Annotated in this window: 100 protein-coding genes, 2 tRNA genes, 2 rRNA genes, 1 other RNA gene and 2 pseudogenes (2 of these 107 cut by a window edge); 58 read left to right on the top strand and 49 right to left on the bottom strand. The window is 59.8% G+C overall.

Annotated elements, in window-relative coordinates; genetic code table 11:
• The 7 genes from phnD to AB8B33_RS23155 all read left to right on the top strand — a co-directional run.
• Positions 1-851, top strand: partial view of a phosphonate ABC transporter substrate-binding protein gene (gene phnD, locus AB8B33_RS23185; protein WP_113320519.1) — the 3' portion only. 58 nt of this gene lie to the left of the window's left edge; 851 of the gene's 909 nt are visible here — the last part of the coding sequence; the start codon falls outside the window, past its left edge; its stop codon occupies positions 849-851.
• 67 nt (positions 852-918) lie between these two features.
• Positions 919-1,884 carry a phosphonate ABC transporter, permease protein PhnE gene (gene phnE, locus AB8B33_RS23180; RefSeq protein ID WP_113320518.1) on the top strand — a complete coding sequence of 322 codons (966 nt, stop codon included), beginning with the start codon at positions 919-921 and terminating at the stop codon, positions 1,882-1,884.
• Between the two features lie 7 nt (positions 1,885-1,891).
• Positions 1,892-3,238: a phosphonate ABC transporter, permease protein PhnE gene (gene phnE, locus AB8B33_RS23175; RefSeq protein ID WP_439017006.1), complete on the top strand. Its 1,347-nt coding sequence runs from the start codon at positions 1,892-1,894 to the stop codon at positions 3,236-3,238.
• 139 nt (positions 3,239-3,377) lie between these two features.
• Positions 3,378-4,073 carry a DUF1045 domain-containing protein gene (locus AB8B33_RS23170; RefSeq protein ID WP_113320516.1) on the top strand — a complete coding sequence of 232 codons (696 nt, stop codon included), beginning with the start codon at positions 3,378-3,380 and terminating at the stop codon, positions 4,071-4,073.
• 13 nt (positions 4,074-4,086) lie between these two features.
• A complete protein-coding gene (locus AB8B33_RS23165; protein WP_113181385.1) occupies positions 4,087-5,226 on the top strand; it encodes an alpha-D-ribose 1-methylphosphonate 5-triphosphate diphosphatase in 1,140 nt (379 codons plus the stop codon).
• A 2-nt stretch (positions 5,227-5,228) separates the two neighbouring features.
• Complete coding sequence (gene phnN, locus AB8B33_RS23160; protein ID WP_439017293.1) at positions 5,229-5,822, top strand: phosphonate metabolism protein/1,5-bisphosphokinase (PRPP-forming) PhnN; 594 nt, start codon at positions 5,229-5,231, stop codon at positions 5,820-5,822.
• Between the two features lie 18 nt (positions 5,823-5,840).
• Positions 5,841-6,347: a GrpB family protein gene (locus tag AB8B33_RS23155; protein WP_113320515.1), complete on the top strand. Its 507-nt coding sequence runs from the start codon at positions 5,841-5,843 to the stop codon at positions 6,345-6,347.
• Between the two features lie 15 nt (positions 6,348-6,362).
• Here the strand turns inward: AB8B33_RS23155 and AB8B33_RS23150 are convergent, their stop codons facing one another.
• Positions 6,363-8,786, bottom strand: a complete 2,424-nt coding sequence (locus tag AB8B33_RS23150; RefSeq protein ID WP_113320514.1) for a DNA translocase FtsK — start codon at positions 8,784-8,786, stop codon at positions 6,363-6,365.
• A 275-nt stretch (positions 8,787-9,061) separates the two neighbouring features.
• On the bottom strand, positions 9,062-12,061 hold the full coding sequence (gene polA / locus AB8B33_RS23145) for a DNA polymerase I (protein ID WP_113320513.1): 3,000 nt from the start codon (positions 12,059-12,061) through the stop codon (positions 9,062-9,064).
• 424 nt (positions 12,062-12,485) lie between these two features.
• On the opposite strand from polA, the gene AB8B33_RS23140 reads away from it, so the two are divergent.
• Positions 12,486-12,902: a MarR family winged helix-turn-helix transcriptional regulator gene (locus tag AB8B33_RS23140; protein ID WP_007813909.1), complete on the top strand. Its 417-nt coding sequence runs from the start codon at positions 12,486-12,488 to the stop codon at positions 12,900-12,902.
• Between the two features lie 103 nt (positions 12,903-13,005).
• On the opposite strand, the pseudogene AB8B33_RS23135 reads toward AB8B33_RS23140, so the two are convergent.
• Positions 13,006-14,073: pseudogene (locus AB8B33_RS23135) on the bottom strand (MHYT domain-containing protein); the annotation flags it as partial.
• A gap of 186 nt (positions 14,074-14,259) precedes the next feature.
• Here AB8B33_RS23135 and AB8B33_RS23130 point away from each other — a divergent pair.
• Positions 14,260-15,648: a dipeptidase gene (locus AB8B33_RS23130; RefSeq protein ID WP_310379859.1), complete on the top strand. Its 1,389-nt coding sequence runs from the start codon at positions 14,260-14,262 to the stop codon at positions 15,646-15,648.
• 575 nt (positions 15,649-16,223) lie between these two features.
• Here the strand turns inward: AB8B33_RS23130 and AB8B33_RS23125 are convergent.
• Positions 16,224-16,406, bottom strand: a complete 183-nt coding sequence (locus AB8B33_RS23125; RefSeq protein WP_007813904.1) for a hypothetical protein — start codon at positions 16,404-16,406, stop codon at positions 16,224-16,226.
• A gap of 257 nt (positions 16,407-16,663) precedes the next feature.
• On the opposite strand from AB8B33_RS23125, the gene AB8B33_RS23120 reads away from it, so the two are divergent.
• From AB8B33_RS23120 to AB8B33_RS23105, 4 genes are all read left to right on the top strand, one after another.
• A complete protein-coding gene (locus AB8B33_RS23120) occupies positions 16,664-18,973 on the top strand; it encodes a transglycosylase domain-containing protein (RefSeq protein WP_439017005.1) in 2,310 nt (769 codons plus the stop codon).
• Positions 18,974-19,287: 314 nt separating this feature from the next.
• Positions 19,288-21,198, top strand: coding sequence for a molecular chaperone DnaK (gene dnaK / locus AB8B33_RS23115; protein ID WP_113320510.1), 1,911 nt, complete (start codon positions 19,288-19,290; stop codon positions 21,196-21,198).
• Positions 21,199-21,280: 82 nt separating this feature from the next.
• Positions 21,281-22,423 (top strand): molecular chaperone DnaJ, encoded by a 1,143-nt coding sequence (gene dnaJ, locus AB8B33_RS23110; protein WP_113320509.1) that lies wholly within the window; start codon positions 21,281-21,283, stop codon positions 22,421-22,423.
• A gap of 207 nt (positions 22,424-22,630) precedes the next feature.
• Positions 22,631-22,837: a hypothetical protein gene (locus AB8B33_RS23105; RefSeq protein WP_007813896.1), complete on the top strand. Its 207-nt coding sequence runs from the start codon at positions 22,631-22,633 to the stop codon at positions 22,835-22,837.
• 33 nt (positions 22,838-22,870) lie between these two features.
• Here AB8B33_RS23105 and AB8B33_RS23100 read toward each other — a convergent pair whose 3' ends face one another.
• Positions 22,871-23,236, bottom strand: a complete 366-nt coding sequence (locus AB8B33_RS23100; RefSeq protein WP_007813894.1) for a helix-turn-helix domain-containing protein — start codon at positions 23,234-23,236, stop codon at positions 22,871-22,873.
• Positions 23,237-23,513: 277 nt separating this feature from the next.
• Here AB8B33_RS23100 and AB8B33_RS23095 point away from each other — a divergent pair, with 277 nt between their 5' ends.
• From AB8B33_RS23095 to AB8B33_RS23080, 4 genes are all read left to right on the top strand, one after another.
• The gene (locus tag AB8B33_RS23095) at positions 23,514-23,714 is read left to right on the top strand and encodes a hypothetical protein (protein WP_113320508.1); all 201 of its coding nucleotides are present in this window, start codon (positions 23,514-23,516) and stop codon (positions 23,712-23,714) included.
• 123 nt (positions 23,715-23,837) lie between these two features.
• Positions 23,838-24,962: a DNA replication/repair protein RecF gene (recF, locus tag AB8B33_RS23090; RefSeq protein ID WP_439017004.1), complete on the top strand. Its 1,125-nt coding sequence runs from the start codon at positions 23,838-23,840 to the stop codon at positions 24,960-24,962.
• On the top strand, positions 24,959-25,783 hold the full coding sequence (locus AB8B33_RS23085) for a molybdopterin-synthase adenylyltransferase MoeB (RefSeq protein WP_439017003.1): 825 nt from the start codon (positions 24,959-24,961) through the stop codon (positions 25,781-25,783). Before recF ends, AB8B33_RS23085 begins: the two co-directional genes overlap by 4 nt.
• Positions 25,780-26,253 carry a GNAT family N-acetyltransferase gene (locus AB8B33_RS23080; RefSeq protein WP_439017002.1) on the top strand — a complete coding sequence of 158 codons (474 nt, stop codon included), beginning with the start codon at positions 25,780-25,782 and terminating at the stop codon, positions 26,251-26,253. Before AB8B33_RS23085 ends, AB8B33_RS23080 begins: the two co-directional genes overlap by 4 nt.
• Positions 26,254-26,286: 33 nt before the next feature.
• Here AB8B33_RS23080 and AB8B33_RS23075 read toward each other — a convergent pair whose 3' ends face one another.
• Entirely contained in the window at positions 26,287-27,288 is a 1,002-nt protein-coding gene (locus AB8B33_RS23075) for a 2-hydroxyacid dehydrogenase (RefSeq protein ID WP_439017001.1), read from the bottom strand.
• Between the two features lie 177 nt (positions 27,289-27,465).
• On the opposite strand from AB8B33_RS23075, the gene AB8B33_RS23070 reads away from it, so the two are divergent.
• A complete protein-coding gene (locus AB8B33_RS23070; protein WP_113320503.1) occupies positions 27,466-28,005 on the top strand; it encodes an SH3 domain-containing protein in 540 nt (179 codons plus the stop codon).
• Here AB8B33_RS23070 and AB8B33_RS23065 read toward each other — a convergent pair.
• Positions 27,998-28,990 (bottom strand): adenosine kinase, encoded by a 993-nt coding sequence (locus AB8B33_RS23065; RefSeq protein WP_439017000.1) that lies wholly within the window; start codon positions 28,988-28,990, stop codon positions 27,998-28,000. The two genes, AB8B33_RS23070 and AB8B33_RS23065, sit on opposite strands and share 8 nt — an antisense overlap.
• 405 nt (positions 28,991-29,395) lie before the next feature.
• Here AB8B33_RS23065 and AB8B33_RS23060 point away from each other — a divergent pair, with 405 nt between their 5' ends.
• Positions 29,396-30,343 (top strand): AEC family transporter, encoded by a 948-nt coding sequence (locus AB8B33_RS23060; RefSeq protein WP_113320501.1) that lies wholly within the window; start codon positions 29,396-29,398, stop codon positions 30,341-30,343.
• Positions 30,344-30,400: 57 nt separating this feature from the next.
• On the opposite strand, the gene AB8B33_RS23055 is transcribed toward AB8B33_RS23060, so the two are convergent.
• A complete protein-coding gene (locus AB8B33_RS23055) occupies positions 30,401-30,973 on the bottom strand; it encodes a c-type cytochrome (RefSeq protein ID WP_439016999.1) in 573 nt (190 codons plus the stop codon).
• A gap of 154 nt (positions 30,974-31,127) precedes the next feature.
• On the opposite strand from AB8B33_RS23055, the gene AB8B33_RS23050 reads away from it, so the two are divergent.
• Both AB8B33_RS23050 and AB8B33_RS23045 read left to right on the top strand, forming a co-directional pair.
• Entirely contained in the window at positions 31,128-31,883 is a 756-nt protein-coding gene (locus AB8B33_RS23050) for a 3-deoxy-manno-octulosonate cytidylyltransferase (protein ID WP_439016998.1), read from the top strand.
• Positions 31,884-31,895: 12 nt separating this feature from the next.
• Complete coding sequence (locus tag AB8B33_RS23045) at positions 31,896-32,750, top strand: prephenate dehydratase (RefSeq protein WP_310379885.1); 855 nt, start codon at positions 31,896-31,898, stop codon at positions 32,748-32,750.
• A gap of 56 nt (positions 32,751-32,806) precedes the next feature.
• Here the strand turns inward: AB8B33_RS23045 and AB8B33_RS23040 are convergent, their stop codons facing one another.
• The 5 genes from AB8B33_RS23040 to AB8B33_RS23020 all read right to left on the bottom strand — a co-directional run bounded on the left by AB8B33_RS23040 (position 32,807) and on the right by AB8B33_RS23020 (position 35,725).
• A complete protein-coding gene (locus AB8B33_RS23040; RefSeq protein ID WP_025669404.1) occupies positions 32,807-33,175 on the bottom strand; it encodes a VOC family protein in 369 nt (122 codons plus the stop codon).
• 135 nt (positions 33,176-33,310) lie between these two features.
• Positions 33,311-33,532 carry a hypothetical protein gene (locus tag AB8B33_RS23035; protein ID WP_113320497.1) on the bottom strand — a complete coding sequence of 74 codons (222 nt, stop codon included), beginning with the start codon at positions 33,530-33,532 and terminating at the stop codon, positions 33,311-33,313.
• A gap of 70 nt (positions 33,533-33,602) precedes the next feature.
• Positions 33,603-34,298 carry a helix-turn-helix transcriptional regulator gene (locus tag AB8B33_RS23030; RefSeq protein WP_113320496.1) on the bottom strand — a complete coding sequence of 232 codons (696 nt, stop codon included), beginning with the start codon at positions 34,296-34,298 and terminating at the stop codon, positions 33,603-33,605.
• A 60-nt stretch (positions 34,299-34,358) separates the two neighbouring features.
• Positions 34,359-35,318 carry an NAD(+) diphosphatase gene (gene nudC / locus AB8B33_RS23025; protein ID WP_113320495.1) on the bottom strand — a complete coding sequence of 320 codons (960 nt, stop codon included), beginning with the start codon at positions 35,316-35,318 and terminating at the stop codon, positions 34,359-34,361.
• A complete protein-coding gene (locus AB8B33_RS23020) occupies positions 35,315-35,725 on the bottom strand; it encodes an HIT domain-containing protein (protein ID WP_439016997.1) in 411 nt (136 codons plus the stop codon). Before AB8B33_RS23020 ends, nudC begins: the two co-directional genes overlap by 4 nt.
• Before the next feature lie 89 nt (positions 35,726-35,814).
• Between AB8B33_RS23020 and ffs the strand changes: the two genes are divergently transcribed.
• The 4 genes from ffs (at position 35,815) to AB8B33_RS23000 (ending at position 38,830) form a co-directional block, all read left to right on the top strand.
• Positions 35,815-35,911, top strand: an RNA gene (ffs, locus tag AB8B33_RS23015) — signal recognition particle sRNA small type.
• Between the two features lie 43 nt (positions 35,912-35,954).
• On the top strand, positions 35,955-37,823 hold the full coding sequence (locus tag AB8B33_RS23010) for a DNA polymerase III subunit gamma/tau (RefSeq protein ID WP_439016996.1): 1,869 nt from the start codon (positions 35,955-35,957) through the stop codon (positions 37,821-37,823).
• Between the two features lie 19 nt (positions 37,824-37,842).
• Positions 37,843-38,166, top strand: coding sequence for a YbaB/EbfC family nucleoid-associated protein (locus AB8B33_RS23005; protein ID WP_007813855.1), 324 nt, complete (start codon positions 37,843-37,845; stop codon positions 38,164-38,166).
• Positions 38,167-38,218: 52 nt separating this feature from the next.
• Positions 38,219-38,830 (top strand): LysE family translocator, encoded by a 612-nt coding sequence (locus AB8B33_RS23000; protein WP_439017292.1) that lies wholly within the window; start codon positions 38,219-38,221, stop codon positions 38,828-38,830.
• 1 nt (position 38,831) lies between these two features.
• Here the strand turns inward: AB8B33_RS23000 and AB8B33_RS22995 are convergent, their stop codons facing one another.
• Positions 38,832-39,449, bottom strand: coding sequence for an MOSC domain-containing protein (locus AB8B33_RS22995; protein ID WP_439016995.1), 618 nt, complete (start codon positions 39,447-39,449; stop codon positions 38,832-38,834).
• A gap of 57 nt (positions 39,450-39,506) precedes the next feature.
• Between AB8B33_RS22995 and recR the strand changes: the two genes are divergently transcribed.
• Both recR and AB8B33_RS22985 read left to right on the top strand, forming a co-directional pair.
• Entirely contained in the window at positions 39,507-40,112 is a 606-nt protein-coding gene (gene recR, locus AB8B33_RS22990) for a recombination mediator RecR (protein WP_007813850.1), read from the top strand.
• An 8-nt stretch (positions 40,113-40,120) separates the two neighbouring features.
• A complete protein-coding gene (locus tag AB8B33_RS22985) occupies positions 40,121-41,374 on the top strand; it encodes a lytic murein transglycosylase (protein WP_439016994.1) in 1,254 nt (417 codons plus the stop codon).
• Between the two features lie 25 nt (positions 41,375-41,399).
• On the opposite strand, the gene AB8B33_RS22980 is transcribed toward AB8B33_RS22985, so the two are convergent.
• The gene (locus AB8B33_RS22980) at positions 41,400-41,855 is read right to left on the bottom strand and encodes a GNAT family N-acetyltransferase (RefSeq protein WP_439016993.1); all 456 of its coding nucleotides are present in this window, start codon (positions 41,853-41,855) and stop codon (positions 41,400-41,402) included.
• 8 nt (positions 41,856-41,863) lie between these two features.
• Complete coding sequence (locus AB8B33_RS22975; protein WP_439016992.1) at positions 41,864-43,495, bottom strand: MFS transporter; 1,632 nt, start codon at positions 43,493-43,495, stop codon at positions 41,864-41,866.
• Positions 43,496-43,740: 245 nt separating this feature from the next.
• On the opposite strand from AB8B33_RS22975, the gene rimP reads away from it, so the two are divergent.
• From rimP to AB8B33_RS22925, 10 genes are all read left to right on the top strand, one after another.
• Positions 43,741-44,346 carry a ribosome maturation factor RimP gene (gene rimP, locus AB8B33_RS22970; protein ID WP_439016991.1) on the top strand — a complete coding sequence of 202 codons (606 nt, stop codon included), beginning with the start codon at positions 43,741-43,743 and terminating at the stop codon, positions 44,344-44,346.
• A gap of 60 nt (positions 44,347-44,406) precedes the next feature.
• Positions 44,407-46,011, top strand: a complete 1,605-nt coding sequence (gene nusA, locus AB8B33_RS22965; protein ID WP_037100404.1) for a transcription termination factor NusA — start codon at positions 44,407-44,409, stop codon at positions 46,009-46,011.
• Positions 46,011-46,697, top strand: a complete 687-nt coding sequence (locus AB8B33_RS22960; protein ID WP_113320488.1) for an RNA-binding protein — start codon at positions 46,011-46,013, stop codon at positions 46,695-46,697. Before nusA ends, AB8B33_RS22960 begins: the two co-directional genes overlap by 1 nt.
• A gap of 102 nt (positions 46,698-46,799) precedes the next feature.
• Positions 46,800-49,565 carry a translation initiation factor IF-2 gene (gene infB, locus AB8B33_RS22955; RefSeq protein ID WP_439016990.1) on the top strand — a complete coding sequence of 922 codons (2,766 nt, stop codon included), beginning with the start codon at positions 46,800-46,802 and terminating at the stop codon, positions 49,563-49,565.
• Between the two features lie 75 nt (positions 49,566-49,640).
• Positions 49,641-50,042 carry a 30S ribosome-binding factor RbfA gene (rbfA, locus tag AB8B33_RS22950; RefSeq protein ID WP_113320486.1) on the top strand — a complete coding sequence of 134 codons (402 nt, stop codon included), beginning with the start codon at positions 49,641-49,643 and terminating at the stop codon, positions 50,040-50,042.
• Positions 50,043-50,054: 12 nt separating this feature from the next.
• Positions 50,055-50,987 carry a tRNA pseudouridine(55) synthase TruB gene (truB, locus tag AB8B33_RS22945; RefSeq protein ID WP_439016989.1) on the top strand — a complete coding sequence of 311 codons (933 nt, stop codon included), beginning with the start codon at positions 50,055-50,057 and terminating at the stop codon, positions 50,985-50,987.
• Positions 50,988-51,084: 97 nt separating this feature from the next.
• On the top strand, positions 51,085-51,936 hold the full coding sequence (locus AB8B33_RS22940; protein ID WP_439016988.1) for an alpha/beta fold hydrolase: 852 nt from the start codon (positions 51,085-51,087) through the stop codon (positions 51,934-51,936).
• Between the two features lie 150 nt (positions 51,937-52,086).
• On the top strand, positions 52,087-52,356 hold the full coding sequence (gene rpsO / locus AB8B33_RS22935) for a 30S ribosomal protein S15 (protein WP_007817719.1): 270 nt from the start codon (positions 52,087-52,089) through the stop codon (positions 52,354-52,356).
• 333 nt (positions 52,357-52,689) lie between these two features.
• Positions 52,690-54,840, top strand: a complete 2,151-nt coding sequence (pnp, locus tag AB8B33_RS22930; RefSeq protein WP_439016987.1) for a polyribonucleotide nucleotidyltransferase — start codon at positions 52,690-52,692, stop codon at positions 54,838-54,840.
• Between the two features lie 131 nt (positions 54,841-54,971).
• Positions 54,972-55,988, top strand: coding sequence for a class I SAM-dependent methyltransferase (locus AB8B33_RS22925; RefSeq protein WP_439016986.1), 1,017 nt, complete (start codon positions 54,972-54,974; stop codon positions 55,986-55,988).
• 46 nt (positions 55,989-56,034) lie between these two features.
• Here the strand turns inward: AB8B33_RS22925 and fabI are convergent, their stop codons facing one another.
• The 3 genes from fabI to fabA are packed head-to-tail and all read right to left on the bottom strand — an operon-like array spanning position 56,035 to position 58,641.
• The gene (gene fabI, locus AB8B33_RS22920) at positions 56,035-56,841 is read right to left on the bottom strand and encodes an enoyl-ACP reductase FabI (RefSeq protein WP_113320481.1); all 807 of its coding nucleotides are present in this window, start codon (positions 56,839-56,841) and stop codon (positions 56,035-56,037) included.
• Positions 56,842-56,846: 5 nt separating this feature from the next.
• On the bottom strand, positions 56,847-58,079 hold the full coding sequence (fabB, locus tag AB8B33_RS22915; RefSeq protein WP_037100386.1) for a beta-ketoacyl-ACP synthase I: 1,233 nt from the start codon (positions 58,077-58,079) through the stop codon (positions 56,847-56,849).
• A 46-nt stretch (positions 58,080-58,125) separates the two neighbouring features.
• Positions 58,126-58,641, bottom strand: a complete 516-nt coding sequence (gene fabA, locus AB8B33_RS22910) for a 3-hydroxyacyl-[acyl-carrier-protein] dehydratase FabA (protein ID WP_113320480.1) — start codon at positions 58,639-58,641, stop codon at positions 58,126-58,128.
• 303 nt (positions 58,642-58,944) lie between these two features.
• On the opposite strand from fabA, the gene irrA reads away from it, so the two are divergent.
• Positions 58,945-59,364, top strand: a complete 420-nt coding sequence (gene irrA / locus AB8B33_RS22905) for an iron response transcriptional regulator IrrA (protein ID WP_439016985.1) — start codon at positions 58,945-58,947, stop codon at positions 59,362-59,364.
• Positions 59,365-59,367: 3 nt separating this feature from the next.
• On the opposite strand, the gene AB8B33_RS22900 is transcribed toward irrA, so the two are convergent.
• Positions 59,368-60,003: a trimeric intracellular cation channel family protein gene (locus AB8B33_RS22900; protein ID WP_007814141.1), complete on the bottom strand. Its 636-nt coding sequence runs from the start codon at positions 60,001-60,003 to the stop codon at positions 59,368-59,370.
• Positions 60,004-60,116: 113 nt separating this feature from the next.
• On the opposite strand from AB8B33_RS22900, the gene AB8B33_RS22895 reads away from it, so the two are divergent.
• The gene (locus AB8B33_RS22895; RefSeq protein WP_113320580.1) at positions 60,117-60,590 is read left to right on the top strand and encodes a hypothetical protein; all 474 of its coding nucleotides are present in this window, start codon (positions 60,117-60,119) and stop codon (positions 60,588-60,590) included.
• 121 nt (positions 60,591-60,711) lie between these two features.
• Here the strand turns inward: AB8B33_RS22895 and AB8B33_RS22890 are convergent, their stop codons facing one another.
• The 3 genes from AB8B33_RS22890 to AB8B33_RS22880 form a co-directional block, all read right to left on the bottom strand.
• Entirely contained in the window at positions 60,712-61,434 is a 723-nt protein-coding gene (locus AB8B33_RS22890; RefSeq protein ID WP_310379935.1) for a YoaK family protein, read from the bottom strand.
• A 153-nt stretch (positions 61,435-61,587) separates the two neighbouring features.
• Positions 61,588-61,663: transfer RNA gene (locus tag AB8B33_RS22885), tRNA-Ala, on the bottom strand.
• Positions 61,664-61,811: 148 nt separating this feature from the next.
• Positions 61,812-62,192 (bottom strand): TIGR02300 family protein, encoded by a 381-nt coding sequence (locus AB8B33_RS22880; RefSeq protein ID WP_113320477.1) that lies wholly within the window; start codon positions 62,190-62,192, stop codon positions 61,812-61,814.
• A 275-nt stretch (positions 62,193-62,467) separates the two neighbouring features.
• On the opposite strand from AB8B33_RS22880, the gene aroA reads away from it, so the two are divergent.
• The 4 genes from aroA (at position 62,468) to rpsA (ending at position 66,993) form a co-directional block, all read left to right on the top strand.
• Complete coding sequence (aroA, locus tag AB8B33_RS22875) at positions 62,468-63,820, top strand: 3-phosphoshikimate 1-carboxyvinyltransferase (protein ID WP_439016984.1); 1,353 nt, start codon at positions 62,468-62,470, stop codon at positions 63,818-63,820.
• Position 63,821: 1 nt separating this feature from the next.
• The gene (locus AB8B33_RS22870; protein WP_439016983.1) at positions 63,822-64,463 is read left to right on the top strand and encodes an FMN-binding negative transcriptional regulator; all 642 of its coding nucleotides are present in this window, start codon (positions 63,822-63,824) and stop codon (positions 64,461-64,463) included.
• 4 nt (positions 64,464-64,467) lie between these two features.
• Complete coding sequence (cmk, locus tag AB8B33_RS22865) at positions 64,468-65,112, top strand: (d)CMP kinase (protein WP_439016982.1); 645 nt, start codon at positions 64,468-64,470, stop codon at positions 65,110-65,112.
• A gap of 177 nt (positions 65,113-65,289) precedes the next feature.
• The gene (rpsA, locus tag AB8B33_RS22860; RefSeq protein ID WP_037100373.1) at positions 65,290-66,993 is read left to right on the top strand and encodes a 30S ribosomal protein S1; all 1,704 of its coding nucleotides are present in this window, start codon (positions 65,290-65,292) and stop codon (positions 66,991-66,993) included.
• Positions 66,994-67,134: 141 nt separating this feature from the next.
• On the opposite strand, the gene AB8B33_RS22855 is transcribed toward rpsA, so the two are convergent.
• The 3 genes from AB8B33_RS22855 to AB8B33_RS22845 form a co-directional block, all read right to left on the bottom strand.
• Entirely contained in the window at positions 67,135-68,661 is a 1,527-nt protein-coding gene (locus AB8B33_RS22855; RefSeq protein WP_439016981.1) for a hypothetical protein, read from the bottom strand.
• Positions 68,662-68,880: 219 nt separating this feature from the next.
• Positions 68,881-69,507 carry a ribonuclease D gene (locus AB8B33_RS22850; protein WP_007814121.1) on the bottom strand — a complete coding sequence of 209 codons (627 nt, stop codon included), beginning with the start codon at positions 69,505-69,507 and terminating at the stop codon, positions 68,881-68,883.
• Positions 69,508-69,629: 122 nt separating this feature from the next.
• Complete coding sequence (locus AB8B33_RS22845) at positions 69,630-69,839, bottom strand: SlyX family protein (RefSeq protein ID WP_439016980.1); 210 nt, start codon at positions 69,837-69,839, stop codon at positions 69,630-69,632.
• A gap of 170 nt (positions 69,840-70,009) precedes the next feature.
• Here AB8B33_RS22845 and uxaC point away from each other — a divergent pair, with 170 nt between their 5' ends.
• Both uxaC and AB8B33_RS22835 read left to right on the top strand, forming a co-directional pair.
• A complete protein-coding gene (gene uxaC / locus AB8B33_RS22840; protein ID WP_439016979.1) occupies positions 70,010-71,425 on the top strand; it encodes a glucuronate isomerase in 1,416 nt (471 codons plus the stop codon).
• Positions 71,422-72,879: a mannitol dehydrogenase family protein gene (locus AB8B33_RS22835; protein ID WP_439016978.1), complete on the top strand. Its 1,458-nt coding sequence runs from the start codon at positions 71,422-71,424 to the stop codon at positions 72,877-72,879. Before uxaC ends, AB8B33_RS22835 begins: the two co-directional genes overlap by 4 nt.
• A gap of 82 nt (positions 72,880-72,961) precedes the next feature.
• On the opposite strand, the gene AB8B33_RS22830 is transcribed toward AB8B33_RS22835, so the two are convergent.
• The 7 genes from AB8B33_RS22830 to AB8B33_RS22800 form a co-directional block, all read right to left on the bottom strand.
• Positions 72,962-75,412, bottom strand: a complete 2,451-nt coding sequence (locus tag AB8B33_RS22830; RefSeq protein WP_439016977.1) for a GcvT family protein — start codon at positions 75,410-75,412, stop codon at positions 72,962-72,964.
• Positions 75,413-76,288, bottom strand: coding sequence for a phosphotransferase (locus AB8B33_RS22825; protein WP_439016976.1), 876 nt, complete (start codon positions 76,286-76,288; stop codon positions 75,413-75,415). It abuts the gene before it with no gap.
• Between the two features lie 68 nt (positions 76,289-76,356).
• Positions 76,357-77,433: a sn-glycerol-3-phosphate ABC transporter ATP-binding protein UgpC gene (locus AB8B33_RS22820; RefSeq protein WP_113320467.1), complete on the bottom strand. Its 1,077-nt coding sequence runs from the start codon at positions 77,431-77,433 to the stop codon at positions 76,357-76,359.
• A gap of 16 nt (positions 77,434-77,449) precedes the next feature.
• Positions 77,450-78,523 (bottom strand): Gfo/Idh/MocA family protein, encoded by a 1,074-nt coding sequence (locus AB8B33_RS22815; RefSeq protein WP_439016975.1) that lies wholly within the window; start codon positions 78,521-78,523, stop codon positions 77,450-77,452.
• 36 nt (positions 78,524-78,559) lie between these two features.
• Complete coding sequence (locus AB8B33_RS22810; RefSeq protein WP_376776552.1) at positions 78,560-79,447, bottom strand: carbohydrate ABC transporter permease; 888 nt, start codon at positions 79,445-79,447, stop codon at positions 78,560-78,562.
• Complete coding sequence (locus AB8B33_RS22805; RefSeq protein WP_162747913.1) at positions 79,440-80,399, bottom strand: carbohydrate ABC transporter permease; 960 nt, start codon at positions 80,397-80,399, stop codon at positions 79,440-79,442. Before AB8B33_RS22805 ends, AB8B33_RS22810 begins: the two co-directional genes overlap by 8 nt.
• A gap of 6 nt (positions 80,400-80,405) precedes the next feature.
• Positions 80,406-81,692: an ABC transporter substrate-binding protein gene (locus AB8B33_RS22800; protein WP_113320464.1), complete on the bottom strand. Its 1,287-nt coding sequence runs from the start codon at positions 81,690-81,692 to the stop codon at positions 80,406-80,408.
• A 207-nt stretch (positions 81,693-81,899) separates the two neighbouring features.
• On the opposite strand from AB8B33_RS22800, the gene AB8B33_RS22795 reads away from it, so the two are divergent.
• The 5 genes from AB8B33_RS22795 (at position 81,900) to AB8B33_RS22775 (ending at position 87,307) form a co-directional block, all read left to right on the top strand.
• The gene (locus AB8B33_RS22795; protein ID WP_113320463.1) at positions 81,900-82,574 is read left to right on the top strand and encodes a TetR/AcrR family transcriptional regulator; all 675 of its coding nucleotides are present in this window, start codon (positions 81,900-81,902) and stop codon (positions 82,572-82,574) included.
• A 133-nt stretch (positions 82,575-82,707) separates the two neighbouring features.
• A complete protein-coding gene (locus tag AB8B33_RS22790) occupies positions 82,708-83,856 on the top strand; it encodes a Gfo/Idh/MocA family protein (RefSeq protein WP_439016974.1) in 1,149 nt (382 codons plus the stop codon).
• A 3-nt stretch (positions 83,857-83,859) separates the two neighbouring features.
• Positions 83,860-85,023, top strand: coding sequence for a dihydrodipicolinate synthase family protein (locus AB8B33_RS22785; RefSeq protein ID WP_439016973.1), 1,164 nt, complete (start codon positions 83,860-83,862; stop codon positions 85,021-85,023).
• A gap of 30 nt (positions 85,024-85,053) precedes the next feature.
• Complete coding sequence (locus AB8B33_RS22780; RefSeq protein WP_439016972.1) at positions 85,054-85,884, top strand: sugar phosphate isomerase/epimerase family protein; 831 nt, start codon at positions 85,054-85,056, stop codon at positions 85,882-85,884.
• A 148-nt stretch (positions 85,885-86,032) separates the two neighbouring features.
• Positions 86,033-87,307 carry a Gfo/Idh/MocA family protein gene (locus AB8B33_RS22775; protein WP_439016971.1) on the top strand — a complete coding sequence of 425 codons (1,275 nt, stop codon included), beginning with the start codon at positions 86,033-86,035 and terminating at the stop codon, positions 87,305-87,307.
• Positions 87,308-87,313: 6 nt separating this feature from the next.
• On the opposite strand, the gene AB8B33_RS22770 is transcribed toward AB8B33_RS22775, so the two are convergent.
• Genes AB8B33_RS22770 through AB8B33_RS22760 form a run of 3 tightly spaced genes read right to left on the bottom strand, consistent with a single transcriptional unit; the run spans position 87,314 to position 91,215 of the window.
• A complete protein-coding gene (locus tag AB8B33_RS22770) occupies positions 87,314-88,324 on the bottom strand; it encodes a hydroxyacid dehydrogenase (protein ID WP_439016970.1) in 1,011 nt (336 codons plus the stop codon).
• A complete protein-coding gene (locus tag AB8B33_RS22765; protein ID WP_439016969.1) occupies positions 88,321-90,177 on the bottom strand; it encodes a DUF2264 domain-containing protein in 1,857 nt (618 codons plus the stop codon). The genes AB8B33_RS22770 and AB8B33_RS22765 overlap by 4 nt, the downstream gene beginning before the upstream one ends.
• A gap of 9 nt (positions 90,178-90,186) precedes the next feature.
• The gene (locus AB8B33_RS22760; protein WP_439016968.1) at positions 90,187-91,215 is read right to left on the bottom strand and encodes a LacI family DNA-binding transcriptional regulator; all 1,029 of its coding nucleotides are present in this window, start codon (positions 91,213-91,215) and stop codon (positions 90,187-90,189) included.
• 159 nt (positions 91,216-91,374) lie between these two features.
• Here AB8B33_RS22760 and AB8B33_RS22755 point away from each other — a divergent pair, with 159 nt between their 5' ends.
• Positions 91,375-92,661 carry an ABC transporter substrate-binding protein gene (locus AB8B33_RS22755; RefSeq protein ID WP_439016967.1) on the top strand — a complete coding sequence of 429 codons (1,287 nt, stop codon included), beginning with the start codon at positions 91,375-91,377 and terminating at the stop codon, positions 92,659-92,661.
• A gap of 64 nt (positions 92,662-92,725) precedes the next feature.
• Here AB8B33_RS22755 and AB8B33_RS22750 read toward each other — a convergent pair whose 3' ends face one another.
• The 5 genes and pseudogenes from AB8B33_RS22750 to AB8B33_RS22730 form a co-directional block, all read right to left on the bottom strand.
• Positions 92,726-93,700, bottom strand: a complete 975-nt coding sequence (locus tag AB8B33_RS22750; protein ID WP_439016966.1) for a glycoside hydrolase family 26 protein — start codon at positions 93,698-93,700, stop codon at positions 92,726-92,728.
• A gap of 7 nt (positions 93,701-93,707) precedes the next feature.
• A pseudogene (locus AB8B33_RS22745) lies at positions 93,708-94,230 on the bottom strand (DUF995 domain-containing protein); the annotation flags it as partial.
• Between the two features lie 10 nt (positions 94,231-94,240).
• Positions 94,241-96,124, bottom strand: coding sequence for a glycosyltransferase family 2 protein (locus AB8B33_RS22740; RefSeq protein ID WP_439016965.1), 1,884 nt, complete (start codon positions 96,122-96,124; stop codon positions 94,241-94,243).
• Positions 96,121-97,104, bottom strand: coding sequence for a UDP-glucose 4-epimerase GalE (galE, locus tag AB8B33_RS22735; RefSeq protein ID WP_439016964.1), 984 nt, complete (start codon positions 97,102-97,104; stop codon positions 96,121-96,123). Before galE ends, AB8B33_RS22740 begins: the two co-directional genes overlap by 4 nt.
• A gap of 1 nt (position 97,105) precedes the next feature.
• On the bottom strand, positions 97,106-98,125 hold the full coding sequence (locus AB8B33_RS22730) for a UDP-glucuronic acid decarboxylase family protein (RefSeq protein ID WP_439016963.1): 1,020 nt from the start codon (positions 98,123-98,125) through the stop codon (positions 97,106-97,108).
• A gap of 376 nt (positions 98,126-98,501) precedes the next feature.
• Between AB8B33_RS22730 and AB8B33_RS22725 the strand changes: the two genes are divergently transcribed.
• Positions 98,502-98,822 (top strand): hypothetical protein, encoded by a 321-nt coding sequence (locus tag AB8B33_RS22725; protein WP_439016962.1) that lies wholly within the window; start codon positions 98,502-98,504, stop codon positions 98,820-98,822.
• A gap of 4 nt (positions 98,823-98,826) precedes the next feature.
• On the opposite strand, the gene AB8B33_RS22720 is transcribed toward AB8B33_RS22725, so the two are convergent.
• On the bottom strand, positions 98,827-99,609 hold the full coding sequence (locus AB8B33_RS22720) for a helix-turn-helix transcriptional regulator (RefSeq protein ID WP_007818235.1): 783 nt from the start codon (positions 99,607-99,609) through the stop codon (positions 98,827-98,829).
• A gap of 873 nt (positions 99,610-100,482) precedes the next feature.
• Between AB8B33_RS22720 and AB8B33_RS22715 the strand changes: the two genes are divergently transcribed.
• From AB8B33_RS22715 to AB8B33_RS22690, 6 genes are all read left to right on the top strand, one after another.
• A complete protein-coding gene (locus tag AB8B33_RS22715; protein ID WP_439016961.1) occupies positions 100,483-101,487 on the top strand; it encodes a fibrinogen-binding protein in 1,005 nt (334 codons plus the stop codon).
• 136 nt (positions 101,488-101,623) lie between these two features.
• The gene (locus AB8B33_RS22710; RefSeq protein ID WP_439016960.1) at positions 101,624-103,675 is read left to right on the top strand and encodes a hypothetical protein; all 2,052 of its coding nucleotides are present in this window, start codon (positions 101,624-101,626) and stop codon (positions 103,673-103,675) included.
• Positions 103,676-103,700: 25 nt separating this feature from the next.
• Positions 103,701-105,971: a type I secretion system permease/ATPase gene (locus AB8B33_RS22705; RefSeq protein ID WP_439016959.1), complete on the top strand. Its 2,271-nt coding sequence runs from the start codon at positions 103,701-103,703 to the stop codon at positions 105,969-105,971.
• A gap of 5 nt (positions 105,972-105,976) precedes the next feature.
• On the top strand, positions 105,977-107,326 hold the full coding sequence (locus AB8B33_RS22700) for an HlyD family type I secretion periplasmic adaptor subunit (protein ID WP_439016958.1): 1,350 nt from the start codon (positions 105,977-105,979) through the stop codon (positions 107,324-107,326).
• Positions 107,327-107,406: 80 nt separating this feature from the next.
• A complete protein-coding gene (locus AB8B33_RS22695; protein WP_439016957.1) occupies positions 107,407-107,895 on the top strand; it encodes a hypothetical protein in 489 nt (162 codons plus the stop codon).
• Between the two features lie 136 nt (positions 107,896-108,031).
• Complete coding sequence (locus tag AB8B33_RS22690; protein ID WP_439016956.1) at positions 108,032-109,678, top strand: GNAT family N-acetyltransferase; 1,647 nt, start codon at positions 108,032-108,034, stop codon at positions 109,676-109,678.
• Between the two features lie 76 nt (positions 109,679-109,754).
• On the opposite strand, the gene AB8B33_RS22685 is transcribed toward AB8B33_RS22690, so the two are convergent.
• The 7 genes from AB8B33_RS22685 to AB8B33_RS22655 form a co-directional block, all read right to left on the bottom strand.
• Positions 109,755-110,531, bottom strand: a complete 777-nt coding sequence (locus tag AB8B33_RS22685; protein WP_439016955.1) for an anti-sigma factor family protein — start codon at positions 110,529-110,531, stop codon at positions 109,755-109,757.
• A complete protein-coding gene (locus AB8B33_RS22680; protein WP_439016954.1) occupies positions 110,528-111,055 on the bottom strand; it encodes an RNA polymerase sigma factor in 528 nt (175 codons plus the stop codon). Before AB8B33_RS22680 ends, AB8B33_RS22685 begins: the two co-directional genes overlap by 4 nt.
• A gap of 60 nt (positions 111,056-111,115) precedes the next feature.
• A complete protein-coding gene (locus AB8B33_RS22675) occupies positions 111,116-112,573 on the bottom strand; it encodes a YncE family protein (RefSeq protein ID WP_439016953.1) in 1,458 nt (485 codons plus the stop codon).
• A gap of 12 nt (positions 112,574-112,585) precedes the next feature.
• Positions 112,586-113,071, bottom strand: coding sequence for a DUF305 domain-containing protein (locus AB8B33_RS22670; RefSeq protein WP_439016952.1), 486 nt, complete (start codon positions 113,069-113,071; stop codon positions 112,586-112,588).
• 422 nt (positions 113,072-113,493) lie between these two features.
• A tRNA-Met gene (locus AB8B33_RS22665) sits at positions 113,494-113,570 on the bottom strand.
• Positions 113,571-113,792: 222 nt separating this feature from the next.
• Positions 113,793-113,907, bottom strand: a 5S ribosomal RNA gene (rrf, locus tag AB8B33_RS22660).
• Positions 113,908-114,120: 213 nt separating this feature from the next.
• Positions 114,121-115,343 (bottom strand): 23S ribosomal RNA (locus AB8B33_RS22655); it runs 1,664 nt beyond the window's last position.

Raw genomic sequence — 115,343 nt, 5'->3', positions numbered from 1 at the left:
CCAATGCCGCTGACCTCAAGGAATTCCGCATCGGCATTCTCGGCGGCGAAAACGAAACCGACCGCCTGCGCAACTACGCCTGCCTTGCAGACCACCTGAAACAGGAATTCGGCTTCGAGAAGGTTTCGCTCTTCCCGGCTGCTGACTACGACGGCGTTATCCAGGGTCTCCTCGGCGGCACGCTCGACTTCGCTGAACTCGGCGCTTCCGGCTACGCAGCTGTTTACATCAAGGACGCCAAGGCTGTTACGCCGATCCTGACGACGCAGCAGAAGGATGGCTCCACGGGTTACTACTCGATCGGTCTCGCTCTGAAGTCCTCCGGCATCAAGACGATCAAGGACGCCAAGGGCAAGAAGCTCGGCTACGCCGATCCGGACTCCACCTCGGGCTACCTCGTTCCGCTGACGCAGATCCCGAAGGACACGGGCATGCCGAACGACAAGTTCTTCTCTTCCACGCAGTTCAACGGCGGCCACGAGAACAACCTTCTCGCTGCTTATGATGGCAAGGTCGACGTTGCTGTTGACGACTCTTCGGGCATCGGCGATTTCAAGGACGGCTACACCTCCGGTACCTTCCGCAAGGAAGTCGACAAGGGCGCCGTCGACCCGAACAAGCTGGTTGAAGTATGGCGTTCGCCGCTGATCCCGAACGGCCCGCTCGTCGTTCGCAACGCTCTCGGCGAAGAATGGCAGAAGAAGCTCACCACCTTCTTCACCGCTCTGCCGGAGAAGGACCACAAGTGCTTCGCAGCTATCGAAGGCGGCGACTACAAGGGCTACTCCCCGGTCAAGCACGACTTCTACAACGCCGTTGTAGAAGTTCGTAAGGCTGCCATCGGCGGCTAATTGCGCCATTCGTATACGGGGCGGCCGGCAACGGCCGCCCTTTTTCTTGTGACCAGGCGAGGCGCTCATGACTATTGCCGATACACAACCGCATGTGCCGATGCAGAGCACGAAGGATATCGCCACCGCTTGGGACAAGATGATCGCCAGGCGGCGCTTCTACACCATCCTCGGTCTGGTCATCCTGTTCGCGGCCTTCGTAAGCTCCGTGCGTTTTGCCGACGAAAGCAATGCCGGTCACTTCTTCGACCGCCTTCCGCACCTTTTCGACTTCCTGAGCTGGCTGATCCCGAAGGACTGGGCCGACGTCTGGCGCGCGCTTTTCGACATAGCGAGCCCGAACGACAAGGGCGGCGAAGAATTCAACTTCTTCAAGGGCCGCGTCTACGTCTGGGGCGATTTCTATATTCCCGAATATTTCGAGCTGATGATCATCACGATCAATATCGCGCTCGTCTCGACCATCATCGCCTTCATCTTCGCGGTTCCGCTCAGCTTCTTTGCAGCGCGCAATCTGACGAAGAACTGGCCGCTGCGCATCTTTACCAAGCGCCTCATGGAATTTCTGCGCGCTTTTCCCGAGATCGTCATCGCCGGCCTGTTTTCGGCAATCCTGTCGATCGGTCCGGTAGCCGCCATCATCGCGATCACGCTCCATACGATCGGCGCACTCGGCAAGCTCTTCTACGAAGTCGCCGAGAATATCGACATGAAACCGGACGAAGGCATGAGGGCCGTCGGCGCGAACTGGATAGAGCGCGTGCGTTTCGCCGCGCTGCCGCAGGTCATGCCGAACTATGCGTCCTACGCGCTGCTGCGCCTTGAGATCAACGTGCGCGCATCCACCATCATCGGCGCCGTCGGCGGCGGCGGTATCGGTGAAGAGCTCAAGCTCTCCATTTCCCGCGGCTTCGGTGCCAAGACCGTGGCGCTGGTGCTGTTGCTCTTCGTGACGATCGTCGCGGTCGACCAGTTCTCCGCCTGGCTGCGCCGCCGGCTCGTCGGCGAACACGCCTTCCTCCTGCAACATTGAGGCCGCCATGACGGTAATCGACGCAAACCGCATGCATGAGATCGAAACGCGCTACCCGGAATATTTCCACCGGTCCTTTCGCCAGCGTTTCGGTGGCCTGCTGATCGTTCTCGCGACGATCCTCTACGGCAGCTACGCCGTCTGGTTCTTCGACCTGCCGAAAGTCATCGCCGAAGCCCATTGGGAACGCTTCGGCATCTATATGAGCCAGTGGATCAGCTACGATGTGCAGCCGGAATTCCGTCTCGAGGATGATGGCACGATCCAGACACGTTACCCGCGCTTTTCGCCGCTTGGCGACGATCCGCATCCGGACTGGGTGAAGGCCAATGCCGATGGCAGCATCACGGTTCTCGTCAGCGGCAGCGGCCGCACGGTGACCGTCAGCAAGAGCCAGACGGTGATCACAGCCCATGGCGTCACGGTGCCGGTCGACGTTACCAGTGGCGCGCCGAAGGTTGTAGGTCCGGTTCCGAACTGGATGACGGTCTATGACGATAACGTGCTCGCCAATCTTGGCTTTGCCGGCGATGTCAGCATCTCGGTCGATCGCGTGAAGGTGCGCAAGCGCTTCATCGGCTGGGCGAACTTTGTCTTCGACACGCAGTCGCCCTTTTTCGACAAGCCGGCAAGCGAAGTCATCAGCCTTATCGTTTCCGGCCCGCGCATCCATCCCGACCAGTCGAACCTGTCACTCGCCTTCGATAGCATCTGGAACAACAGCGAATGGCAGCATGGCGACGTCTGGACCAAGCTCTTCCAGACCATCGTGATGGCCTTCCTCGGCACGCTGCTCGGCTCGCTCGCGGCCTTCCCGCTCGCCTTCATGGCGGCGCGTAACATCACGCCGAACAGGTTCCTCAATCAGGCTCTGAAACGCTCCTTTGATTTCCTGCGCTCGGTCGACATGCTGATCTGGGCGCTCTTCCTGACGCGCGCCTTCGGTCCGGGTCCGCTTGCCGGTTCCGGCGCCATCTTCCTCACGGAGACCGGCACGCTTGGAAAGCTCTATTCGGAAGGCCTTGAGAACATCGACAACAAGCCGCGTGAAGGCGTGAAGTCGACAGGCGCCTCGACCGTACTCGTTCATCGGTACGGCATCATGCCGCAGATCGTTCCTGTTATCGTCAGCCAGACACTCTACCAGTGGGAATCGAACGTGCGCGGCGCAACGATCATTGGCGCCGTCGGCGCCGGCGGTATCGGTCTCAAGCTCTGGGAGGCCATGCGCACCAACTCCAACTGGGAAAATGTCGCCTACATGGTCATCCTGATCCTGATCGTCGTCTTCCTGTTCGACGCCGCATCGAACGCGCTGCGCCATCGCCTGATGGGCACCCAGGCCGGTCATTGAGCCCAAGTAAAAGATGATGACGGCCCTGCCGTCATCATCATTCTGTCATGGAAATCTTTTAGCCGGAGCGTGCTTGCGGTTCGCCGCCAAATCACTGCACATTGCCCTCCCCGTTCGGACGATCTCCAGGATAAAAGCCTTGCGCTACGCTCTCTATTTTTCGCCGTCCAAGGATGATCCCCTGACGGATGCGGCCTCCGTCTGGCTCGGCCGTGATGCCTTTACCGGCGAGGCCTATCCTGCACCCGAATACGAGACATTGCCGGCTGGCGAACAATTCGAATTGACAGCGGATCCGCGCCGCTATGGCTTCCATGCGACGATCAAGGCGCCCTTCGAGCTTGCCTCCACCGTGACCGAAAAGGACCTGATGGCGGTCGTCGAAGATTTCGCCGCCAACACGCCGGCCTTTGAAATCCCGGAGCTGGTGCTCGGCCAGCTCGGTCGCTTCTTTGCTCTTGTGCCAGGTTCGCTGCACCAACCGCTTCAGGATTTCGCGGCAAAGGTGGTAAAGTCTTTCGAACCATTCCGGGCGGCACTTTCCGAGGCCGATATTATCAGGCGCAAACCGGAAAGGCTCTCTGAGAGCCAGCGCAATAATCTCATGCGCTGGGGCTATCCATATGTCATGGATGACTTCGGCTTCCACATGACGTTAACCGGCCAGGTGCCGGAAGAGCGCGCGGAAGTGATGAGGGCGATCCTGACGGAGCGTTTCGCAGCTTTTACCGGCAGGCCGCTTCGCATTTCCGGCCTTGCCGTCTTTAGCGAGGAGGCGCGCGGCGCGCCTTTCAAAGTCCACACATGGCTGCCTCTTGCTGGCGCCAAAAGCTGAAAGATTTTCTGACATGAGCAAAGAAACCGTTCTTTCAAACGCCCGTATCGTTCTCGAGGACGATATTCTTTCGGGCTCTATCCTGATCCGCGACGGCAAGATCGCCGATATTTCGGAAGGCAATTCGGTAGCCGGCGAAGACTTTGAGGGCGACTACATCATTCCCGGTCTCGTCGAGCTGCACACGGACCATCTGGAAGGCCACTATTCGCCGCGTCCGGGCATCCGCTGGAACAAGACGGCGGCCATCCAGGCCCATGATGCGCAGATCGTCACCTCGGGCATCACCACGGTCTTCGACTGCCTGCGCATGGGTGCTGACGAAGACGGCGGCTTCGAGCACGGCGAAATGCGCGAGATGGCCGATGCCATTCAGTCCGCCGAAAAGGAAGGGCGCCTGCGTGCCGAGCATCTCATCCATCTGCGTTGCGAGGTTTCAGCCGACAACGTGCTGCAGCACTTCGCCGATTTTGAAAACGACCCTTATGTTCGTCTCGTCTCGCTGATGGACCATGCGCCCGGCCAGCGCCAGTTCCAGACAATGGACCAGTACATCTTTTACTATCAGAAGAAGCGCGGTCTTTCCGATGAGGAGTTCGCCCGCTTCTGCGCCAGACGCATCGCCGAGTCCGATCGCAATTCGACACCAAATCGCGACGCGATCTCCAAGGTCTGCGCCGAACGCGGCATCACAGTTGCGAGCCATGACGACGCCACATCTTCCCATGTCGACGAGGCGATTGAAAACGGCGTTCGCCTGGCCGAATTCCCGACCAGCATAGACGCAGCCCGGCTGTCGCATGAAAACGGCATGAGCGTTCTGATGGGCGCGCCGAACATCGTGCGCGGCAAATCGCACTCCGGCAATATCGCCGCGCGTGATCTGGCGCAGCTCGGTGTTCTCGACGTGCTTTCATCCGACTATGTGCCGCTCAGCCTGCTGCATGCGCCTTTCATCCTTGCCGACGAAGTTGAGGGCATTACGTTGTCGAAGGCAATTGCAATGGTGACGGCAACGCCAGCACGCACCGTCAGCCTCAACGATCGCGGCCGCATCGAAACCGGCCTGCGTGCCGATCTTGTCCGCGTCCACCGCTCGCATGGCGTGCCGGTGACCCGTTCCGTCTGGCGTGAAGGACGCCGTGTCGCATGATGATGTCACACGAACCCCATCCGGGCGCCGGTGCCGAGCGCGGCATCATGGTCGTCGTCGTCGGTCCGAGCGGGGCTGGCAAAGACACGCTGATGAACCTTGCGGCCCGGCATTTCGATCGCCGGGAAGACGTGCATTTTGCCCGCCGCATCATCACCCGTGACGGCGCTGCCGGCGGAGAAGAGCATCTCGCCGTTTCGGATGCCGGATTCGCATCGATGGAGCAGGCCGGCGCCTTTGCCGTCTGGTGGGAGGCGCATGGTCTCAAATACGCCATCCCGGGGGAGGTTTCCGTAGCACTTTCCAAGGGCCACATTGTCGTTGCGAATGGTTCACGTTCGGCGCTGCACCGTTTCCAAGCCGCCTTTCCGCGGCTGAAGGTCATCAATGTGACGGCTCGCCCGGAAGTGCTGGCCAGCCGCCTGGAAGCGCGCGGCCGCGAGACGCATGAGGACATCATGGCCCGCCTCGCCCGCGGCCCGCTGACGGTGCGTGGCGACTACGATGTCGTGGAGCTCGACAACAGTGACTCGCTGGAAGAGGCCGAGCGCAAGATGATCGACATCCTGGATGGTTTCCTGAAGGAAATCGTCTGAACGAGACAGGAAACGAGAATGGCCATTCGTGTCGTCGACTATGACCCGGAATGGCCGTCTCTCTTCCGTCAGATCGTCGGCGAGCTTGAGCCGTTTCTTGCCGATCTCTTTCCCGTCTTTCATCACGTCGGCAGCACATCCGTCCCAGGACTGGCGGCCAAGCCGAAGATCGATCTGCATGCCGCTTTTGTGCATGCGGATGCGCTTCCCGAGGCGATCGAACGTGTGCAATCGCTCGGCACCTACACCTTCCATGGCGACAAGTACCAGCAGCAGACCTGGACATTCACCAGCGGCAAGGGCTCGTACGGCGCGCGGCTTTATCTCTGCACGACGGATAATGCCGTGCTGGGAGACCGGATCGCTTTTCGGGACTATCTGCGCTCACATCCGGGAAGAGCAGAGGCCTATGCCGCCCTTAAGATGAAGCTCATGGGCGAGGCAAATGACGATTGGGATTATTATACCGGCGGCAAGCGTGACTTCGTGCTCGAGACGCTGCGGCTGGCCTCCGAGGAAGGATAACCAGCCGCGATCCGATTATTCGCCGTCGCCGCGCCCCGAGACAATTTCACGCTTGCCGACATGGTTTGCCGGGCCGACCAGCCCTTCCTTCTCCATGCGCTCGACGAGCGAGGCAGCGCGGTTATAGCCGATGCCGAGGCGGCGCTGGATATAGGAGGTCGAGCACTTCTTGTCGCGCATGACGACCTTGACGGCCTGCTGGTAGAGCTCGTCGCCATCCTCGGCGCCCATGGCGCTCTTGTCGAAGACGGCGCCGTCCTCTTCATCCTCGGCTTCTTCTTCCTCGCCGGCCGTGACCGTATCGAGATATTCCGGCCGGCCCTGCGTCTTCAGGTGTGCCACGACCTTTTCGACCTCCGCGTCGGAAACGAAGGGGCCGTGGACACGGGAGATGCGGCCGCCGCCCTGCATATGCAGCATGTCGCCCTGGCCGAGCAGCTGTTCAGCGCCCTGTTCGCCGAGGATCGTGCGGCTGTCGATCTTCGAGGTCACCTGGAAGGAAATGCGGGTCGGGAAGTTCGCCTTGATCGTGCCGGTAATGACATCGACCGATGGACGCTGGGTTGCCATGATGAGATGGATGCCGGCGGCACGCGCCATCTGCGCCAGACGCTGGATCGCCCCTTCGATCTCCTTGCCGGCGACCATCATCAGGTCGGCCATTTCGTCGACGATGACGACGATATAGGGCATCGGCGCGAGATCCAGCTCCTGCTGCTCCTCGATCGGCGCACCCGTCTGCCGGTCGAAGCCAACCTGGACCATGATATGGATGGTCTCGCCCTTTTCGCGGGCCTGGGAGACGCGGCCATTATAGCCGTCGATATTGCGCACGCCGAGGCGCGACATTTTGCGATACCGCTCTTCCATCTCGCGCACCGCCCATTTCAGCGCCATCACGGCTTTCTTGGGATCGGTAACGACGGGCGTCAGCAGGTGCGGAATGCCGTCATAGACGGAGAGTTCCAGCATCTTGGGATCGACCATGATGAGGCGGCACTGCTCCGGCGTCATGCGGTAGAGCAGCGACAGGATCATCGTGTTGATGGCAACGGATTTGCCCGAGCCGGTGGTACCTGCGACGAGCAGATGCGGCATCTTGGCAAGCTCGGCGATCACGGGTTCGCCGCCGATCGTCTTGCCGAGGCCGAGCGCCAGCTTGTAGCCGCTCTTATCGAAATCGTCGCTCTCGATCATCTCGCGGAAATAGACGGTTTCACGTGTCGCATTTGGTAGTTCGATGCCGATGACGTTGCGGCCGGGAACGACAGCAACACGGGCAGACAGCGCCGACATGGAGCGGGCGATATCATCGGCAAGGCCGATGACGCGGGATGATTTTACACCCGGCGCCGGCTCAAATTCATAGAGTGTGACGACCGGGCCGGGGCGGACATGGATGATCTCGCCCTTGATGCCGAAATCTTCCAGCACGCTTTCCAAGAGGCCGGCATTCTGCTCGAGCGTTTCCTGCGACATGATCTCGCCGAGCCGCTCCGGCGGCTCCTGCAACAGGGCGCGCGGCGGGAATTCGTAGCCCGATGCATCGACCTTCTCGACGATCATGCGGGCCGGACGAACCGGGGACAGTGCAGGTGCGGCGATTTCGACACGCGACGCGGGCCGGACATCCGCCGGTGCCTGATTCGACTGAACCACAGGCGGCTGAATTACTGGTGCTTGGACTACTGGAGCCTGAGCTGCTGGAGCCTGAGCTGCTGAGGCCTGAACTATCGGAGCCTGAGCGACCGGAGTTGGGGCGACCGGAGCCTGGGCAGCACGTACAGCCGGAGGACGTGCGGGGCGGGCTGGCGCGGGTGTGACAGGCAGCGTTGCGCGCGGTGCCACCGGCGCCGGATTATGCCGGCCCGGGCGCCATTCCATGATGCGGAAGCGCGAGGTGATCGATTCGGGTTCGGCCTGCTGCAATGCGATGACCGGGGTACGCGACGGACTGACATCTGCCTCCTCGAAGGCCATGACTTCCCAGAAGGCGAAATCCGAAATGGAGGAAAGCTCTGTTGCTGCGCGTAGCGTGGTTTCGACGGGAACTGCGACAACGGGCTGCGGCTGAGGTTCCGGCTGCGGCGCGGCGATCGGTTCGGCCACTTCGGGCAGATAGATATCGAAGGGTACGTTCACCGTGATCGGCGCGCGCATCTGCGGTGCTGCTAAGGGTTGCGGCGCTGCTACGGCCTGCGGGGGAGGCACAACGATTTCCTCACGACCTGGCTCTTCCGGCGCGCGGCGCTTGCTGATCAGCGTTTCCGGCGTGCGGGTGAAGCGGACGTTCGGGGCGAGCGAGAAATTGCTCTGCCAGAGCGGCGGCACCGGCTTTTCGCCCTCATATTCCACGGGTGCATTTTCCACGGGATGTTCAGCTTCAAGTCCGGAAGAGAAATCTCCGGCATCCGTCAAATTGGTTCTAGGAAAACGCATGCGACAGTTACTCACTCACGCTTGGTAAATTCTGACATCCTTCCGGATAGGAAATGAAGGTTAATAAGTTCCTTCCAGCCGTCTCGTTCCGGGACGACCAAAAAGACGAAACCTCATTGGTTTCAGAGATTTGACTCTTCAGGAAAAATCTTTGGGGTAATCTGACGAAGCGCCTAAAGCGCGTCGCGATCTTTCAGATTCGCTTGCCGCACTTTAGGCTTTCGTTTTCGTATGTCGTTACCGCAAAACCGTTACACACTTTTGCGCGACATGCTTTAGTGAGCTTCGTCCCAATTGGTGGCGGCGCGTGCGTCGACGCGAAGCGGCACACGCATTTCCAGCGCCGGCGAGGTGGCGTTTTCCATGACCGAGACGATGATCGGCATCGCCTGTTGGACATCCTCGTCTTCGACCTCGAAGATCAATTCATCGTGCACCTGCAAGAGCATGCGGGCCCGATCGGCAAGGCCGGCCTCGGCAAGCGCCGGCTCGATCTTGATCATGGCGCGGCGGATGACATCGGCGGCCGAGCCCTGGATCGGCGCATTGATGGCAGCACGTTCGTTGAAGGCGCGGACGGAAGGATTCGACGAGCGGATTTCCGGATAATTGATTCGGCGACCGAAGATCGTTTCGACATAGCCCTTGTCACGGGCCATCTGCTTGCGGCTTTCCATGTAATCGCGGATGCCGGGGAAGCGTTCGAAATATTTCTTGATGTAGTCGCCGGCTTCCGAACGCTCGATGGAAAGCTGGTTGGCAAGGCCGAAGGCGGAAATGCCGTAGATGATGCCGAAGTTGATGGCCTTGGCGCGGCGGCGCACTTCGCCCGGCATGCCCTCGACCGGCACGCCGAACATTTCGGAAGCGGTCATCGCATGGATGTCGATGCCGTCTTCGAAGGCGCGCACGAGCTGCGGGATTTCGGCGACATGGGCAAGCACGCGCAGCTCGATCTGGCTATAGTCGGCCGAGATCAGCTTGTGACCCGGCGACGAAATGAAGGCGGTGCGGATCTTGCGGCCTTCGGCGGTGCGCACCGGAATGTTCTGAAGGTTCGGCTCCGAGGAAGAAAGACGGCCTGTTGTCGTCGATGCCAGCGAATAGGAGGTGTGCACCCGCTTCGTTTCCGGATGGATGTAACCCGGAAGCGCATCCGTGTAGGTAGACTTCAGCTTGGTGAGCTGGCGCCAGTCGACGATCTTGCGGGGCAGCTCGAAGCCGGCTGCCGCCAGGTCTTCCAGCACGCTTGCCGAGGTCGACCACTGGCCGGTCTTGGTCTTGGTGCCACCGGCAAGACCCATCTTGCCGAACAGGATGTCGCCAAGCTGCTTGGGAGAGCCGATATTGAACCTCTCGCCGGCAAGCTGATAGATTTCATCCTCGTATCTGGCTGCACCCTGGGCCAGTTCGCCCGAGAGGCGCGAAAGGATCTGTCGGTCGACCGTGATGCCGCGCGCTTCCATCCGAGCCAGAACCGGCAGGAGCGGACGTTCGAGGCGCTCATAGACGCGCGTCAGCTGGGTGGCGGCAAGGCGCGGCTTCAGCACCATCCAGAGACGCAGCGTCACTTCGGCGTCTTCGGCGGCATAGTGTGTCGCGCGCTCGATATCGACGAGGTCGAAGGTAACGTTCGACTTGCCGGAGCCGGCGACATCCTTGTAGGCGATCGGCGTGTGGCCGAGGAACTTTTCCGACAGCGGGTCCATGCCATGCGCGCCGGTGCCGGCATCGAGCACGTAGGATATCAGCATCGTATCGTCGAAACTCTTCGTCTCGATGCCGTAACGCTTCATCAGCAGGTAGTCATACTTCAGGTTCTGCGCCACCTTGAGGATCGATTCATCCTCCAGCAGCGCCTTCAGCCGCGACAGCGCATCGCCCATCGGGATCTGGTTGTCGGCGAGACCGCCACCGAGCAGATCACCGACACCCGTCTTGTGGTTGATGGGCACATAGGCAGCACGGATCCGCGTGCCGGTCGGATCGGCGGTGTTGTCGGCAATCGCCAGCGAGAAACCGACGAGCTCGGCCTGCATGGCGTCGAGCGAGGTCGTTTCCGTATCGAAGGCGACGAGGCCGGTATCCCTGGCATCGGCGATCCATTGGTCGAGGGTCGCAAGGTCGCGGATCGTCACATAGGAGGAATGGTCGAACGGCAGGCTCGCAAAGGCCTCCGCACGTGCCTTGGCAAGATCCGCAGGCGCAAACGTGCCTTCGACCGCGGTCTTCGCTTTCGCGCGCGGCGGAACGGCGACGGCTTCCCCACCTATGTCAGGCACAGCGCCGGCGACAGGCTTCGGCTCCTCGGCGTCGAGATCCGGGCCATGCGCATCCGCACCCCATTCGATCTTCACGAAGGCTGGCTCGATCTCACTGGCATCGCAATTGCAGAATTCCGCGACACGACGCGTCAGCGTCGTGAACTCCATGGTCTTCAGGAAACCGATCAGCTTGGGGCCATTCTGTGGTTCCAGGACGAGCGCGTCGAGATCGAGTTCCAGCGGTACGTCGGTGCGAAGCCGCACCAGCTCGCGGGAGAGCTTTGCCTTGTCGATGTTTTCGAGAATGGTCAGGCGGCGCTTTTCCTGCTTGATCTCATGGGCACGCTCGAGAAGCGTATCGAGATCGCCATATTCAGCGAGAAGCTGGGCGGCCGTCTTCGGGCCTATGCCGGGGATGCCGGGAACATTGTCGACGGAATCGCCGGTCATCGCCTGCAGGTCGATCATCTTTTCCGGCGGCACACCCCATTTCTCGATGACATCGGGGATGCTGATCTGCTTGTCCTTCATGCTGTCGTACATGTGGACATTCGAGGTGACGAGCTGCATCAGATCCTTGTCGGAGGAGACGATCGTCACATCGGCGCCGACAGCTTCGGCCTCGCGGGCATAGGTCGCGATAATATCGTCGGCCTCGAAACCTTCCGTCTCGATGCAAGGCAGATTGAAAGCGCGCGTCGCTTCGCGGATCAGGCCGAACTGCGGCACCAGCTCTTCGGGCGGCGCCGAACGGTTCGCCTTATAGGCGTCATAGAGATCCTTGCGGAAGGTCTTCGACGAGTAGTCGAAAATGACGGCAAGATGGGTGGGCGTGGCAGCCACATCGGTACCGCGTGCATCTCTCAGCAGCTTCCAAAGCATGTTGCAGAAACCGGAGACGGCGCCGACCGGCAGGCCGTCGGATTTGCGTGTCAGCGGGGGCAAAGCGTGAAAGGCCCGGAAGATGAAACCCGAACCGTCGATAAGGAAGAGGTGATCGCCTTTTTTCATGGCAGCATGGATAGCGCGGCGGCCTTTCAAGGTCCATATAAACTTGGGTGCGCAAAAAGATTCCGCCTCACCAAACTGTTACCAATTTGTAATAGGCGGTTTTTTCTCTTTCCCTTGAAAAACCACATTCTCAATCACAAATCACACCTACCGGCGTTTGATCGCGCCGCGGGTCTGATAGCCGGCTTGTCCCCCGCCGCGTCAGGCTTGGACAAAGGCCTCATCCCCCTCTCCGGGCCTTTGTCCCCATTTTCAAGCCGCCATGGCCATCCTCCAGGCCATGGCGGCTTTGTTTTTCAGCCAGGCGCTTCACCTCTCGAAAATTTAAGAGCTTGCCGCATATGTTTTGATGGATCGTATGCGATTTGTTGCATTGTCTACTGCACGATTTTGAGCCTAATTTACAATCATGGGATTTAATCGAATGGATTCCGGTGCCTACCTTGCCAGCCAGCTGGCCAAGGGTTTTGCCCGCTCGCTACATCAGCGCGCGGCAGGACTCGGTTTTTCTCCCGGCCAGTTCCCCATACTTCTGGAACTTTGGGCCGAAGACGGGCTCACCCAGAAGCAGCTTCTGGAGCGCGTCGATATCGAACAAGCGACGATGGCCAACACGCTCTCCCGCATGGTGCGCGACGGGCTGATCGAGCGGCGCCCACACCCAACCGACAAACGCGCCCAACTGATCTTCCTCTCCGAGAAAGCCAAGGCGATGGAGGCTGAGGCCATCGATACGGCACGCGAGGCCGATCTTGCGCTCTTCAAGGGCTTTCGAGTCTTCGAGCGGGAGCTGATGCTCGAATATATCCGGCGCCTCATCAACAACGCCAAGGCACTCTGAATCGCTCTGGGGCGGCGCGGTTGCGCTTGAGCTTTATTACCTTGGCCTCGGCATGCCGAAAATCTGCGCCCACTCTAGCTCAGCGACCTGCAGAGCCTGGCGAAACATCATGATGGGCGAGATGCTCGCTCATCTCTTCGGCGCGCCTGTGCTGGGTGAGGTCACGAACGACGAGAACATCGCAATGGCGCCCGCGATAGACGATCCGCCGCGTGACGACCTCGACACGGATCTCCCTCTCGTCCTTGGCAATCAGCAGCATTTCCCGCTGATCACTCTCCTGCCCAACATGGATGAGAGCCAGGACGGCAGAGGGAATGTTGCCAGTGAGTTCCGCAAGCTTCCAGCCAGACAGGGTCAGGAAGCGCTCATTGGTGTCGATGATCCTGCCTTCGCGCAGGATGACGAGGCCCTCCTGCGAAACGTTGGCAAGGCCGCGAAGATCGGTCAGATGGCTTTCGAGGAAGACTGCGCCGAAGGCCATGAGGATGAGGCCGGTTGCGACAACCATGACGATCACCGCAAGAACCTCGGGCTGGAGCGCCATCGCCGGCACCTCGCGCGTTGGGTCGGGCACCAGCGTAATGCTGCTCATCGAGATGAAATGCAGCGTGCAGATCGCCAGCACAAAGGCGCCGGAGGAGGCGGCGAAGCGTTTCATGCCTTTCAACTGGAAGAAGACGAGGAAGGCTACCGTCGCCAGAACCGCGCAGGAGCAGAAAGCAACGACCGACGTGAAGGCATCATAGACGATGACGGCCGGGGCCTCGATCGCCTGCATGCCAGTCATATGCATGGCCGTGATGCCAAGCGCCATCAGCAAGCCACTAAAAGCAAGGGAATAGCCGGTCCTGCCCTCCGACGCGATCAGTATGGCCACCCAGGAGCCGAAAATCGACAGGAATACCGAGAGAAAGGTAAGGCGCAGATCGTAGCTGATCGGCATGCCGCCATCATAAGCGAGCATCGCGATGAAATGCGTTGCCCATACACCCACGCCGCAGGCAAAGGCTGACGTGCCGATCCAGAGCTTTCGCTGGCCGACATCGCATTCCTGGGCACGGAAAAGAAGGAGCATGGTCGTCAGGCTGCCAACGAGGCAGACGATCACAGCGGCAACGACCAGCCGCCAGTCATGATTATCCCTGATGCAGGCAATAACCGAGAACATTCGCCACCTCGAAAGTCGACCTCTGCACGATGTTATTTAGATTGTGCTAAATAACCGTAAATTGCATTTAATGTCACTACTTTATCTATTGTAGCATTTGGTGCCAACATAACATCTTGAAATTTGACGCTCGAAACCGCAGCCGATTGGGTCTATCGTCCGGCCGAATTTCAGAAGGAGTCGGAAATGACCGAACTAAATCCCATCCTTGCGCGTGCCGACAAGAATCTCGATTCAAGCCTCGAAAAGCTGTTCGAGCTCTTGCGCATCAAGTCGATCTCGACCGATCCGGCCTATAAGGCCGAATGCCGCAAGGCAGCCGAGTGGCTGGTAGCCTATCTCAAGACGCTTGGCTTTGATGCCTCGGTTCGCGACACGCCCGGCCACCCTATGGTGGTCGCCCATCACGAAGGTGCCTCGGCTGATGCGCCCCACGTCTTGTTCTACGGTCACTATGACGTGCAGCCGGTCGATCCGATCGAGCTCTGGGAAAACGACCCCTTCGATCCGGCCATCAAGGATGCCGGCAACGGCCGCAAGATCCTGACCGGCCGCGGCACGGCCGACGACAAGGGCCAGCTGATGACCTTCGTCGAGGCCTGCCGCGCCTATAAGGAGATCAACGGCGCGCTTCCCTGCCGCGTCACCATCCTTTTCGAAGGCGAGGAAGAGTCCGGATCGCCGTCGCTGAAGCCGTTCCTCGAAGCCAATGCCACTGAGCTCAAGGCCGATTACGCCCTCGTCTGCGACACGAGCATGTGGGATCGCGATACGCCGGCAATCGCGGCTGCTCTTCGCGGCCTTGTCGGTGAAGAAATCGTGGTGACGGCCGCCGACCGCGACCTGCATTCCGGCCTGTTCGGCGGTGCCGCCGCCAACCCGATCCATATTCTCGTGGAAGCGCTTGCCGGCCTGCATGACGAGACCGGCCGCATTACACTTAAAGGCTTCTACGACGGTGTGGAGGAAACGCCCGCCAACATCAAGGCATCCTGGGAGGCGCTCGGCAAGTCAGCGGAAAACTTCCTCGGCGAAGTCGGCCTCTCCATTCCCTCGGGCGAAAAGGGCCGCTCGGTCCTGGAACTCACCTGGGCGCGCCCGACAGCCGAGGTCAACGGCATCTGGGGCGGCTATACCGGTGAAGGCTTCAAGACTGTCATTGCCGCAAAGGCATCGGCGAAAGTCTCCTTTCGCCTCGTCGGTACGCAGGATCCGGCAGCGATCCGTGAAAGCTTCCGCAACTACGTTCGCTCGAAGATCCCGGCCGACTGCTCGGTCGAGTTCCATCCGCATGGCGCCTCGCCGGCCATTCATCTTTCCTATGACTCGCCTGTTCTGACCAAGGCGCGCAACGCGCTTTCCGATGAATGGCCAAAGCCTGCCATTGTCATCGGCATGGGTGGCTCGATCCCGATCGTCGGAGATTTTCAGAAAATGCTCGGCATGGAATCCCTGCTCGTCGGCTTCGGCCTCTCCGACGACCGTATCCATTCACCGAACGAAAAGTACGAGCTCGCCTCCTACCACAAGGGCATCCGCTCCTGGGTGCGCATCCTTGCCGCACTGAAGGCTTGAAATAAAAAAGGCGTGCCCGCGGTCTGCGCGGCACGCCATCCGAAATCTGCAAACAAAAAGGCCGGGGCAAACCGGCCTTCCGTTATCCGCCTCATCTCGGTGCCAGTACATCCGTGGTCAAAGGAGAAGCGGATAGTGCACAGCCAGAGTGATCCCGAAAGGTTTACTGCCGGTAAACGGCTAGTTCAACCAGATCGCGGAAACGATGCGACGATAACGCGCACAACATCTCCGGGCTGCGATTTCTGAAACCTTATATCGGAAGCCGCCTTTCACATTTCAAGGCCTCGTGAAAAACCTTGATCGCCGTTCAAGCTGCGCTCATCCTGAGCGCTGCCATAAGTCTTTGAAAAACAATCTAAAATCTGAACGACGCGACCGCTGGCGCCGCGGGCCGGATTATTATTATCGCGAGCGCGGGCCTTATCGCCCCTAAAGAAAAGGACCCGACGTATCTGGTGATACGCCGGGCCTGATATCGATCGGCACGTGTTGAGGGGAGACGGCCGATCTGAGCGGGACGTGAGGGGTATGTCCCGCTCTCGATAAAACTGCTGCAAAGCCTATTGGTTCCCTCACCAGCCGGAAGATGTGCGACGCTGGGTCGCCAGCAGATCACGCATCTCTGCATAAGGGCCAAGCAGCATCTTCAACCGGCTCTCCTCCACCCTGTCGAGGCGATAATGCTGCGCAAAGGCATGCACGCTCCAGACTTCGCGGAGGCGAGCTTCGTCCATCTTGTCGGGATCGATCGTCATTTTCTGCCTGATATTGCGCCCTGCTTCTTGGGAGAAGCGAAGTCGCGGCGATATATGTCAGTTTTGTGACGCCCACAATGAATGGCAGCCATGCGGGGAAATCACGGCTGGCTGACGGAGAAAATGCAGGCAGGGAGAGTACTTGGCCGTATTGGTATTGTTCTTAACAGCCCGTTAATTCGCCGCATTTACAATTCAATCGGATAAAACCGTTGCCTGGGGGCGCGGTCTTAGAGCAAGGGTTCAGCCGCTCCACGATGGTAGCCAGACGCAGATCAGACGACAGGATCGAACCGTCCTTCAACGGCCGTGGCGGCCGCGAGGAGGATGACGAATTTGCGCTCGATGCCGACGACCGCATCGACGGGCGGCACGGCTCCAAGCGTCCATCGCGATCGCCCGCTCCCCGCCGCGTACCGGCAAAACGTCGTCCCGAGCCGCGCGAGCGTGAAGGCGGTGGTCTGTTCGCGTTCCTGCGCAGGGTCGTCTACTGGTGTATCGTGCTTGGCATCTGGGCCGGCATCGGTGTTGCCGGCCTCGTATTCTATTATGGTTCGCGCATGCCGAGCGCCAGCACCTGGGCAATCCCGGAACGGCCGCCAAACGTCAAGATCACCGCCGTAGACGGCAGCGCGATCGCCAACCGCGGTGCGACCGGCGGCGAGGCGTTGTCGCTGGATAATATGTCGCCCTATATTCCAGAAGCGATCATCGCCATCGAAGACCGACGCTTCTATTCGCATTTCGGCGTCGATCCGTTCGGGCTGGCGCGTGCCTTCGTCAACAATGCGACCGGCCAGCCGATCCAGGGCGGTTCGACGCTGACGCAGCAGCTCGCCAAGAACCTGTTCCTCTCGCCCGAGCGCACGCTGGAGCGCAAGGTGCAGGAGGTGCTGCTCTCCTTCTGGCTGGAGCAGAAATACACCAAGGACCAGATCCTTGCGATGTATCTGAACCGCGTCTATTTCGGCTCGAATGCCTATGGCGTGGAAGCGGCCGCCCGCCGCTATTTCAACAAGTCGGCGCGCGATGTGAACCTCGGCGAAGCGGCACTGCTTGCGGGCCTCGTGAAAGCGCCGTCGCGCCTTTCGCCGGCCCGTGATCCGGACGCCGCAAATGCCCGCGCGCAGATCGTGCTGCAGGCGATGCGCGACCAGGGCTATATCAGCGACGGCGAGATCAAGACGGCAATGTCACAGACGCCGGCTTCTGCCCGCAGCTACTGGTCGGGCGCCGGACAATATGTCGCCGATATGGTGATGGACGAGCTGCAGGGGCTGGTCGGCGACGTGAAGGAAGACGTCATCGTCGATACGACCATCGACAAGAACCTCGAAAAGAAGGCCGAGCAGTCGCTGGTCGATGTGCTCGACAAGGAAGGCGGCAAGTTCGACGCGTCGCAGGCCGCCCTCGTCTCGATCGACGGTACGGGCGCGATCCGTGCGCTTGTCGGGGGCAGGGATTACGCGACGAGCCAGTTCAACCGCGCCGTCAAGGCCAAACGCCAGCCGGGCTCCTCCTTCAAGCCATTCGTCTATGCAGCCGCGCTCGAAAAGGGCCTGACGCCGGATTCCGTTTTCAACGACGCGCCGATCCGCATCGGCAACTGGACACCGGAGAATTACGAGAAGAAATATAATGGCGAAGTGACGCTCCGCACTGCGCTCGCAAAGTCGCTCAATACGGTGGCCGCCCAGCTTGTGATGTATGACGGCCCGGATCAGGTGATCAAACTCGCCCACCGCCTTGGTATCGAATCAGACCTGCAGCCCAATGCCTCGATCGCGCTCGGCACCTCGGAAGTGTCACTGATGGAGCTGACGGCCTCCTATGCAGCCTTCATGAACGGTGGCTACAAGGCAACCCCGCATGTGATCCGCCGGGTGACCACCACCGAAGGCAAGGTGCTGTACGAGAATACCTACGACAATCCGCCGCGCGTGCTTTCCGAGCAGATCGTCGCCGAAATGAACATGATGATGATGGGCGTCATCAACGGCGGTACAGGCTCGAGCGCCAAGCTTCCCGGCTGGCAGGCAGCAGGCAAGACCGGTACGACGCAGAATTCGCGCGATGCGCTGTTTGTCGGCTTCACCAGCAATCTGACGACGGGCGTGTGGTTCGGCAATGACGATGGCACGCCGATGAAGAAGGTGACCGGCGGCGGGCTCCCGGCCAAGGCCTGGAAGGAATTCATGGTCGCCGCGCATAAGGGGCTTTCGCCGGCACCGCTTTTCGGCATGGGCCAGACATTCTCCGACCCTGGAACCGATCCCGCCAACGGCCAGCCGATGGCGCAGGCGCAGCCGGCGCCCGAGCAGCCGTCTACGGTTGGAAGCATCATTTCCGGTGTCTTCGGCGGCAATGCCGACCTGAACCGCTATCCGCCGGCACCCGGACAGCGGCAGACGGCGATGCCGGTGAATGGCGGCCCTGTGCCGCCCGCCGATGTCGCCGGCGGCGGTTACGACGACATGGTGCCGCCCGGGGATGTCGGCGGACCGCAGGCAACATCAGGGGCGCAGCCACGTCGCACGACCCTGCTCGATCTCATCATGGGGCAATAGGAGACAGCAGACAGTATTGAGACCGGATAAGACGCCTTGCGGGAGCACGTCCCGCGCAAGGCTCGGCATGCAAGATTTGCACGGTTTGAAGGTGCAAAGCAGACCCTTTTCCGGCTACTGTAAAAATTGAAGGCAACACATTCGTTTTGCTGGATTCCAGGCCATTTCTCGCCTTGCAGTCCAGAAAACCGCTCCTTATATACGCCGCATCACCGCAATCACGATTGCGTAATCTTAGTAGACCCATCCCGTAAGGGGCTGTCAGGGAAATGCCTTACCGGGGTTCCGACAGCTTGCTTCAAGGAGAGAATGACATGGCAAAAGTAATTGGTATCGACCTTGGAACGACAAATTCCTGCGTCGCGGTCATGGACGGCAAGGACGCAAAGGTCATCGAGAACGCGGAAGGCGCGCGTACGACCCCTTCCATGGTGGCATTTTCCGATGATGGCGAACGCCTCGTCGGCCAGCCGGCAAAGCGCCAGGCGGTCACCAACCCCACGAATACCCTCTTCGCCGTAAAGCGCCTCATCGGCCGCCGTTACGAAGATCCGACCGTCGAGAAGGACAAGCACCTCGTTCCCTTCACGATCGTCAAGGGCGACAATGGCGACGCCTGGGTCGAAGCCAACGGCAAGGGCTACTCGCCCGCACAGATTTCCGCGATGATCCTTCAGAAGATGAAGGAAACCGCCGAATCCTACCTCGGTGAAAAGGTCGAAAAGGCCGTCATCACCGTTCCTGCATATTTCAACGACGCGCAGCGCCAGGCAACCAAGGATGCCGGCCGCATCGCCGGCCTTGAAGTGCTCCGCATCATCAACGAGCCGACCGCTGCAGCACTTGCCTACGGCCTCGACAAGAAGGACGGCAAGACGATCGCCGTCTACGACCTTGGCGGCGGCACCTTCGACATCTCGATCCTCGAGATCGGCGACGGCGTCTTCGAAGTGAAGTCCACCAATGGTGATACGTTCCTCGGCGGTGAAGACTTCGACATGCGTCTCGTCGAATATCTCGTTGCCGAGTTCAAGAAGGACAACGGCATCGACCTGAAGAACGACAAGCTCGCCCTGCAGCGCCTCAAGGAAGCTGCTGAAAAGGCAAAGATCGAGCTATCCTCTTCGCAGCAGACCGAAATCAACCTGCCGTTTATCACGGCTGATGCTTCCGGCCCGAAGCATCTGACGCTGAAGCTGACCCGCGCCAAGCTCGAAAGCCTGGTCGACGATCTCGTTCAGCGTACGATCGCTCCGTGCAAGGCAGCCCTCAAGGATGCCGGCGTTACCGCAGCCGAAATCGATGAAGTCGTTCTCGTCGGCGGCATGAGCCGCATGCCGAAGGTACAGGAAGTCGTCAAGCAGCTGTTCGGCAAGGAACCGCATAAGGGCGTCAACCCGGATGAAGTCGTCGCTCTCGGCGCTGCCATCCAGGCCGGCGTTCTCCAGGGCGACGTCAAGGACGTTCTGCTTCTCGACGTAACCCCGCTGTCTCTCGGCATCGAAACGCTCGGCGGCGTCTTCACCCGCCTGATCGAACGCAATACGACGATCCCGACGAAGAAGAGCCAGACCTTCTCGACCGCCGACGACAACCAGCAGGCCGTCACCATCCGCGTCTCGCAGGGCGAGCGTGAAATGGCTGCCGACAACAAGCTGCTCGGCCAGTTCGACCTCGTTGGCCTGCCGCCGGCACCGCGCGGCGTTCCGCAGATCGAAGTCACCTTCGACATCGACGCGAACGGCATCGTGCAGGTTTCGGCCAAGGACAAGGGCACCGGTAAGGAACAGCAGATCCGCATCCAGGCCTCCGGTGGTCTTTCCGACGCCGACATCGAAAAGATGGTCAAGGACGCTGAATCGCATGCTGCCGAAGACAAGAAGCGCCGCGAAGGTGTGGAAGCCAAGAACCAGGCCGAAAGCCTGATCCACTCCACGGAAAAGTCGCTCAAGGACTACGGCGACAAGGTTTCCGAAGCCGACCGCACTGCAATCTCCGATGCGATTGCCGCTCTGAAGTCTGCGACTGAAGCAACCGATGCCGACGCTGAAGACATCAAGGCCAAGACCCAGACGCTCATGGAAGTTTCCATGAAGCTCGGCCAGGCGATCTATGAAGCCCAGCAGACCGAAGGCGGCGCGACCGACGCTTCGGCTGAGGATGACAATGTCGTCGATGCCGACTACGAAGAAGTCAAGGACGACGACCGCAAGAAGTCCGCTTAATCGGCGGACTGGCGGCCTACGCTAGACGATAGACATCCGGCTGCTCACCATGGCAGCCGGAAATCCATTTCCGGGGCTTAAATTGGCAAAAGCGGACTTTTACGAAACTCTGGGTGTAGCCAAGACGGCGGATGAAAAAGAGCTGAAAAGCGCCTTCCGCAAGCTGGCGATGAAATTCCATCCGGACAAGAACCCGGATGACAAAGACGCCGAACGCAAGTTCAAGGAAATCAACGAAGCCTACGAGACGCTGAAGGACCCGCAAAAGCGCGCGGCCTACGATCGCTATGGCCATGCGGCCTTCGAACATGGCGGCATGGGCGGTCCCGGTGGCTTCGGCGGTGGCGCCGGATTTGCCGGTGGCGGCTTCTCCGACATCTTCGAAGACATTTTCGGCGAGATGATGGGCGGGGGCCGCGGACGGCAGCGCTCTTCGGGCGGTCGCGAACGCGGCGCTGATCTTCGCTACAATATGGAAATCTCGCTGGAAGAGGCCTTCTCCGGCAAGACGGCACAAATCCGCGTTCCGACGTCGATTACCTGCGACGTCTGTTCCGGTTCCGGCGCAAAACCGGGCACGCAACCGAAGACGTGCGGCACCTGTCAGGGCTCGGGCCGTGTCCGCGCCGCACAGGGCTTCTTCTCGATCGAGCGCACCTGCCCGACCTGTCATGGCCGCGGCCAGATCATTCCCGATCCGTGCCCGAAGTGCCACGGCCAGGGCCGTGTGACCGAAGAGCGTTCGCTTTCGGTCAACATCCCAGCCGGTATCGAGGATGGCACCCGCATTCGCCTGCAGGGCGAAGGTGAAGCAGGTGCTCGCGGTGGCCCGGCGGGCGATCTCTATATCTTCCTGTCGGTGAAACCGCATGAGTTCTACCAGCGCGACGGAGCCGATCTCTATTGCGCTGTGCCGATCTCCATGACTACGGCGGCACTCGGCGGCACCTTCGATGTAGCGACGCTCGACGGCACCAAGTCGCGCGTCACCGTTCCCGAAGGCACGCAGGCCGGCAAGCAATTCCGCCTGAAGGGCAAGGGCATGCCGGTGCTGCGTTCCAGCCAGACGGGCGATCTCTACATCCAGATCCAGATCGAGACGCCGCAGAAGCTTTCCAAGCGGCAACGCGAGCTTCTGCAGGAATTCGAGCAACTCTCCTCCAAGGAGAACAATCCGGAATCGACGGGCTTCTTTGCCCGGATGAAGGAATTCTTCGAGGGCTAAGCTCGATATCCTTCAAGGTTACAAAAGCCGGAGGTTCCGCCTCCGGCTTTTTTCATGCGCGCTCCAATTCGGGACAGCTGTTTCAAGTCGGGACGCAGATCGAAATGCAGATGTCTTGTGTTAACGCACAGATCCGATGACGCTTGCAAGTTACTGAAATCCATACTGTCTTTGGCCCGCAATCCGGGACTAACAGAGGGTATCTCCATGTCGGCAACGAACTTTTCAAATTGTCTGTCCGAAGATGTCGATGCGTTGGCAGGTGCGCTCTATTCGTGGTGCGCCGAACGCAACATCAAGCTTCGCAGCCAGCAGGGCCTTTCGATCGCCAGCATCGCGATCGACCTTTATCACGCCGGCCATCAGACGCAGGATGCCCTGCTCGTCGCGCTGCACGAGCGCGAGCTTCACTGAAATCCCGTCGATTTCAAGGATACATGCGACGCATCAAGCGGCGTTTTCGGTTGCCTGACCGCACATGAGGTTGAGGATCGTCTTGACCGCCTGCTTGCCCGCAATCGAGCTCAACCTGTCAAAACTGACCGCCAGTTCATAGGCCTCAGGGCTCAGCTCGACGCGGTTGGTAAACTGCGAAATTCCCGTACCTTCAAATAGCTCGGAAATATCGACCCCCAGGAAGACCGCTATCTGATGCAGCTTGCTGGCAGAGACGCGGTTCGTCCCCTTCTCGTATTTCTGTATCTGCTGGAATGTAAGGCCAAGCGCTTCGCCGAGCTCCAGCTGAGAAACACGTCGGCGGGCGCGAAGCTGTCTCACGTTGCTGCCGACAATGATATCAATCGGATCTGGCACTGCTGCACTCTCTCCCGGTAAACCCTTCATTTACCATATAGCGTCAGCTGAATATCTCAACCCGCAAGTTGCAAATTTCAACCGACTTTTTTTGGGCATTACGCTGCCCAAATAACTGTTCGCTGCACGTATTTACAACTTCTAATTATTGTTTGATGACCTGGCGGCGATGTCGCGAAAAGTTGAACACCCTGTAGTTGACTTCATTGCATGGGACGATAGTTACTCGCGCCGGAACCCCTATAGTACCAGTCAGACAAGAGGCTTCGAATACTGCATGACATCCGCTCCCACCGGGAAATCTGGTGCCGACAGTATCGTCATCGATATGCGCCGCCAGAAACTGACGATGATGATCGATTCATTGAAATCGCTGCGCGGTTCGATCGAAGACCGGCCGGATCTCCTCTATTGGATCGAAAAGGCGATTGCGGAGGCCGAGGCACAGCTCGAGCCGCCCACCCCTCGCAGGCATTGACAGCCGAAACGGCTCTCAGCCTTGATATCCCTGACGCTTCGGCTTAGAGCCTTTTCTAGTCAGATTGATTCATTCTGACTAGGAAAGGCTCTCACTGTTAGCCTTGATGTTTCCGGATATCCGATGCCGCACAAGGTTGCCCTCTCCCGTCTGAAACTGACCGACTTTCGCAATTATGCGTCGGCCTCGCTTGCGCTCGACGGGCGGCACGTGGTGCTGACCGGGGACAACGGCGCCGGCAAAACCAACCTGATGGAGGCGGTCTCCTTCTTGTCACCGGGACGCGGGCTGCGCCGCGCCGCCTATGGCGATATTACCCGCGTCGGTGCTGTGGGCGGATTTTCGATCTTTGCCGAGCTTGAAGGCATGGAAGGCGATGTCGAGATCGGCACAGGGATCGATACCAGCGACGAGGCGATGGCGCGCCGGCTGCGTATCAACGGAACGACGGCCAAGACGGTTGACGAGCTGACGGACCACCTGCGTGTGCTCTGGCTGACGCCGGCAATGGACGGGCTCTTTACCGGTGGCTCGTCCGATCGCAGGAGGTTCCTCGACAGGCTGGTGCTGTCGCTCGACCCTGAGCATGGCAAGCGGGCGAGCGATTTCGAGCGCGCCATGCGCAGCCGCAACAAGCTGCTCGATGAGGGCCGCTTCGATCCGTCCTGGCTTTCCGGCATCGAGGAGCAGATGGCAAGCCTCGGTATTGCCATGGCACTCGCCCGGCAGGAAATGCTCGGCCTGCTGACACGGCTCATCGAGGAAAGCCGCGAGACCTCCCCCTTCCCATCAGCATCGCTGCAGCTCTCGGGCTTCATGGATGGCCAATTCTCCCGACCCGCAGTTGATCTGGAAGATGAGTATGCGGCAACGCTCGCCGCCAACCGCTACCGCGATGCCGGCGCCGGACGCACGCTGGAGGGGCCGCATCGCGCCGATCTCATCGTGCATCATCGTGAGAAGCAGATGGAAGCGGCGCGCTGCTCCACCGGGGAGCAGAAAGCCCTGCTGGTGGGCCTTGTGCTTGCCCATGCGCGGCTCGTCGGCAACCTGACTGGCCATGCGCCGGTTCTGCTCCTGGACGAGATTGCCGCCCATCTCGACGAGGGACGCCGAGCCGCATTGTTCGACCTCATAGACGGGCTTGGCGGCCAGGCCTTCATGACGGGAACGGACCATCAGATGTTTGCCGCACTTGCCGAGCGGGCGCAATTTTTCACGGTTGCTGACGGAAGGGTTTTCGAATGAGCGATAGCGCTTCTCCCGACGGTTCGGGGCATGTTAGCATCACGCCTATGGAACCCCTCAGCCCTGACGAAATCGCACGCTATCATCGCCATATCCTGCTGCCGGAAATCGGCGGCGCGGGCCAGCAGAAGCTGAAGGCCGCGCGCGTGCTTGTCATCGGCGCCGGAGGGCTCGGGGCGCCGATCCTGCAATATCTGGCAGCCGCAGGCGTCGGCACGCTCGGCATTGCCGATGACGACCGTGTTTCGCTCTCCAACCTGCAGCGACAGGTGATCCACGATTCCGGCACGATCGGCGAAATGAAGACGGAAAGCGCGGCCATTGCGATCGCTCGGCTGAACCCGCATATCAAGGTCATCCGTTTCACTGAACGCCTTTCCGCCGATACGGCGCGTTTGCACCTTTCCGGCTTCGATCTCTTGATCGACGGCTCGGATAATTTCGATACGCGCTATATGGCCGCCGATGCAGCAGAAGAAGCGCGTATCCCACTTGTGACCGGTGCCGTCGGCCGTTTCGACGGGTCGCTGACGGTGCTGAAACCCTATGAGGCTGCCGAAGACGGCACGCAGAACCCTGGATATCGCGATCTCTTTCCCGAAGCACCGCCGGCCGGATTGATCCCCGCCTGCGCGGAGGCCGGTATCATTGGCGCACTGACGGGCGTGATCGGCACGATGATGGCCATGGAGGCGATTAAGCTCATTACTGGTGCCGGCGAACCGCTGATTGGCCGCTTGCTGCTTTATGACGCCCTGTCTGCCCGTTTTGATACGATCCGCTATAAGCGTCGCCGCGCGAGGCAGAGCGGGACTGCATGACGCCTTTTCGCATTGATGAGCGCTTTGCTCGCTGGAGCGAGCTGCTCGATCTCATTCTCGCATCCTTCGCCTATATGGAGGGCCGCATCGATCCGCCCTCCTCCGCAACTCGCCTGACGATGGAATCGCTGGTGGAAAAGGCAAAGGCAGAAATCGCCTATGTCGTAGAGGATGCAGGGCAGCTCGCTGGCTGCATTTTCCTGCGCCCGGAGAAAGATTGCCTCTATGTCGGAAAACTCGCGGTTCTGCCATCCGCGCAAGGCAGGGGCATCGGCCGGCAACTGCTTGATATCGCCGAAGAGACGGCGCTTAATCTCGGCCTTTCGGCATTGAGGCTCGAGACACGGATAGAGCTCGTCGGCAATCACGCGACCTTCGCTGCCTGGGGCTTTGAAAAGACCGCAGAGAAATCCCATCCGGGTTTTACGCGCGTGACGTTTATCGAGATGAAGAAAGCGCTCGCCGGCTGATCCGGCCAGCTAGAGATGGGAGCGCTCCGGCCGTCACCGGCCCGGCAGCACCCGATTCGGTGGGCGATGACCATCGATGAAGGCGCGGATGTTGATGATGACCTTGTCGCCCATCTCCGCACGTCCCTCGATCGTTGCCGAGCTCATATGCGGCAACAGCACGACCTTGCCCTCATTGGCGAGCTTTACCAGCTTCGGATTGACGACAGGTTCGTTCTCGAAAACATCGAGCCCGGCGCCAGCGATCTTTCCTTCCCGCAGGCATTTGATGAGAGCAGCCTCGTCGATCACGTCACCGCGAGAAGTGTTGACGAGATAGGCCGTCGGCTGCAGCAGCGCCAGGCGTCTTGCCGACAAGAGATGGAAGGTTGCGGGCGTCGAGGGGCAATTGACCGAGACGATGTCGACGCGGGCGAGCATCTGGTCGAGGCTTTCCCAATAGGTCGCCTCCAGCTCATCCTCGGTCGCAGGGTTGACGCGCTTGCGATTGTGATAGTGGATCGACAGGCCAAAGGCCTTGGCGCGTCGCGCAACGGCCGTGCCGATACGGCCCATGCCGACGATGCCGATTCGCTTTCCGTGGATGCGTCGCCCGAGCATCCATGTCGGAGACCAGCCGGCCCATTCGCCGGGCTTTTCGGTCAGCACGCGCGCGCCTTCGCCGATGCGCCGCGGCACGGCGAGAATCAGCGCCATGGTCATGTCGGCGGTGTCATCGGTCAGTACGTTCGGCGTGTTGGTAACGGTGATGCCTTTGCGGGCGGCGGCCTCGACGTCGATATGATCGGTGCCGTTGGAAAAGCTGGCGATCAGCTTCATCTGCGGCCCGGCCTGCTCAATGAGAGCTGCGTCGATCCGGTCGGTCACGGTCGGAACCAGCACGTCGCAGGTCCTGACGGCTTCGACGAGTTCGGGGGCGGATCGCGGCGTATCGTCGATATTCAACTCGGCATCGAAAAGCTCGCGCATGCGGGTTTCGACGACATCAGGCAGCTTGCGGGTTATGTAGACCTTCGGTTTTTTCTTCGTCGTCATAGCGGCTTGCAATGCCTTGTTTAGAGGTCTTTAACCAAGATGGGCGATCATTTTCCCGTTCCGGGCATTTTCTACCAGACCCGCACGCGAAGACAAACAAAACTCGTGTGGCGGCCGGGGAATCCCGGAAAGCGAGCAGGCGCGGCCTGCTGCGAATTCGAGCCAACGGAAGCTTCCATGCGTCGCACAGTTATGAAGTCCTGCCTCGTCCTGGCGGTTGCCTTTGCCGTATCGGCGGGCACCATCGAATTTGCGCAAGCCCAGGCGGCCAAGGGGCCGAGCGGCCTGCCGCTGCCGCGCTTCGTGACTCTGAAGTCCAAGCGCGTGAACCTGCGCATCGGACCGGGAACAGATTATGCGGTTTCCTGGATGTATCTGAAGACGGGTTTGCCGGTCGAAATCATCCAGGAATACGACAACTGGCGCCGTATCCGCGATGCCGACGGCACGGAGGGCTGGGTCAATCAGTCGCTGCTGTCAGGCCAGCGGGCCGCCATCGCGGCACCATGGATGAAGGGCAAGGGCAAGGGCGTCTATGTCAACCTGCGCCGTGAGTCACAGCCATCCGCCAGCATCGTTGCCAAGCTGGAGCCTGGCGTGATGATCTCGATCGGCGAGTGCAATGGCGAATGGTGCTTCGCCAAAACCGACGGCGCCGAAGGCTGGGTGGCGCAGTCGGAAATCTGGGGTGCCTATCCGGGCGAGGCCTTTAAATAAGGCCTGCCTCCTTTGCAGCTGCGGACAGAGACTTCATCGGCCGCGGACCGATCTGCTGAATGACGATGCCGGCGGCAAGGCAGCCGAGCTTGCCGCAATCTTCCAGCGTACGGCCCTGCGTATAGCCGTAGAGGAAGCCTGAGGCGAAGAGGTCGCCGGCACCGGTCGTATCAACCACTTCGTCGATCTTGATCGCGTCGACGTAATGGCGCTCGTTGCCTTTCAGGATCACGGCGCCGTCCTCGCTCATGGTTACGGCAGCGATCTTGCAATCCTTGGCGATCTTGTTCAGCGCTTCCTCAAAATCGTCGGTCTCGTAAAGCGACAGGATCTCCTGGCGGTTGGCGAAGACAATATCGACCTTGCCCGAGCGCATCAGGTCCAGGAATTCGCTGCGGTAACGATCGACGCAGAAGCTGTCGGAGAGCGTCATCGACATTTCGCGGCCGTTCTCGTGGGCGATGCGGGCGCAATCGAGGATCGCTTCCTTGGCACGTGGCGGATCCCAGAGATAACCTTCGAAATAGGTTACCTTGGCTTGCGCCACCACATCCGCTTCGACATCCTCAGGCCCGAGTTCGACGCAGGCGCCGAGATAGGTGTTCATCGAGCGTTCGCCGTCATCGGTGACAAAAATCATCGAGCGTGCGGTGGGCGGAAATTCGCCCTTGGCCTCGGTCCGATAGTGAACCCCCTGAGCACGGATATCATGCGCGAAGATCTCGCCAAGCTGGTCTTCTGCGACCTTGCCGAAATAGGCGGCCTTGCCGCCGAGGCTTGCCACGCCTGCAGCCGTATTGCCGGCGCTGCCGCCGGAAGCTTCGAGTGCCGGCCCCATGCGAGAGTAGAGCAGTCCGGCGCGATCGGCATCGATGAGGTTCATCGCTGCCTTGGTGATCTTGTTGTCAATAAGGAACTGGTCGTCGCAACGGGCGATAATATCGACGATTGCGTTGCCGACTGTCAGAACATCGAATTTGGTCATGAAATGGGAAGTCCCGGATTTGTGATAGCCGGTAGTCGGTCTTAGCGAAATTTGCCGGTATTGGAAGGATAAACAGCACGCAGCCTTCCAAGTCTTCGCAAAACTGCCGTTTATTCGTCATGCCGCTGTCACCGTGCCTGCCTAAAAACAGCATCAGGAAGACCGGCATGCAGGTATCTCGTATGGCCGGGTATGGGAGGGATGATCCCTTCAATCTTACCGGGACGACGCTGACCACGGATGAACTGGCAGTATCGCAACCGGCTATCCGGCAGGACCGGATGCGGAAAAGCGGGCTTAGCCCGCTTTTTTTGTTGCGCCGCGAAAGATATTGTATCCAAGGCATTTGTCATGGCTGGCGATTAGCTGCTAGACCTCGGCGATCCCCGCGCAGAGCAGCAGTCTATGTCAGCCATCATCTTCGACGTTCTACCGATCTTCCTTCTCATTCTCATCGGCTGGCTGATTGTCCGTACAGGGTTGCTGACGACTGAGGTCGGCGATGCCTTGAGCGAGTTCGTCTTCAAGATCGCCGTGCCACTGCTGCTTTTCCGCACCATCGCCGAGGCCGATTTCCATGGCGCGTCGCCGTTCCGGCTCTGGATCGTCTATTTTGCCGGTGTCGCGGTGACATGGACGGCCGGGCACATCGTTGCCACGCGTTTCTTCGGGCGCGATGAGCGGATCGGCGTGCTTGCCGGCGTGTCCTCCGCCTTCGCCAACAACATCTTCATCGGTCTGCCGCTGGTCGAGCGCACTGTGGGCAGCGAAGGGCTTGTTGCCCTTTCCATCCTGCTTGCCGTGCATCTGCCGATCATGATGGTGGCCGGCACGATCATGATGGAACATGCCGAACGCAAGATCTCCGGCAAGAGCGATCGCAGCATGACCCTGGTACTAAGGCAGATCGGCCTGAACCTGCTGCACAATCCGCTGGTCATCGGCATTGCGGCCGGCGCGGTCTTTCACGTCTCGGGCCTGACCATGCCGGCAACGGTCAGCTCCGTCGTTGGGCAGATCGCCAGCACGGCTGGTCCGGCGGCGCTGATTTCGCTCGGTATGGCGCTGCAGAAATACGGCGTCTCCGGCAACGTCGGGATCGCCAGCGTGACCTCCGCCTTCAAGCTGCTGCTGCTGCCTGGCTGTGTGTGGGCAGCAAGCCATCTTTTCGGCCTCAACAACGAGTGGGCGGCGGCTCTGGTGCTGACCTCATCGGTGCCGACGGGGGTGAATGCCTGGCTGATCGCCAACCGCTTCGGCGTCGGTCACAGTCTTGCCGCCTCGACCATCACAGTGACTACAGCGCTCGGCGCGATCACCGTTTCCTTCTGGGCCTATATTCTCGGCGCCTGAGGCAACAAAAAAAGCCCGGCTTGTGACCGGGCTTCTTCTCGAAAAAATCGTCGCTTCTTACTGCGTTGCAGTCGGAGCATTCGGATCCGGCAGCGGAGCCGGTGAATCTGCCAGCGTGTGCAGATAGAGAATGACGTTAGCGCGGTCCTGATCCTTCGGCAGACCTGCAAAGCCCATGGCGGTGCCCGGAACATCTTTCTTCGGGGCCATCAGGAACTTGTTGAGGTTTTCGAAGGTCCAGTGTTCGCTGCTGCCCTTGGAAAAGTCCTTCATGGCAGCGGAATAAGCAAAGCCTTCATGCGAGGCGATTGGGCGATCTACGACACCAAAGAGATTCGGGCCGACTTTATTCGGTCCGCCTTTGGTGCCGTCATGACAGGCCTGACACTTCTTGAATACGGTCTCGCCGGCCTTCGCGTCGGCGCTGGCAAGAAGCTGCGCGATCGGAACAGCAACGGCAGCGGGTGCGCCTTCGCCGCCAGCGGCGGGTGCCTCCTCGGCGACGATGGTAAAACCTTCCTTCTCCGGCGCCTCGGAATGGAAGATCCCCTCGGACGCGATGGAGACAGACATCAGAACGAAGATCGTTCCTAGCAGCGCCCCCACGGCCGTATTGACGTATGAATTCATCTGCAATGCTCCCCTTGCAGCCGGCAGACCAGAAACCGGACCATCTTGAAATTGCGCGGAACCTATGTCTTTTGGCTATTCGTTGCAACTGTCTAAATGGTCTTGTGCGTGAGACTTTTTGCCACTTTTCAACCCGGATTAGAAGGCCCGAACAATGACTGATTCAAAATTGGATGACGTGCTGGTGCTGATCCCCGCACGCATGGCCTCGACCCGCCTTCCGGGCAAGCCGCTGGCCGATATTTGCGGTTTGCCGATGATCGTGCAGGTGGCGAAACGAGCACAGGAAGCGGCGATCGGCCGGGTGGTTATTGCCGTCGACGACCAGCAGGTGTTCGATACTGTCGCCGCAGCGGGCTTTGACGTGGTCATGACACGCCAAGACCATCAGTCTGGCTCGGATCGTATTTTCGAGGCACTGAACAAGGTCGATCCAGACGCGAAAGCCAAAATCGTCGTGAACATCCAAGGCGACCTGCCGACGATCGAGCCGGAAACCGTGCGTGCGGCTTTGCGCCCTCTCGAGAACGAAGCCGTCGATATTGGAACTCTGACGACCGAAATCGACAACGACGACGACAAGACCGCGCCGCACATTGTGAAAGTCGTCGGTTCACCACTCTCCGACAGCCGTCTGCGTGCGCTTTACTTCACCCGCACGACCGCGCCTTACGGCAACGGGCCGCTCTATCACCATATCGGGCTCTATGCCTACCGACGCACGGCACTCGAGCGTTTTGTCTCACTTGGCCCATCGACGCTGGAAAAGCGCGAATCATTGGAGCAGTTGCGGGCACTCGAAGCCGGTATGCGCATCGATGTCGAGATCGTTGACACGGTTCCGCTTGGTGTCGATACTCCGGCCGACCTCGAAAAGGCGCGGCGCATTCTCTCCGCAAAGGCCAACTGACGGATTTTCCTCATGAACATCAAGACCAACAGAATCGCCTTCCAGGGCGAATTTGGCGCCAATTCCGACATGGCGAGCCGCGACATGTTTCCGACCATGGAGCCGTTGCCCTGCCAGACCTTTGAGGATGCCTTCACGGCGGTGGACAATGGTGACGCCGATATCGGCATGATCCCGATCGAAAACACGATTGCGGGCCGCGTCGCCGACATCCACCACCTGCTGCCGGAATCGCGCCTGCACATTATCGGCGAATATTTCATGCCGATCCGCTTTCAGCTCATGGTGCTGCCGGGCGTGACGAAGGACGAGATCCGCACTGTGCACAGCCATATCCATGCGCTCGGCCAATGCCGCAAGATCGTGCGCGCCAATGGCTGGAAGCCTGTGATCGCCGGCGACACGGCAGGGGCCGCCAAGCTCGTCAAGGAAACCGGCGACCGCTCGATGGCGGCGCTCGCGCCGCGCCTTGCCGCCGACCTTTACGGCCTCGATATCATCGCCGAGAATGTCGAGGATACGGAAAACAATGTGACGCGCTTCGTTGTACTGTCACGTGATGAGGAATGGGCAGAACGCGCTGCCAGTGACGAAAAGATCGTCACCACCTTCGTCTTCAACGTCCGCAATATTCCGGCAGCGCTCTACAAGGCGCTCGGCGGTTTTGCGACGAACAACATCAACATGACGAAGCTCGAAAGCTATCAGCTCGGCGGCAAGTTCGTGGCGACGCAGTTCTACGCTGATATCGAGGGCCACCCGAACGACGCGCATGTGCGACGGGCACTGGAGGAACTGCGTTTCTTCTCCGAGAAGGTGCGCATCCTCGGCGTCTACAAGGGCCATGCAATGCGGGGACTTCTGTAAGGATTACCCAAAGCCTCTCCGACAACTGACCGGAGAGGCCTTATGCATACCTTGATTTATTTATCCGGCTCACAAACACGCAAGCGATGCCCGTCCGGATCCAGCACGACGAAGGTCGGACCGAAGTCGAGTTCGGTCAGATCCTGAGCGAAGGGCAGGCCACGGCCGCGCCAGTCTTCGTAGTGCCTGGCGACGGCATTTTCTCCATCGACCATGAAGGCGACCTCACCGCGGTTGCCGATGGCAGAGGGCTGCGGTTCGACGCTGCTGCGGCGCCAGAGGCCGAGAGTGAAACCGCCATCGAGCGGAAAGGCGACGAAATTCGGCGCCTCCACAGCCGGTTCGCGGCTCAGAATATTGCGATAGAAGGCAGCGCTTTCAGCGGGATCCTTGACATAGAGGATAATAAGATTGGGGCTGGCCATTTCAGTTCTCCACTGGGTTGAAAGATGCCCGGCCGAAAGCTGCTGCCATTTTATGGCAGCAGCTTTCGGATTGCAGCGCTGCAGACAGCGCCGCCTCGTTGCCGGGAGGAATATCAATGAGGCCGGCGTGCGGCCTTAACGGAAGAGATCGTCGCCGACGCGCCAGTCCTGTCCGTCCATGATGCCGAGATCGCGCTTGTGCCATTGCGGCATCGTCTCGAGATCGAGGCGCGGACGGCGTGATGAGGCTCCTGTGAACCTGTCAGCGAACAGGCGCACCAGACGCGAACGAAGGTTTTTTCCGGCTCCGACTGAAGTACGACGGCCGGCATATTGAACGACTTGGGGCATTCCCATGATCAGTACTCCTTCCTGCTGGACTGGTACTGACAATAGCGCTTCCTGCTGACAGTTTATGGCAGTAGCGTTAGTGCTCGATCGGAGTATCCTGTGTTTCCCGCCATTCCTTCAGGAGAACGGTGCGACGACGCGGATACCGCGTGTCATGGATGGTCATATCGATGATACGATCGGTGCGAAAATGACGGAAATCCTGGCGCAGTTCGCACCAGGCCATGATGATCCGCACATGCTCGAAATAGCCGAGCGCGAAGGGCCAGACGCGGCGGCGGGAAATACGTCCCTGTTCGTCGCCATAATGCAGTTCAAGGATGCGCTCCAGGCGGATCGCTTTGCGGATGGCCGAAACATCCGCCTTGTCCTCATCCTGCCGTTTGCGGCCGACAAAAAGTGTGGCCGAATCGACCATATCGCGCATGTCGGGCGGCAAGACGGCGGCGATCTTTGCCAGCGCATCAGCGCCGGCATTGGCCAGGCGCGGCTCGGCGGCGCGTGCCACCCAACGCGAGCCAAGCACCAGTGCTTCCAGCTCTTCCTCGGAAAACATCATCGGCGGCAGCATGAAGCCTGGTTTCAGCACATAGCCTATGCCGGCCTCGCCCTCGATCATGGCACCTTGCGCCTGAAGGCTTGCAATATCGCGGTAGAGCGTGCGAAGGCTGACACCCGTTTCTTCTGCCAATACGGTGCCAGTAACCGGCCGCCGGTAGCGCCGCAGCGTCTGAAGCAGGGTCAGCAGCCGTTCTGAGCGGGCGACCATGATTATGCCCTCATGCAGACAGGCCGGGCCGGCTGACGATCATCCGTGTTCTCCGACCTTTGTTCAGCGTTTCCACTCGACCCAATCGCGCATCAGTCGATGGGCAATCGCACCCTTCGGCGGCGGCGCTTTGCCGTTGACGCCAGGACGCTCCAGCATTTCGATGGTTTCCTCGCGGGTGAACCAGCGGCAATCCTCGAGCTCAGCCTCATCGCGATGGATATCGCGCGACTTCGCCTCGGCATAACAGCCGATCATCAGCGAATGCGGCATCGGCCAAGGCTGGGAGGCATGATAGCGGATACGGCCGGTCTTGATGCCGGATTCTTCCAGCGTTTCACGGCGAACGGCGTTTTCAATCGTCTCGCCGGGCTCCAGGAAGCCCGCCAGACAGGAATACATGCCGGGCGCGAAATGCGGGCTGCGACCGAGCAGGCAGAGATCACGCTCCTCATCGACCGTCAGCATGATGACGACGGGATCGGTGCGCGGGAAGATCATGTGCTCGCAGGCCGTGCAGACCCGCTTGTAGCCGCCGATGCGGATTTCCATGACCGAGCCGCAGCGGCCACAAAACTGGTTGTCGCTGTTCCAGCGGATGAGGCTTGCGGCCTGCGAGAACTCGCCGAGCAGCATTTCGTCGACAAGCTCGTCGCGGAAGAGCGAGCGGCCGTCGACCGGCTTGTACTGGCTTGCCATGCTTTCGGCATCGATACCGACGGGCACGGCCAGGCGCGGCTCACCGGTCTTTCTATAGCCAAGCAATACGGTCTCGTCCCAGTTCGGCTTCAGTTCCTGCAGCTCGTAGCGTGCGAAGAGCGGATCGAGCACCTGGCCGTCGTGCTTGAGCACCAGCTTGTCCTTGGCGAAGGCGAAAATATGCGTACCTTCGCGGGCAAGCGCCTTTTCGACCGAGGCTTCATCGCGATGTTCGCTGTCGCGGCTCAGGTCGTTTGCGGCAAAGGCGGTGAGATTGCTGGGTTCCGGATGCGGCACGTCCGAATCGAAAAGCGAATGACTCATGGTGAAAGGGCTTCCCGCAGCTTTGCAATGAATTCGTCTCGTGTTGCGTCCTCGTAAGGCTCGGCCTTGCCGAAACCCCAGACGGGACCCGGCCAGTTCGCGTCACCTTCGGAACGCGCAATGACATGAACATGAAGCTGGCGGACGATATTGCCAAGGGCTCCGACATTGATTTTTGCGGCACCGGTAACCTTCTTGAGTGCTGCGGAGACGAGCTCGATCTCGAAGGTCAGCAGCACCTGATCGAGCGGCGTCAATTCGAAGATCTCAGTGATATCAGCTCGGCGCGGTGCCAGGATCAACCAGGGCCAGCGAGCGTCCTTCGACAGCCTGACGTCGCACAGGCCAGTCACCATGATACTGGTGCTGTCATTTTCGAGCCTGGGGTCGAGCACGAAATCGCTCAAAGGCATTCTCCTCATGTTTTCCAATGGACTAGCAGTTTTTTTGGAGCTTGGCTTGCTTTTGATGAGGAATTTGCCGATATGTGCATCCGGGAGGTTGGTGGTGGACGAGCCACTCGCCAACCGGGTCAGGTCCGGAAGGAAGCAGCCCTAACGAGCCCGGCACGGGTCATCGTGCCAGCCTCCCACCTTCTCTTCCAAGAAGCCCGGCCTTCCGGGCGCAAGCAGGGCGATGAGCGACACCGAGCGACAATCACAAGATGCCGCCTCGACGGGCACCGGATACCGGGTGCTGGCACGCAAATACCGCCCCAAGGATTTCACGGACCTGATGGTCGGCCAGGAGCCGATGGTCCGCACGCTTACCAACGCCTTCGAGACCGGCCGCATCGCGCAGGCCTATATGCTGACCGGCGTTCGCGGCGTGGGCAAGACGACGACGGCGCGCATTCTGGCGCGGGCACTGAACTACAAGACGGCTGAGATCGACAAGCCGACGATCGACCTTCGCGTGCCGGGCGAACATTGCCAGGCAATCATGGAAGGCCGCCATGTCGACGTGATCGAGATGGACGCCGCCTCGCATACCGGCATCGACGATATCAGAGAGATCATTGAGCAGGTTCGCTACCGGCCGGTTTCTGCCCGCTTCAAGGTCTATATCATCGACGAAGTGCACATGCTTTCGACGCAAGCCTTCAACGGGTTGTTGAAGACACTCGAAGAGCCGCCGGAACATGTGAAATTCATCTTCGCGACGACGGAAATCCGCAAGGTTCCGATCACCGTTCTCTCGCGCTGCCAGCGCTTCGACCTGCGCCGCATCAGCGCTTCCGATCTCGTCGGCCTGTTTTCGACCATCGCTGCCAAGGAAGGCATCGAGGCGGAACCCGATGCGCTGGCGATGATCGCGCGCGCCGCGGAAGGTTCTGCCCGCGACGGCCTGTCGCTGATGGACCAGGCGATCGCCCATGGCGGTGGCGTGGTGCAGGCGGAAGCCGTACGCGGCATGCTCGGCCTTGCCGATCGCGCCCGCATCGTCGATCTCTTCCAGCATATCGTGCGCGGTGATGTCGCAAGCGCCCTCAATGAATTCCAGAGCCAGTACGAAGCAGGCGCCAACCCGGTCGTGGTGCTGACGGATCTCGCCGATTTCACGCATCTGGTGACGCGGCTGAAATATGTACCCGATGCCGTAAACGACCCTTCGCTCAGTGAAGTGGAGCGCACCAAGGCTGCGGAATTTGCGCAAGGTGTCGCGGTTACCACGCTCTCGCGCATCTGGCAGATGCTGCTGAAGGGCATTCCGGAGACGGAAAACTCTTCGCGCACGGCGGGTGCAGCCGAGATGGTGCTGATCCGGCTCGCGCATGCAGCACATCTGCCGGCACCTGAGGATGCGGCGCGGCGGCTTGCGGAATTTTCCAATGAAAATGGCGCGCCACGCCCGTCTTCGCCTGTGCCCTCGGGCAATGGCGGTGGCACGCGTGTTCCCTATCAGACGAATGTGACGGCACGGGCTCCGGAGCCGGCACCGCGGCCGCAGCCCTCGGGGCCAACCGCCATGTTGCGCGCCGTGCCCAATCTGGAGCCGCAGAGTATCGGCCGTGTCGAGACGAGGCCTGCGGAAGCGCCGAAGCCGCTCGTGCCGGTCAATTCGATCAGCGATATCGTCGATCTCGCTGCCGAAAAACGCGATGTCAAACTCAAGGCATTGGTGCGCAACTTCGTGCGGCCCGTACGGATCGAGCCTGGCCGTCTGGACGTGAACCTCACCGAGGGTGCCCCTGGCACATTGCTCAACGAGCTTGCCGTCAAGCTCAAGGAATGGACAGGCATCCACTGGATCGTCAGCACCAGCCGCGAAGAAGGCGGGCCGACGATGGTGGAGGCGGAAGCCAAGGCGCAGGAGCAACGCGTCAGCGATGCGCGTCAGGACCCTGATGTCGCGGCAATTCTTGCCCAGTTTCCGGGTGCCAAGATCATCGACGTACGGGTGCGGGCGCCGACACCGGAGGAAGAGGCGGAGGAGGTCAACCCGCCTGCTGCCGCCGAATCCGAAGAGGGCGATATCCTGCCCGGCGACGACATAGAATTCTAGTTTCAAGAAGGAGAAGACGATGCGCGACATCATGGGCATGATGGGCAAAGTCAAGGAAATGCAGGCCAAGATGGAGCAGATGCAGGCGGAAATCGCCGAGCTGACCGCCGAAGGCAAGGCAGGCGGCGGGCTCGTCACCGTCATCATCTCCGGCAAAGGCGAATTGAAGAGCCTGAAGATCGACCCTTCCCTCTTCAAGGAAGACGATGTCGAGATCCTCGAAGACCTGATCGTTGCCGCCCACAAGGATGCCAAGGACAAGGCGGAAGCCATCGCTGCCGAAAAGACCAAGGCGCTGACGGCGGGCCTGCCGATCCCGCCCGGTTTCAAGCTGCCTTTCTGATTTCGTCGACTGGTCCGGTAATGACTGGCCCCGGAAGAGGAGACGGGAGATGATGACCTTGACGACGCTGCTGGTTTTCGCTGGCTCTCTTTTCATTGCAGCCGGGACACCCGGTCCGAGCGTTGCGGCGCTCGTCGCCCGCGTCATTTCGAAGGGCGCGCGCGACGTGCTGCCCTTCCTGTTCGGCATGTGGGCCGGGGATGCGATCTGGCTGACCTGCGCCATTGCCGGCCTCTCGGCGATCGCCGAAAGTTTCTACCACGTCTTCGTCGTCATTAAATGGTTGGGCGTGCTCTATCTTCTTTATCTCGCCTGGCGGATGTGGTTCGCCAAAGCCGATGTCGAGGAAGAGGACCTGCCGCAGGAGCGTTCGCGTGGCCGGATGTTTCTGACTGGCCTGGCGATTGCGCTCGGCAATCCGAAGATCATGATGTTCTATGTGGCCCTTCTGCCGTCGATCATCGACATTCCCTCGGTATCGCTTGCCGGCTGGGCCGAACTCGTCGTCACGCTGTTCGTCGTTCTGGCTGTCGTCGATTTCAGCTGGATGTTCCTCGCCGCAAAGGCGCGCGGTTTCCTGAAGAGCCGGCGTGCCGTGCGGATCGCCAACCGGGTGAGCGCGGGAACGATGGCGGGGGCTGCCGTCACCATCGCAATGCGCTGAGCTACGGCTGGGCTTCGAGCAGGTCGCGCAGCTTGTAGTGAATGGGTGCCGCCAGATAGCGATTGCGATCTGCGGCGGAAAGCTGGCGCCCGAAGGTTTCCATCATTTCCGGCATAGTCACTGTGGCGCCGGAAAAGGGGCCGTATTCGACCGGCATTCCAGCTTCCACGATTCCATTTGATATCACGCGGCAATAGATGCCGGGGCGTGCTGCCCTGGTGTAGCGCTTGACGAATTTCGGATCATTCATCCTGGCAGCGAACGTGGCGCAAGGGATGCGGCAGGATGTGACTTCGAGGATCAGTTCGCCGGCGATGAAGCGGTCGCCGACCGCGACATCGCGGTTATCAAGCCCTTCGATGACTAGATTCTCGCCGAAGGTGCCGGGCTCGACAGGGCGGCCGAGTTCGTTCGACCACCAGTCGAGGCTGACTGAACCTTCCAGATAGACAGCTTGATCGACGCCGCCGTGATGTTTCCTGTTGCAGATCGCATCGCCGAAGAGGCCTTCGGCATCAATCATGACGCCGCCGGTGACGGCATGTTTGAAGATACCGGTCTTGTAGCTTTTGCCGGGCAACCTTTCGGCAGAGCCGCGGCAGACGGCGAGGATTTTCATGGTTTCAGCGATTCTTCCGTGATTCCGTTTTCGTTCCATATCAGTTAAGAACGGCGCATGGCAAAGCGAGTCACCGGCCCCGAAATCGAAAAACTGATCCAGCTTCTGGCGAAAGTGCCGGGCCTCGGGCCGCGCTCGGCGCGGCGGGCGGCGCTGCATCTCATCAAGAAGAAGGACCAACTGCTGGGTCCTCTCTCACATGCGATGGGCGAGGCCTATGACAAGGTGAAGATCTGCTCGCGCTGCGGCAATGTCGATACGGTCGATCCCTGTACGGTCTGCACCGATGCGCAGCGCGACCAATCCGTGATCATTGTCGTCGAGGATGTCTCGGATCTCTGGGCGCTGGAGCGCGCGGGCGCACTGAACGCCGCATATCATGTGCTTGGCGGCACGCTCTCGCCGCTGGACGGAGTCGGCCCTGACGATCTCAATATCCGCGGGTTGATCAACCGCGTCGGCGAAGGCGGCATCAAGGAAATCATCATCGCTGTGAATGCGACCGTCGAGGGGCAGACGACAGCGCATTACATCACCGACCAGCTCGCAGATCTCAATGTGAAGATCACGCGGCTGGCGCATGGCGTGCCCGTGGGGGGCGAGCTCGACTATCTCGACGAAGGCACGCTGACGGCAGCCCTTCGAGCGCGGACGGCAATCTAGGGGGATCCATGAACATACGCTTCCTCAGTCGGCTTCTTCTTACAGGCGCCGTTCTGCTGACATTTTCCGTCTCGGCTCGCGCCGCCCCCTCCAAGGCCGATGTCGAAGCGCAGTTCGAAAAATGGGTGCAGGCCGATCTCTGGCCGGAAGCGAAGAAGAACGGCATATCGGAAAAGACCTTCCGCGCCGCCTTTTCCGGCGTCGAGCTGAACTGGACCCTGAGCGATCTCGCCCCTCCCGGCTTTCCGCCGCCAAAGGAGCAGCAGCAGACCCAGGCAGAGTTTTCCTCGCCCGGCCCCTATTTCAACGAGGACCGGCTGAAACGGCTCGCCATGACCGGGCGCGGCTTCGCCTCGCAATATGCCTCGACGCTCAGCCGGATCGAAAAGACTTACGGCGTGCCGGGTTCGATCGTGCTGGCAATCTGGGGGCGCGAGACGGGCTTCGGCGCGGCGAAGATCCCGAATTCAGCCGTTGAGGTGCTGGCCACTAAGGCCTTCATGTCGACACGCAAGGAGATGTTTCGCACGGAGCTGATCGCCGCGCTGCACATTCTCGACGGCGGTGACGTGACGCCTGCAGACTTCAAGGGATCTTCGGCGGGTGCGCTTGGCCAGCCGCAGTTCATGCCGACGAGCTACCTGAAATATGCCGTCGATTTCGATGGCGACGGACACCGCAACATCTGGACTTCGGTTCCCGACACACTCGCCTCGATCGCCAATTTCCTCGTGAAGAAGGGGTGGCAGCGCGACCGCGACTGGGGCTTCGAAGTGACGATCCCCGACGCCGTCTCCTGCGCGCAGGAAGGGCCTGATCTTGCCAAGCCGCTCTCCCACTGGGCGTCGCTCGGCATCAAACGTATTTCCGGCAGTGGTTTTCCGTCCGGCGAATTGAAAGCGCAGGGCATGATGCTGGTGCCGGCCGGGCGTGACGGGCCGGAATTCATCGTTACGCCGAACTTCTACATCATCAAGGAATATAACAACTCCGACCTTTATGCCCTCTATATCGGCAACCTTGCCGACCGCATCGCCTTCGGCTCCGGGGCCTTCCAGGGACAATGGGGCGATGTCGGCAAGATGCTGCGCTCGGATGTCGCCGCCATGCAGCGCGCACTGGAACGGCAGGGTTACGATGTCGGCGGTTCAGATGGATTGCCTGGCTACAAGACACGCCGCGCGATCGGCCAGTGGCAGGAAAAGAACGGCATGAAACCGACTTGCTTTCCCGAGGCATCGATGAAGGGCAAGCTCAAATGAGACGCGTGCACGCCAGGCGGATGCTTTACAGGTTGCGCTTCAGCCCCTCATGGCTCGTCACGAAACCGAGCTTTTTATAAAACCGGATCGAATCCGCGCGCGTCTTGTCGGATGTGAGCTGCACGAGACCGCAACCGCGCTCGGAGCAGCGGGCGATCGCCCATTCGATGAATTGCGAGCCGAACCCGGAGCCGCGATGGCCCTTCGCAATACGCACGCTTTCGATCTGGCCCCGCCACATGCCCGTTCGCGAAAGGCCGGGAAGAAAGCTCAGCTGCAGGCAACCCACGACCCGGTCGGTCTCGTCGATTGCAACAGCCAGCAACTGGTTGGGATCTGCCTCGATTGCGGCGAAGGCTGCGAGATAGCGTATATCGACGGGATCCGAGACGACCTCCCGCGTGCTGCCGAGATCATCATCGGCAAGCAACCGGATGATGTCGGCGAGATCGGATTGTTGTGCCTTTCGGAAAATGTGCATGCCCGACCTCAATGATGCAGATCGATCGGCGTCTTGTGGAAGACGTCATCGATAGGCGGAATGGCCTGGCGCTCGATCATGCGGTGAACATGTGGCAGGCCCTCGCCACGGTGGAGGGCGCGAAGCCGGTCGGTATTTTCGGCATCGGCCTGTGTGCGGCGCTGATTGTGCCTGATATATTCGACCCAGGTCGGCGTGTGATAGGTTTCCGTCCAGAGGCCGGGATTTTCGAGATCGCGCATCAGTGCCCAGTTGCGGGCGCCATCGCGGATGCGGATGCGGCGGCGCTCTTCCATCAGCGTCATGAATTCGGCCAAGTCGTCATCGGCAATCTGGTAATATACTTGGATGACGATAGGGCCGCTGCGTGGCGTGATATCGAGGCCGAGAGCCGGCTCGATAAAGCGGTTCAGCGGATCGAGATTGAGCGAGGCGAAAGCCGGCATGGAAAAGCGCAGGCCGATTACGACTCCAAGCAGCAGGACCGCAGCCGACATCAGCAGTGCATTCGAAAGACCGTACCGGTCGGCGGCAACACCCCAGAGCCAGCTTCCGCCGGCAATGCCGCCGAAGGTGACGGTCTGGTAAAGCGACAAAGCGCGGCCGACCACCCATCGCGGCGTCGAAAGCTGGACGATGATATTGAAGAGCGAAAGTGCCGAAACCCAGCAGGCACCGGCTACGAGCAGCCCGGCCGAGGTGAGCACGGCACTTGGGCTGAGAGCTGCGATCACGGCGCTGAGTGCAAAGCCTAAAAAGGCCAAGCGGATGATCGTCTCGCTGGAGAGCATCTCGCGCAGCCTGGTGCTCAGGATGGCACCACCGATCGCGCCGATGCCGAAAGCGCCGAGCATGAAACCATAGGTCAGCGGCCCACCAGAGACGAGATCGAGCGCGACGACCGGCAGCAGTGCCTGGATAGAACTCGCGCCGATACCGAATACCAGCCCTCTCAGGAGGATCTTTTCGAGGTTGGGCGACATGGAGACATAACGCATGCCGGCAAAAATAGCGCTGCCGAGTGTTTCGCGCGGCAGCGTCGAGGCAGGCGTGCTCGGCCGCCAGCGGAACAGCACATAGAGGAGCGCAATATAGCTCAGCGCGTTCACTGCAAAGGCAGCAGCGGCACCGGCGGCCGCCACGATGGCGCCACCGATCGCCGGGCCGACACTGCGGGTAATGTTGAAGCCCATACTGTTCAGCGTAACCGCGCCAGGCAAATCGGCGCGCGGCACCATGTCGCCGACAGAGGCCTGCCAGGAGGGATTGTTGAGCGCTGTGCCGCAGCCGATGAGAAACGTAAAGAAGAGCAGCAGTCCGGGTGTAATCCAGCCGAGAAAGGCGCAGGCCGTCAACACGATCGAAACCACGAGCATCGCGGATTGCGCCGTCAGCATGATCCGGCGCCGATCATAATTGTCGGCGAGAGCGCCCGAGATCAGCGAGAACAGCATGATCGGCAGCGCCGTCGAGGTCTGGACCAGCGCAACCATGTCCTCGGAAGAGGTGATGACCGTCATCATCCAGGCGGCACCGACGGCCTGAATCAGGCCGCCGAAGTTCGAGGCGAGGCTTGCAAACCAGATGGTGCGGTAGGTCTCATGTCGCAAAGGCGCAAATGTCGAAGACGTATAGGCCACGTTTCCCCCGCTTTTATCGTTGTGCCTCAATAGCAATATATGCGGAAGATAAGTGCTCGCCATAGGTTAGCTTGCGCTTGCAGGGGTGGAAGAGGCGGAATCGGCGCCGACCTTGCAATTTCTAAAAAACGGGACTATATGGCATTCAAATTCTTGATCGTTCGATGAAGAGTGGGCCGCAAGGACCCGCTCTTTTTTATTAGCGCGATCACCCCTAATGCCAGAAATCGCAGGGAGCGCACCGCTTGTCGGATCTGACAAACGCAGACAATCAACATGAGCCGCGGCTGATTACCGAGACCGGGCTTGACCAGCGTCTTGCCGACATTATCGAACCCGTACTCGACGACATCGGCTTCCGCCTCATTCGCGTTCGCATGCTCAACCAGAATGGCATGACGATGCAGGTCATGGCCGAGAAGAACGATGGCACGATGAGCGTCGAAGACTGCGAGCAGGTCTCCATGGCGATTTCTCCGGTGCTCGATGTGGAAGATCCGATCGATAAAGAGTATCATCTCGAAGTGTCTTCGCCGGGTATCGACCGCCCTCTGGTGCGGAAATCCGATTTCGTTCGCTGGCAGGGCCACCTCGTAAAGTGCGAAACGTCGATCATGATCGGCAATCGCAAACGCTTCCGCGGCAAGATCGTCGAAGCGGACGCCGACGGGTTTACGATCGAACGCGATCAGATTGCCTATGGCGAGGAGCAGAAGGTCGTCATCCCCTTCACTGCGCTCAGCGATGCCAAACTCATTCTGACCGACGATCTGATCCGGGATGCACTGCGCGCCGACAAGCTGGCAAAGGCGCAGGCTGCGAACCAGAACGAAGCGGACGACGAAGAATAACCGATCAACGCAAGCTCCAGGGACGGGAACCCGGGTAGTCAAGGACGGAGAAACACAACAATGGCAGTCAGTGCAAACCGGCTCGAACTTCTGCAGATCGCAGATGCAGTGGCGCGCGAAAAGGTCATCGACCGCGAGATCGTGCTTGCCGCGATGGCCGATGCCATCCAGAAGGCGGCGCGTTCCCGTTACGGTACCGAATCCAATATCCGCGCCGACATCAACCCGAAGACCGGCGAAATCCGTCTGCAGCGCCTGCTCGAAGTCGTCGAGAAGGCCGAAGATTATTCCACGCAGATCCCGCTGGAACTGGCCCGCGACCGCAACCCGGACGCCGCCATCGGCGACTTCATCGCCGATCCGCTGCCGCCGATGGATTTCGGCCGCATCGCCGCACAGTCGGCCAAGCAGGTTATCGTGCAGAAGGTGCGCGAAGCCGAGCGTGACCGCCAGTTCGACGAATTCAAGGATCGTGTCGGCGAAATCGTCAACGGAACGGTCAAGCGCGTCGAATATGGCAATGTCATCGTCGACCTCGGCCGCGGTGAAGGCATCATCCGCCGTGACGAAATGATCCCGCGCGAGAATGTTCGCTATGGCGATCGCGTCCGTGCGTACGTATATGATGTCCGTCGCGAGCAGCGCGGCCCGCAGATCTTCCTGTCGCGCACGCATCCGCAGTTCATGGTGAAGCTCTTCACCATGGAAGTGCCGGAAATTTACGACGGCATCATCCAGGTGAAGTCGGTTGCCCGCGACCCGGGTTCGCGCGCCAAGATCGCCGTGATCTCGAACGACAGTTCGATCGATCCGGTCGGCGCCTGCGTCGGTATGCGTGGTTCGCGCGTCCAGGCCGTCGTCGGCGAGCTCCAGGGCGAGAAGATCGACATCATTCCCTGGTCGCAGGACCCGGCGACCTTCGTCGTCAATGCCCTGCAGCCGGCCGAAGTCGCAAAGGTCGTTCTCGACGAAGATGCTGAACGCATCGAAGTGGTCGTTCCGGATGAGCAGCTTTCGCTCGCCATCGGCCGCCGCGGCCAGAACGTCCGTCTGGCTTCGCAGCTGACGGGCTGGGACATCGACATCATGACGGAAGCCGAAGAGTCCGAGCGCCGTCAGAAGGAATTCAACGAGCGCACCAACCTCTTCATGGACGCGCTCGATGTCGACGAGATGGTCGGCCAGGTTCTGGCTTCGGAAGGCTTCGCCGCCGTCGAGGAACTGGCTTATGTCGATCTCGACGAAATCTCCTCGATCGACGGTTTCGACGAAGACACCGCGCAGGAAATCCAGACCCGCGCCCGCGAATTCCTCGAGAAGCTCGAGGCGGAAATGGACGAGAAGCGCAAGGCTCTCGGCGTTGCCGACGAACTGCGCCAGATCGACGGCATAACCGCCCAGATGATGGTGGCGCTCGGCGAAGACGGTATCAAGACGATCGAGGACTTCGCAGGCTGCGCAGCCGACGATCTCGTCGGCTGGACCGAACGCAAGAATGGCGAAACGAAGAAGTTCGAGGGCCTGTTCTCGAAGTTCGACATTTCGCGCGTCGAAGCCGAACAGATGGTTGTGCAGGCCCGCCTGCTCGCCGGCTGGATTACTGAAGAAGACCTTGCGAAGGACGCGGAAGCTGTCGAAGCCGATGCGACCGAGCAGGACGCATAATGACACTGACGCCGGACACATCTCCTGAAGACGATGATCTTGCAGGTTACGACGTGAACGGCCGCATGTGCATCGCAACACGCGAAAGCGGATCGCCGGATGAGCTGATCCGCTTCGTGGCCGCCCCTGACGGGACGGTGGTGCCGGATCTGAAGCGCACGCTGCCGGGACGCGGCTGCTGGGTGAAGATCGACCGGTCGCTGGTCGAGAGGGCGGTGGCGAAGAAGCTCTTCGCCCGCGCCCTCAAGGCCGATGTCAAGGCAGCCGACGACCTCGCCGAGCGGGTGGAGCGGCTGTTTCTGCAGCAGCTTCTGCAGATGATGAATATGGCGCGCAAGGCGGGCCAGCTCGTCACTGGCTCGGCCAAGGTGGATGCCGCAATACGCAGCGGGGCTGCGCTTGCAGTGTTCCATTCGACGGATGCAGCCGCCGATGGCGTGAGAAAAATAGACCAGGCTCGCAAGGCCTGGCACCTCGGAATGGAAACCGAGGAAGAAATACCTTCCTTCCGTCTCTTCTCGGAGAGCGAAATGGAAGGGGTGATGGGCCAGAATGCTTTTATCCATGCCGCAGTGCTTGCAGGGCAGGCGGGTGAAGGTGTAGTGAAGCGCGCAAAGATGCTCGAACAGTACCGTAACGGCGGTCAGTCCCGGGCACCGGGCGGCGCTGGCCAGCAAAAACAATGATGCGGTCACCGGCGGAAGCCGGCCGCAATATCATTGATCGATTGTATGTGATTGACAGGGTCTGATGGCTTCATCGTTCCCTGTCCGAAGGAACGGGAACGAATGACCGACAGCAACGACGACAAGACAATCAGCGCAACGGGGAAGAAAACCCTCACCCTGAAACCATCAGGAATGAGCCAGGGTACCGTTCGCCAGGATATGGGTCGCGGTCGCACCAAGGCGGTCGTCGTCGAGACCCGCAAGCGGCGCCCGATGCGCCCTGAAGACGAAAAGCCGACGACACCTGCTCCCGTAGCTCCGGTGCGCGCGCCTGAACCGGCGCCGGCGCCTGTGCAGGCGCGCCCGCAGCAGTCGGCTCCGGCCCCGCGCATTCAACAGCCTGGTGGCCAGAACAACCAGCGCCCGCAGCAGACAAACCAGCGTCCGCAGCAATCCTACCAGCCGCAGCGTCAGCAGGATCGTCCGCGTCCCGTGGTGCTGAACCACCTTTCGCCTGAGGAAATGGATGCCCGTCGCCGCGCGCTTGCCGACGCGCAAGCCCGTGACGCGCAGGACGCCATCCGTCGTGCTGAGGAAGAAAAGCGCCGCGCGGCAGAAGAGGCCGTACGCCAGGCCGCCGAAGCGGAGGAAGCCAAGCTGCGCGCCGCAGAAGAGGCCGTACGCCAGGCGGAGGCCGCAGCAGCAGCCCTGGCCGAACCACCTGCCGCTCCTGCAGTGGAAGCACGTGTTGAAACTCCTCGTCCGCAGCAGCCGGCACCGGCAGCCGCGCCGGCCGCTCGCCGTCCGGAAACCGCTCCGTCGCCCTCAACCGCCCGGCCTGCGCCAGGCGCACCGGCAGGTGTGCGTGGTCGCCGTAATGAAGGCGAAGAGGAAGACCGCGGTGCTTCGCGCAGCGGTCCGGTCCGTGGCCGCCCGGTTCGTCCGGAGCCCGCAAAGCCGGTGACAACCCGCCCGAAGAGCGAGGAAGACCGCCGCCGCGGCAAGCTGACCGTTACCACCGCAAACGTCGATGACGACGGCAATGCACGCGGGCGTTCGCTTTCGGCCATGCGCCGCCGGCAGGAAAAGTTCCGCCGCAGCCAGATGCAGGAGACGCGCGAGAAGATCACCCGCGAGGTCGTACTGCCCGAAACCATCACGATCCAGGAACTGTCGCAGCGCATGTCTGAACGTGCCGTTGACGTCATCAAGTACCTGATGAAGGAAGGCCAGATGATGAAGCCGGGCGACGTCATCGACGCCGACCTCGCTGAGCTCATTGCCGGTGAATTCGGCCATACGGTCAGGCGCGTATCCGAATCCGACGTCGAACTCGGCATCTTCAATGTGTCCGACGAGCAGGGCGAACTGGTTTCGCGCCCGCCTGTCGTCACCATCATGGGCCACGTCGACCACGGCAAGACCTCGCTGCTCGACGCTATCCGCCATGCCAACGTGGTCTCCGGCGAAGCCGGTGGCATCACGCAGCATATCGGCGCCTATCAGGTGGAACAGAACGGCCAGAAGATCACCTTCATCGATACTCCCGGCCACGCAGCCTTTACGGCGATGCGTGCCCGCGGTGCGCAGGCTACCGATATCGCGATCCTTGTGGTCGCGGCTGACGATAGCGTGATGCCGCAGACGATCGAATCCATCAACCACGCCAAGGCGGCCGGTGTTCCGATCATCGTGGCGATCAACAAGGTCGACAAGCACGAGGCCGATCCGCAGAAGGTTCGCAACCAGCTTCTGCAGCACGAAGTCTTCGTAGAATCCATGGGCGGTGAAGTGCTCGACGTCGAAGTTTCGGCCAAGACCGGCAAGAACCTCGATAAGCTGCTCGAAGCGATCCTGCTGCAGGCCGAAATTCTCGACCTTAAGGCCAATCCGAACAGGACGGCTGAAGGTACTGTCATCGAAGCCCAGCTCGACCGCGGTCGTGGTGCGGTTGCGACAGTGCTTGTCCAGAAGGGCACACTGCGTCCGGGTCAGATCATCGTTGCCGGTGACGTCTGGGGCCGCGTGCGCGCCCTGGTCACCGATAAGGGCGACCATGTGAAGGAAGCCAGTCCCGCGACCCCGGTCGAGGTTCTCGGTCTTTCCGGCACGCCGCAGGCAGGTGACAAGTTTGCCGTCGTCGAGAATGAAAGCCGCGCCCGCGAAATCTCGGAGTATCGTCAGCGTCTCGCCCGCGACAAGGCGGCTGCCCGCCTGTCGGGACAGCGCGGTTCGCTGGAACAGATGATGACGCAGCTCCAGAGCACCGGCGTGAAGGAATTCCCGCTGGTCATCAAGGGCGACGTGCAGGGCTCGATCGAAGCGATTGCCGGCGCATTGGACAAGCTCGGTACCGACGAGGTTCGTGCCCGCATCGTTCATTCGGGCGCAGGCGGTATCACCGAGTCCGACATCTCGCTTGCCGAAGCATCGAACGCTGCCATCATCGGCTTCAACGTGCGTGCGAATGCGCAGGCACGCCAGTTCGCCGAACGTGAGGGGATCGAGATCCGCTACTACAACATCATCTACGACCTCGTGGATGACGTGAAGGCAGCGATGTCGGGTCTTCTTTCGCCGGAACGTCGCGAGACCTTCATCGGCAATGCCGAGATCCTGGAGGTGTTCAACATCACCAAGGTCGGCAAGGTCGCGGGTTGCCGCGTCGTCGAAGGCAAGGTCGAGCGTGGCGCGGGTGTCCGCCTCATCCGCGACAACGTCGTCGTGCACGAAGGCAAGCTCAAGACCCTCAAGCGCTTCAAGGACGAAGTCTCTGAAGTACCGATGGGCCAGGAGTGCGGTATGGCCTTCGAGAACTACGAAGACATGCGTGTCGGCGACGTCATCGAGTGCTTCCGCGTCGAGCACATCACGCGCACGCTCTGATCGGGCGACGATTGAAATCTTGGACGGGCGCCGGATCATCCAGTCCGGCGCCCGATCCTTTTGGGATAAAGAACAATGGCAACAAGACCTACATCCTCGGCACCGTCGCAGCGCATGCTGCGCGTCGGCGAGCAGGTTCGCGCAGCAATCACCCAGGTGCTGCAGCGCGGCGAAGTGCGCGACGACATCATCGAGGCGACCGTGATCTCGATCTCCGAGGTGCGCATGTCGCCCGACTTGAAGATCGCGACGGCCTATGTGACGCCGCTCGGCGTTTCCGACCACACGATCGTCATCGACGCGCTGAACCGTAAAGCGAAGTTCATCCGTGGCCGGCTCGGACCGCAGCTCCGGCAGATGAAATACATGCCGGAAGTGCGCTTCCGCGACGATACCAGCTTCGACAATTACAAGAAGATCGACGACCTGCTGCGCTCGCCCGAGGTGAGCCGCGATCTCGACAATGACGACGAATAACAGAAGAGACTGATGTCCAAACCACGCAAACCCAAGGGCCGCCCGATTTCCGGTTGGCTGATCCTCGACAAGCCGGTGGATTTCGGCTCGACGGAAGCCGTTTCCAAGATCAAGTGGCTCTTCAAGGCGCAGAAATGCGGCCATGCCGGGACGCTCGACCCGCTTGCTTCGGGCATGTTGCCGATCGCGCTCGGCGATGCCACCAAGACCGTCCCCTATGTGATGGATGGCCGCAAGATCTATGAATTCACAGTGAGCTGGGGTGAAGAGCGGGCGACCGACGACCTCGAGGGCGAGGTTACGCAGAACTCCGACAAGCGCCCGAGCGAGCAGCAAATCCGCGAGATCCTGACGAAATATATCGGCACGATCAGCCAGGTTCCGCCGCAGTTTTCCGCTATCAAGATCGCCGGTGAACGCGCCTACGATCTGGCGCGCGATGGCGAGGCGGTCGAGATCCCCTCGCGTGAGGTCGAGGTTCATCGTCTGACGCTTCTCGCCTGCCCGGATGACAATACCGCGCATTTCGAGGTGGAATGCGGCAAGGGCACCTATGTGCGGGCGCTTGCCCGCGATTTCGGCCGCGAACTCGGCTCCTACGGTCATGTTTCCGGCTTGCGCAGAACTTTCGTAGCGCCCTTCGCCGAAGAGACGATGGTGCCGCTTGCAAAGCTGACTGCGCTCGAAGAGATCGAGGATATGGATGAGCGCCTTGCCGCCCTCGACGCCCTGCTGATCGACACCTGCGAGGCGTTATCGACCCTGCCGCACCTTGTTGTCAGCGATGATCAGGCGCACCGGCTGAAAATGGGCAACCCTATCCTTGTGCGCGGTCGCGATGCGCCTGTTGCCGAAAGCGAGGCCTATGCGACCGCCCGCGGTCGCTTGATCGCGATCGGCGAGATTGGGCAGGGCGAATTCCGGCCGAAGCGCGTTTTCGGCTGAGGTCGTCGGGCCAGCCGCAACAAAGGCGGCAATTGTCAGACGATCGCGATGCGATATGTTTTCCGGCGGGCCATAACGGCTTGTCATAGGGGAAAATATGCGCAAAATCGCTTTGGGAATACTGACGTTCTTTTCGCTGTTTCTCACGGTTACGATCGCTCAATCTGGCGAGCGCTGGGCCGAACTTCCGGCCTTTCCTTCCATGTCGGCGCCGAAGGCGAGCGGCATGGCTGAAGTCAACGACATCAAGATGTATTACGCCGAATATGGCGAGGGCGACCCGATCCTCTTCATCCATGGCGGGCTTGGAAATGCCGATGTCTGGGGCCATCAGGTCGCCGATTTCGCTAAGGATCACCTTGTCATCGTCGCCGACAGCCGCGGGCATGGGCGCTCGACGCGCAGCCAGCAGCCCTTCGGCTATGATCTGATGACATCGGATTACGTAGCACTTCTCGACTATCTGAAAATCGACAAGGTGACGCTGGTCGGCTGGTCGGACGGCGGCATCATCGGCATCGACATGGCGATGAAACATCCGGAGAAGCTCACGCGCGTCATCGCCCAGGCGGCAAATGTCACGACCGACGGCGTTAAGTCCGACGTCATGAGCAACAAGACCTTCAACGACTACATCAATGTCGCCGGTGAATATTACAAAAAGCTGTCGCCGACGCCGAACGAATACGACGCCTTCGTCAAACAAATCTCGGAAATGTGGGCGACACAGCCTGCCTGGACGGCAGCCGACCTCGGAAAGATCACGGTGCCGGTCACGCTCGCCATCGGCGATCATGACGAGGCCGTAAAGCTCGATCATACAGAGATGATGGCGAAGGAAATTCCAGGCGCAAAACTCGTCATCCTGAAGGATGCCAGCCATTTCGCCATGCTGCAGGATCCCGAAGGATACGACGCGATGATCCGGGACGCCATGGCGGGGCGCTGAAACCGCTAATGGTGCCCCTCTTTCCAACGCTGCTTATTTGGTTTATAGGCAGCGCCAGCATCAGGGTCTCCCCGATTGCATTCGCGGCCAAGGCTGGACGACATCCCGGCTTTTGGCGACTTAAACTCCTCTCAACGAAAGGATTGTCCGATGTCGATCACTGCTGAGCGCAAGGCTGCGCTGATCAAGGAATATGCGACCACCGAAGGCGACACCGGTTCGCCGGAAGTACAGGTTGCGATCCTCACCGAGCGCATCAACAACCTGACCGAACACTTCAAGGACCACAAGAAGGATAACCATTCCCGCCGTGGTCTGCTGACGCTCGTTTCCAGCCGCCGCTCGCTTCTTGACTATCTCAAGAAGAAGGACGAAGGCCGCTACACCAAGCTGATTAACGGCCTGGGTATCCGCCGCTAATGATTTTTCGGCGGGCGAAGCACTTCGCCCGCCGAATGTTTTTCCGGGAGTGCGTCTCCCGATGACATTTTCCAGGCGCGCGCTATCTGTGTGAATGGAAAGACGGCAGTTCCGGATGGGCCGGATCTGCCAAACCAACCGTTGACCTGTCATGGGGCAGGATTGCCGGATGCTTTCGGCCAGAGTTTCACAAGAGCTTTGGCCCGATTTCCCGAGGGAAATCGTCCGCTCGAAGCTTCCCGTTGTCTTGCCCGTGATGCGTCACACTGATTGTGGTCGACGCTATGCTGCTCCTCACGGAGACGGCGCGTTGGCTGCATTGAAGGACAAGACATGTTCGATACACATAAAGTAGAAATCGAGTGGGCAGGCCGCCCGCTCAAGCTTGAGACCGGCAAGATCGCCCGTCAGGCTGACGGTGCTGTGCTCGCCACCTACGGCGAAACCGTGGTTCTTGCGACCGTCGTTTCCGCCAAGGCACCGAAGCCCGGCCAGGACTTCTTCCCGCTGACGGTCAACTATCAGGAAAAGACCTATGCAGCCGGCAAGATCCCCGGCGGCTACTTCAAGCGCGAAGGTCGCCCGAGCGAAAACGAAACCCTCGTTTCCCGCCTGATTGACCGCCCGATCCGCCCGCTCTTCCCGGAAGGCTACAAGAACGACACGCAGGTCGTCGTCACCGTCATCCAGCACGACCTCGAGAACAACCCGGACATCCTGTCCATGGTCGCGACCTCTGCGGCGCTGACGCTATCAGGCGTTCCCTTCATGGGCCCGGTCGGCGGCGCACGCGTCGGCTACATCAATGGCGAATACGTTCTCAACCCGCATCTCGACGAGATGGATGAATCGAGCCTCGACCTCGTCGTCGCCGGCACATACGATGCCGTCCTGATGGTCGAATCCGAAGCCAAGGAGCTTCCGGAAGACGTCATGCTTGGCGCCGTCATGTTCGGCCACAAGGGCTTCCAGCCGGTTCTCGACGCGATCATCAAGCTCGCCGAAGTTGCCGCCAAGGAGCCGCGTGACTTCCAGCCGGAAGACTATTCCGCTCTCGAAACCGAAATGCTCGGCCTTGCCGAAGGTGAGCTTCGCGAAGCCTACAAGATCACCCAGAAGGCCGACCGCTACACAGCTGTCGACGCCGTCAAGGCCAAGGTGAAGGCGCACTTCCTCCCCGAAGAAGGCGAAGCCAAGTACACGGCCGAAGAAGTCGGCTCGATCTTCAAGCACCTGCAGGCCAAGATCGTCCGCTGGAACATCCTCGACACCAAGAGCCGCATCGACGGCCGCGATCTCGAAACCGTTCGTCCGATCGTATCGGAAGTCGGCCTTCTGCCGCGCACGCATGGTTCGGCGCTCTTTACCCGCGGTGAAACGCAGGCGATCGTGGTTGCCACCCTCGGCACCGGCGAAGACGAGCAGTACGTCGACAGCCTGACGGGCATGTACAAGGAGCGCTTCCTGCTCCATTATAACTTCCCTCCTTACTCGGTTGGCGAAACCGGCCGTATGGGCTCCCCAGGTCGCCGTGAAATCGGTCATGGCAAGCTCGCATGGCGCGCCATCCGTCCGATGCTGCCGTCCGCCGAACAGTTCCCCTACACGCTGCGCGTCGTCTCCGAGATCACCGAGTCGAATGGCTCGTCCTCGATGGCTACCGTCTGCGGCACCTCGCTCGCTCTGATGGATGCAGGTGTACCGCTCGCAAAGCCGGTTGCCGGTATCGCCATGGGTCTGATCCTTGAAGGCGATCGCTTCGCCGTCCTCTCCGACATTCTCGGTGACGAAGACCACCTCGGCGACATGGACTTCAAGGTGGCAGGTACTGCCGACGGCATCACCTCGCTGCAGATGGACATCAAGATCGCCGGTATCACCGAAGAGATCATGAAGGTCGCTCTTGGCCAGGCCCAGGGTGGTCGCGCCCACATTCTCGGCGAAATGGCGAAGGCCATCACCGAAAGCCGTGGCCAGCTCGGCGAATTCGCTCCGCGCATCGAAGTCATGAACATTCCGGTCGACAAGATCCGCGAAGTCATCGGCTCCGGCGGCAAGGTTATCCGCGAAATCGTCGAAAAGACCGGCGCAAAGATCAACATCGAGGACGACGGTACCGTCAAGATCGCCTCCTCCTCGGGCAAGGAAATCGAAGCGGCCCGCAAGTGGATCCACTCGATCGTCGCCGAGCCGGAAATCGGCCAGATCTACGAAGGCACTGTTGTCAAGACCGCCGACTTCGGCGCCTTCGTCAACTTCTTCGGCGCCCGTGACGGCCTCGTCCACATCTCGCAGCTTGCTTCCGAGCGTGTCGCGAAGACCCAGGACGTCGTCAAGGAAGGCGACAAGGTCTGGGTCAAGCTGCTCGGCTTCGACGAGCGCGGCAAGGTTCGCCTGTCCATGAAGGTCGTCGACCAGGCCACCGGCCAGGAAATCCCGGCTGCCGAAAAGGGCGACAAGAAGAAGGATGAAGCGGCCGAATAAGCCGCGCCTTCTCCGCTGATATCCGGGCGCGGGACTGTTTCCGCGCCCTTTTTGTATTCGACCTTTGCGCAATTGCGGACGAAAACCGCTGCGCAGTTTCCTGGAATTGCTCCAGATGACGGGACCAGATCATGAGCCGCGAGACGCTGAAGACCCTTTTCCACCCCTTTGCCAGCGAAACCGTCACGCCGCCAGGCGAAGGCGAGCGTGTGCTCTTCCTCGGCGCGGAGGCGGGCTTCGCCCTGCCCGAGGGCTTTGCCGCGTCCCTGGAGGCCGTACAGGGCTTCAAGCCGCTCTACAGACAGCTTCTGGCGCAGCGCATCGAGGCGAAGCCGGAGATCGACGCTGAAGACTATGATGCAGCGCTGGTGCTCTGCACCAAGCACAAGGGCGAAAACGAAGCCAATATCGCCGCTGCCCTTTCCCGCGTGAAGGCCGGTGGGCTGATCGTCGTCGCCGGCGGCAAGGAAGACGGCATCCAGCCGCTGCGCAAGCGTGTGGAAGGTTTCGGCCTCGATACCGAGCATATGCCGAAATATCATGGCGTCGCCTTCTGGTTCGGCCGGCCGGCCGATGTCAGCGAGATCGTTGCGAAGTTCGGCAAGTCGCCGGTTCGGGTCGACGGCCGCTTCATCGCCTCGCCCGGCATGTTTTCGCATGACCGGCTCGACGCCGGTTCGCAGCTTCTCGCCTCACGCCTGCCGACCGATTTTACCGGCGATGCGGCCGATTTCGGCGCCGGCTGGGGCTATCTCTCCGCCGAACTTGCACAGAAGTCTCCTAACCTTGCCCGCCTTGACCTCTACGAGGCCAACTACGAGGCCCTGGAGGCCGCCAAGGCCAATCTGGCGGAGAACTGCCCGGACGCGCCTGTGCGCTTCTTCTGGCACGATCTGGCGGGCGAGCAGGTGCGGGACAAATACGATCTCGTCATCATGAACCCGCCCTTCCATGAGGGCCATGCGGCTGAGCCTTCACTTGGACAGGCAATGATCAAGACGGCGGCCTCTTCGCTGCGCGGCGGCGGGCGGCTGATGCTGGTGGCCAATCGCGGCCTGCCTTATGAGCCGGTGCTTGCAGAGCATTTCAAGGATAGCGGCGAAACCTGCCGCAATGCCCGCTTCAAAGTGTTGTGGGCACGTAAATAAAAAAGGCGGCCGATGGCCGCCTTTTCTTTTTAAGCCTTGTCCGGCCTTACTCGACGTCTGCCTTGCGCAGCGTCTCCAGTGCCGGCATGGAGGTGATGTTGTAACCGGCATCCACGAAGTGGATTTCGCCCGTCACGCCCATCGAGAGATCCGAAAGCAGGTACAGCGCGGAGCTGCCGACGTGATCGATGGTGACGGTCTTGCGCAGCGGCGCATTGCGCTGGTTCCACGACAGGATGGCGCGGGCATCGGAAATGCCTGCGCCGGCGAGCGTGCGGATCGGGCCTGCCGAGATAGCGTTGACGCGGATGCCGCGCGGACCGTAATCGGCCGCCAGATAGCGCACGGAAGCTTCCAGAGCAGCCTTGGCAACGCCCATGACGTTGTAGTTCGGGATCACGCGCGTGGAGCCGTTATAGGTCAGCGTCAGCATGGTGCCGCCATCTTCCATCAACGGCGCACAGCGCTTGGCGATCTCCGTGAAGGAGAAGCAGGAAATGACCATGGTGCGGCTGAAGTTCTCGCGCGTCGTATCGGCGTAGAGGCCCTTCAGCTCGTTCTTGTCGGAAAAGCCGATGGCATGGACGATGAAATCCAGCTTGCCCCAGCGCTCCTTGATCGTGTCGATGACCGTGTCGACCGAAGCGATGTCCTCAACATCGCAGGGCAGAAGAAAATCGGAATTGACTTCGGCTGCAAGTGGCTTGACGCGCTTGCCGAGCGCATCACCCTGGAAAGTGAAAGCCAGTTCCGCGCCCTGGGCAGCGAGCGCCTTCGAAATTCCCCAGGCGATAGAATGGTTGTTTGCGACGCCCATGATGAGGCCGCGCTTACCCTGCATGATTCCGGTCATTGTTATTATCCGTTGTAGCGCTGGAACACGAGCGTGGCGTTGGTGCCGCCGAAGCCGAAGGAATTGGAGAGGGCAATGTCGATCTTGGCATTGTCGATGCGCTTGCGGACGATCGGCACGCCTTCGAATTCCGGATCGAGTTCCTTGATATGCGCGCTTTCGCCGATGAAACCTTCCTGCATCATCAGCAGCGAATAGATCGATTCCTGCACACCGGCGGCACCGAGCGAATGGCCCGTCAGCGACTTGGTGGACTGGATATGCGGCAACTTCTCGCCGAAAACCGCACGGATGGCGCCGATTTCCTTGCTGTCGCCGACCGGTGTCGAGGTGCCGTGCGTGTTGATGTAATCGACATCACCCTTCACGGTCGCCAGCGCCTGACGCATGCAACGGATAGCACCCTCGCCCGAGGGAGCGACCATGTCATAGCCATCGGAGGTTGCGCCGTAGCCAATGATTTCAGCATAGATCTTGGCGCCCCGTGCCTTGGCATGTTCCAGTTCCTCGAGGACGAGCACACCAGCGCCGCCAGCGATGACGAAGCCGTCACGGCTGACGTCATAGGCTCGGGAAGCGGTATCCGGCGTATCGTTGTACTTGGAGGACATGGCGCCCATGGCGTCGAAGAGGTTCGACATGGTCCAGTCGAGATCTTCGTGGCCGCCGGCAAACATCATGTCCTGCTTGCCCCACTGGATCATTTCAACGGCATTGCCGATGCAGTGCGCGGAGGTCGAGCAGGCAGACGAGATAGAATAGTTGACGCCGTGGATCTTGAACCAGGTGGCAAGCGTTGCGGACGCTGTAGACGACATGGCCTTCGGCACGGCGAAGGGGCCGATGCGCTTCGGGCTGTTGTTCTTGACGGTGATCTCGGCTGCTTCGATGAGCGTGCGCGTAGACGGACCGCCGGAACCCATGATGATGCCGACGCGCTCGTTTTCGCTGTAGTCCTTGTCTTCCAGGCCTGAATCGGCGATCGCCTGCTTCATGGCGACATGATTCCAGGCGCCGCCTTGCGACAGGAAGCGCATGGCGCGGCGATCGACCAGTTCGGCGAGCTTGTCGGCGCCGAGCTTGGGGCTGCCCCAGACCTGGCACTTGAAGCCGTGTTCGGCGAAATCGCTGGAGAAGGAAATACCGGACTTTGCCTGGCGCAGGGATTCGGTGACTTCGGCCGCGTCGTTTCCGATCGAAGACACGACACCTAGACCCGTGACAACTACCCGTCTCATCTGATCAAACCCTTGTTGTTTTCGTGAGCCGCTCGAAATGCGGTTTTCAGGCCGTCTTGTCTTTCGAGAGACCGACGCGAAGATCGGTCGCCTGATAAATGGTTTCGCCATCCGCCTTCAGCCAGCCGTCGGCAGTGCCGAGCACCAGACGGCCGCGCATGACGCGCTTAAAGTCGATACCGTATTCAATCAGCTTCGTGTGCGGGCGGACCATGCCCTTGAACTTCACTTCGCCGGTCGAGAGCGCCATGCCGCGGCCCTGTTCACCGAGCCAACCCAGATAGAAGCCGGTCAGCTGCCACATGCCGTCAAGGCCAAGGCAGCCGGGCATGATCGGGTTGCCTTCGAAATGGCAGGGGAAATACCAGTCGTCAGGGCGAACATCGTATTCGGCCCGCAGATAGCCCTTGTCGAAGGTGCCGCCCGTTTCAGAGATATCCGTGATGCGATGAACCATCAGCATGGGCGGCAAAGGCAGCTGCGCATTGCCAGGCCCGAACAGCTCGCCATGTGCGCAGGCGATAAGTTCTTCATACGAGTAGCTGGACTGTCTGGTCGTCATAAATCTCTGTTTCCCCCCGCGTTCTTGGCGATGGATGTGTGTCTTTAGTCCAAGTTCACCAGAAAATGAAGCGCAAGCATGGCGGCTTCATTTCTTCGTTCCGGACCGGGCCTGAGCCAGTATTTGGTGGTCGCATACAGGAAGGCCAAGGCCGCGACCAGACCTAATTGCGTCAAAAGGCCGTTTTTGCGGCCTTTCGAAGGCTCTTGTCCCCATTGAACTATTGAAAGGCTTTTGCGCAAAAGTTATATCGCTTTGAACAAACATGATTGCTTTTCGCCAGAATAACCGGAGTTGGTGTTAATGACGGGTGAAACCCCGATCGCCATTGAGGTCAGGCTGCGTAGCGCAGGCCTGCGTCCCACCCGCCAGCGCGTCGCGCTTGGCGACCTCCTGTTTGCCAAGGGCGACCGGCACTTGACCGTCGAGGAACTGCACGAGGAAGCGGTTGCCGCTGGCGTGCCGGTTTCGCTCGCGACGGTCTACAATACGCTGCATCAGTTCACAGAAGCCGGCCTGATCCGCGTTCTCGCAGTCGAGAGTGCCAAAACCTATTTCGACACCAATGTCTCCGATCACCATCACTTTTTCGTCGAAGGCGAAAACGAGGTGCTCGATATTCCGATCAGCAATCTGACCATCGCCAATCTGCCGTCGCCGCCCGAGGGCATGGAAATCGCCCATGTCGACGTGGTGATCCGACTGCGGCAGAAGCAAGGCTGACTTTTACATCACATCGTCAGGATGTCGGCCAGGCATGTGCTTGTAGGTCGGGAATGTCCAGCCGAACCACAGGGCGCCGCCGCGCACTGCGAAGGCTGCTGCGACCCCGCAAGCCGATGCGATATAGAGCTCGGCGCCAAGCGCATTGACGCCGGTAAAGACGCCCGATCCCACCAGGGCCGCCGTCACGTAAATTTCCGGGCGCAGCAGCACGGATGGTTCGTTTGCCAGCAGATCGCGCAGGATGCCGCCGAAGGTTGCCGTCAGCGCACCAGTGACAATGGCGATCGTCGGCGAGCCGGTCGCGGCCAGCCCCTTGGCGGCGCCGAGCACGCAATAGGCGGCAAGACCGACCGCATCGAGCCAGATCAGCAGGCGATAGCGCGATTCCAGGAGATGGGCGGTAAAGAAGACGACGACACCCGCAATGCAGCAGATGACGATATAGAACGGGTTCAACACCCAGAAGACCGGCACGCGGCCGAGAATGATATCGCGCACCGTGCCGCCGCCCGTCCCCGTCACGATCGCGAAAAACAGGAAGCCGATCAGGTCGAGCTGCTTGCGCGAGGCGGCCAGCGCGCCGGTTGCGGCAAAGAGGGCAATGCCGGCGTAATCGAGATAGACGAGCAATGACATCGAGGCCTCCAGACCGGCGGAACGAGACATACTGAATCATTGCGGCAAGGGCGGCGCAAGGCGGCGCATACAGAATGGAAGGCCAGAGAGCCTTTATCCATAAGAGGAAAGCCGTGAAGACGCTGTTGCCCGTACTCCTGAACATCGTTCTGCTGCTGGTCATGCCGGTCGCGGCTTTCGCACAGCAATCGCTGATCTCCGACCCGGAGATCTATGAGAAGAAGCATTTCCAGGAACAATGCACGGAAGCATCCTTCGGTGACGGTTTCCTCATCCGCCAGGATATCAACAATGACGGCCTCATGGACGTGGTCGTCAACGAGGGCGAACTCACCTGCGACGGCCAGAAGGGTCCGCAGTGCAACGAAGACGGCTGCACCTATAATTTTTATCTGCAGGTGGCCGAAGGCGGCTACTTCATGATCGCGACCGCGCAGATCTTTGGCTACGACTTCGTCCAGCGTTTCGGCAATATGGTGCTCGCCATGAAAATGAACCCGCGCTTCTGCGATCGCACCGGCGGCGACCCTTGCATCGTCACCACCCGCGTGCGGGGTACGAAATTCGTCACCATCTCCAAGAAATAAGCCTCAGATCGGAAAGAACGCCGAGGTGCGGCCGGCGAAGTAGTAGCCGGCGAGGCCGTACCGTTCGCGAAGAGCGGTCCCAGGTTCTCTGCGTTCAGGCTCGGCTGGGTGGTGACGGCGGTTATCTGGCACGCGCCGAATGCGGGCCGGAGGCTCCGATCTTTTGATTGAACCGACGCTGCAGGGGGCGCGGAATAAACAGGGCGACAATCGCCAACGCCATCGCGAAGACGGAGACCAGCCACAGCGCCTGCGCGCCCACAAGACGCGTCATGAGGGCCCCGCTGATGGCACCGAGCACCATGCCGCCCCATGGCACGATCTGGATGGTCCAGTCGAGGCGCCGGTCGCCAATGATCCAGCGGCCTATGCCGCGACCGAAACGCGACAGCGCGCCGGTCACATAGGTCAGGCCGATCGGCAGCCCCTCTATATGCTCGACCGCCGCATTCACCATGCCCATTGCGAGAACGATCGTATAGAAACGTGTCATCAACAGATCCTGCAGCGTCATCATAGAGGCTAGCGCCAGCATGAGGCTGACGCAGCAGAGCACGACGAAGATGCGCCGCTCCGCGCGATGCGCAACGACAATGCCGGCGGCATTGCCGAGCACGAAGACGATGATGGCCGACACAAGCACGGCGGCATGCCTGACATCGCCGCTGCTCAGCGCCAATGCCGCCCGCGTCGTATTGCCGGTCATGAAGGATACGAAGTCCCCGGTCAGAAGCAGGCCGGTGGCATCCGTCATTCCCGCAAGGAAGGAAATCGAGCCAACCAGCGCCAGTCCGGTCGCGGTCCTGCGGGTTCTGATGATGCGGCGGCGTCTTGCTCGTGTCATGGGTTCGTGTCCGGGAAGCGCCGAATCGGCTGGCCTCGACGCACGATATAAGAACCTGATTTCAGCCGTCTGCAAAAGTGGCAACCAGACAGCTTTTGACAAATGTCAGTTATGCTGACCTGAAGTGCTTACTGAACTGCATTTGGAGAGATTTGGTGGAGCTAAGCGGGATCGAACCGCTGACCTCTTGCATGCCATGCAAGCGCTCTCCCAGCTGAGCTATAGCCCCATCAGGGTGGTCCGGCTTGCGCCGGTCCTGGGATACTCCCAAGGCGTTCCCTCTGGAGTGGCGGCTTATTACTTGCGGTTTTCGCAGATGGCAAGCCTAAAAAATCCGGCCCGGGAAATTTTTGTCATCCGGGCCGGTATTCGTTCGCTCAGACTTCGTCTTCGTCACCGGTGACGCCGATGATGTCGCTCATGTCGTCATCCTCGTCATCTTCATCAACTTCGAGGAAGGTATCGTCGTCATCGCCTTCGACTTCGACGTCGTCGTCGCCGATATCAGGGATATCGTCGCCGGAAGCGGCGTCATCGGCGTCTTCGAGCGAAACCAGTTCGACTTCGGTGTTTTCGGTATCGACTTCGGCAACCTCGTCCTCATCCTGAACTTCGGCGAGTGCCGAGGTTTCTTGGAAGAAGGACAAAGGATAGGATTTGCCGGTATAAGGGGAGACGATCGGATCCCGGTTCAGATCGTAGAACTTCTTGCCGGTTTCCGGATCAGTGCGCTTTGTACCAAGTTCCGCTTTCGCCACTATAAGCCTCGTGAGAATGGCCGAATGAGAAATTCGGCAAATGCCGTCAAACCGGCGTTCTATTCGGAATTTATAAGCCGGTCCCCATAATCGCTACGGCTTCTCATGTCAAAGCTAAACTTCACGGGGCACTTCAGGCTTTTCACCGCCATTCCGGATGACCGTTCGGCAAGTTCGTGCTAACCAGCCGCGATTGCTGCAAGGCCCGCCGGAAAAACATCCCGGCACCGAGGCGTGAGCGGCCTGAATGTATTGCCTTTGCAAGGGATTAACCCATGTCGCAGGGTTCCGCATCGAAGCCGGCCGTCGCCCGCAGATCCTCCGGGCTTTCCGGAATCATCCGTATTCCCGGCGACAAGTCGATCTCGCATCGCGCGCTGATACTCGGCGGACTGGCATCGGGGGAAACGCGCGTTGCCGGGCTCCTCGAAGGTGAGGATGTGCTCAATACCGGCAAGGCAATGCAGGCCATAGGTGCCGTGATCCGCAAGGAGGGCGACGCGTGGATCATCAACGGAACAGGCAACGGCGCATTGCTTGCACCGGAGGTTCCGCTCGATTTTGGCAATTCTGGCACCGGCGCGCGCCTCATCATGGGCCTTGCCGGCGTCTATGATTTCGACACCGTCTTTACCGGCGACGCCTCGCTTTCCCGGCGGCCGATGGGCCGCGTGCTCGATCCGTTGCGCCGCATGGGCGTGCAGGTAAAAGCCATGGAGGGCGATCGCCTGCCGGTGATGCTGCGCGGGCCGAAAACGCCGGCCCCGATCCGCTACACCCTGCCCGTCGCCTCGGCGCAGGTGAAATCGGCGGTGCTGCTAGCCGGTCTCAATGTACCGGGTGTGACGACGGTTATCGAGCCGGCGATTACGCGTGACCATACCGAAAAGATGCTGGCTGGTTTCGGCGCAGAACTTTCGATCAAGACCGACAGGGACGGCACGCGGACGATCCGGCTGCAAGGCCGCGGCAAGCTGACCGGCCAGACGATCGACGTGCCTGGCGACCCCTCCTCCGCCGCGTTCCCGCTGGTGGCGGCTTTGCTGGTGCCGGGCTCGGACGTCACCATTTCCAATGTGCTGATGAACCCGACGCGGACGGGACTGATCCTGACGCTGCAGGAGATGGGCGCCGATATCGGGATCCTCGATCCGCGGCTTGCGGGCGGCGAGGATGTCGCGGACCTGCGCGTGCGCCATTCGGAATTGACCGGCGTCACCGTTCCGACAGAGCGGGCACCGTCGATGATCGATGAATATCCGGTTCTTGCCGTTGCCGCCGCCTTTGCCAAGGGCCGAACGGTGATGAATGGCCTGCAGGAACTGCGGGTCAAAGAGTCGGACCGGCTCTCGACTGTGGCGGAAGGGCTGAAGCTCAACGGGGTCGAATGCGAAGAAGGCAAGGACTCGCTTTCCGTCACCGGCCGGCCGGATGGAATGGGGCTTGGCAATGCTGCTGGCGAGCAGGTCATCACGCATCTCGACCATCGTATCGCCATGAGCTTCCTTGTCATGGGGCTGGCTTCGGAGCATCCTGTCGGTATCGACGACAGCAGTATGATTGCAACCAGCTTTCCGCAGTTCATGGATCTGATGAAGAGCCTCGGGGCGAAGATCGAGCAGGCTTGATATGTACCAGCCACCACATTTCCGCGAAGACGATCTCAATGTGCAGCATGCGCTGATCCGTGCGCATCCGCTTGGCCTGCTGATCACGGCGGCGGCTTCCGGGCTGATCGCCAATTCCGTGCCCTTCCATCTCGACGCCGGCGCATCAGAGAAGGGAACGCTGCAGCTGCATCTGGCGCGGGCAAATGGGCAGTGGCGGGACATTGCCGCAGGTGCGCCGGTGCTTGCCGTCTTCCAGGGCGCGGATTCCTATGTCACACCGTCTTGGTACCGGACCAAGGCCGAGACCGGCAAAGTGGTGCCGACCTGGAACTATGCGATTGTGCAGGCACGCGGACTGGCACGGGTGATCGAGGATGCTGGCTGGCTGCTTGCGCAGATCAATGCAATTACCGGCGAACATGAGGGCCAGCGTGAGAAACCATGGTCGGTCGGCGATGCGCCAGAGGAATTTATCCGTGCGCAGCTCAAGGGCATTATCGGTGTCGAAATCGAAATCGCCGAGATCGAAGGCAAATGGAAGGTGAGCCAGAACCGGCCGGTCGCCGACCGCGAGGGTATTGCCAATGGCCTCGATGAGATGGCAGAGCAAGCCGAAATGCAGGAACTGGTACGCCGTTACGGCGGCCTCGGCACGGAATGACTTCATGACCGGCAGCTTCATCATCGCCATCGACGGCCCTGCCGCGGCAGGCAAGGGCACGCTTTCGCGCAGGATCGCGGAGCAGTACGGCTTTCACCATCTCGACACCGGCCTCACCTACCGGGCGACCGCCAAGGCGCTGATCGATGCCGGGCTCCCGCTCAATGACGAGACGGTCGCTGAAAAGATGGCGCTCGAGGTTGAACTCGCGGGTCTCGATCGCGATATATTGTCGAGACATGAGATTGGCGAAGCCGCCTCGAAAATTGCCGTGATGCCGGCGGTTCGCCGGGCGCTCGTTGAGGCGCAGCGGCGGTTTTCCGAGAAGCTGCCGGGAACAGTTCTCGACGGGCGCGATATTGGCACTGTCGTCTGCCCCGCGGCACCTGTGAAGCTCTATGTGACGGCGTCGCCAGAAGTGCGCGCAACACGCCGTTACGACGAGATCATCAGCAAGGGCGGCGTAGCGGATTTCGAGGCGATTTTCGAAGACGTCAAGCGACGCGACGATCGCGACATGAACAGGGCGGACAGCCCGATGAAACCGGCAGTCGATGCGCACTTGCTTGACACGTCGGAAATGAGTATAGAGGCCGCGTTTCAAGCCGCTAAGTCGTTTATCGACGCCGCCTTGAGCCGAAATGCCTAATCAAGCGGTTTTCCGCGCTTCGTGCGCGGGACGCTCGTGCGAAAGCAAGCCTGAAATTCCGTCCACGCGCCGGATTGCCTTCTTGAAAGAAGGCGGACTGGGTTCAGGCCCATTCAACTCGAACCAACCGGCGCATACGTGAGCCTTGAAGCTATCGAAGGCCACGCAGGAGATTTTATGTCAGTAGCTACTCCCTCTCGCGAGGATTTCGCGGCCCTTCTCGAAGAGTCCTTTGCCAAGAACGATCTGGCTGAAGGCTATGTTACCAAGGGTATCGTCACGGGCATCGAAAAGGATGTCGCCGTTGTTGACGTTGGCCTGAAGGTCGAAGGCCGCATCGCGCTCAAGGAATTCGGCGCACGTGCCAAGGACGGTTCGCTGAAGGTCGGCGACGAAGTCGAAGTATACGTCGAGCGCATCGAAAACGCGCTTGGCGAAGCTGTTCTGTCGCGCGAGAAGGCTCGCCGCGAAGAAAGCTGGATCAAGCTCGAAGCCAAGTTCGAAGCTGGCGAGCGCGTCGAAGGCGTTATCTTCAACCAGGTCAAGGGTGGCTTCACGGTCGACCTCGACGGTGCGATCGCCTTCCTTCCGCGTTCTCAGGTCGACATCCGTCCGATCCGCGACGTTACGCCCCTCATGCACAACCCGCAGCCCTTCGAAATCCTCAAGATGGACAAGCGCCGCGGCAACATCGTGGTTTCGCGCCGTACGGTTCTGGAAGAATCCCGTGCCGAGCAGCGTTCTGAAATCGTTCAGAACCTCGAAGAAGGCCAGGTTGTTGACGGCGTCGTCAAGAACATCACCGATTACGGTGCGTTCGTTGACCTCGGCGGCATCGACGGCCTGCTGCACGTCACCGACATGGCATGGCGCCGTGTGAACCATCCGTCGGAAATCCTGAACATCGGCCAGCAGGTCAAGGTTCAGATCATCCGCATCAACCAGGAAACCCACCGTATCTCGCTTGGCATGAAGCAGCTCGAGTCCGATCCGTGGGATGGCATCCAGGCCAAGTATCCGGAAGGCAAGAAGATTTCCGGTACCGTTACGAACATCACCGACTACGGTGCGTTCGTCGAGCTGGAGCCGGGCATTGAAGGCCTGATCCACATCTCGGAAATGTCCTGGACCAAGAAGAACGTTCACCCCGGCAAGATCCTGTCCACGAGCCAGGAAGTCGAAGTCGTCGTTCTCGAAGTCGATCCGTCCAAGCGCCGTATTTCGCTCGGCCTCAAGCAGACGCTGGAAAACCCGTGGGCAGCATTCGCCCGCAGCCATCCGGCCGGCACTGAAGTCGAAGGCGAAGTCAAGAACAAGACCGAATTCGGCCTGTTCATCGGCCTCGACGGCGATGTCGACGGCATGGTTCACCTCTCTGACCTCGACTGGAACCGTCCGGGCGAACAGGTCATCGAGGAGTTCAACAAGGGTGACGTTGTCAAGGCAGTCGTTCTCGACGTCGACGTCGAGAAGGAACGCATCTCGCTCGGCATCAAGCAGCTCGGCAAGGATGCAGTCGGCGAAGCAGCAGCTTCCGGCGACCTGCGCAAGAATGCAGTCGTTTCCTGCGAAGTCATCGCGATCAACGACGGCGGTATCGAAGTGAAGCTCGTCAACCACGAGGACATCACTTCCTTCATCCGTCGCGCCGACCTCGCCCGCGACCGCGACGAGCAGCGTCCTGAGCGCTTCTCGGTCGGCCAGACCGTCGACGCCCGCGTTACCAACTTCTCCAAGAAGGACCGCAAGATCATGCTGTCCATCAAGGCTCTGGAAATCGCGGAAGAGAAGGAAGCCGTTGCTCAGTTCGGTTCGTCCGACTCGGGCGCTTCGCTCGGCGACATCCTCGGCGCGGCTCTGAAGAACCGCGGCGGCGAATAATCCTTCGCTGATGCATTGAAATGAAGAACCCGCCGGAGCGATCCGGCGGGTTCTTTCGTTTTGGGAGGTTTCTGGAGTTCTTTGTACCCAGGCAATTCCGGACGCAAAATCGTTGAGCACTTTTGCTGGAATTGCTCCTGACTATTCCCAGCCGACCATGCGCTGGTAGAGAGCATAGACCGGGTCGGCGACCGTTGCCGGAGCAGTAGACGGATCGGGATCAAACATTTTCGGCTGGCGCCGCTCCTCCCGCGGGGCTTCCTCTCCGCCGGCCTGCTGTTCATCGCCGCCCTGACCGGATTGCGCCTGCGGCTGTTGCTGCTGATCCTGCGAGCTGCCGTTTTCGTGATGGCGACGAGGGGGGTCATCGGCCTTGGTCGCCTTATATTCATCGCGGGCGAACTGGTAAGGCGTTTGCGCGTAGGGAAGCCCTTCCGGCATGCGGGCTGTGAGCGGAACATAGGAAGGCGCCTCGACAACCGGGATGGGAACCGGCTGCGGCTGTGCGGCGATTTCCCTGATGGGACGCGCCGTCTGGGCAACTGCGGTGATTTCAGCCTGGGACGGCCGAGAAGCCTGGGCGGCCTGGGCAGATGCAGGCTCGACCACATCTTCCGGGGTTGTGCGAACCAGGCTCTCCGTCGCCTCGCTGATGACGGCCTCGTCCAGGATAGCATCGATTTCAACGGCGGCTTCGACAGGCGTGTCCGTCAACAGGACAGTTGCCTCTTGTTCGCGGATGATCGTTGCGATCATCTGTGAAACCTGTTCGGTCATGGAGCTGGCGATGCCGGTCCAGTTGCGCGGGATAACCGGATCAGCCTTGGCGGAGATTGTCTGCTGCTCGAGAGCGGGTTCGGCCTGTTCCGGCTCGATCACTTCCTGTTCTGCCGGTGCGACCTGGACTTCCTCTGTCTCTCTCGGCGTAGTTGCCTGCGATGAAGCTTCATGCGCCGCTGCCGTGGGCTGACTGCCGGTCTTCTGATCCTCAACGGTTGGATCGGTCGCCACGACAACAGTCGCTTCGGCCGGAACGATTTCTTCGGCAGCAGGCATCGCTACATTTTCAGCCGTTTTTGCTGCGGACTGACGTGCAGTGGGCAGGTTTTCTCCCTGAAGCTTGATTTCCGGCCGCGGCTCGGTACGCGGCAGCGGCGCGGCATCGTTCTGGCGATAAGAGCGGACAACGGCGCGGGCTGCGAGATCCCTGTCCTTGTAGCTGATAATCTCGAGATAGGCGATGACACGGGTGGCCTCCGGCCCGGTCGGGTCCTTGAGGGCTGCGGCAATCATTCTCAACGGCAGGCTATGTCCGTCATCGGAAAGCTGGTGCTCGACCGCATCGATCTCGGCGTCGGGCATGCGACGGATGGCATCAGCGACACGGGCGGCAAAGGCCTGATCGGATTCACCTTCACCACGCTGCAGCGCGATGGTGCGTCCCGTAGCATTGATGATGTCGAGAAGCGCTTCAATCATGCGCTGGCGCGCGGCGATGAGCAGAATATTGAGCTTGCCGGCAATCGCGGCATTGAGGTCTGCTGCTTCAACTGCATTTACCGGGGTGGGGGCGACCACCGATCGGCCGAGGCCACCGGCAACGATCGCCGCCGTCTGACCCTGAGAAGAAAGGCTTGCATTGGACGCCGAACGAATGGGAGACAACACAGGCACGCTCCTTTCGCAAAGTGGCTATGAAAGCAGGTCGTACAACGAGACCGCGCTCATCCGGCCCCTTGCATCCCGGCAGATCCTCCTGTCCGCATCGGCGTATTTCGCCGCCGTCGAATGCATAAAAATTAAGAATAATGTTACTGAAAATACCTTAACGAATAGCTAACGGCCGAAGACGCCCAGTCTACGACCTTGCCTGCATGTCCGATAACCTCAGCTATGGGCGAAGATATCCGCCTCTTCCCAGCCGAGAAGATCGAGCTTGGCGCGCGTCGGCAGGAATTCGAAACAGGCCGTCGCATGTTCCAGGCGGCCGTCGCGAATCAGGCGCTCATTTAGCTTGTCGCGCAACGCGTGCAGGTAGAGCACGTCGGAGGCGGCATATTCGAGCTGCGCCTGCGAGAGTGTTTCAGCAGCCCAGTCGGAAGATTGCTGCGTCTTGGAGATATCGACGTCGAGCATTTCCTTGAGATTATCCTTCAGGCCGTGGCGATCCGTGTAAGTACGGATGAGGCGCGAGGCGATCTTCGTGCAGAAGACCGGCGTCGCGGTGACGCCGAACGTATGGAAGAGTACGGCGATATCGAAGCGGCCGTAATGGAATATCTTCTGGCGCGACGGATCGGCGAGCAGCGCGGTAAGGTTCGGCGCTTCCTTCTGGCCGGCCGCAATGCGGATCACATCGGCAGAGCCGTCGCCCGGCGAAAGCTGCACGACGCAAAGGCGGTCCCGGCGCGGCACAAGGCCCAGCGTTTCGGTATCGATCGCGATCGCGCCGGTGTAACGGGCGGCATCCGCCGCGGAAATATCGCCCTGATGATAACGGATGGTGGCCGCCATGGGATGTCTCTCGTTCAGCTTCGTCTTTCCGGGCTATATCGCAAAGGGCGAAAGCGCGAAACCGCTTTCCTGCTGCAGGCAGCCTTCGGGCGGCGCCGCGGAGGGTTCGGCGGCATGGCCACTCAGTAGTGTGGCGGCTTGGTAATCGCCGGCGCTTCCAGCGATTGCTCCTCGATACTCAGAAAGCGCTCGGTCAATCGGTCAAGCTTGGCGCGCGTCTGCTCCATGACCTTCCATTGTTCGGCAAGCTGATCGGAAAGCTCATCGATCGTCTTAGCCTGATGGGCCAGCATTTCTTCGAGCCTTGTAATGCGGGCTGCCTCGTCGGACATCGGTTTTCTCCCCTGATATCAGGTGGCATTCCAAAGCCGAAATAGGCGGGGGCGTCAATGGTTTCGAGCCCCCATAAAAACGATTCCGAAAGTGGACCGTCTGGTTACCAAAAGCCCTTGCCGCGTCTAATGATGTGGGGTAGGCCGTTATCCATCAGGGAGGAAAACTGATGGATGTAAGCAATGGCTTTCTTCATCCGGACCGGCTCTTTCCCGCCGAGCCGGCAACGCGGACAATAGCGCGCGATCTCTATGAGACGGTGCACGCTCTTCCGATCGTCAGCCCGCACGGGCACACCGAACCGTCCTGGTTCGCTGACGACAAGGCCTTCGAAGACCCCTCTTCGCTGCTTGTCATTCCCGATCATTATCTCTTCCGCATGTTACACAGCACCGGCACCAAGCTTGACCAGCTCGGTGTACCGCGTCTCGACGGCAAGACGGTTTCGAGCGGCCGCGATATCTGGCGTGCTTTCGCCGCCCAATACCATCTTTTCCGCGGAACCCCGTCGAGCCTTTGGGTCGATCATGCCATGTCAGCCGTGCTCGGCTGCACCGAGCCACTGACGACTGATAACGCAGATGCGCTTTACGACCACATCAATGCGCAGCTCAAGCTTCCGGAGTTCCGGCCGCGGGCACTGCATAAGCGTTTCGGCATCGAAACAATTGCCACGACCGAAGGCGCGCTCGATCCGCTGCCGCATCACCAGAAGATGGCGGCGGACGGTTGGATCGGCAAAGTACGCACAACCTACCGGCCTGACGGCGTCACCGATCCCGATGCCGTTGGTTTCCGCGACAATCTGATCAAGTTCGGAGAGATCACCGGCTGCGACATCACCAAATGGGATGGCCTCATCGAGGCACATCGCAAGCGGCGCGCCTATTTCCGCCAGTTCGGAGCGACGGCGACCGACCACGGCGTGCCGACCGCCTTTACCGCCGATCTACCGCTTGCCGAGAAGCAAGCGCTGCTCGACAAGGCGCTGAAGGGACCGCTTTCAGCCGCCGATGCTGAACTTTTCCGCGGGCAGATGATGACGGAAATGGCCGGTCTTTCTGCCGAGGACGGCATGGTGATGCAGATCCATGCCGGTTCGCGCCGCAATACCGACCGCGAGCTTTTCGAGACGCGTGGCCCGAATATGGGCGCCGATATTCCGACGCGTACCGACTGGGTTGGCGGCCTCAACGCGCTGCTGTCGAAATACGGCCATGCACCAAGCCTGCGCATCCTGCTCTTCACGCTCGACGAGACGACCTATGCCCGGGAGCTCGCGCCGATGGCCGGCCATTGGGCCTGCCTGATGATCGGCCCGCCCTGGTGGTTCCACGACAGCCCGCTTGGCATCCGCCGTTACCTCGACCAAGTGGTGGAGACGGCTGGCTTTGCCAATCTCGCCGGCTTCAATGACGATACGCGTGCACTGCTGTCGATCCCCGCCCGCCATGATGTCTGGCGCCGCGAGATCTGCCGTTTCCTGGCACAGCTCGCCGTCGAGCACCGGATTTCCAGGAAAGAAGCCGAGATCGTCGCGCGCGAACTTTCCTATGACAATGCGAAGAAGGCCTACAAGCTGTGAGCGACAAACTGCAGAACGTGACCGGCCTTGCGCCGACAGCGAAGCTTCCTGCCTATGACCGGAATGCGCTGAAGGCCGGCATCCTGCATCTTGGCCCCGGCGCCTTCTTCCGTGCGCATTTCGCGCCTTTCACGGATGGCGCTCTGGCTGCTGCCGGCGGTGACTGGGGCATCGAAGTGGCGAGCCTGCGCACCCCCGATGTCGCGGATAATCTGTCCGCCCAAAACGGGCTCTATACGGTGCTGATCCGCGACACCTCGGGCACGACGGCTCATGTCATCGGCTCGATCCTTGGGGCGTATGTGGCGCCGCGCGATCCGGCGGGCCTGCTAGCACGACTCGAAGACCCTGATATCCGCATCGTCAGCATGACAGTGACGGAAAAGGCCTATGGTTTCGATCCGGCAACCGGAGGGCTCGACCTCAAGCATCCCGATATCGTCGCCGACCTTGCCAATCGGCATGCGCCGCACGGTGTCATCGGCTATCTCGTCGAGGGTCTGGCACGGCGCCGGCAGAAGGGCATAACACCCTTTACGCCGCTTAGCTGCGACAACCTGCCGAGCAACGGCGCGGTGCTGAAGCGTCTGGTGCTGGAATTCACTGCCCGCATCGATCCGGAACTGCATGGCTGGATCGAGGCGAACGTGCCCTTTCCTTCGACGATGGTCGACCGCATCACGCCGGCAAGCACCGATGCGACCTATGCCGATGCCAAGCGGCTGACGGGCCGCTGGGACATGGCGGCAATCGAGACGGAACCCTTTACCCAATGGGTGATCGAGGACCATTTCGTCAACGGTCGTCCGGCCTGGGAAAAGGTTCACGGCGCGCTAATGGTCGAGGAGGTCTCGGCCTATGAAAAGATGAAGCTGCGCATGTTGAACGGCGCGCATTCTCTGCTCGCCTATCTCGGCTATACAGCAGGCTATGAATTCATCCGCGACGTCATGGATGATGCGGGACTTTCAGCACTTGCGCGCCGGCACATGAATGCGGCGGCGGCAACGCTGGATCCGGTTCCCGGCATCGATCTCGACGCCTATGCGGACGAATTGATAGCACGCTTTGCAAACAAGGCGATCGCCCACCGCACCTATCAGATCGCCATGGACGGCACGCAGAAACTGCCGCAGCGTCTGCTGGAACCAGCAACGGAAGCGCTTGCCAAGGGCAGCAAGGCGGAGACCTATGCAATCGCCGTCGCCGCCTGGATGCGCTACGCTATCGGCATCGATCGCAATGGCGAACGCTACGAACTGCGTGACCCGCGGGCGGGAGAGATTGCAGCACTTCTCGACGGTGTGCCGCGCAATGGCGGAGCGGTTTCGGCAGCTCTGTTCGGCCTGCCAGGCTTGTTTCCGAAGGCGCTTACCGGGAATGCCGCCTGGACGGAAGATGTGGCGAACAAACTGGAGATCCTGATCCAGGACAACAGGCTGCCACTATATTGAAGGGTTAGCGAAACTTCCTCATCCCTATACCCGCACAGGGATGAGGAAACATCCGCGGAATTTGCTCACCGTCACAACCGTTCTAAGCCCTTATCCGCTGCATCTCGGGGTCATAGAGTGGTTTCAGGCTGACCTTGCAGGACACGCGCTCGCGCGCGACATCCAGTTCATAATTGCCGGAGAGGACAAAATCCTCCGTTACACCATCAGGGTTACGGACATAGCCGTAACCGATCGGCCTGCCGATGGTGTAGCCGAAGCCGCCGCTGGAGAGCCAGCCGACACGTTTGCCGTCACGATAGATGGTTTCGCGGCCGAGCAGAACGACATCGGGATCGTCAGGCACGAAGCAGGCGAGCACCTTCTTTACGCCGCCTTCGAGCTGGCGCTCGATCGCCTCGCGCCCCTTGAAGGGCGTGTTCTTCCGCATTTTCACAGCCCAGCCAAGACCGGCTTCAACTGGCGTGTGGTCGGGGCCGATATCGGAGCCCCAGGCGCGGTAGCCCTTTTCCAGGCGGCAGCTTTCAATGGCGCGGTAACCGGCATTGACGAGGCCGAACTGCCCGTCCGCCGCCATCAGCGCGTCATAGACGGTCGTCGCATATTCGATCGGCACATGCAGTTCGTAGCCGAGTTCGCCGACATAGGTAATGCGCAGAGCCCGCACGGGGCAACCGGCAATGCCGATGGTCCTGACGCGGCCGAAGGGGAAGGCAGCGTTGGAGACGTCGCTGGTCGTGACCTTTTCCAGGATGACACGGGAATTCGGCCCCATCAGCGACAGCACGGTGTAGGCCGAGGTGACATCGACGAGTTCGGCGTGAAGGCCGTCGGGGATGTTGCGCGAGATCCAGTCGAAATCATGCGTGGCAAAGCCGGTGCCGGTGACGATGTAATATTCGTTCTCGGCGATGCGGGCGCAGGTGACGTCGCATTCAATGCCGCCCTTGTCGTTCAGCATCTGCGTGTAAATCAGCGATCCCTCGGGCCTTGCCACATCGTTGGCGGCAATCCATGACAATGCTGCTTCTGCATCCCTGCCCTTCAGCACGAATTTGGCGAAGGAGGTCTGGTCGAAGATGACCGCTGCCTCGCGCACGGCCTTGTGCTCGCGGCCAACGGCATCAAACCAGTTCTGGCGGCCGTAGGTATAGATATCCTTCGGCTCTTCATTGGCGAAGAGATCGGCAAACCAGTTCGGCCGCTCCCAGCCGAGCTTTTCGCCGAAACACGCGCCCTGCGCCTTTAACCGTTCATAAAGCGGCGACTTCCGGCAAGGGCGGCCGCTCGAGTATTCCTCGAAGGGGAAAGCCAGCGTGTAGTGTTTGCCATAGGCCTCCAGCGTTCTCGTTCGAACCCAGTCCGTATCGAAATGCGGGCGGCCGAAGCGGCGGATATCGACCGGCCAGAGATCGTAGGGCGGCTCGCCCTTCGTTACCCATTCGGCAAGCGCCATGCCGGCGCCGCCGGCCGAGGCGATACCGAAAGCGTTGAAGCCGGCGCCGACGAAGAAATTCTTCAACTCCGGTGCCTCGCCGAGAATGAAGTTGCCGTCGGGCGTAAAACTCTCAGGCCCGTTCAGAAGCTGCTTGATGCCAGCATTTTCGAGCGCCGGGACGCGGCCGAGCGCGTGCTCCATGATCTGCTCGAAATGATCGAAATTGCTGTCGAGCAGCGTGTAGTGGAAACCATCAGGGATGCCGTCCAGCGCCCAGCCGATGGGGTTCGGCTCGTAACCGCCCATGACCATGCCGCCGACCTCCTCCTTGTAATAGGTGAGGCGATCAGGATCGCGCAGGGTCGGAAGATTGGAGGGCACGCCGAAGGATTCGGTGATGATATATTGATGCTCGACGGAGACGAGCGGGACATTGATGCCGAAGCGGGCGGCGAAACTGCGGGTCCATTGGCCAGCGCAGACCACGACCCGCTCGCATTCGATGCGGCCTTGTCCGGTGATGACGGCGCGGATCCTGCCCCTGTCGATTTCGAGATCGAGAACTTCAGTGTCCTCGAAGATAGAGACGCCGGCCATGCGGGCGCCTTTTGCCAGCGCCTGAGTGATGTCGGAGGGATTGGCCTGACCATCCGTCGGCAGATAGGCGGCGCCGACGAGATCGTCTGTCGTCATCAGCGGCCAGAGATCGAAAGCTTCCTGCGGGTTCAGGAGATGCATTTCGAGGCCGAAGGACTGAGCCGTGGTCGCCTGACGCTTGACCTCCGTCCAGCGCTCCTCGTTACAGGCAAGCCGCAGGCCGCCATTCATCTTCCAGCCGGTGCCGAGACCTGTCTCGGCTTCGAGCTTCTTATAGAGATCGACGGAATATCCCAGAAGCTGGGTGATGTTGGCGCTGGTGCGCAATTGACCGACGAGGCCAGCGGCGTGGAATGTCGTGCCTGACGTCAGCTTCTTGCGCTCAAGGAGCACCGTATCGGTCCAGCCGAGCTTGGCCAGATGATAGGCGGTCGAGCAGCCGATGATGCCGCCGCCGATGACCACGGCCTTTGCCGTCTTCGGTAATTGCTTCGTCATTCAATGATCCTGTTCAAATGCCCGATAGGCGCGCTCGAAGCGGGCGAGATTTTCGGCGGTATAGGCAGCGTAGTCGAAATCGATGGTGGAATGGATCTCGGAGATCATACTCCAGAGCGTCTCGCGCAGTAGCGAGGCGCATTTCATGGCCCGATAGCAGCGGCTGAGATCATCCGTCAGCGGTCGATCGAAATAAGTCTCCAGCATGAGGCGCTCCACCTCGCCCGAAAACTCGCTGTTGGAGGCAAGACCACCGAGATCGAAGAGCGGCGTGTTGAAGCCCGCATAATCCCAGTCGATCAGCCAGAGCCGCCGGCCATCGTCGAGGAAATTAGTGGCCAGAAGATCATTGTGGCCGAAGGCGATTTCGAAGGGACCTGCCGCCTGCTCGAGACGCTCCTCCTTCTGAAGCAGGCCATTCAGCAACGGCACATACGGACTGTTTGCGGACCTCAGGTTCGCTACATAATCCCTGATCACATGGAAGACCCAGAAGATCATCGCCTGACCACGGAAATGGCGGGCCATGTCGTGATGGCAGGCACGGATCAACGGAACGACACGAGCAAGCGTTTCCGGCTTGCGGATGTCTTCGGGCGACAGCGGCGCGGCATCGATGAAATCGAGAACCAGCACACCTGGCACGTGATGGATAACGGCGGGCGAGATGCCGGCCGCATGGGCGGCGCGGCTCGCCGCAAGCTCGTTCTGCCTGCTGATATGATGGACCGGAATATCATCGCCCAGACGTACGACGCGCCGCAGCGCGCCATCTCTCACAAAGTAGTTCCGGTTGGTGAGGCCGCCGGTGATCGGGGTTATGTCGATCGGGCCTTGCCAGATGCCAAGCGCATGAATCCTCTCTTCAGGCGTCACGCGTATCCCCCTCTTAGCCCTCAATGAAATGATGGGCTTGTGAGGGATCGGCTGTCAAGCCGGGCTAATTAGATCGTCTTGCCGGCGTCATCAAAGACGTGACAGCGCGCCGGATCGAAGGAGGCCTTCACATTGGTGCCGCGTTCGACCTTTTGCTGGCCATCGAGTGCGATGGTGAGCGGCTGATTGTCCGGCGTCGTGGCATATAGCATCGTGGCACCGCCGAGATTTTCGACCAGATCGACATTGACGGTCGAAAGGACGGCGCCGCCCTCCGCCAAGGAAAGATGCTCGGGGCGGATGCCGAAGGTGACGTTCTGGCCAGCCTGACCGGCAAGCCTGCGACCGAGCTGAATGGAATTGCCGCACACATTGACGGTCGAGCCAGTGTCCGTGGCGCTCTCGATCTTTGCACTCAGGAAATTCATCTTCGGGCTGCCGATGAAGCCGGCGACGAAGCGGTTGGCCGGGTTGTTATAGAGATCGAGCGGGGCGCCGACCTGTTCGATGCGGCCGGAGTTCAGCACGACGATCTTGTCGGCCATGGTCATGGCCTCCACCTGATCGTGGGTGACATAGATCATCGTGTTGCCGAGGCTGCGGTGCAGGCGGGAAATCTCCACGCGCATCTGCACGCGCAGTTCGGCATCGAGGTTAGACAGCGGCTCGTCGAAGAGGAAGATGCGCGGCTCGCGCACGATGGCGCGGCCGATCGCAACGCGTTGGCGCTGGCCGCCTGACAGTGCCTTCGGCTTGCGTTCGAGCAGCTTCTCGATCTGCAGAATCTGCGCGGCGCGGCGCACCTTCGGTTCGATCTCGGCCTTCTTGTAGCCCGCGGTTTCCAGGCCGAAAGCGAGGTTCTTATAGACCGACATATGCGGATAGAGCGCATAGGACTGGAAGACCATGGCGATCCCGCGCTTGGCGGGCGTCACTTCGTTCATGCGCTCATTGTCGAGCAGCAGCGCGCCGCCGGAGATTTCCTCGAGGCCGGCGATCATGCGCAGCAGCGTGGACTTGCCACAACCCGAAGGGCCGACGAAGACGGCGAATTCGCCGGGATCGATCGTCAGGTCGATGCCGTGAATAACGTCGAGTTGGCCATAGCGCTTCTCGACTTTCTGAAGAACGACACTCGTTGCCATGTTCCGAAATCCCCTCTTATTTGGTTCTTGCACGCCAGTCGGCGTATTTCGGGCTGTCAGGACCGATCGGCAGGGCGACATCGGCGCCGCTATCGGAGGATTGATAGATGGCCGTGACCAGTTCCAGCGCGCGTCTTGCATCCGCACTCGTCACGGGAAGCGGTCCTCTGCCCATCAGGTAATCGTGGAAGCGCAGCATCTGCGTGTTGAAGCGCAGCGGCACGGGCTGCCAGTCGGCGATGACGGTATCGATCTTCGCCTGTACTTCATCGTCGGCAGCGATGATCTGCCAGGGGTCTTGGCCGGGCGCATAGGCCTCATGATTGCTTTCGAAGGTGATATTTTCGAAGTGAAGCCTGAGCCGGCTGATTTCGTTCTGCGAACCGAGCGTGCAGGACAGCGAGACGAAGGCACCGTTCTGCATCTGCAGGCTGACTGAGGCGCAATCTTCCACTTCGATCTCGTTGACACGGGTTGCCACGCGGCCGAAGACGCGGGTTGCCGGGCCGGCAAGATAAAAAAGCATGTCGTGCAGATGGAGCGCATGGGTGACGAGGACGCCACCGAGTTCAGTTGCCCATTTGCCGCGCCAGGGCACGGCATAATATTCCGGTTTGCGGCGCCAGAAGGTCTCGACGGAGCCCATGTAGAACTTGCCGGCGAGACCCGCGTCGATGATGCGCTTGGCCTTCTCGACGCCATCGCCATAGCGATACTGGAAGATCGGCATCAGCGTACCCTTGGCAGTCTTTTCGGCCGCGATGATTTCGTCGGCACTGGCGAGCGAGCCGGTGAGCGGCTTTTCACAGACCACATGCTTGCCGGCGGCCAGAGCGGCTATGACCTGCTCCTTATGGATACCCGGCGGCGTGCAGATATCGATGATGTCGATGCTGTCATCGGCAAGCAGTTCATCGAAGGAGGTTGTGCGCCGTTCGATGCCGAATTCGTCGCCGATCGTCTTCAGGCGCTCCTCGTTCAGGTCGCAGATCGCCACGACCTTGAACTTGTCCGGATGCGGAAGGTAACCCTCGACGATGTGAGAGCGGCCGATACCGCAGCCGATGATCGCGACTGTCTTGATGCTCATGTCATTCTTCCCTGTCTGGCTTTCCTGCCCGATCCATCAACGCTTCATGCCGGTCGTGGCGATGCCTTCGATCAGCAGGCGCTGGAAGAACAGGAAGAAGAAGAACACGGGCACGAGGGTCAGCGTCGACATGGCGAACAATCCACCCCAGTCCGATGCGCTGGTGGAGTCCACGAAAGTGCGCAAGCCGAGCTGGATCGTGTAGGTGTTCATGTCGTTGAGGTAGATCAGCGGACCGAAGAAATCGTCCCAGGTCCAGATGAATGAGAAGATGGCGGCCGTCGCCAGAACCGGCAGCGACAGCGGCAGCATGATCTTCCAATAGATGCGCCAGGCGCTGCAGCCGTCCATCATCGCCGCTTCATCGAGTTCACGCGGGATGCCGCGGAAGAACTGCACCATGAGGAAGATGAAGAATGCGTCGCTTGCCAGGAACTTCGGCACGACCAGCGGCAGGATGGTGTTGACCCAGCCGAGGTCGAGGAAGAGCACATATTGCGGGATGAGCGTCACGTGATAGGGGATCATCAGCGTGCCGAGCATGATCGCGAACCAGAAATTTCGGCCGGCAAAACGCAGCCGTGCGAAGGCGAATGCCGTCAGCGAGCAGGCGATGACATTGCCCGCCACGACCAGCAGCGAGATGACGAGCGAATTCCAGAAGAACCGGCCGAAGGTGATGTCGAGTCCGGTCCAGCCGCGCACATAGGAGGAGAAATCGACCGACGACGGGATGAGCGAGGTCGACGAGAAGATTTCATTTTCCGGCCTGACCGATGCCGACACCATCCACAGGAGTGGATAGAGCATCAGCAGCGAGGCGGCGATCAGCAGCGCGTGGATGATGATCGAAGCCGGGAGGCTGCGTTTGGTGATGTCCGATGGCGGCCTGGCCGCGGTGACGGAAGCGGTCATCTCAGTCATCGTAGTGCACCCAGTAGCGCGAGGTCAGGAAGGAGAAGGCGGTGAAGATCGCGATGATCACCACGAGGATCCAGGCGAGCGCCGAGGCGTAGCCCATGCGGAAATTGCCGAAGGCCTCCTGATAGAGATAGAGCGTGTAGAAGAGCGTCGAATTGATCGGGCCGCCCGTACCGCCGGAGATGATGAAGGCGGGTGTGAAAGCCTTGAAAGCATCGATCGTCTGAACGACAGCATTGAAGAAGATCACCGGTGTGAGAAGCGGCAGGGTGATCTTGTAGAACTGGCGAAATTTCGAGGCGCCGTCGAGGCTTGCGGCCTCATACATATCCTGCGGAATCTGCCGCAGACCGGCCAGGAAAATGATCATCGGCGAGCCGAACTGCCAGACGGAGAGAGCCACCAGCGTATAGATCGAATAGCTTGGATGCGAGATCCAGCTCGGGCCGACGATGCCGAATTGTGCGAGCGCGGCGTTGACGAGGCCATCGCTGGCGAAGAGCTGGCGCCACAGCACGGCAATCGCAACGCTGCCGCCGAGAAGAGACGGAAGGTAGAAAATCGCGCGGTAGATCGGCAGCCCACTCAGACCCCTGTTCAATGCCAGAGCGACGAGCAGGGCGAAGGTCAGCTTGAACGGAACCGACAGCACGACATAGGTCAGCGTGACTGACATGGCCGATGCGAATTTCGGATCGGCCGTTGCGATGCGCACGTAATTTGCGGCCCCTACCCAACCCGGCGCCCTCAACATGTCGAAGTCGGTGAAGGAGAGGTAGAGCGAAATCAGGGCCGGGCCGAGCGTGAGGCCAAAGAAGCCTACCAGCCACGGCAGCAGAAAGAGATAGCCAGGAGCATTGGCATTCCACAGGCGCCGAAAGCGTCCGTCAGCCTTTACTCCCTGATATCTTTCCACGGTTACCGTCCCTGCGGACGTGCGCATCGCATTGGTCATATGAGATCAACCCCGCGCGAGAATTCGCGTGATTTCATCCACGAGCTGCTTGCCGGCATCGGCCGGCGTAAGCTGGCCGAAAGCTACCTGCTCCGAGATGGTGCGCAGCACGACCTGGCCTTCGCCGGCGCCGGTCGGCGGCGGGGGCGGAAGCGGACCGGCGAGATCGCCGAGACCGGCGACATATTCGAGCGGGATCTTGCCGGTTTCATCGAGCGTGCCGGCGACGACTTCGCGCATCGCCTTCGATTCCGGAATGCCGCGCTCGACATCGAGTATCTTGGCGGCATCGGGGTTCTTGACGAAGAAGTTGACGTAATCGACAGCCTGATCGATCACCTTCGACTGTGCAGAGACCGAGAAGAACATCGAAGGTTTGCGGTAATGGCCGCCCTTCGAGTCCGGCTTGATCCTGAGGTAGTTGCTGAGCATCAACTTGTCCTTGACCATCGCCTGATAGCCAACGAACTGGTTGGAGTGAGCATAATCGCAGGCAGCCTTGCCGAGGGTCAGCGGGCTGGTGTCGATCGTATCCTTATAGAGCGCCTGAATGTCAGGCGTTACGCAAGCTTTAGCTTCACGGAACTTGGCCCACATGTCGAACCATTCCGCGGCGTCGTCCGCGCCGAAAGCGATCTTCGAATCGGCCGTGTACAGCGCCTTGCCGCGCTGACGTACATAGTTTTCGAAGAGCGGTTCGCCGCCGCTGCCGTCAGCAAAGCCGAAATAGCCCTTGCGCTTGCCGGCCTTGGTGATTTCCGCACCGATCTTGCCGAATTCTTCCCAGGTCGTCTTGTTGGTCGGCACATCGATGCCGGCTTCCTGGAAGGCGACGGTGTTGATGACCGTGGCCGCCGAATTCGCGCCGAGGCTGACACCGTACAGGTGACCATCGACCTTGCCGCCTTCGATCTGTGCCGGATCGAAATCATCGATCTGCAGCTTCGACGGCATATAGGATTCCAGCGGGGCAAGAGCGCCGCGCCGGGCGTATTCGACAATATAGCGGTAGTCCATCTGGATGACGTCGGGCGCGTTGCGGCCAGCCACCTGTGTGGCCAGACGCGGCCAGTAATCAGCCCATCCGAGGAATTCGCCGGTGATCGAAACACCGCTGTTCTTCGCCTTGAAAAGGTCGGAGACCTTGTTGGTGCGGTCAGCGCGCGGCTGAGAGCCCCACCAGATGAGGCGCAGGCGGTTTTCCTGGGCAAAAGCGCTGTTTCCGAGCGCTGACAGCGAAAGGAGCGTTGCTCCGCCCGCCATGAAATTACGTCTGCTTACACGAAAAGACATATTGGTTTTCCTCCTCCCAATAGGAAGCGCCTCCACACGCTTCCTAACTAGCTATCTTGCAACAAATAACTAATTGGTTACAAGCTATGTTCAAAGCCTCCGGGCTGTCAAGCGGTGTTGGTGGCCCGATTGCGTTTGCAAAATCGGGTTTTTACATTCTTCCGCTTAAGCCTTATGAGCGCAACAGGGGAAAATAGGGGAAATCTGATGAACGACACTGGGGAGAGCGCAAAAAAGAAAATCAAGCGCCCGTCCGCCGAGCGAACCGCCCAACGCGACCCGGAGCGTACCCGTGCGGCCATTCTTGAAGCCGCGACACGGGAATTTGCCGAAAACGGCATGGGTGGTGCGCGTGTCGATTCCATCGCCGAGCGCGCCGGCACCAACAAGCGCATGCTCTATCACTATTTCGGCGACAAGGAGCAGCTTTATCTGCGTGTGCTTGAGGAGGCCTATGTTAGCATCCGCACCGCCGAACGCGCACTGAACATCGGCACCCGCAGCCCTGAGGAGGGCATTGGGGAACTTGCCCTCTTCACCTGGCGCTACTTCCTGCAGCATCCGGAGTTCCTCAGCCTGCTCGGCACGGAAAACCTGCACCGCGCCCGCTGGTTGCGCCAGTCCGTGCGGCTCAAGGAGTTGCATTCGCATCTGATCGGCGAGCTTTCACAGGTGCTGGAAGTAGGCAAGAAGGCGGGTGTCTTCATCGAGACCGCCGACCCGCTGCATGTCTATCTGACAATCGCCTCGCTCGGCTATTTCTACCTCTCCAACCAGTACACACTTTCGACGATCTTCGGCCGCGATCTCATTACGCCTGCGAATCTCGAAGCCTGGGAACGACATATCGTTCACGTCACGCTCGCCTCGATAAAGCGCTGATTTTCAAAAAACCGAATTGGCTATTGACAGCAATATTCCTCTTCTGCCATCAAGTAACTGTTTAGTTACCGGCTCGGGAGGGCCGGGCCCGGCTGCCCGCTCCCGACGCATAAAAGCTTCCAGGGAGGGAAAAATGGCACGTTTGGGGATCATTTTGCACGGCGTTACCGGCCGTATGGGCTACAACCAGCACCTCGTTCGATCGATCCTGGCCTTCCGCGATCAAGGCGGCATCACGCTGAAATCAGGCGAAAAACTGGAAATCGATCCAATCATCGTCGGCCGTAACGGCGCGAAGATGGAGGAGCTTGCCCGCAAGCATAATATCAAGCGCTGGTCGACCGATCTGGATGCCGCGCTCGCCAATCCCGATGACACCATCTTCTTCGATGCCGGCACGACGCTGATGCGCGCCGAGCTTCTCACCAAGGCGCTCGATGCCGGCAAGCATGTCTATTGCGAAAAGCCGATTTCCGACGATCTGCAGGTCGCGATCGACCTTGCGCGCAAGGCGCGTGCTTCGGGCCTCAAGCACGGCGTGGTACAGGACAAGCTGTTCCTGCCTGGCCTGCGCAAGCTGGCGCTGCTGCGCGATTCTGGCTTCTTCGGCAAGATCCTCTCAGTGCGCGGCGAATTCGGCTACTGGGTCTTCGAAGGCGACTGGGGCGTTCCGGCGCAGCGCCCGTCCTGGAATTATCGCAAGGCCGATGGCGGCGGCATCATTCTCGATATGCTCTGCCACTGGCGCTATGTGCTCGACAATCTCTTCGGTGAGGTGAAGGCCGTTTCCTGCCTGGGCGCGACCCATATTCCCAGCCGTATCGACGAACAGGGCAAGCCCTATAATTGCGACACCGATGATGCCGCCTATGCGACCTTCGAGCTGGAAGGCGGCGCGATCGCGCAGATCAATTCCTCCTGGGCCGTACGCGTTCGTCGCGACGACCTCGTGACCTTCCAGGTGGACGGCACGCATGGCTCGGCCGTTGCCGGCCTCACCAAGTGCTGGAGCCAGCACCGCGTCAATACGCCGAAGCCTGTCTGGAATCCTGACCAGCCGCAGACCATCGACTTCTACAAGACCTGGGACGAAGTGCCGGATACGCAGGTCTTCGACAACGGCTTCAAGGCGCAGTGGGAAATGTTCATTCGCCACGTCGTCGAAGATGCTCCCTGGCCCTACGGCCTGGAAGCCGGCGCCAAGGGCGTGCAGCTTGCAGAACTCGGCCTGAAATCCTGGGCCGAGCGCCGCTGGCTCGACGTTCCCACGCTGGAGTTCTGAGCCGTGACGACGATCAATCTTCCCCTCGACGGCAAGATCGCTCCTTATACACTGACCGGCACGCCGATCGAACTCAAGAAGCGGGACGCCAAGAGCTTCCCGCGTATCGCCTTTGCCGCCGCCCATGTGGTGGCCGATCCGCTCGCCGACAATGATCCGTGGCTGACACCGGCGATCGACTGGGAACGGACGCTTGCCTTCCGCCATCGGCTTTGGGACCTCGGCCTCGGCGTGGCCGAGGCGATGGATACTGCACAGCGCGGCATGGGCCTCGGCTGGCCGGAAGCCCGCGAGCTGGTCCGCCGCGCGCTTGGCGAAGCAGCCGGACGCAAGGACGCGCTGATTGCCTGCGGCGCCGGCACCGACCATCTGACGCCCGGCCCCGACGTGACCATCGATACGATCATTAGGGCTTATGAAGAGCAGATCGAAACGGTGGAAGCTGCCGGCGGTCGCATCATCCTGATGGCAAGCCGGGCACTGGCCGCCGCCGCCAAGGGGCCGGATGACTATGTCAGGGTCTATGACCGCATTCTTCGCCAGGTAAAAGAACCTGTCATCATCCATTGGCTCGGCGAAATGTTCGACCCGGCGCTTCAGGGATATTGGGGCAATGGCGACCATCTGAAGGCGATGGAAACCTGCCTGCAGGTGATCGAAGCCAATGCCGCCAAGGTCGACGGTATCAAGATCTCGCTTCTTTCCAAGGAGAAGGAAGTCACGATGCGCCGGCAGCTGCCGAAGAGCGTGCGCATGTACACTGGCGATGATTTCAACTACGCCGAACTGATTGCCGGCGACGAGCAGGGCCATTCGGATGCGCTGCTCGGCATCTTTGACGCCATCGCGCCTGCGGCTTCGGCCGCACTCGACGCGCTTGGCCGTAAGAGCAACCACGAATTCTTCGATCTGCTCGAGCCGACAGTTCCGCTGTCGCGCCACATCTTCAAAGCGCCGACCCGCTTTTACAAGACCGGCGTCGTCTTCCTCGCCTATCTCAACGGCGTGCAGGATCATTTCACAATGATCGGCGGCCAGCAGAGCACGCGCTCGCTCACGCATCTGGCGGAGCTTTTCCGCCTGGCCGACAAGGCCCGGGTTCTGGCCGATCCGGACCTTGCAACTGATCGCATGAAGCGGGTGCTTGCCGTCCACGGCGTTCACTGAACGTCAGCATGGCAATGGGAGGGGAATGACATGCAGGTCGAAGGACTTTCGATCAACCTTGCGACAATCCGCGAGCAATGTGGCTTTGCCGAAGCCGTCGATATCTGCCTGAAACACGGCATCACCTCGATCGCGCCCTGGCGCGATCAGGTCGCCAAGGCCGGCCTCGACGAGGCAGTGCGCATCGTCAAGTCGAACGGCATCAAGCTGACCGGGCTTTGCCGCGGCGGCTTCTTTCCGGCAGCGAACGAAGCCGAGTGGCAGAAGAACCTCGACGACAACAGACGCGCCATCGACGAGGCGGCAGCCTTTTCGGCCGATTGCCTCGTGCTCGTCGTCGGCGGTTTGCCTGATAGTTCGAAGGATATCGTCGCGGCCCGCCAGATGGTGTTCGACGGCATTGCCGCCGTGCTACCGCATGCGCAGGCCTCGGGCGTGAAGCTCGCGATCGAGCCATTGCATCCGATGTATGCGGCCGACCGGGCTTGTGTAAACACGCTCGGCCAGGCGCTCGATATGTGCGAGCAACTCGGCGAGGATGTCGGCGTCGCCGTCGATGTTTATCACGTCTGGTGGGATCCCGATCTGGCCAACCAGATCGCCCGCGCCGGACGGATGAAGCGCATCTTTGCCCATCACATCTGCGACTGGCTGGTGCCGACCAAGGACATGCTGCTTGACCGCGGCATGATGGGCGATGGCGTCATCGATCTCAAAGGCATAAGACGGATGGTGGAAGCCGCCGGCTTCTTGGGCGCGCAGGAGGTCGAAATCTTCTCGGCTGAGAACTGGTGGAAGCGTCCGGCCGACGAGGTGATCGCCACCTGCGTCGAGCGCTTCAGGAGCTGCTGCCAAGTCTGATTCTGGAGCATGTCCGTTTTTCTTCGAAACACGGACATGCCCTATCTCTTTGTTTTCACGCAATTCCGGACGCAAAACCGCTGCACACTTTTGCTGGAATTGCTCTAAAGTCCAATCGTTTCATCACGTATGAAGGAGGAATCATTCGATGGAGAAACGCCGTTTTGCCCTGATCGGCACCGGTAACCGCGGCACCACGATGTGGGGCAAGGAACTCTTGGCCGGCTGGCGCGAGCATGTCGACCTAACTGCGATCGTCGAGAAGAATTCTCTGCGCGGCGAGCGCGCCCGCACCATGATCGGCAGCAATGCACCGCTCTATGAAAACATCGATTCGATGCTCATAGAGCAGAAGCCGGATCTCGTTATCGTCTGTACGCCCGACCATACGCATGACGATATCGTGGTGCGGGCGTTGGAATCCGGCATCGACGTCATCACCGAAAAGCCGATGACCACCTCGGTCGAGAAGATTCGCCGGATTCTGGACGCCGAAAAGCGCACCGGCCGCCGGGTCGACGTCTCCTTCAACTATCGCTATGCGCCGACGGCAGCGAAGATCAAGGAGCTCTTGAATTCCGGCGAGATCGGCCGCGTCACCTCAGTCGACTTCCACTGGTATCTCAACACAAAGCATGGCGCCGACTATTTCCGCCGCTGGCATGCCTATACCGAAAATTCCGGCAGCCTCTTCGTTCACAAGGCGACGCATCATTTCGACCTTCTGAACTGGTATCTCGACAGCGATCCTGACGCCGTGACCTCTTTTGCCGACCTGCAGAATTACGGCCGCAAAGGGCCTTTCCGCGGCCCGCGCTGCAAGCTCTGTCCGCACACGCAGGAATGCGATTATTACCTCGACCTCGAAAAGGATCCCTTCCTCGATTCGCTCTATGAGGATCCCTCGAAGATCGACGGTTATTTCCGCGACGGTTGTGTCTTCCGCGAAGACATCGACATTCCCGATACGATGGTCACTTCGATCCGCTACCGAAACAATGTCCATGTCTCCTATTCACTGAACACGTTCCAGCCGATCGAGGGCCATCACCTCGCCTTCAACGGCACCAAGGGCCGTATCGAAATCCGCCAGTATGAAGCACAGCCGTGGGAAGAGCCGAAGGAAGATACGGTCCTGCTGATCCGCAGCTTCCCGCATAGCAAGGAGGCCGTCGAGCGCATCACGGTGCCGCATTTTTCCGGCGGCCATTACGGCGGTGACGACCGGATGCGCAACATGATCTTCAAGCCCGACATGCAGGACAAGCTCGCGCAGCGGGCCGGCACCCGCGCCGGCGCCATGTCCGTGCTCTGCGGCATTGCGGCGCTGACGAGCTCGCGCACCGGCAAGGTCGTCAATATCTCCGACCTGATGCCGGAGCTTGCCAATGACGGTTCGCCGAACTCGCTGAAGGCGTCGTAAGACGCCTCAGGCGGTATTTTCCAGGTTTTCGAGGGTGAGCCGGTAAAGCAGAGGCTCGCCCTTGGTGAAGCGTTCGGCCTCATCCGCGGCCATTTCACCGAGGCGAGTGCGCTCGAGGCCGACGGCACCGGCGATATGCGGTGTAAGGAAGACGTTGGGCAGGTCGTAAAACGCCGATTCCGATCCCGGTATTTCGGGATCGGTCACATCGATAATGGCGTCGATACGGCCGGTCTTTAACACGACAAGCAAAGCGTCCTCATCGATCAGCGCGCCGCGCGCGGTATTGATCAGCGTCGCGCCATCCTTCATCAGCGCCAGTTTTGCGGCATCGATCATATGGTAGGTGGACGGCAGTGATGGCGCGTGGAGGGAGACGATATCCGAATGACGCATGAGATCGTCGAGCTCCACCTTGTACACGCCCATTCCGCGCGCCTGACCGGCATCGATGGTCGGATCGAAGAGCAGTACCTTGTAATCGAAGGGCTTCAGCAGATCGATGACACGGCGACCGATGCGTGACGCACCGATGATGCCAACCGTGCGGCGATAATTGCCGATGGCCTCACGCTGCATCGGATGGGTGCTATCACGATGGCGGTCGCCGACATAGAGGTCGCGGAAACGGAAGACATGTTTGCCGGCAAAGATGATTGCGGCGAGCGTGAATTCGGCGACCGGCACGGCATTGGCCTCGGCCGCATGACTGACGACGACGCCGGCCTCGAAAATGCCGGGATCGACGAGGCCCTTCACCGTTCCCGCCGCATGAACGACGAGCTTCAATTTCGGCGCAAGCGCCAGAACCTCGCGACCAACATAGGGTGCACCCCAGCCTGTAATTAGGATTTCCGCCTCGGAGAGCAGTCGCTTCGCCCGCTCGTCGTCGAAGTGCTGAAGCGGTTCGGCATCGAGCAGGCGCCCGATGCCATCCAGCCGGTGAAGGACCGCCTCGGGCAACACATGCTCCGTGCGGGAAGGCTGCATGGCGAGGACGATGGCAGCACGGCTCATGGCATATGTCCTGGCGCTTCGATGGCGCTGACGGTCACGCCCTTCTCGCTGACCAGCTTCCGGAGCACAGCGATATCGGGTGCTTTCGGCGGCGCGGTCCATGCCCCCGATACGGCAGCCGGATCGTTCAACGCGAGTACAGCCGCGACCAGAACTGTTTCGCCGGCCGGAATCTCACCGCGGAGCTGGGGCACGAGCGTCTTGGAAACGATCAAGTTGGTATTCGGCAGCGCCTTCTGAGCAAGGCCGTTTCGCTTGATCGAAGAACCGAGGTCGACGATGCCGGTGAAATCCACCTCGCCGATCGCATGAGCCGAGCCTTCAGCCGCTGAAAGCGTGTCCGCATCGAGATCGCGTTTGGCAATCGCGAAGCCGCCTTCCGCGGTCTGCAGCGGGCGTGGTGTTGTGATGCGGTGGACGCGGATATGCCACGGGGCCGATGGTACGAGCCAGGTTTCGACCTTCACGTCCTTGAAGGCTGACCATCTGGAGTAAAGGATGTTGCCGGCGATCTTCGCTTCTTCATTGGTTTCGCGGACGCGGTAATGCAGGCCGTCATCGCTGAAGGCGAGTGCGGAATCGAAGGCGCCAAGTGCGAAGGCTCGCTCGTCAGCCTCGACGCTGAAACCGTAGCGGGCGGAATAGGCGAATTTTGCATATTTCTCCGTGCCGAAGCGCATCTGCAGATTTTCCTGACCAGACGAGAGCGCCACGACATCATTGCCGGCACGCATGACCACCATGCCCGGATGACGCTGCGGAACGACCTCGGGGGTTTGCTCAGGCGCCTTTTCCTCTGCGGTCCAGAAGGGATGATCCTCGGCAATGGCGAGCGGTAGGAAGGCCTTGAAGGCCCAGTAGGGTGAGCCGGCAGAATTATAACTCTCCGACATCAAGAGGTTCGGGTAGCCGAAGCCAATGGAGAGAACGCCATCGTGGCTGGCGATCGGCTTGTCCCGCCACCAGCGCAGATGCTCGAGGCAGAGATGCTTGACCTCGCCCCAAGGCAACGCCTCCAGATCGGCGAAGGCGAGCGCCGACCAGAAACCGGCACAGGCGAAACGATAGGTGAGGCTGCGGCCGAAGGGGATTGTCGCGCCATCGGGCGCAAACCAATGGCGGAAATCCTTGGCGAAGAGGACGGCACGCTCGCGGTAACGTTTGGCATAGTCGTCATCGACCAGCTTGGAATATATCAAGCCGTAGAAATGCATTGCGAAGGGAATGTAGTGGTCGATGCGGCGGATATTGCCGTCACGGTACCAGCCGTCGCCAATGTAGAAGCCTTCGAGTTCCTCAAGATATTGCTTGGTCAGGCTGCGGTCGAAATCGGCGCCGAGTCGGTCGAGAGCGATATCGACGAAGATCCGGAAGAATTTCCAGTTGTTGTCGGCATAGTCGAACTGCCGGACATGCTTGAAATAGCCGACGATATTGTCACGAGCACGCTTGTCGAGCGGCTCCCAGATCTTTTCGGGCACCAGCGCCAGGGCAAAACCGAGGGCGGCGAGCTCCACCATGCGCTGGTCGCGTGCATTGACCGTGCCCCAATATTCGGGATGGGTCGGATCACAGCCATTCGCAAGACCTTCGGCAAAGCGGTGCCAATGTGCGAAATCATTCTTGCCGGCGCCGAGCGGTGCAAGACCCCAGAGCGGACGGGCGAAGCCTTCAAGATCAGCAGCGGCCCGGTCGAAATGAGCGCCGGCGCCATCGAGGCGAACACGGGCATTGCCGTCAGAGAAGAAGGGCAGCAGCGGATTGAAGAGATCGTTGACAGCGCGGATCATGTCGGCGCGGGTATTCAGCGGATTGCCTGCAAGCGGATTGGCGCTGGCGGGATCATAGGTCATCGGCATCACTCACAGCTTGTCGGTATCAGGAACAGTGCCTCCGGCAACGGGAACGACCGCCTGGCAGATATGGCGGGCGGGAGCGGTCCTGTCGCGGTAGCGGGAAATCAGAAGGGAGACGGCCTCGCGGCCAAGCGCCGCGCGGTCGACGCGCATGGTGGAAAGCCTGGGATTGGTCATGACGGCGCAGGGCAGGTCATCGAAGCCGACGATCGCGAAATCCTCGGGAACGCGAAGGCCTGCTTCGGTGACGGCTTCGAGCACGCCGACGGCAATGAAATCATTCATGCAGAAGGCCGCCGTATATCCGGGATCTTCCGCGAGCATCGCGACCGTGCGCTCATGCGCCTCGCGGCTGGCGCTGCCCTGGAAGGTGAGCGGAACGAGCCGGCCTTCGGCACCGGGAACCGCGGCAATCGCCGCCTCGAAGCCTCGCACACGTTCGCGGATCGTGTGGCGATGCGAGCCGGTGAGATGCAGGATACGTCGATGACCGGCTTTCGTGAGCCGGCTGGTCGCCTCGTAGGCGCCGAAGAAATTGGAGGGGGAGACGCCATCGAGGCGCAGGCGCGGATCCGTACCGTTGACGAGGACGGTCGGTGTTCCCGTCTCTTCCAGCCAGGCCCGCAACGTATCGCTTGGATCGATGCCGACGAGGAAAAGCCCTTCGGCTTGCGCCGTCTGCATATACTCGCCGACGACATCAGGCGTCGTGCGGTCTTCTCGCACGAGCAGCACTTCGAAAGGCATGCCGGCATCAGCGGCACCGGCGCGAAGGCCCTCAACGATCGATTCGTAGAATACGCTGAGGCCACCGGTTGCTCCGTCGCTGGCAATCAGGGCAAGCCCGCCCGGAACGCTTTCCGAAACAGTCTTCACCGGATAGCCATGTTCGGCAGCGACCTTCAAAATGTGCCGCCGCACGCTTTCGCTGATACCGGGCTCGTTGGCGAGCACCCGTGAGACCGTGGAAACGGAAACGCCAGCCAGATTGGCAATATCGGCCTGGCGCGGCCTTTTGATCTTGGTCTCGTTCATTTTGATCTCATTCATATGGCAAAGATTATGCAAATTATGCAAATTTGCAAGAGAATCATAAATTCTTGCAAAGAGAAATTTTTTGCGTACTCTAACCTTCGGAACGCCTGGAAAGACCATTGGAGGATGGCACCGGGCATCGGACACAGGAGGAAATCAATGCAGGTCAATCGCCGTTCATTCTTGATGGGAACCGCGGGTGCCGCGGCCGGCCTTGCCTTTGGCGCCGGCAGCTCGATCCCCGCATTTGCCGAGGACGCTTCGCTTCGCGCCATGTGGTGGGGTTCCAACGACCGCGCCAAGCGCACGCTGGATGTTGCCAAGCTCTATCAGTCGAAGACACCGGGTGTCACTATTGTCGGCGAGTCGCTTTCGGGCGACGGCTACTGGACGAAGCTGGCCACGCAAATGGCGGGCCGCGCGATCGCCGACGTCTTCCAGCTCGAGCCGGGTACAATCTCCGACTATTCCAAGCGCGGTGCCTGCCTGCCGCTCGATGAATTCGTGCCTTCGACGCTCAAGGTCGACAACTTCGGCGCAGACATGCTGAAACTGACCACGGTTGACGGCAAGCTCTATGGTGTTGGCCTCGGCCTCAATTCCTTCGCGATGTTCTTCGACACCGTCGAATTCGAAAAGGCGGGTATTCCGCTACCGACGCCCGATCTCACCTGGGATGAGTATGCCAAGCTCGCCGTGGAACTCGGCAAAGCCTCCGGCAAGGGTGGCGGCCCCTATGCGGCGCGCTACAATTATGTCTTCGACGCCTGGCTGCGCCAGCGCGGCAAGAGCGTCTTCGCCAAGGAGAGCGTCGGCCTCGGTTTCACGGTCGACGATGCCAAGGAATGGTTCGACTACTGGGAAAAGCTGCGCAAGGCAGGCGGCACCGTCGCCGCCGACGTTCAGACGCTGGACCAGAACACCATCGACACCAACTGCCTCGGCCTTGGCAAATCAGTGATCGGCATGGCCTACTCCAACCAGATGGTCGGCTACCAGCTCATCATCAAGAACAAGCTCGGCATCACCATGCTGCCGCGCGAGAAGAAGGGCGGCCCGTCAGGCCATTATTATCGCCCGGCACTGATCTGGAGCGTGGGTGCCACGACCAAGCAGGGCGAAGCCGCCGCAAAGTTCATCAGTTTCTTCGTCAACGATCCGGAAGCGGGCAAGATTCTCGGTGTGGAACGTGGCGTGCCGATGTCGCCGGCGGTTCGCGAAGCTATCCTGCCACAGCTCAACCCGACGGAGCAGGAAACAGTCAAGTACGTCAATCTGCTCAAGGATCAGGTCGGCGAATATCCGCGGCCGGTACCGATGGGCGCAACCGAATTCGACCAGCGTGTTCTTCGTCCGACCTGCGACGAGCTCGCCTTCGAGCGCATCTCGGTAGCCGATGCCGCAACCAAGCTTGTCGAAATCGGCAAGGGCACCCTCAAGGGTTAATCATACTCGGTCTGAACAGGCAAAAGCCCGCCACCAGCGGGCCTTTCTCATTGGCGATATCGGCTCAGTTGCTGGCGTCGTCAATGACCCGCCAGTCGGGCCGCCCGAGAGTGAACGGCCAGGCGTGCACGTCGCGGTCATTGAAGTAAACGACCTCCTGAAGCTCGGGAAAATCGCTCTGCTTCATCGTCGCAGTCTCCATCCACGGCTTGATGTAGGCATCGCTCCCCTCATAGCCGAGTTCGGCCACCCAGATGGGTTTGCCGTATTGGGCGACAAGGTCGTAACCTGGCTTCAATGCCTCGGTGAAGGTTCGCGGGCCGTTGTGAGCGATTTTATCGTAGGGTTCCAAGCCGAAAACGGACAGGCCTACGAAATCGACATAGGTGTCGCCGGGGTAGTAGGCATTAAGGCCGGGCTTTCCCTTCGGCGACCACATGAGTTTCGTGCCGGGCGCCTCCTGCCGCACGATATCCATCATGCGCCTGTAGGCGGTTATATATTCAGGAGGATTCCAGCCGGACCACGAAAAGCGGCCGGAGTCGTCTTCCATTTCCTGTCCCCAGCGGACGATGACAGGGCTTTTCAACTGGGCGATCATCCTGGCAATTGCCCGCATATTCGCATCGTAGTCGCCGTGAAACAGCTTCCAGCGAAGTTCATCTGACGTCAGCCGCCAGTCCACATCCCACGACCAGGGTTCCACCGTGATCAGCAGGTTGCGGCCTCTCGCCAGCGCATAGGCATCCGCCACACGCAGCGTTTCGAGATCGACGTCTTCCCATGGAAGAAAGAGGTGCTCTGTCGTCACGCTCTGCTGTGCGCCGAAATCGCCATGCGGGTCGTAGGCACCAAACTTGATGCCATCGGCATGAATTGCGGGCCGCTTGTCGGTGATCGTCTTGTCGGTGATCGTCTGGGCACCCGCATTCATGACGGCGGTGGTGTTCTGCGCCTCGCTTCGGTGCGACAGGTCGGCAACGCCGAGCAGAAGCATCGCGATTGTTGCCGTCGAGATTCTCTTCGCCAGGGTTTTCATAGTCTTTTCCTCCCCTTCGGCTATTTATTGGTTGCGAGAACCTGTTTCAGCTCTTTGGCTTTCAGGCTCACCGTGTCTGGCGGGACCAGCTTCCGGAACTCATCGTCGGCTTTCGTGGAAGCATGCCGGAACACGTACCAGTCCCCGCTCGGCTGACGCCGCTGATAGATCGTGTTGCCGATCCTGCGGTGGCCGAAGCAGGTACTGGCACGTGCCGCCCCCTCATTATTGGTCCAGGTTGCGCGCATGCACATCTGACCGAGATCATCGACGACCCAGCGGCCCTCTGCGAAAGATTGTTTGCCGCCATTGTCGACCCAGGCGACGAAATGCCTGCCCTCGCCAATGAAACGGCCGCCACCCGTATCCCAGGTCCAGGTCTTGTCGGCGTAGATCACGTAGAGTTCGCCGGCATTCAGTGGCGTCGGTATCGGTGCTTTCGTCTTTTCTGCTGCGAGTGCACCCGTCGGGAGGATGAGGCAGAGGCACAGAGCCAGCGCTCCTCCCGTCGATCGTATTGTCATTCTCATTTTATCCTCCTCACGCATTTCTGCTCTCCCCAACATCCCTTCGTTCACGGCCGGCTTCGGCAAAGCCGTGCCATTTGAGACGGAATTTCACGATCCTGGTCTTGCCGCCGCCGAGCCCTGCACCCGCCACAGCAAATTGCGACTGGGTAAAGGTGACGAAGGGCTGGCCGTGCGAAAGCGCCTCCATGGCAGCTAGCCCGTGGTTGCCGAGTTGCACCCCGCCGACCAGGCAGGCGACGAGACCGGCGGCGGCGGCAAACCGCAGGCCGTATACTTGCGGCAAAAGGGACTGACCGTTCTCCGCGGTGTGACGGACGACAACCAGGATTATGAGCGATACATAAATCAACAAGTTGATCGCCGCGAAGATCTGGAAGCCACGCGCACCATCGCCATCGGCAGCAAAAACCATGGCCGCAGCACAAATGCCCAATAGTGCGATGTACGGTGCCATTATCCGCGCCGGCAGTTTGCGCTGCCCCTGATCACCCTTCGGAGTGATGCGGAAATCCACGAAAGAACCGGTCACGTGATCGCGTGCGGCAGCGAGGGTGCCGGCAAGCGACCAAGGCCAGCGCAGCAGGATGAAGACTACCCCTTCCCAGCCGAAGAGCCTTGCATCGTATGGCCTGAATGTGCCTGACGCGCGCCAGAAGATGGCGAATACCGTCAGCACGATCGAAAGCGGCAGAGAATGCAGCAGGAATGCCGGATAGGTGACGTTGACGAAGACATGGCCGGTGAGCAGGGCTGCGACCGGCAGCAGGAACATCACCGCCATGAAAGTCGAAAACAGCGGATACCAGAGCTGCGAAAACAGGAACTGGAACTTCAACTTCAGCGGCAGCCGGGCGACATGCCGGCGAGAATGCTGCAAGAGGATGGTGACCAGGCTGCGCGACCACTGGAACTCCTGTACCACCAGATCGGCAAAGGTCGCCGGCCCGTCGCCATGGGCGATGGCATTGACCGCATGGACCCCGCGCCAGCCGCCGGCATTCATCATCAGCGTGGTCGAATGATCTTCCGCGAGCTCGGGACCGAGCCCGCCGATCTTCCTCAAGGCCGCTGTGCGAACGGCATAGTGCGAGCCGATGCAGAGCGGCGCCCAGCCATTATTGTATCCCGCCTGCAGCGAACCATGCAGGCTCGCTTCGGCATAGAGCCTGCCGCGGGCGGCCCAGCTTTCGGCAGCATTGGCATCGCAGATGCTGGGTGCCGAGACATAGCCGACTTCGGGATCGGAGAAGGGGCGCAGGACCTCGCGAAGATAAGTCGGCGTCGGCACATGATCGGCATCGAACTGGGCGACGAAATCATAGCGCTCATAGCCGAAGTGATCATAGAAATAGGCGAGATTGCCTTCCTTGCAGCGCGTGCGGCGCGGCCAGACGGGACGGTGATATTCGCTGACGCCCTTGCGGGTTGAGATCAAGACGCCATGCTGCCCGCACCATCTCTTGGCCTCATCGGACGGATCTTCATCGGCGAGCCATACATCGAACTCGACACCCTTCTGATCGAGCATCGCAAGAAGCGTCTTGCGCACGACGTCGAAAGGTTCGGACGGCGCCTTGGTGACCACCATGGCGACGCGGCCCTTCGGCAGGTCGGCGGATGAGCTGACCTGCCTTGCATCCAGAAAAATCAGGATGAAATAGGCCGGTATCAGGGTGACCCAGGCGAGGATGACGGTGACGAGCAGGAATGCCGGCCATGAAACGACGTGAGTGGGCTCAGCCCACCAGAGCCAGAAGTAAGCGAGTGCTGCCAGCCAGCAGGCGATGCCAAGACCATAGGCGGCTCGATTCCAGCCGGTAAAGACGGGCTCGAACATCTCGGGTTTGGCGGCAGAAGACTGATGTACGCGGTCGATTTCGACACTGGTGCTCATGCGATCACTTCCAGTCCGAAAGTCGGGCCGGCCGTGCGGATGATCGTATCGATATCGGAAAGCGCCGGCATGAAGTCCAGCTCAAGGCGAGCCCTTTTCGTATCGGCGAAAAGCGCAGGCGGATCACCCGCACGGCGGGGCTGACAGCGGATCGGCACCCTGTGACCGGTCTTTCGTTTGACGGCATTAAGGATCTCGCCGACCGACGTGCCACGGCCGGAGCCCAGATTGAGGCTCAGGGAATTGCCGCCAACCAGAAGATGGCGAACGGCGGCAAGATGCGCCTGGGCAAGATCGCTGACATGGATGTAATCCCTGACGCAGGTGCCGTCTTCCGTCGAATAGTCGGTACCGAAAATATCGAGGCTCTCGATCCGGCCGCTTGCGGCGAGAAGAGCGCGCGGGATCAGATGGGTTTCGGGATAGTGCCGCTCGGCAAGCTGGCCTTCCGGATCGGCGCCGGCCGCATTGAAGTAACGGAGCGCGGCGAAGCGGATACCATAGGCGGCCGCATAATCCTCCAGTGCCATTTCGAAGATCAGCTTGGTCCTGCCATAAGGATTGACCGGCTGTTGCGGCGTCTTCTCGCAGATCGGCAGCATCTCGGGAATGCCGTAGGTCGCGCAGCTGCTGGAGAAGACGATCCTATCGATGCCGCAATCGAGACAGGCGTCCAGCAGCGACAAGCTGCCGATGACATTGTTGCGATAATAGATGCTCGGCTTTTCGACGGATTCACCGACATAGGCGTTGGCACCGCAATGGATGACACAATCCGGCGAGTACTCGGCCATGACATGCCGCAACCTTGCGCCATCGGCGATATCCGCCTGGATCAGCGGCCCCCACCGGACGCTGTCGATATGTCCGGTGGAAAGATTATCATAGGTGACCGGAACCATGCCGGCACGCGCAAGCGCCTTGCAGATGTGGCTGCCGATGAAGCCGGCGCCACCCGTAACCAGGATGTAGCGGGGCATCTCATACGGCCTCCACCACTTCCTTGCGGGCAAGCAGCGCATCGAAATAGGCTATCGTACGCTTCAGCCCGGTCTTCAGCTCCGTCGTCGGCCACCAGTTCAGCTCTTCTCTGGCTCTGGAAATATCCGGACGGCGCTGCTGCGGATCGTCTGCCACGGCCGGCAGATAAATGATGCGCGAGCGCGAATTGGTCAGATCAATGACGATTTCCGCCAGATCCCGCACAGTGATCTCCGCCGGATTGCCGAGATTGATCGGACCGACGCAGTGTTCGCCGGCATCGGCGAAACGCAGGAAACCACCGACGAGATCGTCGACATAGCAGAAGGAGCGGGTCTGCCGGCCATCACCGTAGATCGTTATGTCGGTGTTGGAGAGCGCCTGGACGATGAAGTTGGATACGACGCGTCCATCATCAAGGCGCATACGCGGGCCATAGGTATTGAAGATCCGGCCAACCTTTATATCGACCCCATACTTGCGGTGATAATCGAAAAACAAGGTCTCGGCTGACCGCTTGCCCTCGTCGTAGCAGCCGCGCGGGCCGATCGGATTGACATTGCCGAAATAGGTTTCGCGCTGCGGATTCTCGTGCGGATCCCCATAGACTTCCGAAGTCGAGGATTGGACGACCGTTGCGCCGCTGCGGCGGGCTGCATCGAGCGTATTGACGGCTCCAAGCACATTGGTCAGCAAGGTGCCGACGGGATCACGCTGATAGTCCGGCGGCGAGGCTGGCGAAGCAAAGTTGAAGATGACGGAAGCCTCGACGTCATAAGGCTGGCGCACGTCATGTTCCAAAAGCCGAAAACGGGCATTCTGCAGCAGATGCTCGATATTGACGTGGCGGCCAGTGTAGAAATTGTCGAGACAGATGACCTGATGGCCGCGCTCGAGAAGTCGCTCGCAAAGATGGGAACCCAGGAAACCGGCGCCTCCGTTGACCAGCACGGTTTTTGACTGCTGGCGTGGCGATGCGAATGCAGATCCTGAATATCCTTCGGTGGGAATACTACGCACTACAAATTCCTTCCCATGTCGTGTGGTCTTCATAGACCCTTCTATACTTTAGGCTCCCTCTTGATCCGCCTCGATAACTTCAACGCGAAGTGGTATCTATGAAATAACCGGCTCGGTTATTCTTCGGATAATTGTACCTATGCTCAAAATGATAAGAGGATATCAGTGAAGGTCAACTTCAAAACACGGGAGCAATTCTAAATAGCTATAGTATTAAACTTCGGAATTTGCTTGATTAATCCCTCTCAATGACTATCGTGCCATGCTTTCTGTCCGGCCGCTCCAGCTTCAGTCAATGAAGCCAATATAAGGAGTGGCCAGCCACTGGTGTGCGAGGGCGCGTCGCTATTGCCCTGATGATAGAGAGGGTTTTTTAATGACGACTCATGATCGCATACATGGCAGAGCGCCATGCAGCTTCAGCTCCCTAGCTTTGGCTGCGACGATCGTTCTCTCGGCCATCGGACCGATCTCATGTGCGGTCGTCGATACCGCGATCGTGGGAAGCACGGAGAAGAATGTCGTTGTGGCAAGCGTGCCACATACCGCGAAGGACTTCGCCTATGCTGCCGAACCGAAGACCGCTTCGGCTAAAGTGAGCGCCGCGGTCTATCCCGGTTCCGCGCCTTACATCTGTTCGCCGAGCGGTTTCGGCCAGAAATCACGCTGCTTTGCCCGCTCGTCCCGGATGGATTGATGGCCTAGTGCGGCCACCTGCCAGAGAGATCGCCACTGTCCGACGTATCGTTGAAGAAACGTGAGGCCGCTTCAGTGCGATTTCTCACATTCATCTTCTTATAGATATTGCGGACGTGAACCTTCACCGTGTTTTCGGACAGGTGAAGCTTGTCGGCGATGATCTTGTTCTGCGTGCCCTTACAGATGAGGTCGAGAATCTGTACCTCGCGCGTGGTCAGAGCCGCCATGCTGTTGCGGCGAAGCTTCAGCGCATTGGCGCGCGCTGCGTCGACGGACTTCGTCTGGTACAGCGAGGGCTCGAGCTGCGCCGTTGCCCGGTTGGACAGACGACCCAGAAGCGCGGATGGAAAATGTTCGCCGCCCTTCATCAGCAGATCGATTGCCGCCATGAAGACATCCAGACGCAGATTGAGCGGCAGGACGCCATCGACGACACGCGCCTCGACAAGACGGCTGATATAGGGCTCCATCATATCGATAGCTTCGACGACAAGGCCGATGGATGCGTCCGGACGGTTTTCACGAACGACCTGCAGCGCATCGTGCAACTCGGCGCCGGCGACATGATAGAACAGGACAAGCCGCATGTCGTGAATATCCTTCTCGGATATGGACTGCGCGCTCGATACGCTTACGACATCAAAATTCGGGAATTTCTTTGCCAGTGCCTCAACCATGCACTCGGAGAACAAGTCCGCCTTGGCGATTACCAGGACTGTTTCTCCATTCGGGCTCAGTCTTCTTGCCTGATCCGAATCTCCTACTTCCGACCCAACCATGAACATATACGCCTCCCCTAGCGCTACACTATACTCAAACTCGGAGCTTCTACTCCCATTGGCGCGATGGCGGGTATTACATGCCGACGAACATTGCCCCTAGGCATGTGGCCGCCTTATCTTTTAGGCATTTCTTAATTATGGTAATATGGATTTCAAAGGAAAGAAATGGCCCAAATGGGTTAGTTGTCACAAAGTTATATTTATTTTTTGCCACTTTATGGTTGCATTTCCGACAAGAAACATACTAGTGGGCGGTATTTCAACTAGATCACGGTATAAAGCAGCATGTATTAGTTCGAGACATACAAAACCAACGTGGTAATGGGCAGACGATATTTCAAAATAAGACGGAGAACCTTTCGAACTTAACTTAGCGATATCGCAATCAGTCGAACCCTCCGAATTCCGAGGCACGGGACACGGTCCCGAATTCGCACACAGCCTTCTCCGAGCCCGCGATCCGGTATTGGCTTAACTGGAGTATTGAGCTGGACTTCAGATGCCTTAGCCCGAATTGATATCTATCGGGACCCAGTTTTTTCCATCAATCTGTAAGGGTTGCCAAAGTGGCGACATGAAAATCAAGTATCAGCATGTGTTTTTGATACTTGGTCTTCTTTCGAGGGAACTCAAAAAGAAGTTCGACTGCCTTGCTCGCGCTCATATCGAGTCCGGGACCGGATTTGTGCGTCTTTGTACTGAATAGGCACAATCCCAATACAGAATTTGGCCAACAAATCGCGATGAAGCTGCAGGTGAAAAGGTATCGAGTCCATCTGCCGATGTTAACACATTGGAGCAAGCGCGAGCAAAGATCCCATTTGAGATGAGAGGGACTTCGAAAGCTGCTCCAGTTTTTTTTCTGGAGGAAACGTAATGCCTTATGATCCGAAGCCCGGTCCACAGGGCTCAGACGACGACACCGTCAAGGTGGGCGCCCTGGCCGATGGCCTTTCCAGCGCTATCAATTCAACCGAAATCGATGATGATTCCACAGGTTACGTCGGCGGCATCGCCAATGGTGACAATCGCAACAACACCGACAACAGCACGGACGTTGACGTCAAGGCTAACGTCGATCTCGACGTGAAGACCGACAACGGCGACAACCGCGACAACGACTACGACTGGAGCTACAAGTCGGACGACGACACGAACACCAAGACGACCACCATCAACGATAATGACACAACCACCACCACGAAGTCGGACTACGACTGGAGCTATGACGCCAAGTCGTACAGCGACGACGACGTTGACATCAAGACGATCACCGATAACGACACGACCACCAAGACGGATATCGACACCGACATCAAGACGGTCACGGATACCGACACCAAGACGACCACCAACAGCCACAATACGAGCGACAGCTTCAACAAGACGGACACGGACTTCGCCGTTATTGATGATGTCAAGGACTTCGGGAACCTCGGCGTAGCCGGCCACGACCTCACCTTCGACATCGGGGATGACTTCTCCTTCACCCTCAATATCGACAATATCCTCAACGGTTCACTGTCCGGCGAAGGCGCCGACTCAGTCTTCAGCACTGTCCAGGCAAACCATCTCGCAGACCAGGATCAGGCCTGGAACATCACGATGGAGAACGGCGGCGCTCAGAACCACCTGAGTGCGAATGCCGGCACAGCGCACGGTGCTGACGGCATGGATATGGACAGCAAGGGCTGGGATCTCAAGGCAGGTGACGACGTCACAGGCACTTCCACGGCAGATGCTTCGGCAATTCTTGCCAATTCGGGCTTCCATATGGAGCTCGTTCAGGGCGCGAACATGCTCAGCAACGCTGTGGACTCCAGTGTCATCGGCGGCAACTCACATGTTTCCGATGTCGGCGAAGATACAAGTGGGCACTAACCTCCAAGACAAGAAAGGGCTGCACCGGCTTCGGCCGGTGCAGTTTGAATGCTTGCGTGCGAATTGACGAACAGCGCGGCTCCCGCAGAAGGATGTCGCATGGCCGGTCGTCTCTTCGATAAGGGAGGCCAAGGCAATGCAAATCGAGAAATTCTCAGAAATCATCGCCCATTTCATCGGCATATTCGAAACGACGACCGATGAGATGAGGCTGCGTGCGGGGCTGACGGAGGGTACAGGCCCTGCCGAAAATAATCCGGCGCTTGACGATCTGGTCGCCAATACGCCCGCCTTCGCCTCCGATCTCGCGCTCCAGGACTACGATCCTGATGTCAACTACAGAAGCGTCAGCTATGAGATCGTTTATGGAGGCGCCCGCCGCTTCGGCCGCCCCTTTGAGGAAAGCATCGAAAAGCTCTCCGAGATTGCCCACCGCGATGTGTCGTCGCTGCCCCGGTTCGGCAGTCCACAGGACATCGATATCGAAACCGAAGAAGAGCTGCAGGTTTTCGACGGCCCGGGCTCGGTGATCCGCTTCACCACACAGGTCAACATTCTCTACGACGACGATTATCTCGATATGACCGGTGGCAATCATGCCCCGCGCGATACGAGTTTCGTAGTTGAGAAACTGGCTGAATTCAGCGCCAAGGCCGAGATTTTCTCTCCCTTTTCCGACCTGCATCGGACCGACACCCTGGAGGGGGTCAAGCAGATCGCCGGGGATATGGAAACCTACATCCAGGGAGTAAGGGATTCCGGCCAGACATCGATCGGAACGGGCGAGCCGCCGGCAGACAATCCAAACGATCAGGCACATGATTTCGTGCTGGCGGGTGACGAGATCACCGGAGCCTATATGAACGGCAAGCACGTTTCCGAAATTCCGGCGCTCGACGACCTGCTGCCGGATCGGGGGATTGCCAAACTGCCTGAAGAACCCGACGAAACCCAGACATCCGTCGAACAGCATGACCCGGCTGGAAACAGCCTGGAGGTCACCGCGGGCGCAAACCTCGTCGCCAACATTGCCTCCGTCGTCAACACGGCAGTGATCTCTTCCGTGACGGCCGTCATGGGCGACTATCACCAGGTCGATGCGATCACCCAGGTCTATGTCTACAGCGACAATGACAGCATCGCCTCGGTATTCCATTCCTCTGCCGATGCAGCCGGCGTCACCGCCTACAATATTGCAAGCTTCGAACGGGACAGTTTCCAATCAACACAACCGCAGACGACGGTCGATGCACATGGCGACCCCATCTTTCCGATGGCCTGGCGTGTCAGCGTTATCGAGGGCGACGTCTCCTTCGTGAGCTGGATCGAACAGTATCATTTCGTGACCGACAACGACACCATGACCGTCATGACGAGCGGGTCGGAAGCGACGGTTCTGACGGGCGGAAATACGACGCTGAATTTCTCGTCCTTCTTCCAAATGGGCCTGCAGTACGACCTGGTGATCGTCGGCGGAAATGTCTACGATATCAATAGCATCACGCAGATTTCGCTTCTCTACGACAACGACTGGGCCCGCGCCGAAGACGGTATAGACGATGGTGCCACCATCCAATCCGGCAACAATCTCATCTGGAATCTTGCGGCGATCCACAATGTTGGAACCAACGACCGCTTCGAGACCATGCCCGACTATATGCACGAGGCAGAGAAGGGAATCCAGGAGCGTGATCCGACAATGCCCGAGGGCTTGTCCACCGATTCCAATTTCCAGGGCTATGTCGGCGTGAATGTTCTCTACATCACAGGCAATCTCTACGACATGACGATCATCAAGCAGGTCGCGGTGCTCGGAGATTCCGACGACGTGACCCAGGCCGCAGCCGAGCTTCTGAAGAACAACCAGGACGCCGTGATCACGATCGATACGGGCAGCAACACCGTCGCCAATATCGCTGAAATCGTCGATTACGACAGCTTCGGCAACACCACCTATGTTGCCGGTCAGCTCTATTCCGACGCCATTCTCATCCAGGGCGGGATCATAGAACACGATGCCACCCAGCCCGAAACGGCAGGCGAAAGGCTTGCCAATGAAGTCATCGCCTTTCTCGATGACGATAGCCCCCAAGGCGCGGACAGCGGCGATGGCATCATCAACGGCGGGCATGATCTTTCATGGTCCTCTGCTCACCCCTCGGATGTAATGCAAGCCGTGGTCGCGTGACCTGCGTATCTTGGGAGAGACCGCGATGAATCAGATTTCAAAACAGATTTTTGCAAATGGCAGCGCGATCGATCTGCGTGGCGAAAAGCCATCCTCTACGGCGGCAAATCCTCAGGATTTTCTGACGGAGGCCTGCGTTTCGGCGATCGACGATGCGGTGGACCATCTTCGCCAGCTGACGCGCAAAGTGTCTTCCTATCCCCATGAAGTCGAGGCTGTCGCTGAAGAGAAGGTGGATGACGTGCAAACCGTGATGCCGACCGAACAACCTACAAGGCAGCTTTCCGGCCATGACATACCCGTCGTCAATGTCGTGGAGCCGGAAACAAAGCCGCAGCCGGCTGAAGAACTGATGGCGGCGCCCGTCATCGAGGCCCGGCGGATGCCCGGTGAAACCGACGAGCTCAAGGCCAAGCCGGATATTCCCTTTGCCAAGACGATCGATGGCGACACCGGTCCGGTGAAGGAAAATGAGCGCCGCCTGCGCACAGGCGACGGCGGCGGGGGCGGCAAGGAACCGGATTTCGGCGGCGGGGGCGGCGGGGGCGGCGGCGGAAACAGCGGCTTCCACAAGCGCAGCGAGCCGGTGAATTTCGCTTTGAGCCTTGCGCGAGGCATCGCGGTTATCAGGCGCAATCTCGCCATCGTGATGGTCTTCACGATCGCGATCAACGTGCTCCTGCTGGCGATCCCGCTCTACCTCTTCCAGATTTCCGACCGTGTCCTGACCAGCCGCTCCATTGACACGTTGGTGATGCTTTCCATCGTGGTGGTGGGCGCTGTCCTCTTACAGGCCTTCCTGGATTCTGTCCGGCGCTTCATCCTGATGCGGACTGCCGTGGAACTGGAAGTCCAGCTGGGCGCACCGATCCTCAGTGCGGCCGCTCGCGCCTCGCTGCATGGGAGCGGCAAGGATTACCAGATCCTGCAGGACCTTCAGTCCCTCCGCAGCTTTTTGACTTCAGGAACGCTGATTGCTTTCCTTGACGCGCCGCTGATGCCGCTCTTCGTGATCGTCGTCTACCTGGTGCATCCGCATCTCGGCATCATCATTATGGTCTGCTGCGCGGTGCTGTTTGTGATCGCTTTCCTGAACCAGAAGTTCACGGCCAAACAGTTCGCCGAATCCAACAGCTATCTCAGCCGCGCGAATTTCCATCTCGATTCCATGTCGCGGAATTCGCAGATCATCAACGCGCTCGCGATGATCCCCGAAGCGGTGAAGATGTGGGGCCGGGAAACCGCCGGCTCGCTGAAATCCCACGTCCAGGCGCAGGACCGCAACATCATCTTCACCGGCATTTCCAAGGCCTGCCGCATGATCACGCAGGTCGGGCTTCTCGGCTGGGGCGCGCATCTGTCGTTGTCCGGAGAGCTGACGGGCGGTATGGTCATCGCAGCCTCGATCATTTCCGGCCGTGCGCTGGCGCCGATTGAAGGAGCAATCGAAGGCTGGCATCAGTTCAACCGATCGGCCGCAGCCTATGGCCGCATCAAGAACCTGCTGCTGACCTCGCCGCTCAACTTTCCGCGGCTGCGCCTTCCCAATCCGGAAGGCAGGCTCGATGTGGAGCGGATCCTCTTCGTTCCGCCGCCGCAGAAGAAGGTGATCCTGAACGGCATCTCCTTCTCTCTGAGGAAAGGTGAATCGCTGGCGATCATCGGCAATTCCGGTTCCGGCAAGACGACACTCGGCAAAATGCTGGTGGGCTCGATCCTGCCGACCTCCGGCAATGTGCGCCTCGACCTCATGGATCTTCGCAATTGGGACCAGCGGCAGTTCGGCGAAAGCATCGGCTATCTGCCGCAGGATGTGCAGCTCTTCCCAGGCACCATCAAGGCCAATATCTGCCGCATGCGCGATGACGTCGAAGACCGGCAGATCTATGAGGCCGCCGTCCTTGCCGACGTGCATGAGCTGATCGCCAGTTTCCCACAGGGCTATGAGACCGTCGTCGCGTCCGATGGCGCGCCGCTTTCGGGTGGCCAGAAGCAGCGCATCGCACTGGCGCGCGCCTTCTTCGGTGATCCCAAATTCGTCGTGCTCGACGAGCCCAATTCCAATCTCGACACCCAGGGCGAAGCCGCGCTCGCAAAAGCGCTGATCCATGCCAAGAAACAGGGAATCACGACAGTTACGATCACTCAACGCCCTGCGCTTCTGCAGTGCGTAGACAAGATCATGGTGCTCAAGGACGGCACGGTCGCCATGTTCGGCGAGCGAATGGAAGTCCTGCAGGCAATATCCAAGGGCAATGGCCGAGCTGGCCAACAGTCACCGCGTATCGAAGGATAAAGGCCATGGGAAAGAAGAAGCAGGAATCGACCGGCCCGGTGCAGCTCGAGTGGTATGGCGACGTGCCGCGCTCCATCCGTTTGCACAGCTTTGTCGGCCTGGCGGTCCTTTTCTGCTCGTTCGGCGGCTTCGGATATTGGGGGGCAACCGCGCCACTTGCCTCCGCCATCATCGCCCAGGGCAGCTTCGTGGCGACCGGCAACAACAAGGTCGTCCAACACCTTGAAGGCGGCATCATCAAGGAAATGCTCGTCAGCGAAGGCGAAAGCGTCAAGGAGGGCGACGTCCTGGTGACCCTCGACCAAACAGCCGCCCTGACCAACGAGCGAATGCTGACGCTGAGGCGGCTGCGTCTGGAAGCAGTTGTTGGACGCCTGAGGGCCGAAGCACAGGGATCGCGTGAGTTCAAGCTTCCTGACATCGTCATGGCAGAGGCGAGTGACCCCGATATCAACGCCATCATCCAGAGCCAGAACATCGTCTTCCGAAGCAAGCAGGTCAAACTCGAGGAGCAGCTCAACCTTATCGAAAAGAACATCAAGTCGCTGGAATACCGCTTCGAAGGTTACAAGGGCCAGCGAGAGTCCTTCGAACGGCAACTGGCGCTGCTCTCGGATGAGCGGGACTCCAAGGAACGGCTCGTCAAGGTCGGCTATATGCGCAGGACCGACCTTCTGGCCATCGAGCGCGCCATTGCCGATGCGATGGGCGATATTTCGCGCCTGAACGGAGAGCTCAACGAGAGCGAGGCGGAAATCGCCAAATTCCGTCAGGAAGCGGTCATCGCCGTCAACTCCAACAAGCAGGCAGCGCTTGACGCCCTGGAGACCGCCGAATCCGACCTCGACAGCGTGCGTCAACAGCTGCACGAAGCTGCTGGCGTTCTGGAGCGTACGGTCATCCGTTCGCCAGTGACTGGTACGGTTGTGCGCTCCTACTACCACACCGCCGGCGGCGTCATCACCACCGGAAAACCGATCATGGAAATTCTGCCGGCCCACGTGCCGCTGATCTTGGAGGCGCAGGTATTGCGTACCTCCATCGATCAGCTTCACGAAGGGCAGACGGCGGCAATCCGCCTGACTGCCCTCAACAGGCGCACCACGCCGGTTTTGGAAGGCAAGGTCTTCTATGTTTCGGCCGACTCCATTGAGGAAAATGCCGGCCTGTCCGTGAAGGACGTGTACATCGTGCGCGTACAGATCCCGGACTCGGAAATTGCCCGCGTTCACAACTTCCATCCGGTTCCCGGCATGCCTGCTGAAGTGCTGATCCAGAGTTCGGAGCGCACGTTCTTCGAATATCTGAGCAAGCCGATCGCCGACAGCATGTCACGCGCGTTCAAGGAGCGTTAAGCGCAGAAATGGTCGAAGCATTTATCGAAATAATCTGATATAGTTCATGTATTATTAGAGTTGAACCGAAGGAATTCAGCATGCCGGCCATGTCAGATGTCTTATTGAATGTTGGTCGGTTAAACTATGTCTGGACGAATACAGAAAGCCTGCTGATCTATATTATCGCCCACCTTCTCAAGGTGGAGAAGGAGGCGGCGATCGTGGTCTTCCTGACGCTTAATACGACACGCGCGCGCATAGATCTCGTCGAGCGTCTCGCAAAGCTTCCTTCGACGTCGGCTGCGGACCGCAAAGCCGTTCTTTCAGCCATGTCGCGCCTGAAGAAGGAATCGAAGATGCGCAACAAATACAATCACTGCATCTATTCCTTCGACGAGAAGGGTGAAATCTCCAGCACGCAACTCATGCGCCTGGTCGAGGACGATAAGGAAATCCGCTACGGAAAGATCGAACAGATGGATGACCGGGAATTGGAGCTTCTGGAAAAATCGATTGGCGAGATCGTCAATATCAGCAAGGCACTCTGGGCTTTCATCCATGCAAGTCCACGGATTGTCGCGCTCTAGTATTGTCGGCCGAGAACGGCTGCTTTGGGCTAATCCGATTTCGTCTCAGGGAATCACCCGGACGGTTTATTTGAAGATCGATGTTTCCCATTAGACTGGAATTTCCCGAATTAGGTATGGAGTATTGGGAGGGGGCATGCGCATCGATGTCATTGATACCATCGCCGGTTTTGACGCCGTTCGCGACAATTGGGATCAGGTCTATCGGGATGATCCAGACGCCCAACATTTCCTCTCCTGGGCATGGCTCAGAGACTTTCTTGGGCACCGCGGCCGCTGGTTCGTGCTGGCGCTGCGCGAGCGGGAGCCGAATGCTCCCTATGTCGCCTTTTTGCCGCTGAGATTGCTCACGAAACTCGATGAGCAGTGTGGGCTTTTCTACGATGAAATCGTCATGGGTGGGAATTATTCGGCTGACTATACCGGCCTCATCATCATGCCCGGTTACGAGCAAAAAGCCATCACCGGCTTTACCGCTTATCTCAAACAGCAGAACTGGACTCATCTCAGGCTGGAGCATTTCAGCGGGCCGCCGGAGCGGCGGGAGAAGATGATCCTGGCGCTGCAGGGGCCGCTCGTCATGTTTCGCGACAACGCGCCCACCAGCCATGACAATATCGACAATACGATCTGCCCGGTCGTCTCGTTGCCTGCAAGCTGGGACGACTATCTGGAGCAGAAGATGAGCAGTCAGACGCGCCAGAAGCTGCGCCGCTTTCTGCGCAAGCTCGATGGCGACGAAGGTTACCGGATCACGATGGCAACGCCTGAGACCATTGACCGCGACCTCACCATTCTCTTTGACTTCTGGCGCACGCGATGGACGGAGCGCAAAGGACCGGAGCGGACGGAGCGGCTCATCAATTCTACCCGCGAAATGCTGATGGACTGCTTCAAGAGCGGCACGCTCGACGTCCCGGTCTTCTGGTTCGGCGAGCAGCCGCTCGGCGCCCTCGCCAATATCATCGACCAACCGAAAAAGACGATCCTTTTCTATATCACCGGTCGTGACGAGAACTGGAAAACTCCGTCTCCCGGTCTGGTTCTGCATGGATACTGCATCCGCCGGGCGATCGAAGACGGCTTCCGGTTCTATGATTTCCTGCGTGGAAACGAATCTTACAAATATGTTTTCGGCGCTGACGAGCGGCGGATCAGCTACACGCTCTTCAGGACCCGCGACGGACGCAATCTCGGCGGCGTTCTGCATCCTCGCAGCATCAAATATGTCTACGAGCAGGCACTCGAAATGTATCGAAAGGGTGAGAAGGGAAAAGCCGAGATCGTCTTCGCCCAGGTTCTGCAATCCTCGCCGGGCCATGTGGGTGCCGAATTTGGCCTCGCCAACCTGCTCTTCGACCGAGGAAAGCTGACCGAAGCCCTTGCCGCCTATCAGTCGCTGCTGGAGCGCACCGCCGAGCCGCTGCCGATTGCACTTCGCCTTGGAGATACGCAATTGGCGCTGAAACTCTATGAGGATGCAGCCGTAACTTTCCGTCGCATCGGCGAGCAGGCGCCCCATGTGGTGCAGGCCCGCTACAAGGAAGGTATCGCCCTCATCGCAACACGCCGCCTTACGCAAGCCGAGACGGTCCTCGCGGCGATCCAGGATATCCATACCGACGATCCGGCTGCCATTCCCTATACCGAGCTTGCTTGCGTGGCGCTTGAGCGTCTACGCCAGCATAATGCGGCATTGGCAGCCGACGAACAGATTCCTGAAGGCATGATGGGATTGCCTGGAAGGCGCGGCGGCGAGAAACGCCGCCCCCGCATGCACTAAAGTCTTTGTTTTCCGCATGTGGTTACCGCAAAATCGCTGCACACTTTCACGCGACATGCTTGAGGCGTGACAGGGCTCAGGCACCGGTTTCGGTCTGGTGCCTGATATCATCGGCGAGCGGATGCAAGGTATCGGCCGGCAGGGCGCCGACGAGGCTGTACCCCATGCCGCCGGACGCCCAGCTCCAGCCCTCAACATTGCCCCGCGCATGCTGCGCCATGGGTTTGTTCTGATCGGCGAGCATTGGCCGCGTCAGCATGACGAGACGCGTTCCCCGATCATCATCATACATCAGCATCAATCCGGCACCATGCGACGTCGAGATCATCCTGCCGCCCATCAGACGATAGCCCGACTTGGAAAGATCCGGCAGCACCGGCTTGCGGCCCATGCGCTCCGTTGCCCAGTCGACGAGTTCGGCCATATTGTCGGCACGGAGCTCGACCGGCCTCACCCTGTCGGGCGCGTAAGTGGCGAAGCTGTTGGCAGCTTCATCAGCCAGCGCTACCATGCCCTCGTTTGGCTGCCGGTACATGCCATGCAGCATCCAGCCACCGGAACCGCCGGCGACGAGAAGAACGACTGCGGCGGCCGCGATACGCCAGAAGGGCAGCCGGCCTTGCTTGGGCACCTCCAGCAGGTGGCTCAGGTTCAGCCGGCTCGGGATTGGCTCTTCCGCGACAGAGTTGAGCGCAGCCCGCAAATCAAGCCGCTGCCTGCCATAGCTGTCGATTCGCGCAGCGATTTCGGGATGGGTTTCAAGATAGACGGAAACTTCGGCTTCACGCGCCTCGTCCAGTGCACCGTCCACAAAACCGTGAAGATCATCCTCGGTGATCGGTTTTACGCTCATTTTATTCTCCGAAGATGGGCGGCTGGCCCCTGTGTTGCCTGCCCCGAGTTCTCCAATATCTGCCGTAGCCGCTCACGCGCCCGCGACAGGCGCGACATGACGGTGCCGATCGGGATAGCCAGAACTTCCGCTGTCTGCGAATAGGACAGATCCTCGACCGATACCAGCAGCAGGACGCTGCGCTGCTCCTCAGGAAGTTTCTCCAGCGCTTGAATGATATCGCGACGCAGCAGATTATCTTCCTGCGTCGGTTGCCGGGCAAAGGCACTTTCATCCACCTTCTCGAAGGGCAGATGTTCGCCACGGCGTGCGTTCTGCTTCAACCGGTTGACCGCGAGATTGTGGAGGATAGCGAAAATCCAGGTGCGCGGATCTTCGTTTCGGCGATGATGCCAATGGGCAATAACCCGCTCCAGGCAATCCTGAACGAGATCGTCGGCTGCCGTTGCATCCTTGAGCAATCCGCGGGCGTACCGGCGAAGCGCCGGGATCATCGGTTCGACAAGCTGCAGAATGTCACTCATGAGGCTTACCTTCAGGAGCTTCCGCCCGCCACCCTATCACAGGCGGCGGGCGGAAGAGATCTACTTCGCTTCGATCTGGACGACTTCGCCGGACCCTTTATCTCCCGCCGCGGCAATGACGAGATAGCGGCGCTCGGCCTTCTCGCTGCTCTGGACGATCTGCCGGATGGGGCCAACGGCATTGACGATCGCCGAACCGGCCGGGTTTGTCATGAATGACGCCAAGGGTTGAAGATCGCCAGAACCGTCAGCCCGCGTGGAGAGTGCGAGGGTATAGGGTTTCTTGGCCTCCAGGCCGGTCACGGATGCCTGCAGCACCTGTGACAAACCTTGGTCGAAAAGAGAAATACTCGTTGGTGCAGCGCCATCCTGCTTTGTCTTCGGTGCGTGCAGGGTAAGATGCGCTACCTGGCCGGCGATGCCGAGCGGCTGGAGATTCCGCATGCCATCGCCCTCAGGGACTGCATCGGGGACATAATTGACAGCCTGCGGCGCCTGGCCGATCGGTATCGTCGCGATTACCTTGTTTGTCAGTGTGTCGATTGCTGCAAGCGCATCGGCATTTTCGAGACCCACATAGACGCGCGTGCCATCGCCTGATGGCCAGACGCCGTGTGGAAGATTGCCGACAGGAATTGCCGCGACCTGTTGGAAGTTATCCGTGCGATAGACCTTCACCTGATTGAGTCCGCCGACGGAAACATAGGCAAAGTCGCCATTGGCATTGTGAACGATGTTGACATGATTGGTGATCGGCCCGGTATCGATCGTCTTTATGAGATCAAAGGGTGCTTCGGCGTTGAAGACTTGTGTCTTGCCGGTATCCTTCAGGGTGAACCAGACCTGTTTGCCGTCAGGCGTTGCCGCAATATTGGGGCAGAAAGGGCTTTCCTGCTTGATGTGGCCGACGATCTGGTGATCGGCGACGGAAACGACTACGGTCTCAGGGTTGAACGAGGAGCAGATGTAACCGTACCTGCCGTCCGGCGAGAAGATCTGCATGCCCGGACCAGCCGGCACCTTGATCTGCATCTTCTCCTCATAGGTATGCGCATCGATGACGGAGATGTAATCCTCTCCGCGAACGGTGACCCAGACTTCGTTGCCATCGGGTGTAAAGAATGCCTCATGCGGCGAGCGGCCCACATAGGTGGTGTGCTTTACCGTATTCGTGGCCGTGTCGATGAAAGTCACCGAATTCGAGCCGATCGAAACGACGGCCAGCGTTTTGTGGTCCGGCGAAAAACCCATGCCATGGACCAGGACCTGCCCCCGATAGAGCGGGCTCAGATTGCCCGGCTGCGGATCGCCGAGACGGATGACGCCGAGCAGTTTGTTTGTGGAAGGATCAGTGACTGAAACCGTATTGGAGAACTGTTCTGCAGCATAGACGCGATCCCTGCTGCTGATCGGGATATCCGGATCGGAGGCCGCACCCGGCGCCTGGCCGGCGAAGCTCACTGAGGGCACCAGCATCGTGCCGGCAAGAAGGCTGAGGGCAAGAAGGCTAGACTTCATGACAGGGTCCTTTCAGTTGCCCATTTTCATATTCGGATCCATATCCGGCATCATCGACATGCCGGCGCCGGAGAGGACGGGGTTTTGCGGGGAAACTTGAGTTGGCGCCGGATCCGAAGGCGGAAGAGGATCGCCGAGAGCCAGCCGCATCGCAGCAATTTCCTGCTGCTGATCGACGATGATTTCCTGGGCAATGCGCTTGAGTTGCTCATTGCTACCGTAGCGCAGGTAGGTCTGCGCCATATCGATCGCCCCTTGATGATGAGGGATCATCATCTCGACGAAATCCCTGTTGACGTCGCCCGTCGGCCTGACCGCCATGTCGTTCATCATCTTCGCCATGGCGGCGTCATTTTCCGACAGAAACGGGGTCTCGTCGGTAATCGCGGAGGAGCTGCGTTCATGCGATGCTGAATCGTCCGCAAACGCGGAAACGGACAAGATCACCAAGATCGATGCCGCCAACGGAAGGGATCTTTTTCGGGGAAAGATATTCATGCGGGCTCCTTGTTTTGCAGAGCAGTTTCATGAACGTTGACAACGGCGCTGCCGATTTATTCCGGCTAGCTGTGGTTTTTCCGAGGATCAGATAAATTCCGGCGTTGTGGCGGGCTGCGGTGGCTGGAGACGATGGGCGTCGCCGCTTCTCGCAACAATAAAACAACCCGCTTTGCGGCGGGCTTGTGGTTTTGTGTTGCGGCATTGCTGCATTCGCTGCGTAGACCCTTGCGGTTATGGCGGTACTTTGGGAGCGAGGCGCTGGGATGGCCATCGAAGATGAGTCTTAGCGCCTGCGATAGCGGACTTCGGTATTTCGGGGAGAAGGAATTGCACGGAGCCCGACGATGCGAGCGCTGGTGCAGACATACGAAAGCCCTCCGATATGGAGGGCTTTTTCGTTTTGATCTTCGGAAAGAGTTTGGTTGCGGGGGCAGGATTTGAACCTGCGGCCTTCAGGTTATGAGCCTGACGAGCTACCGGGCTGCTCCACCCCGCGTTATCCAGGCGACGCTAGCGTCGTCCGTCCAGGTTTTTGCCTATTGGCAAAATACCGACCGATTTTTGCCTCTGGCAAAATATCGTCTGCGTAAATCGCTTTGCAATTTGTCTCGTGTTCCTGTGGCCCCAAACACAAAAGGCCGCTTTGCGAGCGGCCCTTTGATCGGCTTTGGGCCGTAAGTTTCGTAAAGAGAAGATTTACACGAGTTGCGTTTTGCAGACCTGGCAGCGACCGACTCTCCCGCGTCTTAAGACGAAGTACCATAGGCGCTGGGGCGTTTCACGGCCGTGTTCGGAAAGGGAACGGGTGCAGCCACCCCGCCATGACCACCAGGTCAGCGAAGCGCAACTTGTGTTGAGAAGCTGGTGGATGTTTTCACATCCTTTTATTTGAACACGTCTTACCTTTCGCGAGGCACCTTCGGCCAGAAGGCCGCAAGCGCAAAGCGCGTCGCCGGTTGTCCGGCGCGCCGTCCGCAGCGCCTATGGCGCGTGAGGACAAAAGGTCAGGCTTATCGAACTTTGTTCGATGAGCATAGTCAATGAGAACGATCAAGCCAATCGAGCTATTAGTACCGGTAAGCTTCATGCGTTGCCGCACTTCCACACCCGGCCTATCAACGTGGTCGTCTTCCACGGCTCTGATAGGGAATACTCGTTTCCAGGTGGGTTTCCCGCTTAGATGCCTTCAGCGGTTATCCCGTCCATATATAGCTACCCTGCTATGCCCTTGGCAGGACAACAGGTCCACCAGAGATATGTCCATCCCGGTCCTCTCGTACTAGGGACAGATCCTGTCAATATTCCTACACCCACGGCAGATAGGGACCGAACTGTCTCACGACGTTCTGAACCCAGCTCACGTACCGCTTTAATTGGCGAACAGCCAAACCCTTGGGACCTGCTCCAGCCCCAGGATGCGATGAGCCGACATCGAGGTGCCAAACAACCCCGTCGATATGGACTCTTGGGGGTCATCAGCCTGTTATCCCCGGCGTACCTTTTATCCGTTGAGCGATGGCCCTTCCACGCGGGACCACCGGATCACTATGACCGACTTTCGTCTCTGCTCGACTTGTCAGTCTCGCAGTCAGGCGGGCTTATGCCATTGCACTCGACGACCGATTTCCGACCGGTCTGAGCCCACCATCGCGCGCCTCCGTTACTCTTTCGGAGGCGACCGCCCCAGTCAAACTACCCACCATACACTGTCCCGGACCCGGATAACGGGCCGCGGTTAGACATCCATGACGATAAGGGTGGTATTTCAAGGATGGCTCCACAGAAACTGGCGTCCCTGCTTCAAAGCCTACCACCTATCCTACACATGCCGACACGAATGCCAGTGTAAAGCTATAGTAAAGGTGCACGGGGTCTTTCCGTCTGACCGCAGGAACCCCGCATCTTCACGGGGAATTCAATTTCACTGAGTCTATGTTGGAGACAGCGGGGAAGTCGTTACGCCATTCGTGCAGGTCGGAACTTACCCGACAAGGAATTTCGCTACCTTAGGACCGTTATAGTTACGGCCGCCGTTTACTGGGGCTTCGATTCAAAGCTTGCACCTCTCCTCTTAACCTTCCAGCACCGGGCAGGCGTCAGACCCTATACGTCGTCTTGCGACTTCGCAGAGCCCTGTGTTTTTGATAAACAGTCGCTACCCCCTGGTCTGTGCCACCCCACAATAGTTGCCTACTATGGGGTCACGCTTCTTCCGAAGTTACGCGTGCAATTTGCCGAGTTCCTTCAACATAGTTCTCTCAAGCGCCTT

The sequence above is a fragment of the Rhizobium sp. 768_B6_N1_8 genome, from assembly GCF_051811225.1.
Classification (GTDB): Bacteria; Pseudomonadota; Alphaproteobacteria; order Rhizobiales; family Rhizobiaceae; genus Rhizobium.
The sequence above is the reverse complement of the archived record's forward strand: the minus strand, read 5'-3'. Positions and strand labels throughout refer to the sequence as shown.

Bases quoted from the DNA above. Each gene is read 5' to 3' on its own strand.
- phnE (WP_113320518.1), top strand. From the start codon at position 919: ATGACTATTGCCGATACACAACCGCATGTGCCGATGCAGAGCACGAAG.
- phnE (WP_439017006.1), top strand. From the start codon at position 1,892: ATGACGGTAATCGACGCAAACCGCATGCATGAGATCGAAACGCGCTAC.
- AB8B33_RS23165 (WP_113181385.1), top strand. From the start codon at position 4,087: ATGAGCAAAGAAACCGTTCTTTCAAACGCCCGTATCGTTCTCGAGGAC.
- phnN (WP_439017293.1), top strand. From the start codon at position 5,229: ATGTCACACGAACCCCATCCGGGCGCCGGTGCCGAGCGCGGCATCATG.
- AB8B33_RS23155 (WP_113320515.1), top strand. From the start codon at position 5,841: ATGGCCATTCGTGTCGTCGACTATGACCCGGAATGGCCGTCTCTCTTC.
- AB8B33_RS23150 (WP_113320514.1), bottom strand. From the start codon at position 8,786: ATGCGTTTTCCTAGAACCAATTTGACGGATGCCGGAGATTTCTCTTCC.
- polA (WP_113320513.1), bottom strand. From the start codon at position 12,061: ATGAAAAAAGGCGATCACCTCTTCCTTATCGACGGTTCGGGTTTCATC.
- AB8B33_RS23140 (WP_007813909.1), top strand. From the start codon at position 12,486: ATGGATTCCGGTGCCTACCTTGCCAGCCAGCTGGCCAAGGGTTTTGCC.
- AB8B33_RS23130 (WP_310379859.1), top strand. From the start codon at position 14,260: ATGACCGAACTAAATCCCATCCTTGCGCGTGCCGACAAGAATCTCGAT.
- AB8B33_RS23125 (WP_007813904.1), bottom strand. From the start codon at position 16,406: ATGACGATCGATCCCGACAAGATGGACGAAGCTCGCCTCCGCGAAGTC.
- AB8B33_RS23120 (WP_439017005.1), top strand. From the start codon at position 16,664: ATGGTAGCCAGACGCAGATCAGACGACAGGATCGAACCGTCCTTCAAC.
- dnaK (WP_113320510.1), top strand. From the start codon at position 19,288: ATGGCAAAAGTAATTGGTATCGACCTTGGAACGACAAATTCCTGCGTC.
- AB8B33_RS23105 (WP_007813896.1), top strand. From the start codon at position 22,631: ATGTCGGCAACGAACTTTTCAAATTGTCTGTCCGAAGATGTCGATGCG.
- AB8B33_RS23095 (WP_113320508.1), top strand. From the start codon at position 23,514: ATGACATCCGCTCCCACCGGGAAATCTGGTGCCGACAGTATCGTCATC.
- recF (WP_439017004.1), top strand. From the start codon at position 23,838: ATGCCGCACAAGGTTGCCCTCTCCCGTCTGAAACTGACCGACTTTCGC.
- AB8B33_RS23085 (WP_439017003.1), top strand. From the start codon at position 24,959: ATGAGCGATAGCGCTTCTCCCGACGGTTCGGGGCATGTTAGCATCACG.
- AB8B33_RS23080 (WP_439017002.1), top strand. From the start codon at position 25,780: ATGACGCCTTTTCGCATTGATGAGCGCTTTGCTCGCTGGAGCGAGCTG.
- AB8B33_RS23075 (WP_439017001.1), bottom strand. From the start codon at position 27,288: ATGACGACGAAGAAAAAACCGAAGGTCTACATAACCCGCAAGCTGCCT.
- AB8B33_RS23070 (WP_113320503.1), top strand. From the start codon at position 27,466: ATGCGTCGCACAGTTATGAAGTCCTGCCTCGTCCTGGCGGTTGCCTTT.
- AB8B33_RS23065 (WP_439017000.1), bottom strand. From the start codon at position 28,990: ATGACCAAATTCGATGTTCTGACAGTCGGCAACGCAATCGTCGATATT.
- AB8B33_RS23060 (WP_113320501.1), top strand. From the start codon at position 29,396: ATGTCAGCCATCATCTTCGACGTTCTACCGATCTTCCTTCTCATTCTC.
- AB8B33_RS23055 (WP_439016999.1), bottom strand. From the start codon at position 30,973: ATGAATTCATACGTCAATACGGCCGTGGGGGCGCTGCTAGGAACGATC.
- AB8B33_RS23050 (WP_439016998.1), top strand. From the start codon at position 31,128: ATGACTGATTCAAAATTGGATGACGTGCTGGTGCTGATCCCCGCACGC.
- AB8B33_RS23045 (WP_310379885.1), top strand. From the start codon at position 31,896: ATGAACATCAAGACCAACAGAATCGCCTTCCAGGGCGAATTTGGCGCC.
- AB8B33_RS23040 (WP_025669404.1), bottom strand. From the start codon at position 33,175: ATGGCCAGCCCCAATCTTATTATCCTCTATGTCAAGGATCCCGCTGAA.
- AB8B33_RS23035 (WP_113320497.1), bottom strand. From the start codon at position 33,532: ATGGGAATGCCCCAAGTCGTTCAATATGCCGGCCGTCGTACTTCAGTC.
- nudC (WP_113320495.1), bottom strand. From the start codon at position 35,318: ATGAGTCATTCGCTTTTCGATTCGGACGTGCCGCATCCGGAACCCAGC.
- AB8B33_RS23010 (WP_439016996.1), top strand. From the start codon at position 35,955: ATGAGCGACACCGAGCGACAATCACAAGATGCCGCCTCGACGGGCACC.
- AB8B33_RS23005 (WP_007813855.1), top strand. From the start codon at position 37,843: ATGCGCGACATCATGGGCATGATGGGCAAAGTCAAGGAAATGCAGGCC.
- AB8B33_RS23000 (WP_439017292.1), top strand. From the start codon at position 38,219: ATGACCTTGACGACGCTGCTGGTTTTCGCTGGCTCTCTTTTCATTGCA.
- AB8B33_RS22995 (WP_439016995.1), bottom strand. From the start codon at position 39,449: ATGAAAATCCTCGCCGTCTGCCGCGGCTCTGCCGAAAGGTTGCCCGGC.
- recR (WP_007813850.1), top strand. From the start codon at position 39,507: ATGGCAAAGCGAGTCACCGGCCCCGAAATCGAAAAACTGATCCAGCTT.
- AB8B33_RS22985 (WP_439016994.1), top strand. From the start codon at position 40,121: ATGAACATACGCTTCCTCAGTCGGCTTCTTCTTACAGGCGCCGTTCTG.
- AB8B33_RS22980 (WP_439016993.1), bottom strand. From the start codon at position 41,855: ATGCACATTTTCCGAAAGGCACAACAATCCGATCTCGCCGACATCATC.
- nusA (WP_037100404.1), top strand. From the start codon at position 44,407: ATGGCAGTCAGTGCAAACCGGCTCGAACTTCTGCAGATCGCAGATGCA.
- AB8B33_RS22960 (WP_113320488.1), top strand. From the start codon at position 46,011: ATGACACTGACGCCGGACACATCTCCTGAAGACGATGATCTTGCAGGT.
- infB (WP_439016990.1), top strand. From the start codon at position 46,800: ATGACCGACAGCAACGACGACAAGACAATCAGCGCAACGGGGAAGAAA.
- rbfA (WP_113320486.1), top strand. From the start codon at position 49,641: ATGGCAACAAGACCTACATCCTCGGCACCGTCGCAGCGCATGCTGCGC.
- truB (WP_439016989.1), top strand. From the start codon at position 50,055: ATGTCCAAACCACGCAAACCCAAGGGCCGCCCGATTTCCGGTTGGCTG.
- AB8B33_RS22940 (WP_439016988.1), top strand. From the start codon at position 51,085: ATGCGCAAAATCGCTTTGGGAATACTGACGTTCTTTTCGCTGTTTCTC.
- rpsO (WP_007817719.1), top strand. From the start codon at position 52,087: ATGTCGATCACTGCTGAGCGCAAGGCTGCGCTGATCAAGGAATATGCG.
- pnp (WP_439016987.1), top strand. From the start codon at position 52,690: ATGTTCGATACACATAAAGTAGAAATCGAGTGGGCAGGCCGCCCGCTC.
- AB8B33_RS22925 (WP_439016986.1), top strand. From the start codon at position 54,972: ATGAGCCGCGAGACGCTGAAGACCCTTTTCCACCCCTTTGCCAGCGAA.
- fabI (WP_113320481.1), bottom strand. From the start codon at position 56,841: ATGACCGGAATCATGCAGGGTAAGCGCGGCCTCATCATGGGCGTCGCA.
- fabB (WP_037100386.1), bottom strand. From the start codon at position 58,079: ATGAGACGGGTAGTTGTCACGGGTCTAGGTGTCGTGTCTTCGATCGGA.
- fabA (WP_113320480.1), bottom strand. From the start codon at position 58,641: ATGACGACCAGACAGTCCAGCTACTCGTATGAAGAACTTATCGCCTGC.
- irrA (WP_439016985.1), top strand. From the start codon at position 58,945: ATGACGGGTGAAACCCCGATCGCCATTGAGGTCAGGCTGCGTAGCGCA.
- AB8B33_RS22900 (WP_007814141.1), bottom strand. From the start codon at position 60,003: ATGTCATTGCTCGTCTATCTCGATTACGCCGGCATTGCCCTCTTTGCC.
- AB8B33_RS22890 (WP_310379935.1), bottom strand. From the start codon at position 61,434: ATGACACGAGCAAGACGCCGCCGCATCATCAGAACCCGCAGGACCGCG.
- aroA (WP_439016984.1), top strand. From the start codon at position 62,468: ATGTCGCAGGGTTCCGCATCGAAGCCGGCCGTCGCCCGCAGATCCTCC.
- AB8B33_RS22870 (WP_439016983.1), top strand. From the start codon at position 63,822: ATGTACCAGCCACCACATTTCCGCGAAGACGATCTCAATGTGCAGCAT.
- cmk (WP_439016982.1), top strand. From the start codon at position 64,468: ATGACCGGCAGCTTCATCATCGCCATCGACGGCCCTGCCGCGGCAGGC.
- rpsA (WP_037100373.1), top strand. From the start codon at position 65,290: ATGTCAGTAGCTACTCCCTCTCGCGAGGATTTCGCGGCCCTTCTCGAA.
- AB8B33_RS22850 (WP_007814121.1), bottom strand. From the start codon at position 69,507: ATGGCGGCCACCATCCGTTATCATCAGGGCGATATTTCCGCGGCGGAT.
- AB8B33_RS22845 (WP_439016980.1), bottom strand. From the start codon at position 69,839: ATGTCCGACGAGGCAGCCCGCATTACAAGGCTCGAAGAAATGCTGGCC.
- uxaC (WP_439016979.1), top strand. From the start codon at position 70,010: ATGGATGTAAGCAATGGCTTTCTTCATCCGGACCGGCTCTTTCCCGCC.
- AB8B33_RS22830 (WP_439016977.1), bottom strand. From the start codon at position 75,412: ATGACGAAGCAATTACCGAAGACGGCAAAGGCCGTGGTCATCGGCGGC.
- AB8B33_RS22820 (WP_113320467.1), bottom strand. From the start codon at position 77,433: ATGGCAACGAGTGTCGTTCTTCAGAAAGTCGAGAAGCGCTATGGCCAA.
- AB8B33_RS22815 (WP_439016975.1), bottom strand. From the start codon at position 78,523: ATGAGCATCAAGACAGTCGCGATCATCGGCTGCGGTATCGGCCGCTCT.
- AB8B33_RS22810 (WP_376776552.1), bottom strand. From the start codon at position 79,447: ATGACTGAGATGACCGCTTCCGTCACCGCGGCCAGGCCGCCATCGGAC.
- AB8B33_RS22805 (WP_162747913.1), bottom strand. From the start codon at position 80,399: ATGACCAATGCGATGCGCACGTCCGCAGGGACGGTAACCGTGGAAAGA.
- AB8B33_RS22800 (WP_113320464.1), bottom strand. From the start codon at position 81,692: ATGTCTTTTCGTGTAAGCAGACGTAATTTCATGGCGGGCGGAGCAACG.
- AB8B33_RS22795 (WP_113320463.1), top strand. From the start codon at position 81,900: ATGAACGACACTGGGGAGAGCGCAAAAAAGAAAATCAAGCGCCCGTCC.
- AB8B33_RS22790 (WP_439016974.1), top strand. From the start codon at position 82,708: ATGGCACGTTTGGGGATCATTTTGCACGGCGTTACCGGCCGTATGGGC.
- AB8B33_RS22780 (WP_439016972.1), top strand. From the start codon at position 85,054: ATGCAGGTCGAAGGACTTTCGATCAACCTTGCGACAATCCGCGAGCAA.
- AB8B33_RS22775 (WP_439016971.1), top strand. From the start codon at position 86,033: ATGGAGAAACGCCGTTTTGCCCTGATCGGCACCGGTAACCGCGGCACC.
- AB8B33_RS22770 (WP_439016970.1), bottom strand. From the start codon at position 88,324: ATGAGCCGTGCTGCCATCGTCCTCGCCATGCAGCCTTCCCGCACGGAG.
- AB8B33_RS22765 (WP_439016969.1), bottom strand. From the start codon at position 90,177: ATGACCTATGATCCCGCCAGCGCCAATCCGCTTGCAGGCAATCCGCTG.
- AB8B33_RS22760 (WP_439016968.1), bottom strand. From the start codon at position 91,215: ATGAACGAGACCAAGATCAAAAGGCCGCGCCAGGCCGATATTGCCAAT.
- AB8B33_RS22755 (WP_439016967.1), top strand. From the start codon at position 91,375: ATGCAGGTCAATCGCCGTTCATTCTTGATGGGAACCGCGGGTGCCGCG.
- AB8B33_RS22750 (WP_439016966.1), bottom strand. From the start codon at position 93,700: ATGAAAACCCTGGCGAAGAGAATCTCGACGGCAACAATCGCGATGCTT.
- AB8B33_RS22740 (WP_439016965.1), bottom strand. From the start codon at position 96,124: ATGAGCACCAGTGTCGAAATCGACCGCGTACATCAGTCTTCTGCCGCC.
- galE (WP_439016964.1), bottom strand. From the start codon at position 97,104: ATGCCCCGCTACATCCTGGTTACGGGTGGCGCCGGCTTCATCGGCAGC.
- AB8B33_RS22725 (WP_439016962.1), top strand. From the start codon at position 98,502: ATGACGACTCATGATCGCATACATGGCAGAGCGCCATGCAGCTTCAGC.
- AB8B33_RS22720 (WP_007818235.1), bottom strand. From the start codon at position 99,609: ATGTTCATGGTTGGGTCGGAAGTAGGAGATTCGGATCAGGCAAGAAGA.
- AB8B33_RS22715 (WP_439016961.1), top strand. From the start codon at position 100,483: ATGCCTTATGATCCGAAGCCCGGTCCACAGGGCTCAGACGACGACACC.
- AB8B33_RS22710 (WP_439016960.1), top strand. From the start codon at position 101,624: ATGCAAATCGAGAAATTCTCAGAAATCATCGCCCATTTCATCGGCATA.
- AB8B33_RS22705 (WP_439016959.1), top strand. From the start codon at position 103,701: ATGAATCAGATTTCAAAACAGATTTTTGCAAATGGCAGCGCGATCGAT.
- AB8B33_RS22700 (WP_439016958.1), top strand. From the start codon at position 105,977: ATGGGAAAGAAGAAGCAGGAATCGACCGGCCCGGTGCAGCTCGAGTGG.
- AB8B33_RS22695 (WP_439016957.1), top strand. From the start codon at position 107,407: ATGCCGGCCATGTCAGATGTCTTATTGAATGTTGGTCGGTTAAACTAT.
- AB8B33_RS22690 (WP_439016956.1), top strand. From the start codon at position 108,032: ATGCGCATCGATGTCATTGATACCATCGCCGGTTTTGACGCCGTTCGC.
- AB8B33_RS22685 (WP_439016955.1), bottom strand. From the start codon at position 110,531: ATGAGCGTAAAACCGATCACCGAGGATGATCTTCACGGTTTTGTGGAC.
- AB8B33_RS22680 (WP_439016954.1), bottom strand. From the start codon at position 111,055: ATGAGTGACATTCTGCAGCTTGTCGAACCGATGATCCCGGCGCTTCGC.
- AB8B33_RS22675 (WP_439016953.1), bottom strand. From the start codon at position 112,573: ATGAAGTCTAGCCTTCTTGCCCTCAGCCTTCTTGCCGGCACGATGCTG.
- AB8B33_RS22670 (WP_439016952.1), bottom strand. From the start codon at position 113,071: ATGAATATCTTTCCCCGAAAAAGATCCCTTCCGTTGGCGGCATCGATC.